The 115,343-nt window shown below is 39.2% G+C and carries 110 protein-coding genes and 1 tRNA gene (2 of these 111 only partly in view); 66 read left to right on the top strand and 45 right to left on the bottom strand.

Annotated features, from left to right (window positions below; all coding sequences use genetic code 11):
* The 12 genes from ZA05_RS03005 to xrtF all read right to left on the bottom strand — a co-directional run.
* A protein-coding gene (locus ZA05_RS03005) for a 3-hydroxybutyrate dehydrogenase (RefSeq protein ID WP_053990130.1) crosses the window boundary here: on the bottom strand, positions 1–66 show its 5' end (the start). Its footprint begins 705 nt before the window's first position; 66 of the gene's 771 nt are visible here — the first part of the coding sequence; its start codon is at positions 64–66; its stop codon lies off the left edge, out of view.
* Positions 59–841: an alpha/beta fold hydrolase gene (locus tag ZA05_RS03000; protein WP_053990131.1), complete on the bottom strand. Its 783-nt coding sequence runs from the start codon at positions 839–841 to the stop codon at positions 59–61. The genes ZA05_RS03005 and ZA05_RS03000 overlap by 8 nt, the downstream gene beginning before the upstream one ends.
* 10 nt (positions 842–851) lie before the next feature.
* Positions 852–3,338 carry a TonB-dependent receptor gene (locus ZA05_RS02995; protein ID WP_053990246.1) on the bottom strand — a complete coding sequence of 829 codons (2,487 nt, stop codon included), beginning with the start codon at positions 3,336–3,338 and terminating at the stop codon, positions 852–854.
* A 148-nt stretch (positions 3,339–3,486) separates the two neighbouring features.
* Positions 3,487–4,911 (bottom strand): hypothetical protein, encoded by a 1,425-nt coding sequence (locus ZA05_RS02990; RefSeq protein ID WP_053990132.1) that lies wholly within the window; start codon positions 4,909–4,911, stop codon positions 3,487–3,489.
* A gap of 3 nt (positions 4,912–4,914) precedes the next feature.
* Positions 4,915–5,859, bottom strand: coding sequence for an alpha/beta fold hydrolase (locus ZA05_RS02985; RefSeq protein WP_053990133.1), 945 nt, complete (start codon positions 5,857–5,859; stop codon positions 4,915–4,917).
* A gap of 2 nt (positions 5,860–5,861) precedes the next feature.
* On the bottom strand, positions 5,862–7,361 hold the full coding sequence (locus ZA05_RS02980) for a class I adenylate-forming enzyme family protein (RefSeq protein WP_053990134.1): 1,500 nt from the start codon (positions 7,359–7,361) through the stop codon (positions 5,862–5,864).
* Positions 7,358–8,848: a sodium:solute symporter gene (locus tag ZA05_RS02975; protein ID WP_053990135.1), complete on the bottom strand. Its 1,491-nt coding sequence runs from the start codon at positions 8,846–8,848 to the stop codon at positions 7,358–7,360. Before ZA05_RS02975 ends, ZA05_RS02980 begins: the two co-directional genes overlap by 4 nt.
* A gap of 204 nt (positions 8,849–9,052) precedes the next feature.
* Positions 9,053–9,406 (bottom strand): heavy-metal-associated domain-containing protein, encoded by a 354-nt coding sequence (locus ZA05_RS02970; RefSeq protein WP_082333653.1) that lies wholly within the window; start codon positions 9,404–9,406, stop codon positions 9,053–9,055.
* 27 nt (positions 9,407–9,433) lie between these two features.
* Entirely contained in the window at positions 9,434–11,668 is a 2,235-nt protein-coding gene (locus ZA05_RS02965) for a TonB-dependent receptor (protein WP_053990137.1), read from the bottom strand.
* Positions 11,669–11,749: 81 nt separating this feature from the next.
* Positions 11,750–12,163 carry a hypothetical protein gene (locus ZA05_RS02960; RefSeq protein ID WP_231632398.1) on the bottom strand — a complete coding sequence of 138 codons (414 nt, stop codon included), beginning with the start codon at positions 12,161–12,163 and terminating at the stop codon, positions 11,750–11,752.
* 57 nt (positions 12,164–12,220) lie between these two features.
* Positions 12,221–12,649 (bottom strand): exosortase F system-associated protein, encoded by a 429-nt coding sequence (locus tag ZA05_RS02955; RefSeq protein WP_053990138.1) that lies wholly within the window; start codon positions 12,647–12,649, stop codon positions 12,221–12,223.
* Entirely contained in the window at positions 12,633–13,193 is a 561-nt protein-coding gene (gene xrtF / locus ZA05_RS02950) for an exosortase family protein XrtF (RefSeq protein ID WP_053990139.1), read from the bottom strand. Before xrtF ends, ZA05_RS02955 begins: the two co-directional genes overlap by 17 nt.
* 90 nt (positions 13,194–13,283) lie before the next feature.
* On the opposite strand from xrtF, the gene ZA05_RS02945 reads away from it, so the two are divergent.
* Positions 13,284–13,739, top strand: coding sequence for a GAF domain-containing protein (locus ZA05_RS02945; protein ID WP_053990140.1), 456 nt, complete (start codon positions 13,284–13,286; stop codon positions 13,737–13,739).
* Positions 13,740–13,747: 8 nt separating this feature from the next.
* Here the strand turns inward: ZA05_RS02945 and ZA05_RS02940 are convergent, their stop codons facing one another.
* The gene (locus ZA05_RS02940) at positions 13,748–14,998 is read right to left on the bottom strand and encodes an ABC transporter permease (protein ID WP_053990141.1); all 1,251 of its coding nucleotides are present in this window, start codon (positions 14,996–14,998) and stop codon (positions 13,748–13,750) included.
* Between the two features lie 212 nt (positions 14,999–15,210).
* On the opposite strand from ZA05_RS02940, the gene purH reads away from it, so the two are divergent.
* The 11 genes from purH to ZA05_RS17980 all read left to right on the top strand — a co-directional run bounded on the left by purH (position 15,211) and on the right by ZA05_RS17980 (position 27,733).
* The gene (purH, locus tag ZA05_RS02935; protein WP_053990248.1) at positions 15,211–16,743 is read left to right on the top strand and encodes a bifunctional phosphoribosylaminoimidazolecarboxamide formyltransferase/IMP cyclohydrolase; all 1,533 of its coding nucleotides are present in this window, start codon (positions 15,211–15,213) and stop codon (positions 16,741–16,743) included.
* A gap of 190 nt (positions 16,744–16,933) precedes the next feature.
* On the top strand, positions 16,934–17,962 hold the full coding sequence (locus ZA05_RS02930; protein ID WP_053990142.1) for a rod shape-determining protein: 1,029 nt from the start codon (positions 16,934–16,936) through the stop codon (positions 17,960–17,962).
* Between the two features lie 49 nt (positions 17,963–18,011).
* Positions 18,012–18,800: a rod shape-determining protein MreC gene (gene mreC, locus ZA05_RS02925; protein ID WP_369793831.1), complete on the top strand. Its 789-nt coding sequence runs from the start codon at positions 18,012–18,014 to the stop codon at positions 18,798–18,800.
* On the top strand, positions 18,793–19,299 hold the full coding sequence (locus tag ZA05_RS02920; protein WP_053990144.1) for a hypothetical protein: 507 nt from the start codon (positions 18,793–18,795) through the stop codon (positions 19,297–19,299). The genes mreC and ZA05_RS02920 overlap by 8 nt, the downstream gene beginning before the upstream one ends.
* Entirely contained in the window at positions 19,296–21,230 is a 1,935-nt protein-coding gene (mrdA, locus tag ZA05_RS02915) for a penicillin-binding protein 2 (protein ID WP_053990145.1), read from the top strand. The genes ZA05_RS02920 and mrdA overlap by 4 nt, the downstream gene beginning before the upstream one ends.
* Before the next feature lie 16 nt (positions 21,231–21,246).
* Positions 21,247–22,524 (top strand): rod shape-determining protein RodA, encoded by a 1,278-nt coding sequence (gene rodA / locus ZA05_RS02910; protein WP_053990146.1) that lies wholly within the window; start codon positions 21,247–21,249, stop codon positions 22,522–22,524.
* A 150-nt stretch (positions 22,525–22,674) separates the two neighbouring features.
* The gene (locus ZA05_RS02905; RefSeq protein WP_053990147.1) at positions 22,675–23,286 is read left to right on the top strand and encodes a hypothetical protein; all 612 of its coding nucleotides are present in this window, start codon (positions 22,675–22,677) and stop codon (positions 23,284–23,286) included.
* Positions 23,287–23,314: 28 nt separating this feature from the next.
* The gene (locus ZA05_RS02900; RefSeq protein WP_053990148.1) at positions 23,315–24,475 is read left to right on the top strand and encodes a hypothetical protein; all 1,161 of its coding nucleotides are present in this window, start codon (positions 23,315–23,317) and stop codon (positions 24,473–24,475) included.
* 50 nt (positions 24,476–24,525) lie between these two features.
* A complete protein-coding gene (locus ZA05_RS02895) occupies positions 24,526–25,677 on the top strand; it encodes a BamA/TamA family outer membrane protein (RefSeq protein WP_082333639.1) in 1,152 nt (383 codons plus the stop codon).
* Positions 25,678–25,855: 178 nt separating this feature from the next.
* Entirely contained in the window at positions 25,856–26,587 is a 732-nt protein-coding gene (locus ZA05_RS02890; protein WP_053990150.1) for a DUF2092 domain-containing protein, read from the top strand.
* Positions 26,588–26,605: 18 nt separating this feature from the next.
* The gene (locus ZA05_RS17980; RefSeq protein WP_082333640.1) at positions 26,606–27,733 is read left to right on the top strand and encodes a DUF6515 family protein; all 1,128 of its coding nucleotides are present in this window, start codon (positions 26,606–26,608) and stop codon (positions 27,731–27,733) included.
* 81 nt (positions 27,734–27,814) lie between these two features.
* Here the strand turns inward: ZA05_RS17980 and ZA05_RS02875 are convergent, their stop codons facing one another.
* Positions 27,815–28,831 (bottom strand): zinc-binding dehydrogenase, encoded by a 1,017-nt coding sequence (locus tag ZA05_RS02875; protein WP_053990153.1) that lies wholly within the window; start codon positions 28,829–28,831, stop codon positions 27,815–27,817.
* A gap of 117 nt (positions 28,832–28,948) precedes the next feature.
* A complete protein-coding gene (locus ZA05_RS18520; RefSeq protein ID WP_255350049.1) occupies positions 28,949–29,083 on the bottom strand; it encodes a hypothetical protein in 135 nt (44 codons plus the stop codon).
* A 204-nt stretch (positions 29,084–29,287) separates the two neighbouring features.
* Here ZA05_RS18520 and ZA05_RS02865 point away from each other — a divergent pair, with 204 nt between their 5' ends.
* From ZA05_RS02865 to ZA05_RS02805, 12 genes are all read left to right on the top strand, one after another.
* Entirely contained in the window at positions 29,288–30,220 is a 933-nt protein-coding gene (locus ZA05_RS02865) for a hypothetical protein (protein ID WP_197276035.1), read from the top strand.
* A 147-nt stretch (positions 30,221–30,367) separates the two neighbouring features.
* Positions 30,368–30,811 (top strand): DUF3124 domain-containing protein, encoded by a 444-nt coding sequence (locus ZA05_RS02860; RefSeq protein ID WP_369793829.1) that lies wholly within the window; start codon positions 30,368–30,370, stop codon positions 30,809–30,811.
* A 103-nt stretch (positions 30,812–30,914) separates the two neighbouring features.
* A complete protein-coding gene (locus ZA05_RS02855) occupies positions 30,915–32,006 on the top strand; it encodes an FUSC family protein (RefSeq protein ID WP_053990157.1) in 1,092 nt (363 codons plus the stop codon).
* A gap of 207 nt (positions 32,007–32,213) precedes the next feature.
* Positions 32,214–32,609, top strand: a complete 396-nt coding sequence (locus ZA05_RS02845; RefSeq protein ID WP_053990159.1) for a DUF1801 domain-containing protein — start codon at positions 32,214–32,216, stop codon at positions 32,607–32,609.
* 280 nt (positions 32,610–32,889) lie between these two features.
* Positions 32,890–33,126, top strand: a complete 237-nt coding sequence (locus ZA05_RS02840; RefSeq protein WP_053990160.1) for a hypothetical protein — start codon at positions 32,890–32,892, stop codon at positions 33,124–33,126.
* Positions 33,123–34,652 carry an arylsulfatase gene (locus tag ZA05_RS02835; RefSeq protein ID WP_082333641.1) on the top strand — a complete coding sequence of 510 codons (1,530 nt, stop codon included), beginning with the start codon at positions 33,123–33,125 and terminating at the stop codon, positions 34,650–34,652. The genes ZA05_RS02840 and ZA05_RS02835 overlap by 4 nt, the downstream gene beginning before the upstream one ends.
* 80 nt (positions 34,653–34,732) lie before the next feature.
* Entirely contained in the window at positions 34,733–35,758 is a 1,026-nt protein-coding gene (locus ZA05_RS02830; RefSeq protein WP_053990161.1) for an HAD family phosphatase, read from the top strand.
* Between the two features lie 61 nt (positions 35,759–35,819).
* Positions 35,820–37,289, top strand: a complete 1,470-nt coding sequence (locus ZA05_RS02825) for a DUF1254 domain-containing protein (protein ID WP_082333642.1) — start codon at positions 35,820–35,822, stop codon at positions 37,287–37,289.
* A gap of 31 nt (positions 37,290–37,320) precedes the next feature.
* Positions 37,321–38,901, top strand: a complete 1,581-nt coding sequence (locus ZA05_RS02820; protein ID WP_082333643.1) for an arylsulfatase — start codon at positions 37,321–37,323, stop codon at positions 38,899–38,901.
* 95 nt (positions 38,902–38,996) lie between these two features.
* Positions 38,997–39,815, top strand: coding sequence for a hypothetical protein (locus ZA05_RS02815; RefSeq protein WP_197276036.1), 819 nt, complete (start codon positions 38,997–38,999; stop codon positions 39,813–39,815).
* A gap of 12 nt (positions 39,816–39,827) precedes the next feature.
* Positions 39,828–40,715, top strand: coding sequence for a hypothetical protein (locus ZA05_RS02810; protein ID WP_053990163.1), 888 nt, complete (start codon positions 39,828–39,830; stop codon positions 40,713–40,715).
* Positions 40,716–40,759: 44 nt separating this feature from the next.
* A complete protein-coding gene (locus ZA05_RS02805) occupies positions 40,760–42,010 on the top strand; it encodes an OprO/OprP family phosphate-selective porin (RefSeq protein ID WP_082333651.1) in 1,251 nt (416 codons plus the stop codon).
* Positions 42,011–42,220: 210 nt separating this feature from the next.
* Here the strand turns inward: ZA05_RS02805 and ZA05_RS02800 are convergent, their stop codons facing one another.
* Positions 42,221–42,844 carry a hypothetical protein gene (locus ZA05_RS02800; protein WP_157514490.1) on the bottom strand — a complete coding sequence of 208 codons (624 nt, stop codon included), beginning with the start codon at positions 42,842–42,844 and terminating at the stop codon, positions 42,221–42,223.
* Between the two features lie 144 nt (positions 42,845–42,988).
* Positions 42,989–45,625, bottom strand: coding sequence for a valine--tRNA ligase (locus ZA05_RS02795; RefSeq protein WP_053990242.1), 2,637 nt, complete (start codon positions 45,623–45,625; stop codon positions 42,989–42,991).
* A gap of 276 nt (positions 45,626–45,901) precedes the next feature.
* Here ZA05_RS02795 and ZA05_RS02790 point away from each other — a divergent pair, with 276 nt between their 5' ends.
* Complete coding sequence (locus ZA05_RS02790; RefSeq protein WP_053990166.1) at positions 45,902–46,327, top strand: DUF1573 domain-containing protein; 426 nt, start codon at positions 45,902–45,904, stop codon at positions 46,325–46,327.
* A 47-nt stretch (positions 46,328–46,374) separates the two neighbouring features.
* Here the strand turns inward: ZA05_RS02790 and ZA05_RS02785 are convergent, their stop codons facing one another.
* Positions 46,375–47,631 (bottom strand): aspartyl protease family protein, encoded by a 1,257-nt coding sequence (locus tag ZA05_RS02785; RefSeq protein WP_231632400.1) that lies wholly within the window; start codon positions 47,629–47,631, stop codon positions 46,375–46,377.
* A 195-nt stretch (positions 47,632–47,826) separates the two neighbouring features.
* Here ZA05_RS02785 and ZA05_RS02780 point away from each other — a divergent pair, with 195 nt between their 5' ends.
* From ZA05_RS02780 to ZA05_RS02765, 4 genes are all read left to right on the top strand, one after another.
* Positions 47,827–49,017 carry a pyridoxal phosphate-dependent aminotransferase gene (locus ZA05_RS02780; protein ID WP_053990168.1) on the top strand — a complete coding sequence of 397 codons (1,191 nt, stop codon included), beginning with the start codon at positions 47,827–47,829 and terminating at the stop codon, positions 49,015–49,017.
* A complete protein-coding gene (murB, locus tag ZA05_RS02775; protein ID WP_053990169.1) occupies positions 49,018–50,031 on the top strand; it encodes a UDP-N-acetylmuramate dehydrogenase in 1,014 nt (337 codons plus the stop codon).
* Positions 50,032–50,261: 230 nt separating this feature from the next.
* Entirely contained in the window at positions 50,262–50,792 is a 531-nt protein-coding gene (locus ZA05_RS02770; RefSeq protein ID WP_053990170.1) for an RNA polymerase sigma factor, read from the top strand.
* Positions 50,793–50,803: 11 nt separating this feature from the next.
* Positions 50,804–51,625, top strand: coding sequence for an anti-sigma factor domain-containing protein (locus tag ZA05_RS02765; RefSeq protein WP_053990253.1), 822 nt, complete (start codon positions 50,804–50,806; stop codon positions 51,623–51,625).
* A gap of 52 nt (positions 51,626–51,677) precedes the next feature.
* Here ZA05_RS02765 and aqpZ read toward each other — a convergent pair whose 3' ends face one another.
* Entirely contained in the window at positions 51,678–52,379 is a 702-nt protein-coding gene (aqpZ, locus tag ZA05_RS02760) for an aquaporin Z (RefSeq protein WP_053990171.1), read from the bottom strand.
* A gap of 165 nt (positions 52,380–52,544) precedes the next feature.
* Between aqpZ and ZA05_RS02755 the strand changes: the two genes are divergently transcribed.
* The 7 genes from ZA05_RS02755 to ZA05_RS02725 are packed head-to-tail and all read left to right on the top strand — an operon-like array spanning position 52,545 to position 59,827.
* Positions 52,545–52,748: a membrane or secreted protein gene (locus ZA05_RS02755; protein ID WP_053975984.1), complete on the top strand. Its 204-nt coding sequence runs from the start codon at positions 52,545–52,547 to the stop codon at positions 52,746–52,748.
* A gap of 6 nt (positions 52,749–52,754) precedes the next feature.
* Positions 52,755–53,867: a glycosyltransferase gene (locus ZA05_RS02750; RefSeq protein WP_053990172.1), complete on the top strand. Its 1,113-nt coding sequence runs from the start codon at positions 52,755–52,757 to the stop codon at positions 53,865–53,867.
* Positions 53,858–54,406, top strand: a complete 549-nt coding sequence (locus tag ZA05_RS02745; RefSeq protein WP_082333645.1) for an RNA polymerase sigma factor — start codon at positions 53,858–53,860, stop codon at positions 54,404–54,406. Before ZA05_RS02750 ends, ZA05_RS02745 begins: the two co-directional genes overlap by 10 nt.
* Entirely contained in the window at positions 54,406–55,620 is a 1,215-nt protein-coding gene (locus ZA05_RS02740) for an Nramp family divalent metal transporter (protein ID WP_053990174.1), read from the top strand. Before ZA05_RS02745 ends, ZA05_RS02740 begins: the two co-directional genes overlap by 1 nt.
* A gap of 52 nt (positions 55,621–55,672) precedes the next feature.
* On the top strand, positions 55,673–56,551 hold the full coding sequence (gene lipA / locus ZA05_RS02735; RefSeq protein ID WP_053990175.1) for a lipoyl synthase: 879 nt from the start codon (positions 55,673–55,675) through the stop codon (positions 56,549–56,551).
* 2 nt (positions 56,552–56,553) lie between these two features.
* A complete protein-coding gene (gap, locus tag ZA05_RS02730; RefSeq protein ID WP_053990176.1) occupies positions 56,554–57,552 on the top strand; it encodes a type I glyceraldehyde-3-phosphate dehydrogenase in 999 nt (332 codons plus the stop codon).
* A 49-nt stretch (positions 57,553–57,601) separates the two neighbouring features.
* Entirely contained in the window at positions 57,602–59,827 is a 2,226-nt protein-coding gene (locus tag ZA05_RS02725; RefSeq protein ID WP_053990177.1) for an ATP-binding protein, read from the top strand.
* Positions 59,828–59,829: 2 nt separating this feature from the next.
* Here the strand turns inward: ZA05_RS02725 and lpxK are convergent, their stop codons facing one another.
* Positions 59,830–60,840, bottom strand: coding sequence for a tetraacyldisaccharide 4'-kinase (gene lpxK, locus ZA05_RS02720; RefSeq protein WP_053990178.1), 1,011 nt, complete (start codon positions 60,838–60,840; stop codon positions 59,830–59,832).
* A 137-nt stretch (positions 60,841–60,977) separates the two neighbouring features.
* Between lpxK and ZA05_RS02715 the strand changes: the two genes are divergently transcribed.
* The 3 genes from ZA05_RS02715 to msrA all read left to right on the top strand — a co-directional run bounded on the left by ZA05_RS02715 (position 60,978) and on the right by msrA (position 63,636).
* Positions 60,978–62,072 carry a Nif3-like dinuclear metal center hexameric protein gene (locus tag ZA05_RS02715; RefSeq protein ID WP_053990179.1) on the top strand — a complete coding sequence of 365 codons (1,095 nt, stop codon included), beginning with the start codon at positions 60,978–60,980 and terminating at the stop codon, positions 62,070–62,072.
* A gap of 2 nt (positions 62,073–62,074) precedes the next feature.
* Positions 62,075–62,854 (top strand): zinc ribbon domain-containing protein, encoded by a 780-nt coding sequence (locus ZA05_RS02710; RefSeq protein ID WP_053975993.1) that lies wholly within the window; start codon positions 62,075–62,077, stop codon positions 62,852–62,854.
* 122 nt (positions 62,855–62,976) lie between these two features.
* Complete coding sequence (gene msrA / locus ZA05_RS02705; protein WP_053990180.1) at positions 62,977–63,636, top strand: peptide-methionine (S)-S-oxide reductase MsrA; 660 nt, start codon at positions 62,977–62,979, stop codon at positions 63,634–63,636.
* 73 nt (positions 63,637–63,709) lie between these two features.
* On the opposite strand, the gene ZA05_RS02700 is transcribed toward msrA, so the two are convergent.
* Positions 63,710–66,016 carry a T9SS type A sorting domain-containing protein gene (locus tag ZA05_RS02700; RefSeq protein WP_053990181.1) on the bottom strand — a complete coding sequence of 769 codons (2,307 nt, stop codon included), beginning with the start codon at positions 66,014–66,016 and terminating at the stop codon, positions 63,710–63,712.
* A gap of 618 nt (positions 66,017–66,634) precedes the next feature.
* Positions 66,635–67,087, bottom strand: coding sequence for a (4Fe-4S)-binding protein (locus tag ZA05_RS02695; protein ID WP_231632402.1), 453 nt, complete (start codon positions 67,085–67,087; stop codon positions 66,635–66,637).
* Between the two features lie 80 nt (positions 67,088–67,167).
* Between ZA05_RS02695 and kynU the strand changes: the two genes are divergently transcribed.
* The 9 genes from kynU to ZA05_RS02650 all read left to right on the top strand — a co-directional run bounded on the left by kynU (position 67,168) and on the right by ZA05_RS02650 (position 75,791).
* The gene (kynU, locus tag ZA05_RS02690) at positions 67,168–68,436 is read left to right on the top strand and encodes a kynureninase (protein ID WP_053990182.1); all 1,269 of its coding nucleotides are present in this window, start codon (positions 67,168–67,170) and stop codon (positions 68,434–68,436) included.
* A gap of 29 nt (positions 68,437–68,465) precedes the next feature.
* Entirely contained in the window at positions 68,466–69,881 is a 1,416-nt protein-coding gene (locus ZA05_RS02685; RefSeq protein ID WP_053990183.1) for an NAD(P)/FAD-dependent oxidoreductase, read from the top strand.
* 2 nt (positions 69,882–69,883) lie between these two features.
* Positions 69,884–70,297, top strand: a complete 414-nt coding sequence (locus tag ZA05_RS02680; RefSeq protein WP_053990184.1) for a RidA family protein — start codon at positions 69,884–69,886, stop codon at positions 70,295–70,297.
* Between the two features lie 60 nt (positions 70,298–70,357).
* Positions 70,358–71,797: an aldehyde dehydrogenase gene (locus ZA05_RS02675; protein ID WP_053990185.1), complete on the top strand. Its 1,440-nt coding sequence runs from the start codon at positions 70,358–70,360 to the stop codon at positions 71,795–71,797.
* Between the two features lie 282 nt (positions 71,798–72,079).
* Positions 72,080–72,862: an SDR family oxidoreductase gene (locus ZA05_RS02670; RefSeq protein ID WP_053990186.1), complete on the top strand. Its 783-nt coding sequence runs from the start codon at positions 72,080–72,082 to the stop codon at positions 72,860–72,862.
* Positions 72,863–72,952: 90 nt separating this feature from the next.
* Positions 72,953–73,489: a 3-hydroxyanthranilate 3,4-dioxygenase gene (locus tag ZA05_RS02665; RefSeq protein ID WP_053990187.1), complete on the top strand. Its 537-nt coding sequence runs from the start codon at positions 72,953–72,955 to the stop codon at positions 73,487–73,489.
* A 33-nt stretch (positions 73,490–73,522) separates the two neighbouring features.
* Positions 73,523–74,608 (top strand): amidohydrolase family protein, encoded by a 1,086-nt coding sequence (locus tag ZA05_RS02660; protein ID WP_053990188.1) that lies wholly within the window; start codon positions 73,523–73,525, stop codon positions 74,606–74,608.
* A complete protein-coding gene (locus ZA05_RS02655) occupies positions 74,608–75,249 on the top strand; it encodes an O-methyltransferase (RefSeq protein WP_053990189.1) in 642 nt (213 codons plus the stop codon). The genes ZA05_RS02660 and ZA05_RS02655 overlap by 1 nt, the downstream gene beginning before the upstream one ends.
* An 86-nt stretch (positions 75,250–75,335) precedes the next feature.
* Positions 75,336–75,791, top strand: a complete 456-nt coding sequence (locus tag ZA05_RS02650; RefSeq protein WP_053990190.1) for a hypothetical protein — start codon at positions 75,336–75,338, stop codon at positions 75,789–75,791.
* Between the two features lie 30 nt (positions 75,792–75,821).
* Here ZA05_RS02650 and ZA05_RS02645 read toward each other — a convergent pair whose 3' ends face one another.
* Genes ZA05_RS02645 through ZA05_RS02635 form a run of 3 tightly spaced genes read right to left on the bottom strand, consistent with a single transcriptional unit; the run spans position 75,822 to position 77,743 of the window.
* Positions 75,822–76,109, bottom strand: coding sequence for a twin-arginine translocase TatA/TatE family subunit (locus ZA05_RS02645; protein WP_082331919.1), 288 nt, complete (start codon positions 76,107–76,109; stop codon positions 75,822–75,824).
* Positions 76,110–76,167: 58 nt separating this feature from the next.
* Positions 76,168–76,890 carry a carboxypeptidase-like regulatory domain-containing protein gene (locus ZA05_RS02640; protein ID WP_053990191.1) on the bottom strand — a complete coding sequence of 241 codons (723 nt, stop codon included), beginning with the start codon at positions 76,888–76,890 and terminating at the stop codon, positions 76,168–76,170.
* Positions 76,891–76,927: 37 nt separating this feature from the next.
* Positions 76,928–77,743: a carboxypeptidase-like regulatory domain-containing protein gene (locus ZA05_RS02635; RefSeq protein WP_197276037.1), complete on the bottom strand. Its 816-nt coding sequence runs from the start codon at positions 77,741–77,743 to the stop codon at positions 76,928–76,930.
* A gap of 115 nt (positions 77,744–77,858) precedes the next feature.
* Between ZA05_RS02635 and pepE the strand changes: the two genes are divergently transcribed.
* On the top strand, positions 77,859–78,566 hold the full coding sequence (gene pepE, locus ZA05_RS02630; RefSeq protein ID WP_053990193.1) for a dipeptidase PepE: 708 nt from the start codon (positions 77,859–77,861) through the stop codon (positions 78,564–78,566).
* 103 nt (positions 78,567–78,669) lie between these two features.
* Here pepE and ZA05_RS02625 read toward each other — a convergent pair.
* Positions 78,670–78,742, bottom strand: a tRNA-Gly gene (locus ZA05_RS02625).
* Positions 78,743–78,859: 117 nt separating this feature from the next.
* Here ZA05_RS02625 and ZA05_RS02620 point away from each other — a divergent pair.
* The 3 genes from ZA05_RS02620 to ZA05_RS02610 are packed head-to-tail and all read left to right on the top strand — an operon-like array spanning position 78,860 to position 80,859.
* Complete coding sequence (locus ZA05_RS02620; RefSeq protein ID WP_231632404.1) at positions 78,860–79,318, top strand: GNAT family N-acetyltransferase; 459 nt, start codon at positions 78,860–78,862, stop codon at positions 79,316–79,318.
* Positions 79,315–80,049 (top strand): M15 family metallopeptidase, encoded by a 735-nt coding sequence (locus ZA05_RS02615; RefSeq protein WP_053990194.1) that lies wholly within the window; start codon positions 79,315–79,317, stop codon positions 80,047–80,049. The genes ZA05_RS02620 and ZA05_RS02615 overlap by 4 nt, the downstream gene beginning before the upstream one ends.
* Before the next feature lie 36 nt (positions 80,050–80,085).
* The gene (locus ZA05_RS02610; RefSeq protein WP_053990195.1) at positions 80,086–80,859 is read left to right on the top strand and encodes a M48 family metalloprotease; all 774 of its coding nucleotides are present in this window, start codon (positions 80,086–80,088) and stop codon (positions 80,857–80,859) included.
* A 77-nt stretch (positions 80,860–80,936) separates the two neighbouring features.
* Here ZA05_RS02610 and ZA05_RS02605 read toward each other — a convergent pair whose 3' ends face one another.
* A complete protein-coding gene (locus ZA05_RS02605; protein WP_053990196.1) occupies positions 80,937–81,326 on the bottom strand; it encodes an ankyrin repeat domain-containing protein in 390 nt (129 codons plus the stop codon).
* Between the two features lie 257 nt (positions 81,327–81,583).
* Here ZA05_RS02605 and gpmI point away from each other — a divergent pair, with 257 nt between their 5' ends.
* Both gpmI and ZA05_RS02595 read left to right on the top strand, forming a co-directional pair.
* Positions 81,584–83,104: a 2,3-bisphosphoglycerate-independent phosphoglycerate mutase gene (gpmI, locus tag ZA05_RS02600; RefSeq protein WP_053990197.1), complete on the top strand. Its 1,521-nt coding sequence runs from the start codon at positions 81,584–81,586 to the stop codon at positions 83,102–83,104.
* Between the two features lie 48 nt (positions 83,105–83,152).
* Positions 83,153–83,566 carry a BT0820 family HAD-type phosphatase gene (locus ZA05_RS02595; RefSeq protein WP_053990198.1) on the top strand — a complete coding sequence of 138 codons (414 nt, stop codon included), beginning with the start codon at positions 83,153–83,155 and terminating at the stop codon, positions 83,564–83,566.
* Here ZA05_RS02595 and ZA05_RS02590 read toward each other — a convergent pair.
* Positions 83,563–84,837, bottom strand: a complete 1,275-nt coding sequence (locus ZA05_RS02590; RefSeq protein ID WP_053990199.1) for an acetyl-CoA hydrolase/transferase family protein — start codon at positions 84,835–84,837, stop codon at positions 83,563–83,565. The genes ZA05_RS02595 and ZA05_RS02590 overlap by 4 nt on opposite strands.
* Before the next feature lie 131 nt (positions 84,838–84,968).
* On the opposite strand from ZA05_RS02590, the gene map reads away from it, so the two are divergent.
* From map to ZA05_RS02575, 3 genes are read left to right on the top strand one after another with little or no spacing between them, the layout of a single operon-like run.
* Entirely contained in the window at positions 84,969–85,787 is an 819-nt protein-coding gene (map, locus tag ZA05_RS02585) for a type I methionyl aminopeptidase (protein ID WP_053990200.1), read from the top strand.
* 8 nt (positions 85,788–85,795) lie between these two features.
* On the top strand, positions 85,796–86,578 hold the full coding sequence (locus ZA05_RS02580) for a DUF3050 domain-containing protein (protein WP_053990201.1): 783 nt from the start codon (positions 85,796–85,798) through the stop codon (positions 86,576–86,578).
* 7 nt (positions 86,579–86,585) lie between these two features.
* A complete protein-coding gene (locus tag ZA05_RS02575) occupies positions 86,586–87,350 on the top strand; it encodes a class I SAM-dependent methyltransferase (protein WP_053990256.1) in 765 nt (254 codons plus the stop codon).
* Between the two features lie 12 nt (positions 87,351–87,362).
* Here ZA05_RS02575 and ZA05_RS02570 read toward each other — a convergent pair whose 3' ends face one another.
* The 3 genes from ZA05_RS02570 to ZA05_RS02560 all read right to left on the bottom strand — a co-directional run bounded on the left by ZA05_RS02570 (position 87,363) and on the right by ZA05_RS02560 (position 89,927).
* Complete coding sequence (locus tag ZA05_RS02570; protein ID WP_053990202.1) at positions 87,363–88,343, bottom strand: FAD:protein FMN transferase; 981 nt, start codon at positions 88,341–88,343, stop codon at positions 87,363–87,365.
* A 43-nt stretch (positions 88,344–88,386) separates the two neighbouring features.
* Positions 88,387–88,764: a hypothetical protein gene (locus ZA05_RS02565; protein ID WP_053990203.1), complete on the bottom strand. Its 378-nt coding sequence runs from the start codon at positions 88,762–88,764 to the stop codon at positions 88,387–88,389.
* A gap of 62 nt (positions 88,765–88,826) precedes the next feature.
* Complete coding sequence (locus ZA05_RS02560) at positions 88,827–89,927, bottom strand: transporter substrate-binding domain-containing protein (RefSeq protein WP_053990204.1); 1,101 nt, start codon at positions 89,925–89,927, stop codon at positions 88,827–88,829.
* A 153-nt stretch (positions 89,928–90,080) separates the two neighbouring features.
* Here ZA05_RS02560 and ZA05_RS02555 point away from each other — a divergent pair, with 153 nt between their 5' ends.
* The gene (locus tag ZA05_RS02555; protein ID WP_053990205.1) at positions 90,081–90,527 is read left to right on the top strand and encodes a hypothetical protein; all 447 of its coding nucleotides are present in this window, start codon (positions 90,081–90,083) and stop codon (positions 90,525–90,527) included.
* Positions 90,528–90,589: 62 nt separating this feature from the next.
* Here ZA05_RS02555 and ZA05_RS02550 read toward each other — a convergent pair whose 3' ends face one another.
* The 7 genes from ZA05_RS02550 to ZA05_RS02520 form a co-directional block, all read right to left on the bottom strand.
* Positions 90,590–91,390: a hypothetical protein gene (locus ZA05_RS02550; protein WP_157514491.1), complete on the bottom strand. Its 801-nt coding sequence runs from the start codon at positions 91,388–91,390 to the stop codon at positions 90,590–90,592.
* 115 nt (positions 91,391–91,505) lie between these two features.
* Positions 91,506–92,816 (bottom strand): NADH:ubiquinone reductase (Na(+)-transporting) subunit F, encoded by a 1,311-nt coding sequence (nqrF, locus tag ZA05_RS02545; RefSeq protein ID WP_053976022.1) that lies wholly within the window; start codon positions 92,814–92,816, stop codon positions 91,506–91,508.
* A 1-nt stretch (position 92,817) separates the two neighbouring features.
* The gene (nqrE, locus tag ZA05_RS02540) at positions 92,818–93,537 is read right to left on the bottom strand and encodes an NADH:ubiquinone reductase (Na(+)-transporting) subunit E (RefSeq protein ID WP_082333647.1); all 720 of its coding nucleotides are present in this window, start codon (positions 93,535–93,537) and stop codon (positions 92,818–92,820) included.
* Between the two features lie 29 nt (positions 93,538–93,566).
* Positions 93,567–94,211, bottom strand: a complete 645-nt coding sequence (locus tag ZA05_RS02535; RefSeq protein ID WP_053990208.1) for an NADH:ubiquinone reductase (Na(+)-transporting) subunit D — start codon at positions 94,209–94,211, stop codon at positions 93,567–93,569.
* A 3-nt stretch (positions 94,212–94,214) separates the two neighbouring features.
* Positions 94,215–94,970 (bottom strand): Na(+)-translocating NADH-quinone reductase subunit C, encoded by a 756-nt coding sequence (locus ZA05_RS02530; protein ID WP_053990209.1) that lies wholly within the window; start codon positions 94,968–94,970, stop codon positions 94,215–94,217.
* Position 94,971: 1 nt separating this feature from the next.
* The gene (locus ZA05_RS02525) at positions 94,972–96,171 is read right to left on the bottom strand and encodes an NADH:ubiquinone reductase (Na(+)-transporting) subunit B (protein WP_053990210.1); all 1,200 of its coding nucleotides are present in this window, start codon (positions 96,169–96,171) and stop codon (positions 94,972–94,974) included.
* 2 nt (positions 96,172–96,173) lie between these two features.
* Positions 96,174–97,529 (bottom strand): Na(+)-translocating NADH-quinone reductase subunit A, encoded by a 1,356-nt coding sequence (locus tag ZA05_RS02520; RefSeq protein WP_053990211.1) that lies wholly within the window; start codon positions 97,527–97,529, stop codon positions 96,174–96,176.
* A 163-nt stretch (positions 97,530–97,692) separates the two neighbouring features.
* On the opposite strand from ZA05_RS02520, the gene ZA05_RS02515 reads away from it, so the two are divergent.
* The 3 genes from ZA05_RS02515 (at position 97,693) to apaG (ending at position 100,972) form a co-directional block, all read left to right on the top strand.
* Complete coding sequence (locus tag ZA05_RS02515) at positions 97,693–98,943, top strand: DUF5103 domain-containing protein (RefSeq protein WP_053990212.1); 1,251 nt, start codon at positions 97,693–97,695, stop codon at positions 98,941–98,943.
* 171 nt (positions 98,944–99,114) lie between these two features.
* The gene (locus tag ZA05_RS02510; RefSeq protein ID WP_053990213.1) at positions 99,115–100,485 is read left to right on the top strand and encodes a pyridoxal-dependent decarboxylase; all 1,371 of its coding nucleotides are present in this window, start codon (positions 99,115–99,117) and stop codon (positions 100,483–100,485) included.
* A gap of 100 nt (positions 100,486–100,585) precedes the next feature.
* The gene (apaG, locus tag ZA05_RS02505; RefSeq protein ID WP_053990214.1) at positions 100,586–100,972 is read left to right on the top strand and encodes a Co2+/Mg2+ efflux protein ApaG; all 387 of its coding nucleotides are present in this window, start codon (positions 100,586–100,588) and stop codon (positions 100,970–100,972) included.
* On the opposite strand, the gene ZA05_RS02500 is transcribed toward apaG, so the two are convergent.
* On the bottom strand, positions 100,965–101,966 hold the full coding sequence (locus ZA05_RS02500) for a DUF6695 family protein (protein WP_053990215.1): 1,002 nt from the start codon (positions 101,964–101,966) through the stop codon (positions 100,965–100,967). The two genes, apaG and ZA05_RS02500, sit on opposite strands and share 8 nt — an antisense overlap.
* Positions 101,967–102,124: 158 nt before the next feature.
* On the opposite strand from ZA05_RS02500, the gene pruA reads away from it, so the two are divergent.
* Together pruA and ZA05_RS02490 are read left to right on the top strand one after the other, a co-directional pair.
* Complete coding sequence (gene pruA, locus ZA05_RS02495) at positions 102,125–103,750, top strand: L-glutamate gamma-semialdehyde dehydrogenase (RefSeq protein WP_053990216.1); 1,626 nt, start codon at positions 102,125–102,127, stop codon at positions 103,748–103,750.
* Positions 103,751–103,897: 147 nt separating this feature from the next.
* Positions 103,898–105,547, top strand: coding sequence for a T9SS type A sorting domain-containing protein (locus ZA05_RS02490; protein WP_053990217.1), 1,650 nt, complete (start codon positions 103,898–103,900; stop codon positions 105,545–105,547).
* A gap of 69 nt (positions 105,548–105,616) precedes the next feature.
* On the opposite strand, the gene ZA05_RS18440 is transcribed toward ZA05_RS02490, so the two are convergent.
* Both ZA05_RS18440 and ZA05_RS02480 read right to left on the bottom strand, forming a co-directional pair.
* Positions 105,617–107,287, bottom strand: coding sequence for a DUF6029 family protein (locus ZA05_RS18440; RefSeq protein WP_053990218.1), 1,671 nt, complete (start codon positions 107,285–107,287; stop codon positions 105,617–105,619).
* A 21-nt stretch (positions 107,288–107,308) separates the two neighbouring features.
* Positions 107,309–107,794: a TlpA disulfide reductase family protein gene (locus tag ZA05_RS02480; protein WP_053990219.1), complete on the bottom strand. Its 486-nt coding sequence runs from the start codon at positions 107,792–107,794 to the stop codon at positions 107,309–107,311.
* Between the two features lie 158 nt (positions 107,795–107,952).
* Here ZA05_RS02480 and ZA05_RS02475 point away from each other — a divergent pair, with 158 nt between their 5' ends.
* On the top strand, positions 107,953–109,203 hold the full coding sequence (locus tag ZA05_RS02475) for an Omp28-related outer membrane protein (protein ID WP_053990220.1): 1,251 nt from the start codon (positions 107,953–107,955) through the stop codon (positions 109,201–109,203).
* 73 nt (positions 109,204–109,276) lie between these two features.
* Here ZA05_RS02475 and rsmG read toward each other — a convergent pair whose 3' ends face one another.
* On the bottom strand, positions 109,277–109,906 hold the full coding sequence (gene rsmG / locus ZA05_RS02470; protein ID WP_053990221.1) for a 16S rRNA (guanine(527)-N(7))-methyltransferase RsmG: 630 nt from the start codon (positions 109,904–109,906) through the stop codon (positions 109,277–109,279).
* A 143-nt stretch (positions 109,907–110,049) separates the two neighbouring features.
* On the opposite strand from rsmG, the gene ZA05_RS02465 reads away from it, so the two are divergent.
* On the top strand, positions 110,050–111,150 hold the full coding sequence (locus ZA05_RS02465; protein WP_053990222.1) for an acyl-CoA desaturase: 1,101 nt from the start codon (positions 110,050–110,052) through the stop codon (positions 111,148–111,150).
* Between the two features lie 13 nt (positions 111,151–111,163).
* On the top strand, positions 111,164–112,351 hold the full coding sequence (locus ZA05_RS02460) for a pyridoxal phosphate-dependent aminotransferase (protein WP_053990223.1): 1,188 nt from the start codon (positions 111,164–111,166) through the stop codon (positions 112,349–112,351).
* A 64-nt stretch (positions 112,352–112,415) separates the two neighbouring features.
* On the opposite strand, the gene ZA05_RS02455 is transcribed toward ZA05_RS02460, so the two are convergent.
* The 3 genes from ZA05_RS02455 to trkA all read right to left on the bottom strand — a co-directional run.
* A complete protein-coding gene (locus ZA05_RS02455) occupies positions 112,416–112,685 on the bottom strand; it encodes a hypothetical protein (RefSeq protein ID WP_053990224.1) in 270 nt (89 codons plus the stop codon).
* Between the two features lie 469 nt (positions 112,686–113,154).
* Complete coding sequence (locus ZA05_RS02445) at positions 113,155–114,651, bottom strand: TrkH family potassium uptake protein (RefSeq protein ID WP_053990226.1); 1,497 nt, start codon at positions 114,649–114,651, stop codon at positions 113,155–113,157.
* Positions 114,652–114,666: 15 nt separating this feature from the next.
* Positions 114,667–115,343, bottom strand: partial view of a Trk system potassium transporter TrkA gene (gene trkA, locus ZA05_RS02440; RefSeq protein ID WP_053990227.1) — the 3' portion only. Its footprint extends 673 nt past the window's final position; only the last 677 of its 1,350 coding nucleotides appear in the window; its start codon lies off the right edge, out of view; the stop codon is at positions 114,667–114,669.

Here is a 115,343-nt window from a genome sequence, read left to right as displayed (position 1 = left end):
AAATTGTCTCGCAATCCCAAGCCCGATACCACTGGTACTTCCAGTTACCAACGCCACTTTATCCATGTTTCAAAAATTTATAAAGTTCATAATTAAATGCCCCCGCTTGATCCATAACCACCCCATGTCTTGAATCTTTGATCACAACCAATTCCGCATTTGGAAGCTCTTTGACAAAGGCCTTTTTAAAATCAACAGGCGTATAATCCATATCTGAAGCCATCACCAAAGTCTTAGCTTTAATTTTGTGGATTCTATCTCCCAATCCCCATTTCATCAAGGTTACAAAAGACTGGTAATAGGCATTCAAATCGTTTTGTTTGCAACGCTTTTCAAAGGCCTTTCGCATGTCTTCCTGACCTTCTTCAGGAAACATATTGAAAGCAATTTGTTCCGCTAAAGGACCAATCCCAAATTCATTTAAGGATTTGGTTCGTTCAGCAACCATTTGATCGCCTATTTCCCCCATGGCATTAAAATCTGGACCACTATTTACAATCACCAATTTGTCCACCATTTTGGGATACTGGTATGCGAACTGAAAGGCTACCGCCCCTCCCATGGAAAACCCAACAATTGTAAGCTTCTCAATATTTAGTTGCTCCAGGAATTGCCTAATATCCTCGGTCATGAACTCCACCCCATAACCTTCTTTTGGTTTCGAAGTTTCCCCATGTCCTCTAAGATCAACCGTGATCACTTTAAATTCCTTTGAAAAGACTGGGACTTGTGCATCCCAGTCTTGTTTTGTTGAACCTAAACCATGGAGTAACAAAAGCACTTCACCTTCTCCCGACACCTTATAGCTTAGGTCGATATTATTTACTCTCAAAAAAGGCATTTGCAGTGGATTAGTTAGTAGCCGATTTTTTCTTGAAGAAATTCACTTGATATTTCAACTCCACAGAGAACAAAGTCTCTATTACAGGAGAGGCCACGAACTCACGAACCTCAGCATTGAACAAGTTGGTTACACTAGCAGCAACAGATAACTCATCAGTGATGTAATACCCTACATTGGCATCTACTGTAAATCCACCTAGAGGACCATAGTTCCAAGACCTTCCATTTCTGGCATTCTCAATAACATCATCCACACCATCCCCATTCAAATCTTGGGTTTCTGCTGCCGTATAAATTCCTGAGAAGAAATCGTAATCCTGCACCCACCTTCCAAAAATGGATCCATAGAATTTGTTTTTAGAATAATGCAATCCTAGAGCCAACTTGTTTGCCGGTGTGTTCACAGGCAATTCAGATTCCAAAACTTGTCCATCCAAGTTACCATCGTTGGCAGGATCGTTTTTATCCAAATCCCTTCCGAAGTAAGAATAATTAAGCGTTGCTCTAAACGCATCTGAGAAGTAATAATTCAAGCCAACATCAAATCCATAAGTATCCACCTTACCAAAGTTTTGATAGGTTAAAACTACCGCACCATTAGATCCAGGCACCACTTCATCGATTGGCTTATCACCCACATGCGTTACCACAACACCATTGGCTGCATCCGTAATCATTCTAAGTGGACTGATGAAATTTTCTGATTGGTTATAATAGGCATTGGCATCGATAAACAATTTATTGGCAATTTTTCCTTTGTACCCAATTTCATAAGTGTTGATAGACTCCACATCCAAAGGAGATACTTTGTTTCCATCAGACAAGGTAAACCCTTCTCCGTTACCCAATACCAAACCTCCAAAAAGGTTTCCTTTTAAGTTCAAAATAGACGGCACAGCAATTCCTTTTCCATAAGTCACCCTAAGCTGTCCTTCTCCAAGCGCTTTAGTAATAGCAGCCTTTGGTATAAAATTGGAACCATATAAATCATGCTTATCCAATCTAGCTCCAAGAAGAAATCCCCATCCAGAATCAGGCAAACTGTACTCCGTTTGCGCATAAAAACCTGTCTGTCCAATATCAATTCCTCCTTCATCCAAAAGGTATGTCCCTTTAGAATCGGCCATATCCAATTGGTACTGCGCACCAACCGTTAAATCAAAATTCCCCCAGCTATTGTTGTACTGCAATTCCGAATTGAAACGTTGGGAAGCATCCTTAAACACAGCACCTCTCGGCAATACAATACCAGTATCCGGCCCTGTTGGAAACCATTGCTCCGTATACGATCTTGCCAAAGCCTCTTCTTCAGAAAATCCATTATTTATGAAGGACACATAGTTTTGTGTTCTTTGGTTAATAGCATACGTATCGTCAGTATTACTCCAAGTATAGTTTACGTTGGCAAAGAAATGCTTGGAAATATATTTTAACTGAGCCACGTCAATGCTCCAATCCTTAATTTGGTTTCTTCCAGCGTTTGTAACCGCTAAATTATTGTTGTTACTGTGACCATAATACCCAATAAGCTCTGAACTAGACGTAGGTCTGAAATATAAACCTGCCCCATATTTCTGAGTATCGAAATCTCTATCCAATTCCAATTCCTTGTAAGCAGTTGTTCCCACATACACACTATCCACATATTCAAAATCCTCTCCTTGAGATCTTTCAAAATGGAACTTGAAAGCAAACTTATCACTAACCACTTGCGCATGGCGAGCACGGGCTGTGAATACATTTTGGTTTCCACCTCCCAAGGCCAAAGTTGTCCCTTCTGAAGTAAACGGATTTTTAGTTCTTGTACTAATCAAACCATTGTGGGCATTAGGCCCGTAAAGGGTTCCGTTAGGTCCCAACAAAATTTCAACTTGCTCGATATCATCTGTAGTTACCGTAGCGAATGTTCCTAATGGTAAACCAGTAGCAATCAAGGTGGATAATCTATCATCCGTCACCTGAAGGTTTTTAGAATTAAAGGCTGAGTTGAATCCTCTAATGTTGATTCCTGTTCCCAAAACCCCAGTTCTTACAAAATCAACCCCTTTTTCACGAGCAGCCAATTCTCCAACATTAAAACCTACATGTTCCTTAATGTCTTTGGAAGTTATCACGTTAACCGTCGCCGGCACATCTGTCATTTTTTGAGGTTTTTTGTTGGCCGTCACCACCACTTGCGAAAGCATACTTGTAGACTCCGCTAAAACCACATTCACCTCAACCGTTTGTCCCGCCTCTACCGAGACTGATTTGGTAATTGTTTCGTATCCCAAATAAGAGAATACAACATTGTAAGTGCCCGCTGGAACATTTTCTATAATGTATGCTCCATCAAAGCCAGAAACCACTCCTTTGTTCAAACTTTCAATAAGAACCGTTGCACCAGAAACCGGCACATTGTTCTCATCGAGAGTCAATCCTTTAATACTTCCAGAATCTTGAGCGGAAGCATAAAAAGAAAGTAACAAAGTGATAAGCGCAAAAAATTTCTTCATTGTTTTCATAAATAGTTAATTAGATTACCGCAATCTATCATGAAAATAATTTAATGGCCTATCTGGATTTTTAGCATTTTGCTGCGACTTTTAAACCTCAAAATTTCCCGAAAGCACAAAAACAGTTAATTTACCTTAAATAAACCAACTACAATTGCATGTGTGACTTTAGGTATAAAAAAGCTTCAGGAAGGTTATTTGACAGCTTATCGATAACTTGGGTCATCAACAATTTTTGGTTATCGGTCGCTTCAATTCCTTGAATTGGCTCCTTAATTTCCTCCAATAACTTACTGGAATTAATCTCTCCCTCCATATAACGAGACAAGGAAATACTCCACGAAATATTAGGCACATAATTGCTCTTCCGTTTGCGTTCAATTTCCCGTTCCTTCAAATTGAACTTCTTGGTAAGTTTTAAAACCTCTGCATACTTTTCCTGAATGACCAACACATTAATATAGGACGTGAAGAAATGATGCCATCTATGGTTGAACACTTCCGTTTTATTATGTTTTAAAAACAGTCTAGCCAAAGTTTCGGCATCATGGTATTTATGGAGATCTGTCAACACCCTAACTTTATAGGACACATAACTGTTTTTCTGGTGGTTGTTATGAGTTGTATCAAACAATGGCTTGTACTCTTCTAGCAAAGAAAAAGCAAGTTGAGTTTTCTTATTCCTCAACGTAATAGCGACAAGGTTATTGAGATACATTAGGGTATCGTCGTTATACTGACGGATTGATAAAAACCCATAATATTCAGCCTTCTGAAGCTCATTGTCCTTAGAATGCATCAGCACCCTATTGGCGTAGTAATTGGAAAGTAAACGACGGGAATACATTTCACCCTGACTAAAAAACACATCAATTTCATCAAACAGAGATCTCAGTTTCAGCTTTTCATTATAATTGGTGTACATAAAAGTGAGCAATACAAAAGCCTGATACCTATTTTTCCCATCAACGGTGTTAGACCTAAACACTTCCAACAACCAATCTTCCCAATATTTGGTTTCTTTATTATTTAAGGTGTATTGACTGGTGATTTCCTCGGTAGCATTATAAAGTTTCTCATGGATTTGAATAGCCCTTTCATAATGCTCCCTGTAGGCCTGAAGAAAATCGGCTACTATTTTATGGTCTCGGTATCGCATCCTTATAAGAAGGTAGGACTGATACTCCTTTACCAACTCAAATAAATTCTGAAAGTAATAATCGATATGCTTGTAATGATGCAGGAAATGCAGGAACTCTTTTTCATCCTCATAACTTATGGCATCGGTAAGAATCAATTGGCGCAACCGAAGCAACCACACAATGTTTTTATCGACATCTATAGCCTCCAGCTTTTTGTCTACCCAATTTTTTATATAGGTATACTTTCGCTTGTCAATAGCAACATCAAAGTCTACAAAACCTGTTTCTAAAACAGCATTATCGATAATTCGGGTAAGGATTTGCATTTTTTCGTCATCTTGAATTTGATGACTTAACGAAGCCAAATATTTGGCTTCATTGGGCAAGATACTTTTACTAAATTCTGTAAACTTTTTAAGTTTAACCTTCATTCTTTAGGGCGTGTCTACAAGCTGCGAAATATAAGCATTCACTTCCATTGGCTTTTCAAATTGCACAAAATGCCCACTCTCATTTATCATTTTCACCTCAGCCTGTTTCAGTTCCTCTTGAGCCGTTTGCGCTACAGCTTGTGTGGTTAATTGAGGATGAAGATAGCCATTTGGAATCAATTTATCGTTATTGCCAAAAATAACCAACACGGGTTGCTCAATCCTTTTCAAATCCTCAAACACAGGATCATCCAACATCCCCCAAACACTGCTTACAATCGCTTTACAGTGCATATCAAAATCGGCCGCATCCCTAATACGCTTTCTATCCGCTATCATTTTATCCACCTCTTTTGGTTGCTGAAAAAAGTTGAGCGCATAGTTTCTTTCTATTTGAGCATCGGTGGTTCCTTTTACCACCGCTTCGGTCATTGCACCTTTCATAAGATTGGCCTCCGCTTCGGAAAAGCGTTCAATTCCCGCCGGTGCCACAAGTACTAATTTTGAAATAGCTTCAGGATGATTTACCGCCAATTTTACACTGGCCTGACCTCCCATGGAATGTCCCACCAAAATCACATTTTTAAGCTTTAGCTCAAGGATAAATTGATGCACCACATCCGCAAAAAAAGTAGAGGTATATTGGGTTTCAACAATGGAAGATTTCCCAAAACCAGGCAAATCCAAAGCAATGCAAGTGTACTTATCTTTAAGCTCCTGAATATTTTTAGACCAAGCATCGGCATTACTGCTCAAGCCATGAACAAACAACAACGTTTGTTCATGATTCCCCTCCTTTACATAGGCCACTTCCAAACTATCCAAAGTAACGTAATGCGTTTTATATTCATAATCTGAAAGCAGCTCCTTCATACTAAGCGCTTTGTTTTGAGAAATTCCTACCATAGACAACAGACAAAAAACAGACAAAAAAAGGAACGATTTCATCACTATAATATTAACGTATTAAAATACTTGTTGAGCTTTTTACGAGACACCTTGCTTAAACTGGTAAGCGGAATTTCATCCAAAACAAAGATGTATTTAGGCTGCTTAAAATCGGCTATATTCTCTTTTAAATACGCCCGAAGCACTTCACTGGTCACTGCCTTATCCTTACTTTCCACAAAAGCGATTCCACAGGCACCCCAACGCTCACATTTGACACTGAAAACTGAAGCTTTGGTAACTCCTTGATAATTTTCCAACAACAATTCTATTTCCTGGGGATAGATATTTTCCCCTCCCGAAATATACATATCGTCTATGCGCCCTTTTAGATACAGAAAGCCTTCCTCATCCTTTAAAGCCAAATCTCCCGTATGCAACCAACCATCAACAATCTTACTCTTAGTGACCACGGAATTGTTCCAATATCCAGGAGTAACAATATCCCCCTTAATACACAACTCCCCAATTTCACCAACACCCAAAGGCTCATCATTTTCATTCACGATTTTTAAATCCAAATAGAAATTTGATTTCCCAATGGAATTCGGTTTTAAAAGAGCCATATCATGATGCAGCGATGTAATGCTCGGCCCTGCTTCCGTCAGGCCATAGCCTGGGCGGATATAGATATCCTTTTCTTTTTTCCAAAAGGACACCAATTCTGCATTTACCTTTTCACCCCCGGAAATAATATATCGTAGCTTCTTTAAATTTACCCGTTTGAAAACTTCCGTCTTTTGCATCATCAAGAGCATTGTGGGTAATGCCATGAACAAGGTTGTTTTTTCAAGCTCCAATAAACAGAGTGCTTTTTGGGCGTCAAATTTTTCCATCATTCCAATGTGGCCACCTTTATGCAAGAGCGGTGTAATGAACACATTCCATCCAGAAGTATGATAGGGCGGTAAGGTATTAATTGTTGAATCCCTATAAGTGATCCCCAATTGCATGGAGGTATTTAAGCTGTTCCAGAACAACATTTTATTGGTATAAATGACCCCCTTTGACAATCCAGTTGTACCTGACGTATAAAAAATAAACAAGGGATTGTCTTCTTTAATATCGTAATCCCGTTCAGCAACAGAAACCTCTTCTTTATAAGCCTCGATGACACGTTCCATGTTCACGGTTTCAATGCCTTCCAAAGTGAGTTCGTTTAACTGAGAACGCAATGTTTCACTAAAAATCAAAATTCTTGGATTGCAATCCTTTACCAGTTTATCCAATTCCCTGGATGCCATTCTATAATTAAGTGGCACTAGAATTAGCCCCATTCGCTGACACGCCGCAAACAACACAATGTAAGCTACATTATGCTCCGCAATCACCGCAATTCTGTCTCCTTCCCGATACCCGGCCTCATGAAATTTCTCAATCAACCTATTGGCATAAATATGCACATCTTTATAGGTATACTTTTCATTGGAGGCATAAGAAGTCAATGCCACTTTATAAGGCGTATAATCAGCCCATTTTGCTATCCAGTCCAATACATTCATACCAAGACAGGTTTTCTATTCAACTTATATAAAACATATCCCACTATCAAGGATACCACAATAGCTATTGCAGCCGATACCCCAGGGTTATTTACAGGCTCCTGCATATATGGCGTTAAACGTCCATAATAAATTCCAAAATGCACTACAATGGCCGTAACACTAGCAATAAACACAGCACTCACTGGCACTTCTTTTAAGAAAATTCCAAAAAGCACCGGAACAAAGGCTGCCGCAAAATAGGCATACACCCCATTTTGCGCGAATATGGCAACACTCACGTTGGGAGACTTGATTTGCTGCCAACTCAACACAAAACTTACACTGGCTAATATCAATATTACAATTTTATTGATCATAAATGAATTGTTAGTCACCTTACCTTTGAAAATAGGCTCCAAAATATCAGAAGTCACCGTTATGGAAAGTGACTGAATCAAACTCTCTAAGGTTGACAATCCTGCTGAAATCAGTCCCACCACGATTACCATACCCACTCCTACCGAAAACTTCGTAACGACATAAGTTGGAATGATCTCGTCCATTTTCAAAGTCTTCCCCATTACTGTCAACTCAGGAAAGGTTAAGCGCGCATACAGTCCAACTACTACCACCATAAAAAATACCACCATGACCGCAATGGCACTAAACAGATACGAATTCACTTTGGTTTGATCTTTGAGCAGCAAAGATTTCGTTATGATATGAGGCTGACACACAATAGCTATTCCAATTACAATTTGAACTACAACGATTTCGAAATAATCGCGAAATAAAAAACTTTGGCTGTTTGTGGCCTTAGACAGATTAGGATCTATATTGGAAAGGTCATTCAGTATTCCAGTTACACCCCCTTCAAAATATTCGCGACCAGAAGTAATCATTATGATGGCCACAACAAACATGATGACTGCTTGAATGGTGTTGGTATACACCATGGAATTGGCGCCTCCAAACATCATATACCCAAACACAAATACCGTAATCCCCAATAGCACATAAAAAGGCTCTACATTCAAGGATTTTGAAATTACCTGAGTCACCCCAACATTAATGAGCACAATAAAAGTTATGAGCAGCATGGCGGTAACCGCAAAAAAGAACGCATAGTTTTTGCTCTCATAACGTCTTCCTATCCATTGCGCCATAGTGGTCGCCTTTACCACGTTGCCATGTTTGGCAAAACCTTTGGTAAACATAATCAAAGAACCAAAAATGGCAATGGGCATGACAACCGCAAACGAAATCACCCCTGAAACCCCATACAAGGCTATAAAACCAGGATTGATAATAAAGGTGGCTGCACTGGTCATGGAAGCCGCTAAGGACAACCCCACCACCCAAGGAGAGAAACCTATATTTCCAACCGCATAATCGGCGATGCTATTTGCTTTTTTAGCGCCACGGATTACAAAAAAAAGGATTACAAAAGCATAACACGCCAAAAGAATCCACATATAGGTTACCCAATCATCGGTTGCTACCATAAGTTACATTTAAGGTTTTCACAAATAAAAAAAATAATCCCTGAAGGCAAACACAATATCCCAATGCAAACGCTACGACTTTTACAAAAATTATCAACAAAACAACTAAATCACCACTAATAACAACAACTTATCAATGTGCGACTATAAAAAAAGCGCAGTAATTAATTACTGCGCTTTTCCATATTTAAACATTAACGCTTTCTAGTTTTGATGATCTTCCTTTACATCTTGATCCCGATACCTGCAACAGGCATGCACACTATTATACGCTTCCTCTGTTGCTGTCATCTCTTTAGTATCATGCCCTACGGCCACGATATTTTTTTGAATGCTATCCAAATTGGTTTTACGCTCATTGTAAATCAGCTTTAGCTCATGGGTATCAACATTCCACACTGCGGACTTCACCCCTTTCGTTTGTATGCACGCCTTTTCAATTCGCTCCTTACACATCATACAAACACCATCTACCTCTAAAGAAGCTTTTGCATTTTTATTTTGGCCTATGGCAGTAATTCCCACCAAAAACATTAGGCCCATTATTAATTTTTTCATCTTTCTACAAGTTATTTTTTTCATTAATTATTGAATTCTAAATCGCAACCCAACATAATACATACTTCCAAAAATTGGACCATACACATAAGTTGAATCAAAATAAGGCCCAAATGGATCATCGGCCGCCAAGATAGGATTATCCTGCCTTACATTAGTGATATTTTCACCTCCTAAATATACTTCAAATTTTGGAGAAAACACTTTTGTCACTTGGGCATTCAAGGTACCTACGGTAGGCGTGTAATCGGATAATTGATAAGTAACTGGGTTACTACCTGTTGAAGCAAATCGTTGTTCTCCCAACCAATTATAGGTCGCATCAAATTTCCATTGCCCTCCATTGTCTTTCATGTGGGTTTCATAACTGGCATTTGCAAACAAACGGTGCTTTGGAGTTAACGGCTTCTCTTTTTTACCAGTTTGATATTGGGTCTTTACATCATAATATTTATAAGCAAAGCGCACATCCGTATGCTCAAACAAATTATAGTTCAATTCAGCTTGAAAACTATTGGCATAACTGTCCCCATCCAAATTACTAAAGGTTACTATCTGCGGGTTTTCAAAATCCACCACTACTTGATTCTGGAAATCGGTGCGATAAAAGTCCAAGGTCACATCTGCTTTTCTACCAAACAAATTAAATCCTTGGAGATAGGACACTCCATAATTCCACGCAATTTCAGGATCCAAACCATAAATATGCCCTACTGAATTGAGGATTTGGATTTGTCTAGAAGAGGCAAAAAGACTTTGGTTCTCAGCAAAAATGTTGGCCGAACGCTTCCCTCTTCCAAAAGAAGCTCTAAACGCCGATTTCTCCCAAGGCGTATAGCGAACATGCACTCTAGGCGTCATAAAAAGGCCCAAGCGATTATGCTGATCCACACGTAAACCCGCAGTAAGATTCAGCTTTTCCAGATTGTCAAAATTGTATTCAAAAAAGGCCCCAACCGAATTATCAATTCTCGCATAATTTGTAGCCTCTACCAATTCATCAAAATGATCATACGTAAAGCTTACTCCTGTCTTTATTTTATGTCGTGAATCCCCTATGATCGAATTATAAATAAGGTTGGAATAAATGCTGCTTTGCTCAATATCATAAACCCGAGTTCCGAAATAAGAATCTTGCTGATGATTGCTCACCGCAAATTGCAAACCTAAACTTTGCCAAGGTAATTCTGGATTTACATAACCCAACTTCCCTGAAAAGTCAAAGCGTCTTGTATCTATCTCACTACCCCAGGCATTGGTAGTCAACTTATCGGTTTCTGGATCAAAGTCCAACTGACCAGTTTGCTTCTGGTCATCCAAATATCTAAAGTTAAAAAAGCTCACAATCCCCTTTTCTGCATCTGTATACTGCCAACGGTTCATGACATTGATCTGTTTGTACAAAGGCATATCCAAAAACCCATCGTTATTGACATCGTGCTTTTTGTTATGGCTATTCCCGTGCAGATACAGACCTGTACTCCATTTATCACTGAGCTTCGTATTGAAATGCGTATTCAATTCCACACGTTCACTACTAGCACCGTATAGGTTTACAAATAGTTTGTCATCTTTTGTAGGCTTTTGCAATTCGGCATTGATTTGTCCTGCAATACTTTCATGGCCATTCACCACACTTCCGGCTCCTTTGGTGATTTGAATACTTTCCACCCAAGTACCTGGCGTAAAACTCAAGCCATAAGCTTGGGACGCTCCTCTTACCGTTGGAATATTTTCCATCGCAATTAAAATATAAGGACTGGTCAATCCCAACATTTTAATTTGACGTGTTCCCGAAATGGCATCGGCAAAATTCACATCGATGGAAGGATTGGTTTCAAAACTCTCAGAGAGGTTACAACAGGCCGCTTTCAGCAATTCATCGCTGCTCACCACCATGGTATTTTGAGCCTGCAAATAAGATTTTGAAGTCGCCTGCTTTCTAGACGTTACCGTTACCTGATCCAATTCACTTGTAGGCTGTAGCCAATGGTGAATCATTCTGGGCTCAGTAACAGTTAAGGTATCTGTTTTATACCCAACATAGCTTATCACTAATTGGGTATATTTCTTTTCATAGGGAACCGTAAAGACTCCATCAATATCCGTAACAGCTCCAACGGAGGTGTTAAGCCAATACACATTGGCACCCGCCAAAGGGATATGTTTATTTTCATTATTTGCTTCCATGACCATTCCTTTAATCTCTTGTTGAGAAAAAGCGAATACCGGAAACATCAATATATATATAAGGTATTTCATGATGATATCAATTGATTATGTTGCCTCAAGATGAAGCATTAAAAAATAAATTCCATGCGCTATTGCGCTAGTAATCCAAAATCAAATGATAAATACCTGATTGAGCACCTGCATGTCTGCAATCAAGCTTGGGGGAGTGTAATATTCATGGGGAACATTCGCCTTGGTTTCCCCTTGAAAAAGATTTATGTAACTATAAACGAAACTGGACAAAAAGACCTTTTGCCCAAAATCGAGTTTATCAAAATCGGAAGTATTTAGATTGTCCTGTCCTTGCACCACTTCTACTTCATCCTTACAGCAGGACTTTTTTTCTACCAAAGCCTGAGTATGGTCTTTCATTTCCATTCCACATTTTTCAACTTCGGTAAACACAGCTACATCAATAAGATTATCGCCACAATAATGCTTTACAACCGTTAAGGAAATGGTTGACAACAACACCAAAATGGCCATTGCTACAGAAAACACTTTATGTAACTGTTCCTTTTTCACAGCACAAATGTATTAAAATTAGTACAGAAACCCATCACTTTAAAATAGACTTAACATTTATCGTTTTAACCGTTGGTAATAAAATGCAGGCAACAGCAACAATAAACCTATAGGTTGAATTAAAAACCTTCGAATATTGAAAAACAGATAATATTGTGACTGTTTTGGAGATAAGACAAAATATAGAAATAAGCCAATTAAAATCACATACGCAATAGCATACATTACTGCCGAAAACTTTACAATACTCCAATCTTTAAATGCCACATAAAGAATCCCCAAAGAAATTATGCTATTCAACACATAACGCAAAGTTGTAGACAGCGTCAGTTTAAAAACTTCCTGTCTAGGATTGTCCATATATAGGTAATCGTTTTTGAAAAATTCCAGATAAGGATCGTAGAAGATTTCATTTTCAAAAAAACGAATCAAGACCAAAAGTCCTATCAAAATAGCTATCAGGATGTATTTAGTTACTTTCTTCATCTTCCTTTTTTGAAACTGACACGCGATTCACCCATATAATCCACAGCAAAAACAACATCCCGTAAATAATTAAGGGAAATACCACCGAATGTAACACTTCCTGGCTTTCGGGATAATGATATAAGCCCACAGCCAAAAGGGCAATCCTTATAACATTCACGGCATAAATCAAGATGCTCCCCACCAACAAATAAATAATGGTAGGTTTTAACCGTCCTGCAAACGCCACTATAAATGACACAAACAAAATGATAACACTTATAGCATTGCACCCTTCAACGATTCGTGCCAAGAACACATCATTAACAATCATTTTCATTGAGGGTTCATTTGGATGGGGCTCAATCCTCGCATTGTAACCAAAATTTTCTACCACTTCCCTACTTTGTCTTGCTACCAAATTGGTGATATAATCTGGGTAATAGCTATCCCCTGAACTATATTGCAAGTACATTCTATAACCAATTACTAGCACCGCGTACACCGCTAAAAACGTGACAATAAACTTGACAACGTCTTTGTATTTCAGCAATAATTCCTTCACTAATCCCTAAAAATTGAATTGTTAAATTTATACAAATTGAAGTTTTGGTATAACCGCTTTTAAATACTTTTACAAAAACTTTTAAACATTATGAATTTCAACCAGCTTATTCCGCAAGTAGACAGTATTATCCAAGGATCTTCAAGTGTAGACGAAAAACTATTGACTATCTGCTCCCTTTTGGAAGCCAATGTTGAATACTACAACTGGGTGGGATTCTATTTTAGAAACGGTGATAAGGAAGAGTTGAAATTAGGACCTTATGTGGGAGCGCCAACAGACCACACTATTATTCCCTTTGGAAAAGGAATTTGCGGGCAAGTAGCCGTGAGCAATCAAAACTTTGTGGTTCCAGATGTTTCAGCACAGGACAATTATATTGCTTGTAGCATTACGGTGAAGGCCGAAATTGTGATTCCTATTTTTGTAAATGGTGAAAACATTGGACAGCTAGATATCGACTCCAACACACCAGATCCATTTACCGAAGCAGACGAACGCTTTTTGGAGTACGTATGCGCTCAGGTTTCCAAAATTCTTTCCTAGAAAGAAAACTACATTCCAGTTCTAATAGCTTCCACCGGATTCAATTTTGAAGCCGAAATAGCAGGTATCACTCCAGATATCAATCCAATTGCTGTAGAAAGAGAGAAGCCTAACATCATATTTGGAATGGATAGAATAAACTTGAAATCTCCCGTAAATTGCGAAGCTATAATTGAGGTTATCCATACCAACACCAAACCTACCAAGCCACCAAAGACTGCCAAAATAACGGCTTCAAACAAAAACTGCAACAAGATGAATCGGTTTTTGGCACCCAGTGATTTTTGAATCCCGATAAGATGCGTGCGCTCCTTAACGCTTACAAACATGATATTGGCAATTCCAAAGCCACCAACCAAAAGTGAAAACCCACTAATGACCCATCCCATAATATTCATGGTCCCCAAAATATTGTCGATCATGTTGGTCATTCCCGATAATTTATTGATAAAAAAGTCATCGGGTTGGTCGGCCTTAAGCCCTCTATAATTTCTAAACTTTTGTTTCAACACCTGTTCAAATGCTCCTAAATCCACTCCTTTTTCAGGCTTTACAATAACGGCCCCAGGAATACCATCAACGCCTCCCGTTTGAAAACGCCTTACAAAATTTACAGGCACCCATGCTTTTTCATCTGGAGAGTCCCCGATACCGGACCCAATTTTTTTCAACACACCTATGACGGTCAGTTTTCTCCCATAGGCACGAATCTGCTTACCAATAGGGTTTAGATTCCCAAACAAACTTTCAGACAAATCATGCCCCAACACAATTACTGGCGACCCAGTAACTGATTCTGATTCGGTATAAAAACGTCCCTGCTCCAGATTTAAATTCTCAATTTCATAAATTTCGTTAGTCACAGGCGTAATATTCACTCCGGAAACCGTCTCCCCCTCATAACGAATCGTTTCATTGCCACCAAAAATCACAAAAGCTGAGGCAGCAATATTAGGGACATTTCTTCTTATAAATTCATAATCATCATATCCCGTTTGTGGAAATCGCTCGCGCTGCCACCGCGGCACATCGGTAGGCCCAAAAGAAAACTTGGTAATGTACATGGTATTTTTATCCAAGCCGGAAAGGTCTTCCTGAATTTTATGATCTAGAGAATCTACCGCAGCCAAAATGGCGATGATTGAAAAAATACCAACGGTAACCCCCAACAAAGACAGGGCTGTACGGAGTTTATTGTTACGAAGCGCATTTAAGGCAAATCCAAAACTTTCTTTTAATAACCTTAGGTAAAGCAGCATTTATAGAGATGATTTTTTACTGATTTAAAGATAGGACGTTTTTAAGGTATTTGTGTTACAAAAAAACTAAAATAAACCCTTTATAATTTGGCGGCAATTTCTTTAAGAATGTGTATTTTTGCACTTTAAAAAAATTGAGGCTTTCAATTGGGATGGAAGCTAACAAAAATAACTGTCATTTCCGTAAGAAAAGGAAACTAAACAAGAACAAAATGAATACTGACAAAACTATTAAATCGGCATTGATATCCGTTTTTAGCAAGGAAGGTTTGGAACCGATCGTGAGAGAACTTCACGCCCAAAACGTAACCATTTATTCTACCGGAGGTACTGAAACTTTCATCAAAGACCTTGGGATAGATGTAGTCCCTGTTGAAGATGTGACCTCTTACCCATCGATTTTGGGAGGACGTGTAAAAACCTTACACCCTAAAGTATTTGGTGGGATTTTGAACCGTCAAAACAATGAGAGCGATGTAACCGAACTTGAAGAGTTCAACATCCCTCAAATCGATTTAGTAATTGTTGATCTGTATCCATTTGAAAAAACTGTAGCCTCGGGAGCTTCCAACCAAGACATCATCGAAAAAATTGATATCGGAGGAATTTCATTGATCCGTGCTGCAGCCAAAAATTACGCCGATGTAGTGTGTGTATCTTCTGTTGAAGACTACGCCGAATTCTTGGAATTGTTACAATCCAAAAAGGGAGAAACTTCAGAAGCCGATCGCAAGCGTTTTGCTGCCAAAGCCTTCAACGTATCGTCTCACTACGATTCTGCCATTTTCAACTACTTCAACCAAGATCTAGACATCCCAGCACTGAAAGTAAGCGAAACCAAAGGCAAAGTGTTGCGCTACGGAGAAAACCCTCACCAAAAAGGATTCTTCTATGGCGATTTTGATGCCATGTTCACCAAACTTCACGGAAAGGAATTAAGCTACAACAACCTTTTGGATGTTGATGCTGCCGTAAACTTGATGGATGAATTTAAAAATGATGCACCAACCTTCGCCATCTTAAAACATAACAACGCTTGTGGTTTGGCACAACGCGACACCCTTCACCAAGCTTATGTAGATGCCTTGGCGGGAGATCCAGTTTCTGCTTTTGGTGGTGTATTGATTTCCAACAAGGAAATTGACTTGGCGACTGCCGAAGAAATTCACCAATTGTTCTGTGAAGTAGTGATTGCTCCAGGTTTTACTGCGGAAGCCGAAGAACTTCTAAAAGGCAAAAAGAACCGTATCCTTTTGGTACAAAACGATGCCGAATTGGCCCAAACGCACGTGAGAACTTGTCTTAACGGTGTTTTAGTACAAGACCGCAACAATGTTTCGGACACTAAAGAGGGTACTGAAACCAAAACCGACAAAGCGCCAACCGATACCGAACTTGACGATTTGATCTTTGCTTCCAAAATTTGTAAGCACACCAAATCCAACACAATCGTATTGACAAAGAACAAGCAATTGTGTGCTAGCGGAACGGGACAAACTAGCCGTGTAGATGCCTTAAACCAGGCTATCCACAAAGCCCAATCTTTCAACTTCGATTTGAAAGGAGCAGTAATGGCGAGTGATGCATTTTTCCCATTCCCTGATTGTGTAGAAATTGCAGATAATGCAGGTATCACAGCTGTGATCCAGCCAGGAGGTTCCATAAAAGACCAATTGAGCATAGACTATTGCAACGAACATGGTCTAGCTATGGTATTTACAGGAACGCGCCACTTTAAGCACTAATAAAAGCTTCCACTTGGTGGAATTTATCATAAAATTGGCACTCCTGTAGGTCTCCGTACCGCATGAGTGCCTTTTATTTTTCATTTCATTAGAATACCAATTTAAGTCTGTATATTTAGCAAGTTTTATTACATTTACAACAATGTGAAAAAACAGATAGATATAAACCCAAATAATTACAAAATAGCACATGGGATTTTTTGATTTCTTAACTGAAGAAATAGCTATAGACCTAGGAACAGCAAACACACTCATCATACATAACGATAAAGTTGTTGTAGACAGCCCATCCATAGTTGCCAGAGACCGTGTATCTGGAAAAATCATTGCCGTTGGAAAAGAAGCCAACATGATGCAAGGAAAAACACACGAAAACATCAAAACCATCCGCCCTTTAAAAGATGGGGTAATTGCCGATTTTGATGCCTCTGAGCAAATGATAAGTATGTTTATTAAAAACATTCCTGCGCTTAAAAAGAAGTTATTTTCTCCAGCCCTACGCATGGTGGTCTGTATCCCTTCAGGAATTACGGAAGTAGAAATGCGTGCGGTAAAGGAATCCTGTGAACGTGTTAACGGGAAAGAGGTCTATTTGATCCACGAGCCTATGGCGGCTGCTATTGGTATTGGGATTGACATCATGCAACCTAAAGGAAACATGATTGTGGATATAGGTGGTGGGACCACGGAGATCGCCGTGATTGCCTTAGGAGGTATTGTATGCGATAAATCAGTTAAAGTTGCGGGTGACGTATTTACAAACGACATCATTTATTACATGCGCACCCAACATAACCTTTACGTTGGAGAACGTACCGCTGAAAAAATAAAAATCCAAATAGGGGCTGCTACCGAAGACTTGGAATTACCTCCAGAAGATATGAGCGTTCAAGGACGTGACTTGCTAACGGGAAAACCAAAACAGGTACAAATTTCATTTAGAGAAATTGCCAAAGCTTTGGACAAATCCATTTTAAGGATTGAGGATTCTGTTATGGAAACCCTTTCGCAAACACCACCAGAATTGGCTGCCGATATTTATAACACCGGAATCTATTTAGCCGGTGGAGGAAGTATGCTACGTGGTTTGGACAAACGTTTATCACAAAAAACAGATTTACCAGTTTACATCGCCGAAGATCCCTTACGTGCTGTTGTAAGAGGAACAGGAATTACACTTAAAAACCTACCTAGATTCAAAAGTGTATTGATAAAATAAGTAATACCAAATGCAGCAAATCATAAACTTTGTTATACGCAACAAAATCGTGCTTTTGTTTTTGCTCTTATTTGGTATCTCGCTTGCTTTAACCATTCAGTCCCATTCCTACCATAAAAGTAAATTTATCAGTTCGGCCAATTTCTTTACCGGAGGCATTTACAAACAAGCCTACGGGATAGGTCAGTATTTCAATTTAAGGACGGAAAACGAACAGTTAGTGGAAGAAAACGTAAGATTAAAAACCTTACTGTACAATTCCAAAATTGCCGATACTACTCAAGAGTTTCAAAAGGACACCTCTTTTTATGGAGGCGTATTTCGTTTCATCCCTGCCAGGGTCTATAAAAACAGTTATTCGGCCACCAAAAACTACTTGATGCTCAACAAAGGGAAACGCGATGGTGTGCAACAGGATTATGGTGTTATTACTTCACAGGGCATTGTAGGAATTATTGAAAATACTTCCAATAAATACGCTACGGTACTATCAATTTTGAATACCAAGAGTAAGATTAACGCCCAGCTTAAAAACTCCAATCACATAGGCTCCTTGGTCTGGAACACCAAATCGCATTCCTTGGTGCAACTTATCGACATTTCCCAATTTGCTTCAATTGCAGTTGGCGATACCATTATTACAGGAGGGCAGTCTACTATTTTCCCTAAGGGCGTTCCCATTGGAACCATCGATGCCTTTACAACAGATATAAGTGGCGACACTTATACCATAGACGTAAAACTCTTTAACGACATGACCAATCTTGGCCATGTGTACATCATCGAGAATACCGATGCAGAAGAAATAAGAACCTTGGAACAATCGGTCGATGAATAACAGTACCATTTATACAATCTTACAATTTTTCACTTTGGTATTGGTCCAAGTATTGGTGCTCAACAACGTTAACTTTTTGGAGTACATCAACCCCTACCCTTACATCCTGTTCATATTGTTATTTCCGGTAAGAGCCAACAGGTCCCTTATTATATTTTTAAGTTTTCTATTAGGATTTATGGTAGATCTCTTTTCTGATTCGGGAGGCATTCATGCAGCGGCCTGTGTCACCTTGGCATTTATTCGTCCTACGATTTTAAAATTTTCATTTGGAATGGTTTACGAACACCAAAGTATCAAATTCAGCCAGGTTGAATTTGGAAGACGCTTGGTCTATTTTTCGATAGCTACCCTCATCCATCATTTCATTATGTTTTCTTTAGAAGTTTTTAACATTTCTAAAATAATTTTAATCCTGCAAAAGACGTTATTCTCAAGTATTTTTACTATAATACTAAGCCTATTGATTACGGTATTATTTAGCAGAAAACGTCGATGAGAAAACTATTACTTTTTTCAACGGTTCTCCTTGTTGGAATTATCTTTATTGCCCGGTTATTTTATCTCCAAGTCTACAATCAGACCGCCTATAACCTCCTTGAAGACAATGCCATTAGAAAGGTGTACGACTACCCCAAGAGAGGATATGTGTACGATAGAAATGGCACCCTCTTGGTGGCCAACCAGCCATCTTATGATGTGATGGTCATACCTCGTGAAGTAGAACCTCTGGATACGCTTGAGTTTTGCAATCTATTAAAAATTACCAAAGAAGATTTTACGAGGCTTTACGATAAAGCCTACCATTACTCACCTAGGCTCCCTTCGGTTTTTGTTCCTCAATTATCCAAAAAGGATTATGCCATCCTTCAAGAGAAAATGCGCAAGTTTGAAGGTTTTTATATCCAAAAACGCTCCTTGAGGGATTACCAAACTTCCATTGGGGCGAACGTATTGGGTGATATCGGAGAAGTGAACAACGCCATTATCAAAAAGCAACCCTATTACAAAATGGGAGACCTTATAGGAAAACAGGGCGTTGAAATTTCATATGAAGAAGTTTTACGCGGCGTAAAAGGAATCAAGTTCATACAGAAGGATCGTTTCAACAGAAATATTGGCCCTTACAAAGATGGTATTTATGATACCTTGCCCCAACCCGGAAAGGACATCACCATTACCATTGATGCCAAACTTCAGGAATATGGAGAGTTATTGATGAAACACAAGCGAGGCGGAATTATTGCCATAGAACCTAGCAGTGGTGAAATTTTGACCATGGTATCCGCACCTAGCTACAACCCCAATCTTTTGGTTGGTAGAGACCGTTCTAAAAATTTCACAAGACTGTACCGAGACACCTTGGCCAAGCCCTTATACGATCGCGGGCTCCAAGCTATGTATCCTCCTGGATCGCCGTTTAAGGTGCTGAATGCCCTTATTGGCCTACAAGAAGGCGTGGTAACTCCAAAAGACAGATTTACCTGCAATCATGGCTATCGCTATGGAAACAGGAAAATGGGCTGCCATGGACATTCAGGTATTGCTAATATGGACATTGGAATCTACAAATCCTGTAACACCTATTTTGCCAATGTGTATAGACGTATCATGGACAAATATGAAACGCCTGCCCAAGGCATGGATGTCTGGAGCAACCATATTAAAAGCTTTGGTTTAGGAGACTACTTAGGTTACGACCTTCGTATTGGTCAGCCCGGTAAAATACCGGATGCCTCTACATATGATAGGGCCTATGGAAAAAACCGCTGGTACACCACCTTTACCCTGTCCAATGCCATAGGTCAAGGAGAAGTATTGACCACCCCTATCCAATTGGCAAATATGGCGGCCGCCATTGGTAACCGAGGCTTCTATTATACGCCTCACATTATAAAAGAAATTGAAAACGATACAATAGACAGCAAATATCTAACCCGTCACAATACCACTATAGACAAGGTTCATTTTGAACCTGTCATTCAAGGGATGTTTGACGTATACAATAAAGGAACAGCCGAGTACTTGCAGGTTCCCGGCATAGAAATCTGTGGAAAAACAGGAACTGCGGAGAACTTTACCAAAATAGACGGAGTGAAAACTCAATTGACAGACCATTCCATTTTTGTAGCTTTTGCTCCAAAAGACGATCCTAAAATTGCCATTGCCGTATTTGTAGAAAACGGCTACTGGGGAAGTCGCTTTGCTGGGCGTATCGCTAGTTTAATGATTGAAAAATACCTGAGAGGCACTATTTCCCGAACCGATATGGAAAATTGGATTCTAACCCATAGTTTGGAAAACGAATACAACAAACCTTATTCTGGAGAACCATTCCAGATCAACGGGAAAACCACGCTTCAAGTCATTCCTAATTATCGAGACACCCCAAATATCAATACAACCAATTCTGAGACCCCGCTTCCATAGATAGAACCACTAACGCATGCACAGAGAACACATAGGATTACGATTTGACTGGATTACCATTATACTGTTTTTAATTTTGGTTGGATTTGGATGGATCAATATTATGTCGGCTTCGCACATGGGAGACATTACCAATTATTTTGATATGGACCAACCCTATGGCAAACAGTTAATGTTTATCATGATGACTTTGGCCCTTATTGTCATTATCCTCTCTATTGAAGCCAAGTTTTACGAACGCTTTGCCAGTGTTATATATTTGGTGTCCCTCATTTCCCTTGCAGGGCTATTTGTCTTTGGAAAAAATGTAAATGGCGCTACCTCGTGGTATGGCATTGGAGGCATGACCATCCAACCCAGTGAATTTGCCAAATTTGCAACTTCACTTGCAGTCGCTAAACATATCAGCGATTTGCAAACCAATATGAAATTCCTCAAGGACCAATTAAAAACCATTGCCATCATTTTTATCCCGGCACTATTGATTCTGCTGCAAAACGATGCTGGAAGTACCATTGTTTACGCCTCTTTCTTCTTTGTGTTTTACAGAGAAGGTCTGCAACAGATTTACCTCATCATTGGTGTGATTATTATGGTGTTATCGGTGCTTTCATTAAAATTTGGTGTATTGCCCACCTCACTATTCTCCGCACTCATTATATTAGGACTTTACTTCTTTAAGAAAAAGAAGCAAGTTTCATTCCTAATGCCCTTGACCATATTGGCACTTTGTATTGGCTTCTCCTTTGCCGTACGCAATTTTTATGACCATGTCCTAAAGGCACACCAAAAGGATCGTATCAGTCTTTGGTTACGTCTCGAAAAGGATCCGGATAAATTGCAGGAAATGAAAAAAACCATCCTCTACAACCTCAACGAATCTGAAAAAGCAATCAGTTCTGGAGGATTGACAGGAAAAGGTTTTTTACAGGGTACCCGAACTACTGGGAAATTTGTTCCAGAACAGCACACCGATTACATTTTTAGTACCGTTGGTGAAGAATGGGGCTTTTTAGGAACTACCATGGTGGTTGTTCTATTTGTGGCTCTCATAATGAGAGTCCTCTACCTTGCCGAAACCCAAAAAAGTCAATTTAGTAGGGTGTATGGTTATTGTGTAGCTTCCATTTTATTTGTGCATTTCACCATAAACACAGGAATGGTTATGGGACTGATTCCTACGGTTGGGATTCCCTTGCCATTTTTTAGTTACGGTGGTTCCGGTCTATGGGGCTTTACAATCCTGTTATTCATTTTCATTAAACTGGACTCCAACAAAATAAATGAGTGGTAATTTTTTATCTGTTCGTAAATCTCAATAAAAACAGGCTTTTTGTGAGGTAAACCAACACCCTCCAATTTTACAGCGTAATTACTGACATACAATTCTTTAGGGTTAATAAATCTTTTCGTACATTTATGTATCACCTTAAGAATCAATACAATGTCATTTATCAAAAAATCTTCACGAAGTGTCCTTATTGGAGGTTTGTTTTTTATGGTTCCTGCCCTAATTGTGATCATGTTATTTGGAAAGGCCTTGAAACTTATTTTGCCTTTAGCAAAAACACTATCCAATATTTTTGATCTTCATTCGGTATTTGGGACTGCGTCAGTGACCCTAATGAGCATTGTGTTGCTATTTCTTATTTGTGCTGCCGTGGGATTGTTTTTACAAAAGGGCTTTGTAACGAAATGGAGCCCACAAACAGAGCAGCGCCTCTTCTTTCATTTCCCCTCGTTTCAAATGCTTAAATACCGCCTTTTGGATGACTCCCAACTAGAAAACTCAGACCTATGGCAAGCTATTTTATTAAAAGAAGACCACCATTATACTATTGCATTTATTACAGACGATACACACCCCAATTATTTGGCTCTGTATTTACCCGATGCCCCAAAAATGGATGCGGGACAAATTAGATATGTATTGAAATCTGAATGCGAATACTTCCCCATTACTATGAAGCAAGCCATGAACGCCCTGCATGATTTTGGTAAATTTCCAGATTTCAACAAACTATTGCCTTCTGTTTCGTCCACAACTACACCTTAACCTATTAACTAGTAAATATTAAAATTCCATGACCCTCAAAATTTCACCCAACAATAAAAGTTTCTGTCTTCAAAGCTTATTAATAGGTATAGTTATACTGCTTAGTGGCTCTTTTAAATGTAAGTCCCAAGAAATCTATACAGATCCAACAACAAAAGATAGCATTATTGCCAACACCTACCCCTACGTATTGCCCGCTTGGGGCCAAAAGGTTCAAGAACGAGGCTTCGCGGACCAAATGCAGCTACCTTTTGGTCTTAATATTAATTACGTAAATGCCTTCGTTGATCTGGAAATTACAGAATTTGAGTTATTGCTTGGCAACAATACAGACTTGACAGGAATCATCAATACAGAAACCTTGAATTTCCAGGAAGTAAGTGGTACCACCAATGGCGTCAACTTTAGAGCCGATGCTTGGGTATTGCCCTTTTTAAACATTTACGCCCTATTTTCTACGGTAAAAGGAGGCACTAATGTGAGTTTACAGCCCACTTGGAAAGACAGCACGGGAGAAATCATGCTGCAACTCCCCCAGTTTTCATCGGAAGTAAAATTTGATGCCCTAGCCTATGGTGTAGGGACCACCTTGGTTTTTGGGTGGAATAGGTATTTCTCCAGTATCGATTTAAATTATTCCCGTACCGATACCGATTTACTAAAAGAACAAATTGGCTATTTAACCCTGTCTGCCCGTTTGGGCCATTCCTTCAGGCTGAGCCATCGAAAAAAAGACATGTTCATAGCCCCATACTTGGGAATGATGTACCGTGACTTTGTGGGATCCGATGGTAGCAGTGGGCAAATAAACCTTCATGAGGTTTTCCCAGACTTGGATGCCACTTTCAATGAAAGAATCACCAATAAAATTGCCGCTAACCAGGAACTAATAGACAACCCTACAACCCCTCCTGCCCAAAAATTAAAATTGCAAGCCCAAAACCAAGCACTTAACACCATTCAGGAGAGAGTTAACGATAGTGGCGTGTTTACTACGAGTTTTAATTATTTCATCAGGAAAGAACTGATTCAGTCCATCACCTTCCAATTTGGCTTCAATTTTCAACTGAATAAACATTGGATGCTTCGTGGAGAATATGGAGTGGCCGATTCCCAACGATTTTTAATGACCGGGCTCCAATACCGCTTCGGCATAAAAAAAAGATCTTATAAAGAACTCCTACAATAATGCGCCCAATTATGACTTAACCACAGCTTTGGATTTTAAAATGTAACGCTATGCACACAAAATTTCTTTTCGCCCTTCTTGCCATCCTACTTGTAATGACTGCACAAGGCCAACCAAAAGGCATTAAACGCTACATGGAAAAAAGGGAACAGAAAAAAGACAGTGCCATTGCTGAGGGCCGTCCCTTTATGAGCATTATTGCAGGTCCCGGTTATACTCCTGAAAATGGCCTGTTGGTGGGAGCAGGTATGATCTATACCTTTAAAACCAATCGAAAGGACAGCCTGATACAACGTTCTTCGGTGCCTTTTATGGGGTTTATTAGTACCAAAGGGAACTATGGCTTTAACTCCAACCTTAGAACCTTTTGGCTGGAAGATAAGCTTCGAGTAAATATATTGGCGAAATTTTCGGTAGCCAACGACAATTATTTTGGAGTTGGATTTTCGTCTATCAAACAATTGGAAGAGGGCGATTCCACCACGGCCTTCAAACGGCAGAAGTTCATTGTCAAACCGCTTATTATGTACCAACCCATAAAACACCTGTATGTGGGTGGTGGCTTCGATTTTAACTCCACAAAAGTTTTGGAAACCAACCCAGTCATGGCGGAAGATGCGTATTACAATCAATTTGGGCCAGATAATTTTAATTCCGGTTTAACCGTTACCGTGAATTACGACAGTAGAGACATCATCGTAAATCCATATAAAGGCTACTTCTTCAATTTTGCAGCCGGCTTCTACGGAGATTATTTGGGCGGTGACAACAAGTACAACATTTACGAACTCGACTTTAGGACCTACCACCAAATCCACCGACCGGGTAACACCATTGCCCTAAAACTATATGGCCGGTTTGGAAGTGGGGACATCCCTTATGAAGAACTCACCAAACTAGGAGGCGGTGATGGCTTGCGAGGCTATATTGAAGGTCATTACAGAGACCGTACGGGGCTTTATTTTCTAACAGAATGGCGGCATATGTTTTTAAAACAGGATGGAAACATGAGCAAACACGGGATGGTGACATGGTTGGGCTCTGGCACCATAGCCTATAACCCCGACAGTATTGAAGAGTGGATCCCCAACTTTGGAATTGGCTATCGTTTTGAGGTGCAACCTCGCATGAATGTCAGGATAGATTTTGGAATCGGAAGGGAATCTTCTGGCTTGTACTTTAATTTTACAGAGGCTTTTTAAACAGCTCACCCAAACAAAGCAACAAAAAACTTTATATATTTAATTATCAAGAATTTACACACAAAACATCTTGTTGTAATTCACATTTTTTAAGTAACTTTAAAATTCTAAAGTCCTTCAAAGACTTTGCCCCTCTTCTAGGCCTACTCGACTATTTTTCAATTGTAAACTTCCAATTATGAAAAACATACTTCTATTAGCATTAACGCTTGTTATCCTTCCACTGCACGGACATGCCCAATCAGCCAAGGACATTGACGCTGAAGCCGTCCGCGTTTTAGACCAAATGACGGATGTTATTAGTGAATTGACCTCATGCAGTGTCCATGTAAAAAACGCTATAGACAGCCTTAACGCCAAAAACAAGCTCGTCAAATATCACCGCACCAGTGATGTAAAGTTTTCGGGACCGGACAAATTACTCATACTAATGCAAGGAGACACAGGGCATAAAGGCTATTGGTACGATGGTTCTTTCCTTACCTACTACTCCTACGACGAAAACAATTATATCACCTTGGAGACGCCCAATACCACATTGGAAATGATCGATGCCATGCACAAACGCTTCGACTTCGAATTTCCAGGTGCAGACTTCTTCTACCCTCATTTTGTAGACGATATTTTAGACGAATTCCAATCTGTTAAATATAAAGGCAGTGCCAAGATCGATGGAGAGAACTGTGACCATGTTATTGCGGACAATGACAAAATGCAGGTTGAAATTTGGGTCTCTAAAGATGCCCCCAATATGCCCAAACGCTTTTTAATCACCCATAAAGATGAGCATAACCGCCAATACGAAAGTGTGTTTAGCAATTGGAACCTCAGCCCTGTCATTCCCGATGAAACCTTTGTTTTTACAGCTCCGGCCAATTCCAAACTTATTAGTGTCATGTCCAAATTATAACCTCACATTTCTATTATTATGAAACCATCTATATCAATATCTCCCAAAATAAAATCTTATTTAAGTGCCTTGGTTATGCTAATAGCACTAAGCTTGCCAACCACTGTATTGTCACAACGTCTCAGCCATCGCCCTGCAGGAGGAGGACGGTCTATGGCAAGAACCACACCTAGTCGCAGTCGCCCAGCCTCGACTCCAAAAGTCAATCGCTCCACGCGACCAACAACATCCAAGCCTACCATTAATGGAGGGCACACAACTACTAGACCTTCAACACGACCTAGCACCACTACCAAAACGCCCAACAAACCTACTACTACAAGGCCCACAACCAATAGGCCAAACACCTCAACAAACCGACCTACATCCAATGTAAAAAACCATACTACCAACAGACCTGGAAACAATAACGCTAACCGACCTGGAAATAACAACAATAACAGACCTGGGAATAATGCCAACCGTCCGGGGAATAACAATAACAGGCCAGGGAACAACAATAATAGGCCAGGGAATAACAACAATCGTCCTGGGGGCAACACCAATATTAATATTAACGTAAATAATAGGAACCATCACAATACCTATGTACGCCATAATTCTAGGCCATACCATAGACCGCCCCACCATTACGGAGGTCATTTTTATTACTCCTACCATCCTTACTATTACCATCCTTTCCGTCCTTTTTATTGGGGAAGCTATTGGCATCCTTGGGGCTATTTTGTGACTACCTTAGCCACCACTGCCATTGTGGTGAGTATTATCGACGCAGCCAGTGATGACAACGAAGAATACCACTATGACAATGGGACCTATTACCTAAAAACGGAGGAAGGTTTTGTAGCAGTTCAAGCACCTGTAGGCGCTCAAGTGCCCTCCATCCCACAAGAAGCGCAAACCGTCACGGTTAATAACACTAACAATTATTACTACGGAGGCGCCTTTTATGAAAAAAATGCCGACGGTTATGTGGTAGTACCAGCCACTGCAGGGACTATTGTACCAGGCCTACCGGAAGGTGGTGAAGAAGTAAAAATAGGAGACATTACCTATGTACAATATGGAGACACCTACTACCAACCCATACAAGTAGACGGGAAAAACATGTATGAAATCGTGGATGTTACCACAGAAGAAAAATAATACGATTGCTTCCATAAAAAATCGGTGGTTTCTTAATTGAAACCACCGATTTTTATTTTAAACGATACTATAGAAAAAAGGTTAGATACTATCCACAATTACTTTTACAGATTGACTGCTATCGGACTGCACTTCGAAAGCCTTTGGTAATTCCTGCAACGGAAAATGATGGCTCACTATAGGTGTCAAATCTACGATTCCCTTATCCATTAAATCGATAGCTTCCAAAAAATCCTCATCGGAGTAAAACAATGATCCTCTTATCTGCAGACGTTTGTATACCACATGGTTTGGACTGATGGTCATATCCTTGCTGTAAATGGCCAACACGGTCAATTTACCGTCTAGCGCTAGGAGCTCCATACATTGACCAAACAGGGCACTTACCCCAGAACATTCAAAAGCAGCCGTTAAATTGGGAAGATCCCCAGAATAATCCAAGGCCATCACAGTTCCAAAAAGCTCAGTCACCCTCTCCTTAAGGCTGCCATCCGTCTTCGGATTAAACGTGTATTTGGCTCCCAAAGTTTTGGCCAATTCCAAACGTTTCTCACTAATATCCGAAGCAATGATATTTTCCACACCCTTACTTTTCAGTCCTGCGATAGTAACCAAGCCTATGGTTCCACAACCAGATACCAAAACATTGTCTTTGGCAGTCAGCTGTGTTTTATTAATGGCCGCCAAGCCAATACAAAAAGGTTCCACCAAAGCCCCTTTTTCACTGGAAATGGTTTCCGGAATCACAAATACATTATGGTTGGCCTTGGCCTTATCTATTCTCACCAATTTGGCAAACCCACCGGGGCTTGGCCCCAATCCAACCCCATTGTACATAGGATTGACCACGACCCTATCGCCTACTTTTAAATCTTTTACGTCCTTACCAACTGCTACCAGTTCACCACAAAACTCATGTCCCAATACCGACCCTTTGGGAACGAGTCCTTCATGGTAAATGTGTAAATCGGTACCACAAATACCGGTCATTTCTACTTTTATAATGACGCTGTCATCTGTTAATTCCGGAACATCCTTATCCAGTACACGGATGTCATGGATGTCGTGAAATACCCCTGAAGGGTTTGCTTCTTTCATAATGGCTGTTTATTTATTGTTTTAACTTTTAATTCCAAACCAAAAACCACTTATGTTTTTGATTTTCATAAAGTTAACCAAATTGATGCAGATTTCTAAATAAATAGATTTTGTTGTTCAGTTGATAACATTAATCTTAATTTCATCTAGGTTCTTAGTTGCAAATTCACCCCAAAATACCCCATAGGTTTCCATAAGGTTACTATAGGGTTGATATGGGGATGCTATGGAGCAGCTATATAGTGTAATCATGGGAAAAATTAGTTCGCTTCGGAAGACAGTCAGATCATTATTATTTAGCATGAAGTGAAACGCAATGAAGAATTTATTGGAAAGCAAAGGGGTTCCTCTTTTGTCGGAATGACATAGACATCAATTTTTAAACACCATGAAATAAATTGTGACTTAGAAAAGCTATCTTTAAACTCAAATAATTCCTACAAACTCAAACTACCAATGAAATACCAACCAACCTTATTGATATTTTGCTTTCTATTCTGTCATTTAAATATGTATTGTCAAACCAACGATACTCTAAAAGAGCTTCTTTGGGAAAGTGTATCCCCTTGCTATGAGGCGCTGACTAGCGAATTGGATCCCCATGAAATTGAAAAGCTAAATGTATTTGAGCTTGAAGAGAACATCTACGATGTGAAGAATGGCTACATCCAATTAAACCTAAGCTACCCAACTTGTGGGTGTTACTGCAGCAATATTGCAGGTGCCTACAAACAACAGAACAAGGATTACACCCTATTGATTAATGAAGCTTGGAGCTGCTCCTCCGAAAGGCAACTACACTCTAACAGACCAATGGATCTAGTCCTTCCAAAAGGCTTTGGAATCAATACTTTTATACCAAGTTTGACCACTGAAAAATTACCATTGGATCAGGCTATCTTTTTCTTGAACCTCCATATCCCAAGAAAAGGAACAGAAACCAAAGTAACTCTGGAGCCAATTCCCTTTGGCATTAACTTTTTCTCCAATTCACCTCTTACTTATAAATACTCGGAGAGTGACAAGAGCCAAAACTTGAACGATATCCACTATCTAGCTTCTAAAATTAAAGACAAAAAAACTTTGGATTACTTGGCAGAATCCACCCATGATAGCATTGACCAAAATGATCTTGAACTCATCAATTCTTTGATTGACCCAAACCATACAAGCAAAGCCTTTCAAAGTCTAGACAAGCTTTCTGCACAATTAAGACAACTAAAATTCATCTTTTATCTCTACCATGCTATTGAATACAGAAGTCTCATTTTGGATTGGGACCAAGAAGCACAGCGCTTCTATATTAAAACACAAATCCCCAATACGGAAAAGATGGATTTTAGGTACTTTTTATTAAGAAATGACTATTGGCAAGGGCCAAGCTGCTAGGTGATATTCAGGTAGCATTAGCGTTGTAAGTTTCTGAAAATTTAATATCTTCAATCTTAAACTCCTAGGATTGAATTACTCATGAAACAGTTCATCATACTTCTTTTTTTATATTTTTCAATACAAAGCTGTCAAGACAATGGGCAAGTGAGCTCTATACATCCCGTGAATTGGAACAACAGAACCCTTCAGCATCCCTTAGGCGACTCCCTCACACATGGCAGCACTTACCTTTCTGTCTACTCCCAAATCTATAGCGAATCCGAACACCGTACCCACGACTTGACCGTCACCGTAAGCATGCGAAACACCAATACTGCAGATACGGTATTTATCAATAAGGCGGAGTATTTCAACACCAGGGGACATGCCATCAGGACGTATTTTGCTAGACCTATTTACATCGCGCCAATGGAAACCGTGGAAATTGTGATTGACGAACAGGACCAGGAAGGTGGCACGGGCGCCAATTTCCTTTTTGATTGGTTCATAAACCCCAACACCCATGAACCACTTTTTGAAAGCGTCATGATTTCCACATCAGGACAACAAGGCATTTCTTTCACTACTCAAGGCAAACGTATAGAATAGGGTTATTTTTCCCTTTATCCTTAGGAATCACAAAAGTGAAACGCCTCCACTTTTGCTATCTTTGTGCCATATTTTTCGCATCCTTTTAGAAGCTCAAAACATAATGGCATTAAAAAACACCATACAGAAGGAACTTAGCCAATTGGTAACCCTAAAGGATTCCACAAGAACTTGGCACACCCCAATGTTAACAGCACTTTGTGTTGGGTTTCCTTTATTGGTGGGCTTGTATGTTGACAACCTTCGCTATGCCCTTATTGCCTGTTTAAGCGGCTTGGTCATCCTTTACCTTCCCAGTTCCGGATCGTTTACCAATAGAATTACCACCCTGTTGGTAAGTTCATTTGGCTTTATGGTATCCTTTGCTTTGGGGCAGTTTTTTAGTTTTTCCCCCACGGTTTCGGTAATTGTATTTGGACTGTACTCTCTTATCGTGCATTGGATCATTCTCTACTATAAAACCGCTCCACCTAGGAGTTTCTTTTTTATCATGATCCTTTCCATTTCCATTTGCCAGCCCTTCAATTTAAGTACCATTCCTACCAAGGTTGGCCTGGTTGGTTTGGGCACCATGTTTTCCTGCACCTTGGGTTTGGCCTATATTTTATGGTTATCGGCCACCCAAAAAATAGCACCACAGAATGATCCAATACCCCTGCTAAAAAAGAACCCCTATGCCGATTTTTGGGAAGCCATCATCACCGGTGTCATCATGGCCATTTCCCTGGCCATCGGTTATTGGCTAAACCTTGAAAACCCGTATTGGATTCCCATTTCCTGTGGGGCCGTGATGCAAGGCGCCTCCCTTTATCATATTTGGCAGCGCACATTCCAACGTATTTTGGGCACTTTTTTAGGTTTGTGCCTTTGTTGGCTGTTGCTCCAGATAGCCAACACCCCTTTAATGCTTTGCCTGTTCATCATAGTGTTACAATTGATTGTGGAGTTGCTCATCATTAGAAATTATGCCATGGCCGTGATTTTCATTACGCCTTTGGCCATCTTTCTATCGGAAGCTGCCAACCCCATCATCAACGATCCCAATGCGCTTATTGCCCTTCGCTTTTGGGAAATCCTAATCGGTAGTGGTTTGGGAGCCCTTGGCGGTTGGTTGTTGCACAAGGAAAAAATACGCTATGCCAGCATTCGAGGGCTGAAAAAACTTGGCGACCAAATAGAACAGAATATTTCTTAAGGAAGAAAATTTGGTATCTTTAAGAATGCTAATCCATACAATAAACCAAAGCCCAAAACCTTCAATTCAAGTGACATTTTGAAAACATGTGGTATCGAGAATAGAGGGAAATGAAGCCTTTTGGATTCGATACAATGTTTCTCAATAGCTTTCGAAAAACTAGGCAACCTGATGATTCTTTTTATATAAATTTCAACTTGCGAAGCCATGCCACATAAAGACATTCAAAACTATAATGCACAGCAAAGCGAAACAGACCAAGCCATCTGTGATGTATTGGCAACCATTATTGATACGCAATTGCCAGAAGCCGAAAGCAAACTATGGCATGGACACCCTGTTTGGTTTTTGGAAGGCAACCCCATTGTAGGTTACAGCAAACAAAAGAAGGGATTGCGTCTGATGTTTTGGAGTGGTGCAGATTTTGAAGAACCCGATTTAAACATTCTAGGTGGCAAATTTAAAGACGCCTCCATTTTTTACAATGCCATAAACGACATCGATATTGAAGCTTTAAAACGCTGGTTGGAAACCTCCAAACGCATTCAATGGGATTATAAAAACATTGTAAAGCGTAAAGGACGATTGGAACGGCTGAAATAGCCCACTGGTTTGACAAGACATTGTCCTTCCATATTGATTTGAATCTCACCTTTCCCCATCACATTCCAAACTACTCCATAAGGACCTTGTTTCAAAATAAATACACCTCAGCTACAAAATCTACATTTTCAAAAATAACTACAGAAGTATTCCTTTTTAAACGTAGAATTCGTACATTAGTAACTGATTGATAGCGAATCAAATACCCCTAACTTTAACACTTTACCCATAGATAAAGGCAAGACCTTATCTGTGGTGCCAACAACAAATAAGTGCATAGATGTTGAGAGAGCTTTCTTATCAATCGTTCCCAAGCGGTTTTTCAGTTTTGGGATCCCACCCCAACCACCCTTGGTTGGTTTCTCCTTATGCGGTAATTACCCAGATTAAACAGCCCTCCCAATTGTTACAAATGCTATTTACAAATGGTTTTGACACCCTACAAAACCATGCTAGTTCTACAATTAAAAAACTTCTAAAGTCCAATTATAATACCATTAAATACATTTTATTATGAAGCACACTGCATACTTTTTAAAGATGCTAGGCATACTATTGCTACTGCCCTTATTAACCATAGCACAAGACAAACCCAACATTTTGATTATTTGGGGAGATGATGTGGGAATGTGGAATCTTAGCGCCTACCATCGCGGTATGATGGGAGGGTCTACACCTAATATTGATAAAATTGCCAATGAAGGGATGCTGTTTATGGACCATTATGCACAACCTTCCTGTACCGCCGGGCGAGCAGCTTTTATTACCGGACAATATCCCATTCGTGTAGGATTAGCCACAGTAGGTCTGCCAGGAGCTCCTCAAGGTATGAGTACCAAAGACCCAACATTAGCCACGTTACTAAAACCAATGGGTTATGCTACGGGACAATTTGGTAAAAATCATTTAGGAGATCGTGACGACCATTTACCTACCAATCATGGTTTTGATGAATTCTTTGGTATTCTATACCATTTAAACGCCGGGGAATACACCGAACTTTACGACTTCCCAAAAGACCCGGAAGTCGCTAAACAATTTGCGCAACGCGGGGTTATTCATTCCTGGGCGCAATCAAACGGCAGCCAAAAAATAGAAGACAAAGGCGAATTTGGAGCAGAGCGTCAAAAAACATTGGATTGGGAAATTTTAAAAGAATCCAAACGCTTTATCACAGATGCAGTAAAAGCAGACAAGCCATTTTTTGTTTGGCATAACCTAACCCGTATGCACATGCATACCCACCTTTCTGAAAAATACGATGGTGTTACCGGCTATGGATTGTACGCTGATGGCGTAAAGGAAATGGACGACATTGTTGGAGAACTTCTCAGCTTATTGGAAGAATTGAATGTTGATGACAACACCATTGTAATGTTCTCTACAGATAACGGGGCCTATAGCTATGTTTGGCCTGATGGTGGTAACCATCCGTTTCGTGGAGAAAAAGGTGTAGGTGGTTATGAAGGCGGTTTTAAAGTTCCCGTGATGGTAAAATGGCCAGGCGTCATTCCCCCTGGTACCACTACTGGTGAATTTATGACTATGGAGGATTGGGTGCCAACAATCATGTCGCAATTGGGAGAACCTAACCTTAAAGACAACATGCTTAAAAGTTACAAAGCAGGAAACAGAAGCTACGAAAAAATTCATTTGGACGGCTATGACCAAACAGCCCTAATTACAAACACGGGCCCATCCAAGCGGAAAGAGTTCTTTTATTTCACAGAAACCACGCTTCATGGAGTCCGCTATGGAGACTACAAATTTTTATTCAAAAAACAAGACAAATGGTTTAATGGTGTACAACAAGATATGGTTACCCCTATTGTTGTGAACTTAAAATTAGACCCCTTTGAACGCTTCATTGATTCTCGAGGCTATAATGAATGGTTGGAAGATCGAGCATGGACTTATGCCCCTGCTTTTGGAAAAATAAGTGAGTTTATGGAGTCTCTAAAAGAATACCCGCCTCGAATGAAAAGTATGGAGTTCGATATTGATGAAGAGCTTAGAAAATTAACTCCCACTAGCAAAAACTAGATAACATATAAGCAAAACAACTTGGAGCTTGAAAAACGAACAGTATTCCAGTTCCTTTTCACCTTAAAAACAATCATGTTATGCACCTTTTTAAAATCCTTCCATTAGCCTTATGTTTCTTTGTAATTACAGCATTCACAGCAGACGTTACAACAGCTCTTTCCAATGCCGAAACCGTTGCTCAAAAAGACCCGCTACCCTCTTGGAATGACGGAGCCTCTAAAAAGGCTATCATAGCATTTGTTAGCAATGCCACCAATAGCAAAAGCTCCCAGTTTATTCCTGTGGAAGATCGCATTGCCACTTTCGACAATGACGGCACCCTATGGAGTGAGCAACCTGCCTATTTTCAATTGTTTTTTGCCATAGATCGTGTAAAAGCCATGGCGAAGGACCATCCTGAATGGAAAACCCAACAACCTTATAAAGCTGTTTTGGAAAATGATATGGAAGCCCTAAAACAAAGTGGCATGAAGGGCATTTTACAAATAGTTGCGACCACGCATACAGGCATGACCGTTGAAGAATTTGATGCTGTGGTAAAGTCATGGGCAAGCACTGCCAAACATCCTACCAAAAATGTGCCCTACACCGATATGGTGTTTCAACCCATGCTCGAATTGTTGCACTATTTAAGAGCCAACCAGTTTAAAACCTACATCGTTTCGGGTGGCGGTGTCAACTTTATGAGAGCCTTTTTACCCAGCATTTATGGTATTCCAGAAGAACAAATTATAGGTACTCGATTTAAGACCGAGTGGACTAATGACGGCAATAAACCATCTATTAAAGTCTTACCCGAGATGGACTTTATTGATGACAAAGAAGGGAAACCTCTGAACATTCAAAAAATCATAGGAAAAAAACCGGTGTTTGCCGCAGGGAATTCCGATGGGGATTTGCAAATGCTGCAATGGACAGCCTCCAACAAACTGAACAGTTTTATGCTCTATGTACACCACACCGATGCCGAGCGCGAATGGGCCTACGACAGAGGATCACATATTGGTGGTTTGGACAAAGGATTGGATGAAGCTACCAAACGTGGCTGGACCTTAGTGGACATGAAAAAGGACTGGAAAGTGATTTATCCAAGATATCAATAACCAAACATCATCAATCAAAAATGGCTATTAAATTAATTAGTAATATATAAACCAGGGAATTATGAGCAATTTTTCAAAAAAAAGGACCATACTCTCAATGCTGCTCGTAATGCCGCTATTAGGATGGAGTCAAGGAACTGCAAGTTCAACTAAAGCTACCGAGAACGCTTTAGCCAAAGTTGCTAAAATGGATAATCCTGTTGTAGATATCCCTAGTACCGATGAAAACCAGAAACTAGGCGACTACTATGGTGCCAATGCCAAAGCAATTTTGGCATACGAATGGGGCTATGCCCTAGTACGTATGGAATCTATAATGAGAGAATACGTTAACGTACCTAATCCAAAACCCGCTACCAGTTACAGAGCCCCCCTAAACCAAATGGGGTGGGCCACTGAATTGCCTACGGCAAAAGATACCGATATGCCCTCCGCCAACAGAGATACATACTATATGAGTGCCGTAGTAGATTTAACTGAACCCTATGTTGTTTCTGTACCGGACACACATGATCGTTATTATGTGATCAATGTGTTTGATATGTACCAAAATTTATCGGCTTATATTGGAAGAAGAGAAACCGGAACCAAAGCTGGAAATTATGCAATTGTTCCTCCTGGTTGGGAAGGAACACTACCTACAAGCATTAATAAAACTATCCATGTAAAAACTCCAAAAGTATGGTTATGGGGACGATTACGCATAGAACAAGGAGAAGATACAGCTCCCGTAATAGCGCTCCAAAAGGATTTTAAACTACAAACTCTCAATGAGTTTAAAGGAGGTACAAGCCCAAATAAAACAACTAACTTACCCAAAATGCCTACGTATCCTAAAACAGATCCTTTAGCCTTTTACAAACAACTAGCATGGGCAATGACTCAAAATCCAGTTATAGATGTGGACAAAGCACTGGTAGGACAATTTGAGTCCATAGGCCTATCTCCTGGAAAATTTGACGAAAGTGTGCTTAATGACATTCAAAAAAAGGCACTCTATGATGCAACCCTGCAGGCCCCACTTTCTATTATGGCATCTATAAAAACAAGTTCTTATGTGAAAAACGGTTGGAATTTTGTTACCAAACTGAGCGACTTTGGTTGGGATTACACCTTACGTTCTATGATTGCAGGTCCCTATTTAGGAGGAAACGGGGCCGAAGAAGCCCTATATCCTGTTCGATATACGGACTCTGAAGGAAACACCCTAGATGGAAATAACACCTATAAAATTCATTTTAAAGAAGAACCTCCTGTAGATGCCTTTTGGTCCCTTACGCTTTGGAACGCCAAAACTAAAATGTTTGTAGACAACCCATTAAATCGTTACAAAATGAGTCCGGACATCGAGGGATTCAAAAAAAATGCCGACGGCTCTTTCGATATTACAATTTCGAACCAACAACCCGAAAACACAGACAATTGGATCCCTGCTAATAAAGGGCCTTTCTATATCATTCTGAGGTTATACCAACCGCAACAGATTGTTTTAGATGAAAATTATGATATCCCAGATGTAAAAAAAATATAAAATCGACATTAATAATTTAAAAACCAGAAATATGAGCATTTTTTTTCGCAAGAAGACCATTCTCCCAATACTGCTATTACTGCCGGTATTGGTATGGAGTCAACAAAAGCCAAATATTTTAGTAATATGGGGAGATGATGTGGGTTGGCAAAACGTAAGTGCCTATGGTATGGGCACCATGGGCTACACCACGCCCAACATTGACAAAATTGGAAATGAAGGGATTAAGTTTACCGACCACTATGCACAGCCTAGCTGTACGGCCGGTAGAGCGTCCTTTATCACTGGACAATATCCTATACGAAGTGGAATGACTACCGTAGGTCAACCTGGTGATGTCCTTGGACTTCAAGCAGCTTCTCCTTGTTTGGCAGAAGTATTGAAAGCCGAAGGTTACGCAACGGGACACTTTGGTAAAAACCACTTAGGCGACCGTAACGAACACTTGCCAACAGCCCATGGCTTTGATGAATTTTATGGCAACCTGTATCACTTGAATACTCAAGAAGAATCTGAACAGCGCGATTACCAAAACTTCGCCAAAGCCTATTCTGGTAATTTGGAAGACTATGAAAAGAAATTTGGAACCCGTGGGGTAATTCATTCTTGGGCTACCGATAAAATGGACAATACAGATGATCCTCGTTTTGGTAAAGTTGGCAAACAACGTATTACAGATACCGGACCATTAACCCAAGAGCGCATGAAGAATTTTGATGCTGGGGAAGTGATTCCTAAGGCTGAAGATTTTATGAAACGTGCCAAAGCCGATGGCAAACCATTTTTTGTGTGGCTGAACACTTCCAGAATGCACCTCTATACCCGTTTAAATGACGAATGGCGCTATGCGGCTGAAAACTATACTTCCGAAGCCGATTTATATGGTAGTGGAATGTTACAACACGACCATGATGTAGGTTTGGTTTTAGACTTCTTAAAAGCTAATGGCATGGATCAAAACACCATTATTTGGTATTCTACCGATAACGGTCCAGAGCACAATTCATGGCCACATGGAGGGACTACCCCGTTCCGCGGCGAAAAAATGGGAACCACCGAAGGTGGTGTAAGAGTACCCAGTATGATTATGTGGCCTGGCGTCCTACAACCTGGACAGGTTAAAAATGGGATCCAAGCCCATATGGATATGTTCACCTCCTTGGCTGCTGCTGCTGGAGTTCCAAATGCTGCCGAACGTTTGATGAAAGAGAAAAAACAATACATCGATGGGGTTAACAACCTGCCGTACTGGAAAGGCCAAAGTGAAAAATCGGCTAGGGACATGTTCTACTATTACTACGAAAGCAAGCTTAATGCCGTGCGGATGGGCCCTTGGAAATTCCACTTCATCTATAAGGAAACTTACTATGGAACTGCCGAAGCGAGAACGGCCCCTTTAATTTTCAATTTAAGGATGGACCCCTTTGAAAGCTATGATACCGAAGATGCCTATGGACACCTTATGCAAAAGGTTTCTTGGTTGATGGCTCCCATGGGAGAGCAGATGAACGCCCATATCAAAACCTTGATAGACTACCCTCCTGTTCAGGGTGGTAAGAGTTTTGATATGTCTTCTGTAATGGATAATGTCGTCAAGAAAGGACGTGATTAGTTCTTAGTTAATAAAAACAATGCTAAAACAAATGGCCATGAGGCAACCTCCAAAATACACGGAGGTTGCCTTCAAGGCCAAAAACACTAAACTTTATGAAGCAGTTTTATAAAATAGGATATCTCATACTATTGTTATTGTCAATAAGTGTCAATGCACAGGAAGCCGAAGCACCCGTTTCTACAGGCGGCCCTTCAGCTGAAGATTTGGCCAAACAATTGGCCAATCCCGTTGCTAATCTTATTAGCGTGCCTTTTCAAAATAATTTCGAATTCAATGTGGGCCCCAATGAGGGCTTTCGTTACAATTTGAACATTCAACCCGTACTGCCATTCACTTTAAATGAAGATTGGAACCTGATTAGTAGAACCATCGTGCCCTTTATTACACAAACAGATGTGTTTTATGACGGGAGCTCAGCCCACGGGGTTGGCGACATTGCGCAAAGCTTTTTCTTTTCTCCCAAGGCCCCAACCAAAGGAGGTCTTATTTGGGGAGCTGGCCCTATTTTTCTGTTGAATACTGCCATGGAAGATGCTTTCGGACTCAATACTTGGGCTGTTGGCCCCAGTGCCGTAGTGTTAAAATTAAACGGACAGCTTACCTATGGTGCCCTAGTCAACCATATGTGGTCCTACGCAGGAAAGGGAGATGACGTTAGCGCCTCTTTTTTTCAGCCATTTTTCACCTATGCTACGCCCAACGGAGCTTCCTATACCATAGCCTCCGAAAACACCCAGAGCTGGCACAACAAAATCTTTGGTGGGTTTATAGGCGTCTATTATGCCAAAGTGATACAAATATCCAAGCAAACAGTGCAACTAGGTGGAGGACCAAAAGTTTACTACGGTAATAATCCATTGAATCCTAGTTTTGGTTTTAGACTAAATGTCATTTTACTGTTTCCCAAATAATTCAAAATCCTAATGAAACAGACCCTTACATATCTTGTCATTTTCTTAATGTTTGGGTCTTTATATGCGCAAGAGGAACCAGATTTGATGGGTCTGGACAGTACCGTCGATGCGCCTGAACAAGCGTTATACACAGACCAAAGTGTTGCATATCCAGATTGGAGACTGAAACGATTCAAGATTTCGGCTGGCCTGTTTTTTCCATGGAACGATACCGAAGTTAGGGTTGGCAGCACCAATTTCGATGACTTTGGAACTACTATTAATTTGGAAGACGACCTCGGTTTTGAGAAAACCACCTTTTCCTTTTTTGCAAATGCCGAATGGCGTATTTCCAGACGCTCACGCCTGGCCTTGGATTTTTTCTATTTAAACAGAAAATCGACCTATACCCTAGAAGAAGAAATAGAATTTGGTGACAACGTATACCCCGTAGATGCCAATTTGGAAGCCTATTTCAACATGAATATCTACAGGCTCTATTACAGCTATACCATCTTTGCAAAACCCAAATATGAGATTGGCGCCTTGATTGGTGCCCATGTATTGTTTACCGATGTGGGTATTAAAGCAGATTCTGGAAATGTAGAAGCTGAACTCAATGACAGTTTTGATTTTATTGCACCCGTCCCCGATATTGGGGTTTGGTTTGACATCCTGTTGTCCCAACGCTTTTCATTATATACCAATATTAATTATCTAGGACTGACCATTGATAATATCAAGGGCCGCATTTTCAGTTCCAATGCTACATTGGCCTACCAACTATACAAGGGATTGAGCCTGAAAGCTGGTTTTACAAGTTTGGACATCAAGGTGGAGACCACCCGAAAACATTTGGATGGCTATTTTAAATGGGGCTATAACGGACCAACCTTTACGGTCAATTATGCGTTTTAGCAAGTCAGCTAATTTCTAATATAAAAATGAAAGCTAAAAGAATAATGAAGAGCTACCTAATCATAAAATTAAGCCAACAAGTGGAACAATATGGTTATATCCACCTCTTCATAATTCTATGTCTTCTCTTCAATCACTCCAACACCTATGCACAAGAAGAAAAAGCCGAAGATTCCCTCCCCAAATGGAACATCGGGTACAGCAGTAAAGGATTTGAATTGAAATCCAGCGACGACCTCTACAAGCTACAAATACAAAGCAGATTACAGTTCAGATTTGCGACACCAGACGACCAAGACCCCATCACCTTTGATGATTATGATGAAGAAGGTACACACCTATTTAAAATTAATCGTGCTAGATTAAAAGTGGGTGGTAATGCCTACAGAACTTGGTTAAAATATTATTGGGAATACGACATGGTAAACTCCAACCTTTTAGACTTTAGGGTCATGGTTGAAAAGTGGAAATGGCTTAGTTTGAAGTTTGGGCAATGGAAATTAGAATATTCTCGTGAACGACGCATTAGTAGTGGTGAACAACAATTGGTAGACCGCTCCATCATTAACCGCCCCTTTACGGTAGATCGTCAACAAGGAGTTGAACTCTATGGGCGCTTGGATGGAAAATCACTTTTGGATTTCAGTTATTGGGTAGCAGTGCTTACCGGTACAGGAAGAGGACACAGTACCAATGATGATGCACATTTCATGTACTTTGGAAGATTGCAATGGAATCCGCTGGGTGAAGATATGGGCTTTAAAAGTAGTGATTTGGACTTCCATACCAAACCTGCGGCCATCATAGCCATTGCCGGTGTTACCAATAGAAGCCCCTACACCCGATTTTCCTCTTCTGGAGGAGGAGAGCTCCCCGGTTTTGAAGATGCTGAAAACGGCCAATATAGAGTGGAACAATACAATATAGAGACTGCCTTTGTCTACAAGGGTTTTACATGGCAAAGTGAATGGCACCACAAAAAAATTAAAGATATGTACAACGATGAACCCAATAGACTTTTGAGTGGGTTCTATGTTCAGGCAGGATATTTTCCCCAAGGGAGTATTTCATGGTGGCCAAAACCACTAGAGATAGCGACACGGTATTCTACATATCACCCAGATTCGGTATTGGATCAAGATCATCAGGATGAGTTCTCTTGGGCCCTCAATTGGTTCTTCAGAGGTCATAAAAACAAGTTAACGGCAGAAGTCAGTCATTTTGACTACGAACGATTTGACCAACAAATTGATAAAAAATGGCGATTTAGAGTTCAATGGGAGGTTTCTTTCTAATAAAACCGCTATGTACTTAAAAGTTTGACCTTAGACTCAAAGCCGTTTCATTGGCTTAATTTCGCCACGAATACACAAATATTTATATCTTTTAATAGTATTACATTCGTGAATTTGTGGTCTCGCAGCATTTTCAGAAGCTAAAGCGAGATATACTAAAGCTCATAATTCAACCTATTTTTTAGACGAATATATTGAACAACAACGCTGTCAGAATTTCAAACCGTATACAAACCCCAGACCAAAAATATCATACACATCTTTGTATATATAATTGAAACCTACCGAGAGTTCCCAATTATGTTTTTCCAAAAGTATAAACTCCGAACCTAAACGGACAATCCCCAAGGTTTCATGGGCATCGGTTTCTAAACCACCTCCCAAAGACACCGTCAATCTAGGCAAGGCTTCCCAAGTACCAGCCAAAGATAATACGGTAGCATTTTCACGCTCTAGGAAGTCTCCTTCACTATTTTCAACATGTAAATTCACAATTTCCACATCATTATAAGTACCAATAGCCCATCGCTCAGAAATCCAATACTCATAGGAAAACCCAAAGGTTGGCGCTATGATGACTTCCTTTTCTCCGGTATCAATATCCCGTCCTTCAGGAATCCAAGAATAGCCTGCATAAAATGCCAATTTGTTACGGCGAAATTCCTCCTCTTCCTCTAGCTCCATTTCAACCTCAACTTCCATAGTTTCCTCAGTTTCTTGGGCCAAAGTAGGAATTGCCAAAAGTAACATACTGAACATCCATATGCTTCTTATAATTCCAAATCGTAATGCTGTGTCCATAAGTGCCTCGATTTTAAAAGTTAAACTGCTCATTATTAACATTTAAAGTTACAGAATTTAATTTACTAACAAACACTTTTTCAGCAGCTTATGACTTTTCCCCATAAAAAAACCCTGTCCGAATAAAAGGGACAGGGTTAAAGCACTATATATGATTTATAGGAATTCTACATGTTCCTATTGTAAACTCGCTAGACTGGCTTTTAAAGTTTCAATCTTTGCCAAAGCATCGGCTTCCTTCTTCTTTTCTGAAGCCACTACCTGTTCAGGCGCATTGCTTACAAAACGCTCGTTGGATAGTTTTTTCTGAACCGATCTCAAGAACCCTTCAGTATAGCTTAGCTCGTCGGTCAACTTTTTAATTTCAGCATCTACATCTATACTTCCTGCCATTGGCACAAAGTATTCGTTGGATTTCACTCGAAACGTCAAGGCACCTTCTACAGCTTCCTTCACATATTCAATTGCCTCCAAATTCCCTAACTTTTGAATGATAGCATCGAAGGTTGTGCTGGTGTTTCCGTTGTTGATTACAGAAAAACCAATGGCATCTTTAAAGGCGATGTTCTTTTCTTTTCTGATGTTTCTAATTCCCGAAACCACTTCCGAAGCAAAATCAAACTCAGCAATCAATGTCTCGTTTACCGGTTTAGCTTCTGGCCATTTTGCTACAATTAAAGCCTCTTCTGGAGTACGCTCTGCAATATAATGCCAGATATCTTCCGTTAAAAATGGCATGAATGGATGCAAAATCTTCAAGTTATCTTCAAATGCAGCGATTAATGCCTTATAAGTTGCAGCATCTACTGGCTTTTGATATGCAGGCTTCACGATTTCCAATAACCAACCAGAGAAATCATCCATGATTAATTTGTAAATCGCCATCAAGGCATCGCTTAAACGATACTTGCTAAAGTGATCTTCAATTTCAGTTAAGGCTTTTTGGAACTTAGAGGCATACCAGTCTAAAGCAATTTTGCTTGATTCCGGCTGAGGAATGCTTTCATCAATGTCCCATCCATCAATTAAACGGTAGGCATTCCAGATTTTGTTCCCGAATCCTTTTCCTTGCTGACACAAAGCTTCGTCGAACAATAAATCGTTACCAGCAGCACTACTCAACAATAATCCCACACGAACACCGTCGGCACTGTACTCTTCAATCAGTTTTAAGGCATCTGGAGAGTTCCCTAAAGATTTACTCATTTTACGACGTTGCTTATCGCGAACAAGTCCAGTTAAGTACACGTTGTTGAATGGTCGTTCACCTTTATATTCGTAGCCGGCAATAATCATTCTCGCTACCCAGAAGAATAAAATATCCGGCCCAGTAACCAAATCATTTGTTGGGTAATAGTATTTTATGTCCTCGTTTTCAGGATTGCGAATACCGTCGAATACACTCATTGGCCACAACCAAGAAGAGAACCAAGTATCTAAAGCATCCGTTTCCTGACGTAGATCTTCAGCTTTTAAATTAGCTTTTCCTGTTTTTTCAACAGCTAATTTTAGCGCGTCTTCAGCGGTTTCGGCAACTACAAAATCCTCTTTTCCGTCACCGTAGTAATAGGCAGGAATTTGTTGTCCCCACAACAACTGGCGCGAAATATTCCAATCGCGGATGTTTTCCATCCAGTGGCGATAGGTATTTTCGAATTTCTTTGGGAATAATTGAATATCGTTATCTTCACCCAAAACCGCTTCGATAGCTGGTTTCACCAATTCTTCCATTTTCAAAAACCACTGATCGCTTAAACGAGGCTCGATAACGGCTTTAGTACGTTCTGAAGTTCCTACTTTATTTACGTGAACTTCTGTTTTTACCAAGGCTCCGGTTTCTTCCAATTCTTTGGTAATGGCCTTACGCACTACAAAACGATCTTGACCTTCGAAATGCAATCCATAACTATTAAGTGTTGCATCTTCATTGAAGATATCAACTACTTCTAAATTATGCTTATCACCTAACACCTTATCGTTTTCATCGTGTGCAGGCGTTACTTTTAAACATCCGGTACCAAATTCAACATCTACATAGTCATCTTCAATAATTGGAATCACACGACCACAAATAGGAACAATGGCCTTTTTACCTTTAAGGTGTGTAAAACGCTCATCTGCTGGATTGATACAGATGGCAGTATCTCCAAAAATAGTTTCGGGACGCGTGGTTGCAATGGTTAAAGTATCCTCGCTACCTTCAATTTTATAGTTTAAGTAATACAGATTCCCTTGTTTTTCTTCGTAGATTACCTCTTCATCAGACAAGGTTGTTTTTGCTTCCGGATCCCAGTTTACCATACGATAACCACGGTAGATCATGCTTTTATTGTACAAATCAACAAACATCTTTATTACGGCTTCAGACATGTCGTCATCCATCGTAAACTTGGTTCTGTCCCAATCGCAGGAACATCCTAACTTTTTAAGCTGCTCCAAGATCACACCACCATATTCATGCGTCCAATCCCAGGCATGCTTTAAAAACTCCTCGCGAGACAAATCGTTTTTATCTATCCCCTGCTCTTTCAACTTGGCCACAACTTTTGCCTCGGTAGCAATAGACGCATGGTCGGTACCCGGTACCCAACACGCATTTTTACCTTGTAAACGCGCACGACGGATTAAAACATCTTGAATCGTGTTGTTCAGCATATGCCCCATGTGCAAAACCCCTGTTACGTTTGGCGGCGGAATTACAATGGTGTAAGGTTCTCTTTCATCGGGCTCTGAATGAAAATAGTTGTGTTTCATCCAGTAATCGTACCACTTTTGCTCTACCTCTGTGGCTACATATTGTGTTGGAATTGCCATATCCTAAGTATCTTATTTTCTCTGTTATTTTGACTTCCAAAGGCCTTCACTAAGTATTTTTTTCATTGAAAATCCCTCTTAAAAACATAGCCTTTGGTACTGTTTTTGTGTATGAACTGACAAAAGTACTTATATTTCTTTTTTCGTGAAATTATTAGACCAAATAATCCCCTTGTTTTAAGCTTGGTGAGCGTTAACAATAGTGTAATACGTCTAATTAATTTTGCTGAATGCCAAAAAGTAAGTAGTTTTGACTATCAATTTAAATTTTAAGTGATGAAAAATTTAGTACTGATTTTATTCGTAGGCCTTGTAAGCCTTGGTGCCATGGCACAAGAAAAAGTAGCTAAGATTGAATTTAAGACCACAACTATAGACTACGGAACTATTGAAAAAGGTTCGGACGGTGTACGCGTATTTGAATTTACCAATACAGGAAATGCACCTTTGATCATTTCTAACGTGAAGTCCACTTGTGGTTGTACTGTTCCTAAAAAACCAGACGGACCAATTATGCCAGGGGAAACAGGGGAAATCTCTGTAAAATACGACACCAATAGAGTAAATCCAATTAGAAAAACCATTACAGTAACTTCTAATGCGGACACTCCAACGGTAGCCTTAAAAATTAAAGGTTTAGTTGTAGACTCTAGCAAAAACAGTGTTCTAGAGAAAAAGGACAAAAGCGTTATGGAACAATAAAAACGTTACTTTAACAAACTAAAAAACTCCCTTATCAGGGAGTTTTTTTAGTTTAATAGGCTTTCTAACTTAAATTTAAAAACCATGGACTTTCCTCCGCGGTCCACCACCAATTTAATGTTGGTTTCCTCCTCGTCATAAAACCGCTGACTCAACTCTTGCAAAGTCATGGTATGGGTTCCTTTATTGTTAATGGACAAAATAACATCGCCCACCAACAAGCCCGCTTTAAAGGCCGGAGAATCCTCCCGCAATTCAACAATGGTATAAGCTGGTTTTAAAGCAAACTTATAAATTGTATTGAACATGACCCTGTTGGAAGCATTCTTTTCGCTATCCTCAGTAGCATAGTCAAAAACTGGTTCTTCCTCCTTAATAACCCGCACCCCATTTTGTTCCAGCACAATGCCGCTTTTGTTATAATGAAACGGCTTCTTGAAGTTCCCGTTTTTTTTAATGGTCATTTTAAAATTGTGGTAATCCAAAACTATGTTGAAGCGTTTGAGCAATTCCCCTGAAATACTCCCGTTACGCTCTTTAAAATTCCTAGCCTCGGAAATTGCCACCGAATCGGGAAATGCCACATTAACTCTCTTTAGGTCAAACCCGCTGAGGGTGAATCGTCTTACCTTGGAGCGTTTGCCATGAATATTTCCACTAAGTCCCTTTCCTAAAAAGTCCTCAAAGAAATTATCATCCTGGGGCAATATTTGTTGAGAGGTATCCTCAAAAAGCCACAAGGCATCACTACTTCCCGTATCCACCAATAATTTCACCGGTATTTCAACGGAATCCACACACACCATTGCATCTATATATGGCTTGTTCTTAAACAAAACCAAGTCTAAAGTCTCACAGTTCTTACATTTTTTATAGACATAGGTTTCGGGCTTATGAAGTTTTAAATATTTAGAGCTATAGTTAATTTCCACAATGAAGTCCTTAAAAACATCATAGCCTATAATACCGTGGATACTTACTCCCAATCGCGGAGTGAAATTGATGGAATTGTCAAAGACCACATAAATATCCTGATTCACGTTAACCGCATCTCCTATTTTAAGCTTATTGTGGTTGGATTTTAGCGCCTCAATTTCACCATCTCCCCCAAGGCCTCTAAGATAAATGCGCTCACCGTTATTGATATGCAAAGAATCCGAAAGATTGAAAATATTGAAGAGAATGGGCTTGCTAACTCCAGAGTCCAACAAAAATGACAATTCCACCCCATTAACCTCCACAGGAATGATAATTAAGTTATTTATTAATTGAAATTTAACCTTGACATTATCTCGGGAAGGCATGTTAAAATTACCCTGGGCATTTAGGTTTATACCCAGCGTTAAGAAACACCATATAAAAACCCACCTAATTCGCATATTAACTAATTGACTATATACAATTTACAACCTTTTGAGATATTATCATTTTTTATGGTTTGTTTTTAAAAAAACTTTAAGATAATTTTCAGACCTTTGCCCTCTAAAATCAAGAAAACAATGCCATCTATTTCAAAAAAAGGGCATGAAATGCCTGAATCCCCTATACGAAAACTTGTTCCTTACGCAGAGCAAGCCTATAAAGACGGAAAAACTGTCTATCACCTAAACATTGGCCAACCCGATATCAAAACTCCTGAAGTTGCGTTGGATGCCGTAAAGGTGCATTCATTGGATATTTTGGCCTATACACGCTCTGAAGGTTCTGAAGGGTACCGCAAAAAAATTGCAGACTACTACGAAAAAAACAATATTCACGTAAAACACGACGATATCATTGTAACCACCGGAGGTAGTGAGGCCCTTATGTTTGCTTTCGGAAGTATAATGGACCCAGACGATGAGATCATTATTCCAGAACCTTTTTACGCCAACTATAATGGCTTTTCAAAGGCTTCTGATATTAATATTGTGCCTGTTATTTCTAAAATAGAGGACAACTTTGCTTTACCAGCCATTGAGGAGTTTGAAAAATTGATCACTCCAAAAACCAAGGCCATCTTAATATGTAACCCTGGAAACCCTACTGGGTACTTATACTCAAAGGAAGAAATCCAACAATTGGCACAAATAGTCATTAAGCATGACCTCTTTTTAATTGCCGATGAAGTTTACCGCGAGTTTGTTTATGACGGTAATGCGTTCTATTCCATTATGCAGGAAGATAGCATAAAGGACCATGCCATAATGATCGACTCGGTTTCCAAGCGCTACAGCATGTGTGGTGCCAGGATTGGATATTTGGTTTCAAGGAACAAAACCGTTATTCAAACCGCTTTAAAGTTTGCCCAAGCACGTTTAAGTCCTCCAACTTTGGCGCAAATTGCCAGTGAAGCGGCCCTTAACACGCCACAGAGCTATTTTGATGATGTGAATGAAGAATATGTACATCGTCGTAATACACTTATCAGAGAATTGGAAAAAATAGAAGGTGTAAAGGTAGCCAAACCCAATGGAGCATTCTACTGTATTGCAGAACTACCTATAGAAAACGCCGATAATTTTGCACAATGGCTTTTGGAAAAATTTGATGTTGATGGCGAAACCGTAATGGTGGCCCCTGCCGCAGGGTTCTATTCTACCCCAGGTGTTGGTCTTAACCAAATACGCATAGCTTACGTACTTAATGAAAACAGTCTTGTCAAGGCTGTAAACATATTGAAAGAAGCCCTAAAAGTTTACAATAGCTAAATGCTTATAGAACAAAATATATCCCTAAAGCCCTACAACACTTTTGGCATTGATGTTTCTGCTCACCACTTTGTGTCCGTGGCTTCATTGGAAGCTCTCAAAAGTGTTTTGGTAAACAACCAAGATTCCAAACCATTTATTTTGGGGGGCGGCAGCAATATGCTTCTTACCAAAGACATAAAGGATTTGGTAATTCATGTCAATTTAAAGGGAATAGAAATTGTTGAAGACAAGGACAACCATGTTTTAGTAAAGGCCTATGCTGGGGAAAACTGGCATGAGTTTGTACTATGGTGTTTAGACCGTGGTTTTGGAGGTGTAGAAAACCTGTCCTTGATACCGGGAAATATAGGAACGGCACCTATTCAAAATATTGGTGCTTATGGTGTAGAACTAAAGGACGTGTTTGAAAGATGCGAAGCTATTGACATCAACACCCAGGAGCTTGTAAGTTTTTCAAAGGAAGAATGTCGGTTTGGATATCGCGAATCCTATTTCAAGCAGGAAGCTAAAGGACGCTTTATCATTTGTAGTGTCACTTTAAAATTAACCAAAGAAAAGCACAATCTTCGCACTGAATATGGAGCCATTAAAGGGCAATTGGAACAAGACAATATTACAACGCCAAGTATTAGGGACATTTCCAATGCCGTAATAGCCATAAGGGAAAGCAAACTGCCCAACCCCAAAGAAATTGGCAATAGCGGTAGTTTCTTTAAAAACCCTGTGATTTCAAAAGAGCATTTTAAACAATTACAGGAAAACTTCCCAAACATACCAAGCTATGTTGTCTCTAAAGAGAAGGTTAAAGTGCCTGCGGGATGGCTTATTGAAACCGCTGGATTTAAGGGAAAAACCTTTGGAACCTATGGAGTCCATAAGCAACAGGCTTTGGTTTTGGTAAATTATGGTGGTGCGAAGGGCCAAGATATTTTGGAACTTGCACAACTTATTCAGGACACTGTTCAAAGACTTTTCGGAATCGCTATAGAGATGGAAGTCAACATTATATAAAAGAAGCCCCGATCTTTCGGGGCTTCCCTTCTATAGTAAATGTAATTGCGCTATTAACCTTTATCTGTTTAGGAAAGAAAACATTTTAACTATAGTATCTTTTAAAAGGTTTTTCAGCAATGTTTGTAATAGTAATATTTTGCTATTTTTACTACCTTTATTTATATACGTTTTAAAGAAGACTTTTAGATGTCACTGAAGTACTCTTAAAACCTTAATACACAAACCTTTTGAGCACATCTATTGAGCAGCATATTGTCGAACTTTTAGAAAAAGAAGACAAAACCGCCATAAATTTACTCTATAAATATTATAGCGATAGTCTTTATGGTGTCATATTAAAGGTCACAAACGATGAAGAACTTGCACAGGATGCCCTCCAGGAAACCTTTGTGAAAGTTTGGAAAAACGCTAAAAAATACGACCCCAAAAAAGCAAAACTGTTTACTTGGTTATACCGAATTGCCAGAAACACAGCCATCGACAAATTGCGAAGTTTCAACAATCGGTTTGAAAAGGAAGTCCAAATCGATCAATCCAACGTATATATATTACCAACAGCAAGTTTAAACCAAGATGTCCTTGATTTGAAAGAGCACGTTGGAAGATTGGACGAGAAGTACCAGATTGTATTGAAAGCCTTATTTTTTGAAGGCATGACGCAGCAGGAAGCCAGTGAAGAACTGGACATTCCCTTAGGTACCATAAAGTCTAGATTAAAAATTGGACTTAGAGAATTGAAAAAACTTTATGTTCATTAATGCAAAAAGCAATGGAAACAACATTACAATCTTTCTTGAAGTCTGACCTATTGGATAAGTACATCCTAGGAACAGCTGATGCTTCGGAGATTTTAGAAGTAGAACATTTTATTTCCAAATACCCAGAAGCCCATGACGAGTACATTAGATTGCAGGACAATTTAGAAATCCTTGCTAAATCCAATGCTGTTGAAGCTCCCCAGTTCATTTTGGATTCCATTCACAAAACCATCGAAAAAGAGGAAATCAAAAAGGAGACACCTGTTATCAGTTTGACACACACCCATGTAAGACGCAAAAAAACTTGGTATCGCTATAGTATTGCTGCAAGCATCGTAGCCTTTATCTTTGCTAGTGCCGCATTTTTACTGTACCAGCAGAACATCCTTTTAAAACAGGAAAACCAAGTGGTTGTGGATGAAATATTTGATTTGAGAAATGACATCCACGATAACAATGAAAAACTGGACAACCTCATGAGGCAATTCATGAAACTGAACAACCCAGAAACTGAAAAGTACGTGTTACGTGGCAATGATAGAGCTAAAGACTTAAAAACTGTAGCCTACATTAATGCCGTAGACAAAACCTCCATGATTGACGTAGTCTCCCTTCCACAACTACCGGAAGACCAGACCTATCAAATTTGGGCCGAATTACAGGGAAAAATGGTTAACCTAGGTATTTTGGACGCTTCAGACCGCAAATTAAAACCAATTCCTTATATGGAGGATGCCTTAGGACTTAGCATTACCATAGAACCCAAGGAAGGCCATGGCAATACTGCTTCCGCAGAAAACGAAGTCGCTGAAATCTCTTTGAAAAACAATTAAATAATTAATTGTACAGAAATAAAAACCTCGGATGTTCCGAGGTTTTTATTTTTTATTCCAATTCCACATCAGGCTTTTCAAAAAGTGCTTTATGAATAAAACCTGCCACTACGGCTCCCAAAATAGGCGCTACCCAAAACATCCATAATTGAGATATATAAGCCCCAGTTGCAAACAAGGCCTGACTCGTAGATCGGGCTGGATTTACTGAGGTATTGGTGATGGGAATACTGATTAAATGAATCAATGTTAAGGCTAACCCAATCGCTATAGGTGCAAATCCTTTAGGAGCTCTCTCATTGGTACTTCCCAAAATGATCAATAAGAAAAATAGGGTAAGTATAAATTCGGCCACAAACCCAGATAGCTTGGAATAGCCTCCTGGAGACAACTCTCCATAGCCATTGGCTGCAAAACTCCCCACGTCTGTAAAATTGGGCTGTCCAGAAACAATGATATACAACACTCCCGCAGCAGCAATGCCCCCAATAATTTGAGCAGCAAGATAACCAACCAAATCTTGAGCAGGAAATTTTCCTCCAGCCCACAACCCAAAAGTTACCGCCGGATTAAAATGCCCCCCGGAAATATGACCAACAGCAAAGGCCATGGTAAGCACGGTGAGTCCAAAGGCCAAAGCCACTCCTGCAAACCCAATACCCAAATCAGGAAAAGCGGCTGCAAAAATGGCACTGCCGCACCCTCCAAAAACCAACCAAAAGGTTCCAAAAAACTCAGCAAGTATTTTTTTCATAAGTTATAGTGTTAATAGTTAGTGTTTTAAATTTAACATTATTTTTCTTTCCATGTAACCTCTTGACACAAAATCCCCAAACAAACTACCAACAGTTGTTAACATCTGCCTGTAGAATTAGTCAGTTTACATCAAAATCTTTACCTTTGCAGAAACTTTTTACGCATGAAATTGTTACTCATTACACTAATCCTTTTAGGATTGGGAATCGCAGGAATTGCCATAAAAATATGGGCTAAAAAGGATGGCAAATTTGCCGGGACATGTGCTAGCCAAAACCCAATGCTTAACAAAAGTGGTGAAGCTTGTGGTTTTTGTGGAAAGACCCCAGACCAATTTGATAACTGCAACGAACCTCAACACTCCTAATTTTTAATGCTGATATTTGATATCCTATTCTACAGCTTTATTGTAGTTATCATTGTTCAAGCGTTTTATTATTTAGGGATTTTTCAAAAGTTTTCTTTTTCAAAAGCACCAAAAGGCTCCCCGAAGAGTTTTCCGGTATCGGTGATCATCTGTGCTAAAAATGAAGCGCAGAACCTTAGAGAATTCCTTCCTTCCATACTGCAACAGGACTACCCCAATTTTGAAGTGGTTCTTATCAACGATAGTTCCAATGACGACACATTGGAAGTCATGGAAACATTCAAAACCACCTATGACTTCATTAAAATTGTAGACGTTAAAAACGTTGAAGCCTTTTGGGGCAACAAAAAATATGCGCTTACCCTAGGTATAAAAGCCGCAAAAAATAAACATCTATTATTTACAGACGCCGACTGTAAGCCGGTATCCAACCAATGGATTACAGAAATGTGCAGTCAATTTTCAGATAGTAAAACCATTGTGATTGGCTATGGGGGCTACCAAAAAATTAAAGGGTCACTGCTTAATAAACTCATAAGGTACGAAACCCTTTTAACCGCAACACAATATCTTTCTTACGCAAAAATTGGGATTCCCTATATGGCCGTTGGAAGGAACTTGGCTTATAAAAGCGACACCTTTTACGAAGCCAGAGGTTTTATGAGCCATATCGACCTTAATTCTGGAGATGACGACCTATTTGTAAATGAAATTGCAACATCTGACAATACCGCTGTATGTACCTCCCCTGATAGTTTTACACTTTCAAAACCAAAAACCACTTTTAGCAGTTGGATTTTACAAAAACGCCGCCATGTAAGTACTGCCCAACGCTACAAAACCGAACACAAAATTGCCTTGGGTCTATTTTATGTTTCTCAATTTCTTTTTTGGTTATTAGCCATTCTATTACTGTCTTTTCAACATGAGTGGATTGTTGTTACTTGTTTGGTAGGCTTACGTTTTGTGATAACCAGCACCATTCTAGGCCTGTCTGCAAAAAAGTTGAATGAAACAGACCTTATAGTGCTATTTCCTTTCTTGGAGTTGTTTTTAATTGTGGCACAATTCTTTATATTTATAAAAAATCTAATCGCAAAACCTCATCATTGGAAGTAAAAGAAGCCATTGAAAAAGCCAAAAAAAATGACCAAATGGCATTCAATTTTTTGTTGGACACTTTTTGGAACGATGTATATGGCTTTCAATTGAAACGTACCGAAAATGAAAACGATGCTGAAGATATTAGCATTCAAACATTTTCAAAAGCCTTCGACAAAATAGACACTTATGATGACAATTACGTGTTTAAGACTTGGCTTATCGCCATTTCAAAAAACATTCATATTGATTTGTTGCGCAAACGAAAATCATCCATCACAAGCACCACAGCCCATGATGATGAAAATGAGTTTTACAATATAGTTGACGAGTCCCCTTCCCCCGAAGATAAGCTTATCACCGAACAGAATTTAGCCAAACTTTTAAGAGACATAAAAAAGCTAAAGCCTCATTACCAAGAAATTATCAACCTTAGATATTTTCAAGAACTGAGCTACAAGGAAATTTCAGAACAACTTCAAGAGCCCATTAACAATGTTAAGGTGAAACTCTTGCGGGCAAAAAAACTATTGGCAGAAATCATCACTAAAAAATAATGCCCTTCGATGTTAAAAAGCTAGGTCCGGGGTTACTTTTTGCTGGTGCAGCAATAGGCGTATCACATTTAGTACAGTCTACCAGAGCTGGCGCCGATTACGGCTTTGGACTTGTTTGGGCCTTATTGTTGGTGAACCTTTTTAAATATCCTTTTTTTCAATTTGGACCTCGCTATGCCATGGCTACTAGGGAAAGCCTTTTGGATGGCTACAAAAAACTGGGCAAAGGTGTACTTTTCACATACACAATGGTAACATTGGCTTCCATGTTCACCATTCAAACAGCAGTAACAATTGTTACCGCTGGATTGGCCCACAACCTCTTTGGAGACCTTATTTCCTTAGAAATGTGGACTGTGATTATTCTTTCAATATGCGTTATTATTCTTTTAAAAGGAAGATACAACTTTCTAGACAGGATAATGAAAGTAATTGTCGTCACCCTAACTATTAGTACTCTTATTGCTGTTGGACTAGCATTTACCGACAATTCAAAATCTATTTCCTTTTTTCAAATACTCCCAAAAAACCATTTGGAAATAGGCTTCCTAATAGCCTTTATGGGATGGATGCCTGCTCCATTGGATATTTCCATATGGCATTCCTTATGGACCATTGAGAAGAACAAACAGGTTAAGGGACTAACCGTAAAATCCTCTTTATTTGATTTCAACATTGGTTTTTTGGGAACCATTCTCATAGGATTGGGATTTTTAGCCTTAGGAGCTTTCGTCATGCACCAAAGCGGAGTTTCATTCAGCTCAAAAGCGGGTGAATTTTCAAATCAATTAATCACTATGTATTCCAAACATATGGGAGCATGGACCTATCCCATCATAGGAATTGCAGCTTTAACAACCATGTTCAGTACCACACTTACTACTATGGATGCCTCACCTCGTTCCATGGCACATAGCATAAAGCTTCTATTTCCGAAAACGCAGATGAAGGGATATTTTAGTTGGATGCTCCTTCTACTTTTTGGAACCATTTTTATCTTTTTCTTTTGGGCTTCAGAAATGGGTCTGCTTATCCAAATTGCGACTATACTTTCCTTTTTAACGGCGCCATTTTTCGCGATTGCCAATTATGTTCTTATCTGTAGTAAACATACACCAAAAGAATGGCGACCTTCCACCTTTATTCATATTTGGAGCCTATTGGGGATTGTTTTTCTTATAGGTTTTAGCGCGTGGTATCTTAGTACGATATAGCAAGGTATTACAATTATACTTTGTATCTTTGCGGTTGCAAATTACAGATTACATGAACACAGAAACTGCTTCAAATACGGTAACAGAAAGACAGCCAAAACCGAAATGGTTACGAGTGAAATTGCCTACCGGTAAAAAGTATACAGAGCTTAGAGGCTTGGTGGACAAATACAAATTGAATACCATTTGTACTTCTGGAAGCTGTCCAAACATGGGAGAATGTTGGGGAGAAGGTACCGCCACCTTTATGATTTTAGGAAATATCTGTACCCGTTCCTGTGGATTTTGCGGTGTAAAAACAGGTCGCCCAGAAACCTTGGATTGGGACGAACCTGAAAAAGTGGCACGCTCCATCAAGTTAATGAACATCAAACACGCTGTATTGACCAGCGTAGATCGTGACGATATTAAGGATATGGGAAGTATCATGTGGGCAGAAACCGTAAAGGCAGTTCGCCGTATGAACCCAGAAACCACCTTGGAAACTTTGATTCCAGACTTTCAAGGTATCGAACAACACATTGACCGCATTATTGACGTTGCTCCAGAAGTGGTATCGCACAATATTGAAACCGTAAGACGATTGACCAGAGAAGTACGCATCCAAGCGAAATACGACCGTAGTTTGGGTGTTTTGAAATATTTAAAAGCACAAGGACAACGTCGCACGAAATCTGGAATAATGTTAGGTCTTGGAGAAACTAGGGAGGAAGTTATTGAAACCCTACATGACCTAAAAGCAAATGATGTAGATGTTGTAACCATTGGTCAATATTTACAGCCAAGTAAAAAACATCTTCCGGTCCAAGAATTTATTACTCCTGAGCAGTTTAAGGAATATGAAACTATAGGTTTGGAATTAGGTTTCAGACATGTTGAAAGTAGTGCCTTGGTAAGATCTTCCTACCATGCGCAAAAACACATCCACTAGTCATGATTAGGGTTGCCATTAATGGGTTTGGTCGAATTGGCCGACGCGTGTTCAGACTCATACAAAATCACCCCAACCTAAGTGTAGTTGCCATAAATGATTTAGCAGACGCCCATACCTTAAGCCATTTGCTAAAATATGACAGTATTCATGGCGTATTACCAAACGAAGTGTCTTGGGATGACAAGCATATCATTGTCGACGGTCAATTAATTCCTTTACTCAATCACAAGCACCCCAAAGCAATTGATTGGAGTCCATATGATGTAGATTTCACTATTGAATCTAGTGGAAAGTTTAAAACCATCGAAGATTTAGAATGGCATTTAAAAAATGGTGCAGATCGAGTGATTCTATCGGTTCCCCCATTAGATGATAGCATCAAGACCATTGTGATGGGTGTGAACGATCATTTATTGGATGGCACTGAGAAAATTATTTCCAACGCCTCCTGTACTACCAACAATGCAGCCCCAATGATGGCAGTTATCAAGGAACTTTGCGGAGTTAAACAGGCCTATATTACCACCGTTCACTCCTACACCACCGATCAAAGCCTACACGACCAACCCCACAAAGACTTAAGACGAGCACGCGCTGCCGGACAATCTATTGTCCCAACGACCACAGGTGCTGCCAAAGCATTGACCAAAATTTTCCCCGACCTTTCCAATGTTATTGGAGGTTGTGGGATAAGAGTACCTGTTGCCAATGGTTCATTGACGGACATCACTTTTAATGTAAAAAATACCGTATCAATTGAACAGATTAATGAAGCGTTTAAAATAGCTTCCGAAACACACCTCAAGGGCATTTTAGAATACACCGAAGACCCCATCGTATCCATCGATATTGTAGGAAATCCCCATAGTTGCATCTTCGATTCCCAGATGACTTCCGTGATAGAAAACATGGTAAAAATTGTTGGCTGGTATGATAACGAAACTGGATATTCTTCAAGAATTTTGGATTTAATTTGCAATTTATCGGACAAATCATAACTTTTATCGAATAAATATTTATATTTGTTACAATAAAAGTGGTCTGAATATGTCCCAAATTAAGTACTTCATCCTTATTTTAGGCTTCAGTTGTTGGCTTCAGCTGGGAGCGCAAAACAATGCTGATGATCGTGATTTATTGCAAATGCGCATTGAAAATCTTATCACCCATGCTTCATTAAATAATAGCCGTGGTGATTATTACAGCGCAAAGGAAAATCTTACAAAAGCCTTGGAAATTGCAAAAACCATCGGCAATAAACAAAGCGAAGGTATCATCCACACAAAGATTGCCAAACTGCAATATACCATCCAAGAACCTCAAGAAGCCATGGTCTCTCTTTTAAGAGCTGCCGAGATACAAAGAGAGATTGAAGATTACGCCAATTTGGCCATTACATACAATGTTTGGGGGGTTATCTCCTACAGTAATAAAGAATACCAAACAGCTTTGGATTATTTCCATTCAGCAAAAACCAAATTTGAAGAGGAGGATCTAGAAGAATACATTCCAGAGGTATGCCTTAACGAGGCTAAGGTGTACATAAAAATGGAAGACTACAAACAGGCCAAAGCCCAATTGGAAAAAGCCATTGTTCTTGCCAAAAAATACAATCAAAGTAATATTTTAAGTAGCGCACTTATCAACAGTGGGAAAGTGCTGCAAAAACTTGGCAATAGCGATTTAGCGCTTTCGGCAACCAATGATGGATTAAAAATTGCTCAACAAAACAAGCTTATTGAAAGTTTGAATGAAAGTTACCTTACATTGAGTGACATTTACCAATCTGAAAACAACTATAAGCTTGCCAACGAATTTCTTGTCAAGCATATCAAGTTATCAGACTCTATATTGGATATCAAGCGTGAGAACTTAAGCCCTGAAAAACGCACACAATTTATAAGTGAATATAAAGATGCGGAAAACCAACAGTTAAAAGCTCAAATGGAGCAAAAGAATGCCGATAGCAACCTTACCAAAATCACCACTATTTTGAGTATTGCCCTTATTACCATTCTTTCATTATTAACTCTTTCGCTATACAAAAACAACAATATTAGGCTTAAGACCAACAACATGCTTCACAAGAAAAATGATGAGTTGGTATTGGCTAAGGAAAAGGCTGAATTGGCTTCCAAAACAAAAGCCAATTTCCTTTCAACCGTAACCCATGAGCTAAGGACACCTTTGTATGCCGTGACAGGTTTAACCAATATGCTTTTGGAAGAACACCCAAAACCAGAACAGATACCTCACTTGAAATCCTTGAAATTTTCTGGAGATTATCTTTTAACCTTCATCAACGACATTCTGCAGATCAATAAAATTGAAGCCAATAAAGTAGATTTAGACCCTGAAATTTTTGATTTGAAGAAGAAAGTTGGCAATGTTATTTCTGCCCTTAACAATTCGGCTGTAGACAATAACATTACCATGCACTTTGAGTACGACAAAGACCTTCCTCGCACCTTTGAGGCCGATCAACTTAAGATTTCACAAATCTTGATCAACCTTATTGGTAATGCCATAAAGTTTACCAAAGATGGAGATATTTGGGTTCGTGTTACCAAAATCAATGAAAAAGACGGTGTTTATGGTGTAAGATTTGAAGTGGAGGACAACGGTATAGGAATCACCAAAGAAAAACAGGAGCACATGTTTGAAAGTTTCTCTCAAGGCTCCATTCAAATAAACCGTAAATACGGAGGAACCGGGCTTGGACTTTCCATTGTGAAAGGCCTTATAGAAATCCTAAAAGGAAAAATCTACCTGAAGAGTGAGCTCGGTAAAGGATCTACCTTCATTTTTGAAGTGCCAATGGCTTATGCTGAAAAGCTTGAGACCATCGCGAAGCCAAACTATTCAAATAACATCAATCAATTGGATTTAAGCAACGTTAAAATTTTAGTTGTCGAGGACAACAAAATTAACCAAATGATCACGAAGAAGATTTTGAACAAAATGAACCTTCATTGCGATGTCGTGGACAATGGTGAAGATGCCGTTGATAGAGTAAAAGAAGTGAACTACAGTGTTGTTTTAATGGATATCCACATGCCAGGAATTAGCGGATTGGAAGCCACCAAAATCATAAGAACTTTTGACAAAGAACTTACCATATTTGCCCTTACAGCTGTAACCTTGGAAGACAAAATGCATGAGTTTGATGAAGCCGGTTTCAACGATATCATCTCAAAACCGTTTAAGCAGGAAGATTTTGAGAAGAAGTTATTCAACGCCCTAAGTAACCAGAATCAGGCTTCTACCATTTAATTTTAAAATTGGCTAACGAAGGTGTTCACTTTTGAATTAAACAATTCTGGTTTATCCAACTGTACTTCTATGGGTAAATAGAACAAGTTATCTTGATTTTTAAAATGTGGAGATAGACGCATATAATCCTTTTCCGTAGTGATGATTAATCCTTCGTTTTTCAACATGTCAATCTCACTATCGGAAAAATCGTGATGATCCTTAAAATTTAAGTGTTTAAATTCTAACTGAAAGGATTCCAAATATTCCAATAAAGGCTTCGGATTGGCTATACCCGTAACCAAGCTAAACGTTTTGCCTGTTAACAAATCAAGAGACATTTCTTCCTTTTTGCCTTTAAGTTCTTTAGCATAATCTATGGAACTAAAAAACACCTCCTGTCCTTCATTAGGTTTTAATTGCTTGATGATTGTTGCTTTTTCAACCTCATCCAAATTCTTTGGACATTTGGTTACTACAATCACATCGGCTCGTTTGGCACCAGATCTTGGCTCTCTTAAATCGCCTGTAGGCAACAAAATATCATTCGCGTATAATTTGGAATACGAAGTCAACAATACATAGAACCCAGCCTTTACTTTTCGATGTTGAAAGGCATCGTCCAACAAAATAACTTCAGGAGCATTTTTTAACTGGCGTAATTTAGCAATCCCATGACGTCTGTCCTCGTCTACACAAACCAATAGATCTTCAAACTTAGAATGAAACTGGAAAGGTTCATCACCGATATCTTCCACTTTCGTGTCGTCATTGGCCAAAAGAAAGCCCTTGGTTTGTCTTCTATACCCCCTACTCAAAGTTGCAAGAGATTTTTCTTTCCCTAACAACCTTACCAAATATTCTATCATGGGGGTTTTACCAGTACCTCCCACACTTAAATTACCAACTGCTATAACTGGAAAATTATATTCCGTGGATTCAAAAACACCAACATCATACAATTTATTACGCAACCAAGTGACCACATAGTAAACAGGAACAAAAGGTAACAAGAGCTTTCGGAGTAAGTGCATAAATGACTATTTAAAACAGCATTGAATTGGTTTGGCAATATAATCAATATTTAAATCATGCCTCTTTCCAATTTCTATGCCTTACAAAACTGTGGAGCGTTTCACTTTATTTTTATCTTTGAAAAAACTCTACTTTTATGTTGATAAAAGATGTCATTGCGCATTTGGAAGATTTGGCCCCAACGGCCTATGCAGAAGATTTTGACAATGTAGGCCTTTTGGTTGGAGACAAAAACACTCCCCTAAAAGGTATTTTGGTAACTTTAGACACCTTGGAAGCGGTGGTCGATGAAGCTATTGAAAACAACTGCAATCTCATTGTAAGTTTCCACCCCATCATTTTTAAAGGCTTGAAAAAGTTAAATGGCAACAGCTATGTAGAGCGCGTGGTCATAAAAGCCATTCAGCACAATATTGCCATTTATGCCATCCATACAGCACTAGACAATGCTCTGCAGGGAGTGAACGATATTATCTGTAATCAATTAGAATTACATTCCAAAGAAATATTGATTCCGCAAAAAAGCACCATAAAAAAACTGACCACTTATGTTCCAACACAATCTGCCGTTCAGTTACGGGAAGCTTTATTTGCAGCGGGAGCTGGCAGCATAGGTAATTACGATCAATGCAGTTTTAATACAGAAGGCACTGGAACTTTTAAAGGCAATGCCTCCTCCAGCCCTACCAAAGGAGAAAAGGAAGTATTGCATTACGAACCAGAAACCCAAATTTCGGTAACCTTTCAAAAACATCACGAATCAAGTACTCTAAAGGCACTTTTTTCGGCTCATCCGTATGAGGAAGTAGCCTATGAAGTGCAAACTCTGGACAATATCAACCAAACCATTGGCATAGGTATGATTGGGCGATTGGAAAAAGAAATGGATCCCATTCCTTTTTTAAACTATGTCAAAGAAAAAATGAATGTATCGGCAATTAGACATACCGAACTCCCACAAAAACCTATCAAAAAAGTAGCGGTGTTAGGGGGCTCCGGAAGTTTTGCCATTGGTGCAGCCAAAGCAGCCAAAGCTGACATCCTAATTACTTCAGATTTAAAATATCATGACTTCTTTTTGGCCGAAAACCAAATTATTTTGGCAGATATAGGTCATTACGAGAGCGAACAGCACACAAAAACATTTTTAGCGGACTATCTATCAAAAAAAATTACTAATTTTGCAGTCGTTTTATCGATGACAAATACCAATCCAGTAAAGTATTTATAATTATGGCAAAAAAAGCTGAAGCTTCTGTTGAAGAACGATTAAGAGCGTTATACGATTTACAATTAATCGATTCCAGAGTAGACGAGATCAGAAACTTAAGAGGCGAGCTTCCTTTGGAGGTAAGAGACCTTGAAGATGAAGTAGAAGGATTAAATACAAGACTTGAAAAATTAGGTTCAAATCTTGAAATGATTGATGAGGAAATCAAAGGGAAGAAAAATTTAATTGAAGAAGCCAAAGCTTTGATTAAAAAATACAGTGAGCAACAAAAAAATGTTAGAAATAACAGAGAATACAACTCATTGACTAAAGAAATAGAGTTTCAGGAATTGGAAATTCAATTGGCCGAAAAACACATTAAAGAGTTCAAGGCGCAAATTGAGCAGAAAAAAGAAATCATTGCTGAAACCAAAGACCGTCTTAAAGACCGTCAAACCCACCTTAAGCACAAGCGCAGTGAGTTGGACGCTATTTTAGCCGAGACTGAAAAAGAAGAACAAGCTTTACTTCAAAAATCTGAAGAATACCAAGAGCAGATTGACTCTAGATTGGTAAAAGCTTACCAAAGAATCCGTAGCAATGTAAAGAACGGATTGGCCGTTGTGCCAATTGAAAGAGGCGCTTCAGGAGGTTCTTTCTTTACAATTCCACCGCAAATTCAGGTTGAAATTGCTTCTCGTAAAAAAGTAATTACAGACGAGCACAGTGGACGTATTTTGGTAGATGCGCAGTTAGCCGATGAACAAAGAGAGAAAATGGAAAAATTGTTCTCTAAACTTTAGACCATCATAAAACTTCATATAAAAATCCCTAGCCTATCGGTTAGGGATTTTTTTTGTGACCACTTTCTTATAGTTTCAAATAAGGTTTTCCAAAATCGCACGACTATTAAAAGAAAAACACCATGAAATCCATCAGCACCTTTATCATTGCCCTCTTGTTTTTTAGTTGCAACAACCATGCGCAGATAAACCCGAAACAACAAGCCTTAATGAATGTAGAACCTGTTGAAGTCCCAATGGAAAACGGTTTGGCCCGCGCCTATTTTGCCAGCGGATGCTTTTGGTGTGCCGAAGCCATTTACGAAAGTGTCAAAGGCGTAGAAGAAGCTATTTCCGGATATTCTGGCGGCCACTCAGAAAACCCTACGTATGAAGACAGCAACACAGGGCGCACAGGTCATGCCGAGGCTATTGAAGTCATTTACGATCCTAAAGTAGTAGATTTTGCAACCTTGATCGATGTTTACTTTAACTCACAGGATCCAACCCAATTTAACGGGCAAGGACCTGACAGAGGCAGCCAATATCGCTCCATTATTTTTTACCAAAATGATGAACAGAAACAAATAGCCATTGACAAAAAAGCTGCTTGGGCCAAAAAGCTAAACACTGAAATTGCTGCTGAAATCATGCCTTTCCAAAAATTTTGGGAAGCCGAGGCCTATCATCAAGATTTTGAAAAGAGAAACCCCAATCACCCTTACATCAAAAATGTCTCCCAACGCCGTTTGGAAAATTTCAAACGCACATGCCCTATGCTCATCAAAAATGATGATGAATAAAGATTAAATTCAACAGAAAAAGCCCACCAAGAAAGTGGGCTTTAAGCTGCAATAACAGTATACTATTAAACAATTATCGCCTAGATTGAACTAATTTACCTGTCACACGCTCTCCATTCACTGTTAGCACATAAATGAGCGTATTGTTTTGCAAGGCTGGTAAGTTGACATTATATGAGTTTTCACCCTGCTTTAAATCTCCTTCAAAAACCATTTTAACACGTTGCCCCAGTAAATTCATCAATTCCAAACTTCCCTTAGAATCTTCGGGTGCCAAAACCTTAAAGTTCACTTGATCGTTAAATGGATTTGGATATGCTTTGATAATGGTTTTGGATGGGAGCTGTTTTATGGAAGTGTCTTCAGGAATAGCCGTACTGGCCATTCTAGCTTCCGCACTTAGACAATCAGAATCACCACATGAAACACTTGAGGACACACAACCTGTAGTTGTGTCACGCACTAAAATCCCAGATACAGATCCCGCCGCTAAATCCATAAATTCTGGACTGCTCTGGTATGTAGCCCCTCCATCAGTACTATATTCATAATCACCACCCAATGGACTTAAAAAAGTAATACTTCCGGTATCTGGACCACACAAAGAAGGTTCAACCACACAAATTGTTGGTGCAGAAGGAGGATCTGTATCTGATGTCACGGTTACCATATCCGTATCAGAACAGCCATTGTCACCATCTGTCACAGTAAGAAAATAGATACCAGAGGAGCTCACAGAGACATCTTCATTGGTACCAATAATAGCATCGGAACTATCCTTCCATTCATAACTCAATGACGCATTTGGATTGTCACTGGTCCCACTACCGTCCAAGGTCACAGAAGTAGTTGCACAAGTAAGCTCCATATCAGAACCTGCCTCTGCCACTGGTGACACTACGTCTTGATTTACCGTCACAGAATCCGTATCGGAACATCCATTGTCACTATCCGTTACTGTGAGCGAATAGATCCCCGGAGAATCCACAGTAACATCTTCATTGGTACCGATGATAGCATCTGAACTATTCCTCCATTCATAGCTCAATGACGCATTTGGATTGTCACTGGTTCCACTACCATCCAAGGTCACGGATGTAGTTGTACAGGTTAGCTCCATATTAGAACCTGCCTCTGCTACTGGTGATTCTACATCTTGATTTACCGTCACTGAATCTGTATCGGAACATCCATTGTCACTATCCGTCACTGTAAGAGAATAGGTCCCTGGGGAGCTCACAGTAACATCTTCACTGGTACCTATAGTAGCATCTGAACTATCCTTCCATTCATAGCTTAAAGACGCACTTGGATTGTCACTGCTTCCACTACCATCCAAGGTCACGGAAGTCGTTGTACAGGTTAGCTCCATATCTGAACCTGCTTCTGCCATTGGCGATTCTACATCTTGAGTTACCGTCACTGAATCTGTATCGGAACACCCATTGTTACTATCAGTCACCGTGAGGGAATAGGTCCCAGGGGAGTTCACAGTAACATCTTCACTGGTACCAATGGTAGCATCTGAACTATCTTTCCATTCATAGCTCAATGACGCACTTGGATTGTTACTGGTTCCACTACCGTCCAAGGTCACAGAAGTCGTTGTACAGGTAAGCTCCATTTCAGAACCTGCCTCTGCCACTGGTTGAATTGCTGGACTAATGGTTCTCATAAAAGTATTGGTACACCCTCTAGAATCTGTAATAAGAACCGTATAAGTACTTGCTGCCAATGCAGAATAGGTCGTCGACCCTCCTACTTGCAACTGAACACCTGTACCTCCATTCAATTGTACGGAATACGGTGGAACCCCACCAAAAGGAGACACTTGAATAGAACCTCCTGTTGTACAATCAGCGTCTACAACACTTAAAGTTCCGTTTACACCTGTTTCCACTGTTATTGCATCTAAAGTTCCACATTTGGGATTAATTCCTCCTGGATCATTGGCTAAGGATTCACAGGTAGCGTTAGGACTAGCTGAAGTCCAGGCTAAATACAAATCAGTAATCTCCAAAGAGGTATCACAAGTCACTTCAATTTCTGTTGAAGATACTAGTGTTGTCGTTGAATTCGGAGGTATCGGTCCCACACATGCAAAAATAGGCTCGGGCTCTCCAATTTCGTCTCCCTCCGAATCATACCTATGTAAGTAGCCCCAAAATGCGAATGATGTACGAGTTGATCCTGTTTTATTATAAATAGACAACTCCAATAATCTTGTCCCTGTACAATTACAAGGATCCTCATCTGGTGCGGGTAATGCAGCCCCAACTAATTCCAAATCTTTAGAGGTACAAGAAATATCGTCTGGAGGAAAAGTGATATCTCCTTGCCCAAAAGTAATGGTCGTAAAAAAAAGAACGATGATCAACATTGTCCTTTTTAAGATAAAATATAATAATTGAGGAAAAGAAATGTTTTCGAGTAACGGTATTGCACAGTACTCTTTACCAAAAATTGTTGTTTGTGTTTTCATTGGTCTTAGAATTAAATTGGTTATTAAATAATGCCTAGGTAAATCCCTGATAGATGAATGAGGTTCTAAAACCAAACACAAGAAAATATAAGTCAACAGCTATTGGAGCTTTGCCTCTAACATAAATACCTCGAAATAGTGTTTAATTGATAGCAAAAATTCTACACAATCACAGAAGATGTTGGTGCTTGTTTGCTATTAATAAAATTTTATTGGAAAGAATTGCGAACTAAGTTCAGCTCGACTTTCATATATCTAAACTAATTTTAAAAAATGCGTCAACAAAATAAAACCGTTAGACAACAAATATTAACTTTAATTTACTGATTTTCAGAAGAATACAGCCACAAGACACCGATTTAAAGTGCTCATTTTCAAGAAAATTTGGGTTAAAACCATCCAAACCTAATGCTTCAACCGTATATATTATAAATATCCCGCTGTATGCGTCTATATATATTGAAAGCGCTTCTACCATTGGTCGAAGCGCTTTTTCTTTACATATTCCTTTAAGAACTATCCCTCAAAATCAATCTTTCTGTGGGTGCCATCACAATACGGTTTATTACTGGAGCTCCCACAACGACAAAAAGCTGTTGTTTTATCCTTGGTTTCACTTTTCCCATCCGCATGGGTCACGTTTAAGGTGCCATGTACTAATAAGGGGCCATTTTCCATGACTTCAACTTCGGTTTCCATAATTGTACTATTATCTTGTTCTGTATTGTTCATATAAAAGCTCAACGCTCCGGAAGGGCATTTTTTTACTTGGCTTACCAAGTTTGATGTACTCGCAGCTTGAATCTTAATCCACGGTTTATCCTGAGGCTGGAAAACATCAGGCAAGCCCTTCACACAAATTCCGGAATGAATACATTTTTCTGCCTCCCAAATGATAGTCACCTCGCCATTGGTATATTCCTTTCTAGCACTCATACTTACAGGTTTTCTTAAAGATACAAATTTCATGTTGAAATCTACCCTCAATTACACTTCATTCCTAGATTTATAATTCCTATTTTTGTGAACAACCCAAAATATTTTTACAATTGTCTACATATAAATCAGGTTTGAATTTTGCCAAAGAACTAGACCAAAATGACGACCTCGCACAATACAGAACCCAGTTTCACATCCCAAAAGATTCACAAGGAAACGAGCTAATTTACCTTTGCGGAAATTCACTAGGACTACAACCCAAAACTACAAAATCTTACATTGATCAAGAATTGGAAGATTGGGCCAATCTAGGGGTTGAAGGCCATACCGATGCCAAAAACCCATGGATGCCCTACCATGAATTCCTAACGGAAAACATGGCTAAAGTTGTTGGCGCCAAACCTATCGAGGTAGTGACCATGAACACCCTTACTGCCAACCTACATTTCATGATGGTGTCCTTTTACAAACCTACCCCAAAACGCTATAAAATTGTCATCGAATCTGATGCGTTTCCTAGTGATAAGTATGCTGTAGAGTCACAACTACGCCACCATGGTTATGACGATAAGGAAGGTTTGATTTTATGGACTCCAAGAGAAGGAGAAGAATTGCTGCGCTATGAAGATTTACAAGCAATTTTGGACGGCCATGGCGATGAGATTGCCTTGATCATGATTGGAGGGGTCAACTACTATACAGGACAATATTTCGATTTAAAACGTATCACGCAAATGGGGCATCAACATGGTTGTATGGTTGGTTTCGACTGTGCCCATGGAGCCGGAAATGTGCAACTCAACCTTCACGATTCGGGAGCCGATTTTGCCGTTTGGTGTACCTATAAGTACCTCAACTCAGGACCAGGAAGTTTGGCAGGTGCCTTTGTGCACGAACGCCATGCCCATGACAAAACCCTCAACCGTTTTACCGGCTGGTGGAGTCATAATAAACAAACACGTTTTAACATGCGTCATGAGTTTGACGTCTTACCGGGAGCAGAAGGTTGGCAATTGTCCAACCCTCCTATTCTTTCCTTAGCGGCTATCAAGGCCTCCTTGGACATCTTTGGAGAAGTAGGCATCGAAAAACTATCTAAAAAATCGAAAGAACTAACTGGCTATTTTGAATTTTTGTTGAAAGAACTTGGCGAGGACACCATTAGAATCATCACTCCAGAAAATCCAGACGAGCGTGGCTGCCAATTGTCTATTCAAGTAAAAAATGCCGATAAAAATCTACATAAAAAATTAACCGAAGCTGGTGTGATTAGCGACTGGAGAGAGCCCGACGTGATTCGTTGCGCTCCCGTGCCGCTTTACAATTCTTTTCAAGATGTGTACCACATGGTAGACAAGTTAAAAGCTATTTTAAATTAAACACACCGTCTGACGTTTGACAACTAAAAATGAATAACACACAACAACATATATTGATTATTGGCGCCGGACTTTGCGGAAGTCTTTTAGCCCTTCGTCTTGGACAAAGAGGTTATAAGGTAACCGTTTATGAAATGCGCCCCGATTTGCGAAAAGTAGATATTAGTGCTGGACGCTCCATTAACCTAGCCTTTTCAGACCGTGGCATCAAGGCCATGAATATGGTAGGTATTCAAGACCAAATTGAGCCCTTGTGTATTCCAATGAACGGGAGAATGCTCCACGACTTGGAAGGCAACACGTCTTTCTCTCCCTATAGTGGAAGACATGAGTACATCAATTCCATATCAAGAGGAGGCCTAAATGCTTTGTTATTGGACGAAGCCGAAAAGCATGAAAACGTCACCATTCATTTCAACAAAAAATGCAAGTCGGTTGACTTTGAAAATACCACAGCACTTTTTAAAGACTACGATACCAATACCGAATTTGAAGCAAATGCCGATGTCATCTTCGCCACGGATGGCGCCGGTTCTGCCATGAGAAAAAGCTATTATTTAGGCAAAAAGTTCCTATTTAGCTTTTCACAGAATTACCTAACGCATGGCTATAAGGAATTAAGTATTCCTCCAACCGAAGACGGTGGTTTTAGAACCTACAAAAACGCCCTTCACATTTGGGGTCGTGATGCCTTTATGCTCATCGCCCTTCCAAATTTAGATGGTAGTTTTACGGTAACACTATTCTTAAGTTTTGATGAAGGCGAATACAATTTCAATAATTTAACCACAAAAGAGCGTGTTGAAGAATTCTTCTCAACCTACTTTAAGGACGCTTTGGAATTGATGCCAAATCTAGCTGAAGAGTTTTTTGAAAACCCAACAGCGCCACTTGGTACCGTAAAATGTTCACCTTGGCATTACAAAGGTAATACCCTATTGATGGGAGATGCCGCCCATGCCATTGTACCGTTTTATGGACAGGGCATGAATGCTTCTTTTGAAGATGTCACCGAATTGGATAAGGTTTTGGAAGAAGGCCACACCGATTGGGAAACCATTTTTAAAATCTACGAAGCCAACAGAAAAAAAGATACCGATGCCATAGCCGATTTGGCCATCGACAATTTCTTTGAAATGAAAGGCCACGTGAACAAGGCCAATTTCAGGGAAAAACGCCAATTGGAAATGGCCCTTGAAAAAACCTTCCCAACTGAATATTCCTCAAAATATTCCCTAGTAACCTTCAATGAAGAATTGGGCTATCAAGAAGCCATGTTACGTGGAAGAGCCCAAGACAAGGCCATCTTAAATATGTTGGCCGACGGCATTATTTCCAATGTTGAAGACATGACCGAAGCAGAACTTAAAGAAACCTTAGAACACATAAAAACCGCTACCGAGAACATTTTGGAAGACGACAGAATAGCGGGAATGAAACAATAAGCATGAGCGAAGAAAAGAAAGTAACCCCTAGAGGCGCCTACCCACACGTAAAGGTAGTTGGCGATTTTATTTTTGTTTCCGGAACCAGTTCCAGAAGACCAGACAACTCCATTGCCGGTGTAGAATTGGTAGATGAAATGAACACCAAAATTTTCAATATTGAAGTACAGACCCAAGAGGTTTTAAAGAATATTGATAAAACCCTACAAACCGTTGGAGCCAGCTTAAAAGATGTGGTAGACGTTACCACATTTTTGGTAAACATGAATGACTTTGCAGGCTACAACAAAGCCTATGGCGAGTTTTTCGACAAGGGCACTGGCCCTACAAGAACCACTGTGGCCGTACACCAATTGCCACATCCGGATTTGTTGATTGAAATAAAAGTAACGGCTTATAAAAAGGCTTCGGAATAAAGACATACAACCAAGAATCATATAGAACCTTTCAACTTAGTTCTTCTATCTGTTAAAGAAATGAATATCCAAAATTATATCAACGGTGAATTCCTCCCACCTTCCTCAGAAAGTTGGTTAGACAATTATTGTCCAGCCAATGGTGAAGTCTATGGTCAAATTCCAAACTCGTCCAAAGAAGATGTAGAAAATGCGTATATCGCAGCCAAATCGGTTTTTCCTACGTGGTCGCAAACCACTTTGGAAGAACGCAGCAGAATTCTCCTAAAAATTTCAGAACTGATAGAAGCCAATTTGGAAGATCTTGCCAAAGCTGAAAGTATCGATAATGGAAAACCGCTAAGTCTAGCCAAATCCATTGACATCCCAAGAGCGGCCAGCAATTTCCGTTTCTTCGGAAATGCCATTACGCAATTCGCTAGTGAAAGTCACGAAAGCGTAGGCCAACAAGCTGTGAACTATACGCTACGTCAACCTATTGGTGTAGTAGGCTGTATTTCCCCTTGGAATCTGCCTTTATATTTATTCACTTGGAAGATAGCTCCAGCTATTGCAGCCGGAAACTGCGTAGTTGCCAAACCCAGTGAGATCACCCCTATGACAGCTTACCTTTTGGGAGCTATTTGTAACCAAGCAGGCTTGCCAAAAGGTGTTTTAAATATTGTCCACGGATTGGGAACCTCAACTGGACAAGCCATTATTGAGCATCCAGACATCAAAGCCATTTCCTTTACGGGAGGCACTGCTACCGGAGCGCATATTGCCAAAGTTGCAGCACCAATGTTCAAAAAACTCTCGCTGGAATTAGGCGGCAAAAATCCAAACATCATTTTTGCAGATTGCGATTATGAGGATATGCTAAAAACAACCGTTCGGTCTTCATTTGCCAACCAAGGACAAATCTGTTTATGCGGTAGCCGAATTTTTGTGGAACGACCTATTTACGAAAAGTTCAAAGCCGATTTTGTTGCGAAAGTAAAGGCCCTTAAAATCGGCCATCCATCTGAATCATCAACCAATATTGGGGCTTTAGTATCCAAACCCCATATGGAGAAAGTTATGAGCTATATTGACATTGCCAAAGAAGAAGGCGGCACGATTCTTTGCGGAGGAAAGCAAGTAACTGTTGAAGGCTATGAAAATGGTTATTATTTAGAACCAACCGTTATAGAAGTCCCTACTGACGAATGTCGCGTAAACCAAGAAGAAATTTTTGGTCCGGTGGTGACCATCATGCCTTTTGACACGGAAGATGAAGTACTACAGATGGCCAATAAAGTTACCTACGGCTTATCCTCTACCCTTTGGACCAACGATTTAAAACGCACTATGCGTATGAGTCAACAACTACAAGCAGGAATCGTTTGGGTGAACACCTGGTTGATGAGAGATTTGCGCACGCCTTTTGGCGGTGTTAAAGCTTCAGGAGTTGGTAGAGAAGGTGGTTTTGAAGCCTTGCGTTTCTTTACCGAAGCCAAGAATGTATGTATTAAATATTAGAAAGAAACTCTGTCACCTCGAGCGCAGTCGAGAGGTTAAAATTATGAAAGTGTATTTTGTTTACATATTACTGTGCTCAGATAATCTTACCTACACGGGGGTCACCAAAACTTTAATAATATCGAACACGCTATCTAGTTTGAAAAGAAATTAGCTTTGGTCAACGAAGCCATTAAATTGCTTCAAATATTATCCAAATGTCGAATCATCATACATTCAAAATACAAGTCTTAAGGTCGCTACAGCGCTAGACCTGACATCAATTATAAAATAAATTTAAACATGAATTTAAACTTAAACAATAAATACGCTTTGGTTTGTGGGAGTACCGCAGGTATTGGAAAAGCCACAGCCATTGAGTTAGCAAAGGAAGGTGCCAAAGTTACTTTGGTAGCCCGAAACGAAGATAAATTAAAAGCAGTTCTTGCCGAATTACCAAACAGCGAAAACCACTCCTATATCGTTGCCGATTTTTCCAATCCGGAAGCACTGCAACAAAAGGTGACTGATTTTATTTCAGCACATCATGGCTTCCATATTTTGGTAAACAATACAGGTGGTCCAGCTGGAGGCCCTGTTTTCGCTGCCAAATTGGAAGAATTTGAAAGTGCCTTTACCAATCATTTAAAGTGCAACCATGTGTTGGCACAAGCGGCGGTTCCATTTATGAAAGCCGAAGGTTTTGGACGTATCATCAATGTGATTTCCACCTCGGTAAAACAACCTTTGGACGGACTTGGTGTGAGCAATACCATTCGCGGGGCTGTTGCCAACTGGAGTAAAACTTTGGCCAATGAATTGGGACAATTTGGTATTACGGTAAACAACGTATTGCCTGGTGCTACCGGAACTGAGCGTTTGACAGAAATCATCAAAAACAAATCGGCTAAAACTGGCACCAGTGAAGAAGCAGCTGCCGATGCCATGAAACAAGCCGTTCCTGCAAAACGTTTTGCACAGCCAGAAGAGTTGGCTTATGCCGTAACGTTTTTGGCCAGTGAATGTGCCAGCTATATCAACGGAATTAACCTTCCTGTTGATGGTGGACGCACAAAAAGTTTGTAATTTTATAGAAACCCGCGTGAGGGGTTGAAGCAAGCTACCGTGTAGCACGAAAAACCCGACCCGTAAGGGGCACGCCCAAAATATATTGTAATGAGTAAATTGGTAAGCCCATTAAATTTTAAAAAGTGGATTGACGAAAACCGTCATTTATTAAAACCGCCCGTTGGCAACAAATGTGTATGGCCTAATGGCGACTATATAGTGATGGTTGTTGGCGGCCCCAACAGTAGAAAAGATTATCACTATAACGAAACACCTGAGTTTTTCTACCAATTGGAAGGCGATATGGTATTGCGCATCATGAACGATGGCCAACCAGAAGATATTGAAATCAAGGAAGGAGACATTTATTTGTTGCCTCCGGGTGTGCCGCATTCGCCTCAACGTAAAGCCAATACGGTTGGTTTGGTGATTGAATACCCAAGGGCCGAAGGTGTGAATGATGCCTTGGAATGGTATTGCGAAAACTGCAACGAGCAACTGTATCGCGAAGAGTTTCCGTTGGATAACATTGAAACCGATATGCCTGTAATTTTTGATAAATATTATGGCGATTTGGAAAAGCGCACTTGCAACAATTGCGGGCACGTTATGCAACCACCAACACCTGTAAAAACCGAAGAATAACCCCAAACCAAAACACTAGCTCATCACCCACCCATGGAAAAACGCAAACTTCGCATTAACGGCCATTCCCATTTACTTCCCTATCCAGAAGAGATTCCTCAGTTTATGAAAGACAAAGGTATTTTTTGGGTAGACAAGGACCGAAAATATATGCTTCAGAAAGATTGGAGCCGACCGGTTACGGACTCTAGTTTCTTTTTGAAGGAGAAATTGGAATGGATGGATCGTTTTAATATCGATCATGCCGTAGTACTAAATTTATCGCAACTGTACGGTAATGGTTTGCGCTTGGAAGAAATGAAGCAGGCCTTACGATTCCAAAATGATTTCAACGGAAAAATCCAAGCTGAAAATCCAAGTAAATTTACCTGTGGATTTGTGGTACACCCAGGATTTGTGAGAGGTGCTTGTTGGGAAATTGAACGTTGTGTTGAGGAATTGGGCATGAACCTATTGTGTTTGCCAACACACTACATGGACACCATTGGTACCTGGCGCTGTATTTTTGATGAAGAAAACGAGCCTATTTTTGAATTGGCCAACAAGTACAACTTGGCAGTGGAAATCCATCCTTATGATGGAGAAAAATTCATTAAGTTACAAAACACGTCTTGGAGATTCCACTTAATTTGGATGCTGGCCCAATGTGCGGATGCCTACCATTTCTTGACCTTAAATGGTTATTATGAAAAGTACCCGAACATGCGGGTTTGTTTTGCGCACGGTGGCCAATTGGCACAAATTAACCTAGGAAGACGTATTCAAGGATTTGACGGTAGACACGATTTGTTTGAAGGCAAAGTGCATCCACGAAAAGCCGTTGGCCATAAGAACATTTTCTTTGATACTTTGGTTCATGACACGGGTTCTTTGGAACTCTTGATCAAAAACCAGACTTCCAAACAAGTGCTAATGGGCTTGGACGACCCTTATCCATTGGGAGAAATGGAAAGTGCCACACAATCTTCCTATCCAGGGAAAATCTTGGATTTGGCCATTGAAAGAAAGATTATCAACGAACAGGAAAAAGACGCCATGTGGGAAGACAACGTCCTACAATGGCTGTTTGGTGACGACGAATCCAAAAAGCAAGCTTTAATCAACAAGATTCTATCATAATGCATTTTATACCTGAAGCCTTAGACGACTATGTAGTTGCCCATACGGAGGACGAACCGGAATTGCTGCAACAGCTTACAAGGGAAACCTTTCAAAAGATTTTGCAGCCAAGAATGTTGAGTGGCCCTTACCAAGGGAGATTGTTGAGTATGATTTCAAAAATTATCAACCCCAAGAGCATTTTGGAAATCGGCACTTATACAGGCTATTCGGCCCTATGTTTAGCAGAAGGGCTTCAGGAACATGGGGTTTTACACACGATTGACATCAATGAAGAGTTGGTGGATTTCCAACGTAAATATTTTGACATGTCTCCTTATGGCGCTCAAATCCACCAACATTTAGGAGATGCTACGGAAATTATTCCTGAATTGGACCTTACTTACGATTTGGTGTTTATTGATGCGGACAAGCCCAACTATGTCAACTACTTCCATTTAATTGTGGAGCGACTTAACAAAGGTGGCATTTTATTGTCCGACAATGTACTTTGGAGCGGTAAAGTGATCCAACAGGTAAAAGAGGATGACCTTTCAACCTTGGCACTTTTGGAATACAATAAACTATTGAAAGAAGACAAACGTATAGAAACCGTATTACTCCCTATTAGAGACGGCCTAACCATAAGCCGAAAGCTGTAGGAACAATCAATTAATCTGATTGTTGTTTTTCCGTAAAAAGTAATCTCTTTTTTCTATCTTTAATGTATAACCTTTTTCACGTCAAAATGTTATACAGGTTTCGCTATTATTTCATTGTGATATTCCTTTTTAAGACAAGTCTTTGTGCAGGACAAAATTTGCCTTTTAGCTCACAACAAGACCCAAGTTTGGGCTTGGCTAGAACAGGGATGCTCCTTGACAATATTGGCGTATATCACAGAATTGAGGTTTCATATTCTGCAGAAACCACCCTTACGGAATTTAGTGCTCTCGAACGTATTCCCCTTTCTGATACTTTCAGTTTTTTGATTGGCCCCAAACTGGACATCTATGACTCGTTGGGGACAGGCAACAGAAGTTTCGGTATCAATGCTTCTACCGGTTTTGAGTATATGCCAAATAACAATCTATATCTAAACCTCATCTACAGCTATCGATTCAATGAGCTACCAAGTAACGTCTATCACTACAATACGTTTGACCAAAATAGTTTTAAAATGAATTTGGGCATTAAGTTTTAGAAAAGAAAACTAGTGGACAGCTATAAAACTTTACATCTTACGTCTTACAGAGCCTGTGAATTGCTCCAAATCGTCCTTAACTTTGGTAAGTTCATCTTGGACATCTTGGGTAATACTGGTATCAATCCCATTTTTTTCGGCGCTTTTGGTAATCTCCGATTTGATATCGGTAGAGGCATCGCGAAGCATGCGCATACCTTTCCCCAACCCTCTCGCTATTTCAGGAATTTTATCGGCACCAAACACCATGACTACAATAAATAGTATGAACATGACTTCGGTAGTCCCTATAAATAAAAATGTTCTTGATAGTATCACGATGCAAATATACTAAGTAGTTTATTTAGATGCTCAGTGTTTCAAAAATATTTAACGGTCAATTCTTATTCTCAGTAAGACGTTTTCTGTAGACTTCCAATTTTTCATTGAGAAATTCAAACATCAACATATCATTATTCAAATTATAGAGTTCCATGAAGCGCTCATCTTCCGAAGCAAAATAGAAAAACTCCATTTTCTGGGATTCCTCCAACTCATCAATTTCCATAAGCATCTCCGAAAACTCAGACATGGTTTGATCCATGTATTGGTCCTGACGTTCCAACTTAATTAAATATTTAAGCCTTTTGGTACGTCCAGAAATCCAATTCATGATTGGGTTAAGCGGCACAATCCCGCCACCTGTCGTTGCTTCATAAAGCCTACGTTCACTTTGGGTTTTGCGCCTCCCGGTATAACCCGGGATGCCCACATCGTAAAAATTGATATCGCGTTTGGCTTCTGAATTTTCTACATCCAGCATTAAATTGCCCGTCAAGACCTTGCCGACAATCACCTCATCCAATTCATTGATTTGGTCTTCTAGAGCGACTTTAATTGTTTTTGAATTGAAAATCTCCGTAGTGATAATTATTTCCTTGGTTTTATACTTAACACCTGTGATTTGCAAGGTATCTTGAAGGCTTGCCGGAATTACAAAACTCCCGTTTTCATCTGTTTTGGAAAATTTACTTGCTGTTTTATTGATAATATGAATCCCCTCAACATCACCATTTGCGGAAACAAGACCTTCCAAAACCTTTTGTTGAGCACAGAGCATTCCCGTACCAGCAAAGTAGCACAGTAAAAAAAGCCTCCTAATTTTTACCACTCTGTGTACTTAAAAATAGTTTGCTTTTGTCATTGATATATTCAAGGAATTGCAATTCTTTGCCTTCGTCCAGTAAACTGTAATCCAAGCCACTGTCTTCCACATAAATGATAAAACTATCCACCTGATCTTTGGGAATCCCAAAATTTTGCTCAAGAAATTCTTCACTATACTGACTCTTAAAAGTACTCATAGGAACCTCCACTGCATCAACCTTATCCTCTTTTGTATTATTGGGAGATTCAAACAAAGGCACCAACAACAAGCTTACAATGTTTTTAATGTTCAAGCCGTTTTTCATGGTTTGCGCTTGGGAATGCTTCACAAGGTTTTCGGTTCCAACATCGGCATTGTCTCGAAACTCGAATTCCTCCATATTTTCCAAACCTAAATCAAGTCGCTTTAAGTCTGCGTTATAAATACGAACACCTTCAATATCTACCATTAAATTTCCTGAAAGGTCATACGGTAACACCACTACTTCATCTAATTTATTGACCTCTTCTACCAAAAAAACGGTTAGCTGCTTAGATTGGATAACCTCTTTATCTATCACTACTTTAAACTCCTGAAACTGCAAAGCCTCAAACACCAAAACATCATTTACAGCCACTCTTATGGAAAACTCCCCCTTTTCATTGGTAATAGTTCCCTTATTGGAGTTTCTATTAAAAACGGTCACCCCTTCAATATCATCGCTATCCACCACTATCCTTCCATTTACCATGATTCTGTTAAGCTGCTGCGATTGCACCTGAACACTTAGCAACAAAAAACTGATGAGCAAAATAGCTTTAGTCATAAAATTTGGTTTTATGTAATAAAGTAACGACATCTTGTCTTAAATAAACTTCAATGATTAGATAAACTTTTGTTAAAGGGGATGTTTACTTAAATTTACAACAAATTAATGAATGATGAAAACTATAATTATTGCCAGCACCTCTACCCTGCATGGAAGCGGTCCTTTGGAATATCTTTTGGAGGAATTAAGCACCTTTTTTAAGAACTCAGATGAAATTTTATTTGTCCCTTATGCCAGACCTGGAGGAATTTCGCACGATGAATATACTGCCAAAGTAAGCGAACCTTTTGCCAAAATAAACAAAACCGTAAAGGGCATCCACGAATTTGACTCTCCTACCGAAGCCGTTAAGCAAGCCAAAGCCATTTTTGTTGGAGGTGGCAACACCTTTGTATTGGTGAGCCAACTTTACAAACATGGGCTTATTGAAGTTATCAAGGAAGCGGTTTCTAATGGAACGCCTTACCTAGGCACCAGTGCCGGCAGCAATATCTGTGGATTGACGATGAACACCACCAATGATATGCCTATAGTATATCCACCAAGTTTCAAAACCTTTGGATTTGTGCCTTTCAATCTAAATCCGCATTATTTGGATCCAGATCCTAGCAGTACCCATATGGGTGAAACCCGAGAGACCAGAATTCAAGAATTCCACAAATTCAACACTCAACCAGTGGTTGGACTTAGGGAAGGCAGCTGGCTGCACGTATCGGGAAACACGATTACTTTAAAAGGTAGTTTGGATGCCAGGATTTTTGAACATGGAAAAGAACCTTATGAAGTTCCAACCGGAACAGATGTATCTCATTTGAAATAATCACCAAATAAAAAACGGAGACAATTTCCAAAAAGAAACTGGCTCCGTTTTTACCCTAACTACTATTTAATAAAAAAGCCCCACTTTTCAGTGAAGCTTTTTGAGCGGGAGACCGGGTTCGAACCGGCGACATTCAGCTTGGAAGGCTGACGCTCTACCAACTGAGCTACTCCCGCAATTCTGGCGCAAATATATACAAACTATTCAATGTACAAAAGAGAAAAATTCATTTTATTCAACTTTTTATTTAAGTTTGTTTCCCTTTTTATCTAACCCATTATTTTTCAAATATTTTGATTCAAACTTCAAAAGAAGATTTTTTTATAAAAATTATTACTGCTCAGGAAACACATGCTGTTCGGCACCCGGTTTTGAGATCTGGACGCCCTATTGAAGACTGTATTTTTGACAAGGACGAGCTAGATACAACCTTCCATCTAGGGCTTTTTCACAAAAATAAGCTATCTGGAGTGGTCACTTACCTTAAAAACGGTTCGCCTCTTTTGTCAAATACCTCACAATACCAACTGCGCGGGATGGCCGTTCTTGAGGATTTGCAAGGTCACAATTTGGGCACAGCCTTAACCAAACATGGGGAAACTATCCTTAGAAACTTAAAAGCTGATGCTGTTTGGTGCAATGCCAGAGAAATAGCGGTTCCCTTTTATAAGAAAAATGGCTTCGAAATCATTGGAGAACCTTTCCATATTCCAAAAATAGGCTTACATTTCACCATGTATAAATTGCTTTGAAAAGACGACATTTCATAAAATCGGCTTCCTTATTAGGAATGGCACTTTCTACCTTTCCGCATTCAATATGGGCTACCAATTCCATTTCATGTGAATTATTGATGGGCAAAGGTAGCCCTAGCTTTTACGGTAACGGATACAAACTGCTTCAGGAAGCACATGAATCCTTTTTGAAGATGACGGCAGACGCTTTAAAGGCAGGCATCCATATTAAAGTGGTGTCGAGTTATCGCGACTTTGAGCATCAAAAACGTATCTGGAACCGAAAGTACAACCTGCTCACCTCTAGGGGCATGGCTGGACCAGAAGCTATCAAGTCCATTATAGAATATTCTACTATTCCTGGGACATCAAGACACCATTGGGGAACTGACCTTGATATTATTGACGGTAATGCCGTTCAGCCTACCGGAGACCTATTATTGGAAGAACACTTTGAAGGCCAGGGAGCATTTCATAAACTGAAGCAATGGATGAATGCCAATGCCAATCGGTTTGGATTTTTTCTGGTATACACCAATGATCCTTCCAGAAAAGGGTTTAAATACGAACCTTGGCATTATAGCTATAAACCGCTTTCAAAAACCTACTTGGAATCCTACAGAGAATTGGATTTATATGAAGTTTTAAAAAATGAGCACTTATTAGGGGCTGAATTCCTAACTCCTGAGCTTCTTTCATCCTATAAAAAGGAGCATGTTTTAGATATCAATCCTGAATTATTACGCTAAAATTTTCGTAAATTTAGTTTTCACAACTATTTGATTATGAGAAGCGGTAGATTAAAAATAAGACTCCTACTAGGGCTTTGTATTGTTGCCTTTGCGTTTATAAAGCGATGTAGCAGTATGGAAACCAATCCCTATACAGGAAAGGATCAGGTTATTAACATGACAGCCGATCAGGAAATTGCCATTGGATTGCAAAGTGCCCCAGAAATGGAACAAGAATTTGGAGGTCTGCATCCCAACAACCAATACCAAGCCTTTGTGACCCAAGTGGGCAACAAATTGGTACAAAGCAGTATTGCAAGTCAAACCCCGTACGATTACCATTTTCACCTCCTGGGAGACTCCAATACTATCAACGCTTTTGCACTTCCGGGCGGGCAAGTCTTCATTACCTATGCCCTATTTTCCAGACTTGAAAATGAAGCTCAATTGGCAGGAGTATTAGGTCATGAAATTGGCCATGTGTTGGGACGGCATTCTGCAGAGCGCATTGCCGAAACTGAATTCTGGAAAACCGTGACCACAGGAGCATCCGTTGGGGCCGATATGGGTCAATTGATTGGAGGCATTGGTCAGCAAAAATTACTCACCAACAGTAGAGGGGATGAACTGGAAGCCGATGACCTTGGGGTTATGTTGATGATAGATGCAGGCTACGAACCCGAAGAAATGATTGGTGTGATGGAAATATTAAAAGCAGCTGCAGGTCCTAACAGTGTTCCCGAATACCAAAGCACACACCCCAATCCCGATAACCGGATTGAAAAAATAAAAGCGGCCATTGCCAAATACAAAAAAACTCCCATATAGGGAGTTTTTTTCTCTAACTAAACTAACTAACCAACTAACTAATAATAAATGCTGAAAAGCAATTACTAGTGTTACTTTTATGCTTTATCTAAGTCTTCAATGACAGACATGGCATCTTGAGCGTTGGAACGCTCTGCATAATGTGCCGCTGTTAAACCGTCCTCACTTTTTTTGTTAATATCTGCTCCATTAGCCACCAAAAGTTTAATAATGGCTACTCTGTTGTACTTTGCTGCATACATCAATGGAGTCATTCCGTTGGATCTCTCGTTAACATCTGCTCCCAACTCAATAAGTTTTTGAACTGTTTGGATATCCCCTTTAGCGATTGCCACACAAAAAGGATTCACAGAAGTGTTAACCTTTACAGTTCTAAAATTGTCAATTGTTTTGAATGAAGTTGTAGCATAGGTGGAACTTACCATAAATCCCAATGCAACTGCAATAATAATTACCGATTTTTTCATGATGAAAGATTTTAATGATTTGATTAATGATTGTTTTTTGATTACAGTAAATAGACGGATAAATTTTCGATTTGTTACACAAAAAAATCATATATAACACATTTTTAACTATTTAAACACAAATTTGTTAAGGTTATATTAATTTTCCCACTTGCAACTCACCTTAAGATAACACTGAGTTTTACTGGAATTTATGGCCTTGAAATTTCGACGTCCTATTAGAAAGAATTATCTTTGAGAATAAAATAAAAAGCACCATGAACAAAAAAGTAATCCTTATGATTCTTGATGGTTGGGGCAAATCTCCAGACCCAAAAGTCTCAGCCATAGACAACGCAAACACACCTTTTATAGATTCACTTTACAACACCTATTCCAATGCTAGTTTGAGGACAGACGGACTCCATGTTGGACTTCCTGAAGGACAAATGGGTAACAGTGAAGTTGGGCATATGAATTTAGGAGCAGGAAGAATTGTATACCAAGATTTGGTAAAGATCAACCTAGCCATCCAAAATAAAACCCTTCGCAACGAGCCTGCACTGGTAGAAGCTTTTGAATATGCCAAAACCAACAACAAGCCTATCCATTTCCTTGGATTGCTAAGTGACGGTGGTGTACACTCCCATATCAACCATTTGTTAGGGTTGATTGACGCTGCCAATGATTGTGGCGTACAGCACTCCTATGTGCATGCATTCACAGATGGAAGAGATGTAGACCCTAAATCTGGTTTCGGTTTTGTCACTGAACTTGAAGAACATATTGAAAACACCAACACCAAACTTGCTACGGTGACAGGGCGTTACTATGCCATGGACAGGGACAAGCGTTGGGAACGTGTGAAATTAGCCTATAACGCTTTGGTACACGGAACGGGAGAACACTCCAAAAATGTATTGAAATCTATTGATCACAGTTACGAAAATGACGTCACCGATGAATTTATCAAACCAATCATTGCCACTAATGATGCGGGAGAGCCTATAGCTAAAATCCAAGACGGGGATGTCATTATCTTTTTCAATTTTAGAACAGACCGTGGAAGACAGCTTACCGAAGCTTTGACTCAAACAGACTTCCACGAACAAAACATGCACAAACTAAAGTTACATTATGTAACGATGACCAACTACGACGATTCTTTTGAAGGAATCCACGTGGTGTTCGACAAGGATAATTTAAGTGAGACTTTAGGTGAAGTTTTGGAAAAACACCACAAAACTCAAATTAGAATTGCCGAAACTGAAAAGTATCCTCACGTCACCTTTTTCTTTTCTGGAGGAAGGGAAACACCGTTTGAAGGCGAAAAGAGAATTCTTAAAAATTCACCGAAAGTTGCCACTTACGACCTTCAACCAGAAATGAGTGCCTACGAGCTAACTGATGCATTGGTTCCTGAACTACAGCAAAAATCAGCCGATTTTGTTTGCCTTAACTTTGCCAATGGTGACATGGTTGGGCACACAGGAGTGATGGAAGCAGCCATTAAGGCCTGTGAAGCTGTCGATAAATGCGTGAAACAAGTGGTGGAAACAGCTTTGGAAAATGACTATACCACCATTTTGATTGCAGATCACGGAAACTGTGAAACAATGGTCAATCCAGATGGTTCTCCAAACACCTCACATACTACAAACCCAGTGCCAATTATTTTAATTGACAAGGATAAAACTAAAATTACCGATGGTATTTTAGGAGATATTGCACCTACCATTTTGAAACTGATGGGAGTGCCACAACCTGAAGCTATGACGCGCCATTCTCTTGTTGAATAAGGCTGATGAAATATATTTTGTATATTTTAGCGACCTAAATATTGACGGATGAATTTTCAGGAAAAGCTAATTATTGCAGTTGATTTTGACGGTACCATCGTTGAGGACGCCTACCCAAAAATTGGGAAACCTCGGATTTTCGCTTTTGAAACCCTAAAGCGTCTACAAAACGATGGGCACCGCTTAATCTTGTGGACCTACCGCAGCGGCGTGAGGTTGGAAGAAGCTGTACAGTTTTGTGAAGAAAACGGCATTCATTTCTATGCCGTAAACAAAAGTTTCCCTGAAGAACAATTTGATTATACCAAGAGCCGAAAAATTTATGCGGACATCTTTATAGACGACCGCAATATAGGCGGTGTTTTAGGATGGGGAGAAGTCTATCAACTCATCACCAACGAAATGCCTCAACAATTAAAAGAAAAGCAAAAAAAGGGTATTTTTTCTTTCTTAAGACGCTAACAGCCTCTTGAAAGTTCAAAATATTGTCTATCTATAGACTCCCTATGGTCAGGATGTGCAATATTCACCAAAGCTTTCACCCTTTCGGCAATAGTTTTACCATATAAATTCGCGATCCCATATTCTGTTACCACGTAATGGATATGGGATCGTGTTGTTACAACCCCTGCTCCAGGCCTTAGTGTTGGTACAATTCTACTGATGCCGCTTTTGGTAACCGAAGGCAAAGCAATGATGGCTTTTCCTCCTTCACTTAAGGAAGCGCCTCGAATAAAATCCATTTGTCCTCCTACCCCGGAATACATTTTTGTCCCGAAGGAATCCGCACATACCTGTCCTGTTAAATCCACTTCAATGGCAGAATTAATAGCCACCATTCTTGGGTTTTGCTTAATAACCGAAACATCGTTTACATAATCGGAAGAACGCAATTCCACATACGGATTGTCATGCACATAATCATACAAGCGTTGTGATCCCATTAAAAAAGTAGCCAAGGCTCTTCCTGGATCGATGCCTTTATAATTTCCGGTGATGACATTACTTAATATTAAATCAATAACTCCATCTGAGAACATTTCGGTATGCAATCCCAAATCTTTATGAGACGTCAATCGCGTCAACACCGCATTTGGAATATTACCAATTCCCATTTGCAATGTACTGCGGTCTTCAATTAAACTAGCCACATAATCGCCTATGGTGTTTTCCAAATCGGAAGGTTTGGCAACATGATGAATTGGCAAAGGTTCATCGCAATCCACAAAAGCATCAATTTCAGAAACGTGAATAATCCCATCCCCAAAAGTTCTTGGCATTTGCTGATTTACTTGCGCAATCACGTAGTCTGCATTATCAATAGCTGCTAAAGTAGCTTCCACCGAAACTCCTAAAGAACAATACCCATGTCTGTCGGGTACGGACACATGAATAAGCGCTACTTGCAGGTCCACGATATTCCGTTTGAACAACAAAGGCAATTCGCTTAAAAATACAGGTGTGTAAGATCCATTTCCTGCCTGCAGGGTGTGGCGCACGTTTTTCCCTAGGAAAAAGGAATTCACATGAAAACTGTCTCTCAACTCAGGATTGGCATAAGGAGCCTCACCTTCTGTATGCAATTGGCAAATCTCAACATTTTTAAGTTCCTCATGTCTTTCCGTCAAAGCCTTAATCAACACTTGAGGTGCTGCTGCTGCTGCCTGTAAATATACTTTATCGTTGGACTTTACTATTTTAACCGCTTCTTCTGCTGTAACTGACTTATACATAACGCTTCTCATTAATTCTCTTTGCAAAGTAATTAAATAAAACTGTAACCCACACTGACCAAAGTCAGTGCAAAAACCAATGTAAGATAGCTAGTTTATTTTAAGTATCTTTGCACATATTTTTTTGAATCATGATTATAGCAAAAACAAGAGAGGAAATAGAACTGATGCGCGAAAGCGCCTTGATTGTATCCAAAACTTTAGGAATGTTGGCCAAGGAAGTAAAGCCTGGCGTAACCACTTTGCAATTGGATAAAATGGCGGAGGAATATATTAGGGAACAAGGTGCCATCCCTGGATTTTTGGGATTATACGACTTTCCAAATACGCTTTGTATGAGTCCTAACTCTCAAGTTGTCCATGGATTTCCAACCGACGAACCTTTAAAGGAAGGAGACATTATTTCCATTGACTGCGGTGCTATCAAGAATGATTTTTACGGAGACCATGCCTACACGTTTCCTGTAGGTGAAATTGATCCTGAAACCCAAAAGCTATTGGACGTTACCAAAGAATCTCTTTACATAGGAATTAGAGAGTTTAAAATTGGTAACCGCGTAGGAGATGTTGGATTTGCTATTCAACAGTTTTGTGAATCTCATGGTTACGGGGTAGTTCGTGAGCTTGTTGGCCACGGTATTGGACGCAAAATGCACGAAGATCCAGAAATGCCCAATTATGGAAAACGCGGTCGCGGGAAAAAATTCATTGAAGGTCAAGTGGTGGCTATCGAGCCTATGATCAATATGGGAACCCACCGTATCAAACAACATAGAGATGGTTGGACCATCACCACTTTAGACAATAAACCATCTGCACATTTTGAACATGACGTGGCCATTATTGACGGAAAACCTGAAATCCTTTCTACGTTTGCCTATATCTACGAAGCATTGGGCATCGAAAGCGATGAAGAAAATGAATTCAGACAAAAAGCATTAGTCCTTTAATCAGATTTATGAATAGAATTGATTTAATCGAACAGGAACTCACGCCTCTTCGAGACACCCTCAATAACCACCATTTATATCGCAACCTTTCCTCTATTGAAGACATAAAAATCTTTATGGAGCAGCATGTTTTTGCTGTCTGGGACTTTATGTCGCTATTAAAGGCATTGCAAAACCTGTTAACCACGGTAACATTACCTTGGGTACCTGCCAAAAATCCAGCTACTGCACGATTCATTAATGAAATTGTATTGGGAGAGGAAAGCGATGTCAATGAACTTGGAGAACCTAAAAGCCATTACGAAATGTACTTGGATGCCATGTCTCAAATTGGCGCCAATACATCACCAATAGAAGCTTTTGTTAACGATATATGTGAAGGAGCTACTATTCAAGATGCTGCAACAAAAATGTCTCTACAAGAAGCAACCTTAAAGTTTATCAATTTCACCTTTGAGGTGATTGCCAGTAATGAAGCTCACAAAATTGCATCGGCTTTTACTTTTGGTCGTGAAGATGTGATTCCTGATATGTTCTTCCAAATCATCAATCAATCGGAGACAGAAAAAACCGATTGTAGTAAATTGACTTACTATTTGAACCGTCATATTGAATTGGATGGTGACGAGCATGGACCTTTATCCTTAAAGATGATTGCCGAACTTTGTGGTGACGATTCGCAAAAATGGGAAGAGACTTTGGAAGTGGCCAAATTGGCCCTCCAACACCGCATACAACTTTGGGACAGCATTTCGGAATTGATTACATTGTCCCAACCAATTGAAATGTAATTTGCCCTTGAAGAAGCTTTTCAAAATAGTTTTAAATACCGTTCCTAGACCAGTACTTATTCGTTTAAGTTATGCGGTTAGACCAATTTTGGCCGCTTACCTTAAAGGCAATCAATTTACAGACCCTATTGACGGGAAAAGTTTTAAAACATTTCTACCCTACGGTTATGGCAATCAAAGAAGCAATGTATTATCACCTTCCACTTTGTCCCTAGAACGTCATAGACTGTTATGGCTGTATTTAAAAAATGAAACCGACTTTTTCACAGGACAACATAAAGTACTTCATTTTGCACCAGAGCAGGCCTTTTACAAACGTTTTAGAGCCATGGACAACTTGGACTATACTACCACAGACCTCAATTCGCCTTTGGCCGATGTAAAAGCAGACATCTGCAACTTGCCTTTTGAAGATAATTCTTTTGATATCATTCTATGCAACCATGTTTTGGAACACATTCCGGACGATACCAAAGCCATGCAAGAACTATATCGCATTTTAAAACCAGGCGGTTTTGGAGTGTTTCAAATCCCGCAAGACCTTAATCGAGAAGTTACGTTTGAAGACGACTCCATTACGGACAAGAAGGAACGTGCCAAAATCTTTGGGCAGTATGACCATGTAAGGGTATACGGCAGGGATTATTTTGATAAACTCCGAAGTATTGGATTTACCGTAGAAGAAGTTGACTATACAGCAAGACTTTCAGAAAATGACATTGAGACCTATTGCCTTGCCAAGGGAGAAATTATTCCCGTGGTAAAAAAATAGATGCACTCAAATTTATTCTGCCGGGAAACCGTTTATAGCCATGGTTTCAAAGTCGCCTTTGTCGTTTTCAAAAATCAAGAACACTTTTAATTCTGGGTGTTTTCCCAAAAACGCTTCCACTTTTTCAATCCCCATCGCTTTGAAGGCTGTAGCGTAGGCATCTGCCGTCATACAATCCTCCGCAATTACAGAAATACTTAACAAGTTCGTTTTACTTGGGTAGCCCGTTTTGGTATCAATGATATGTGAGTAGCGATTGCCGTTGTCATCAATTTTGAACTTTCTATATGTTCCCGAAGTCGCCATGGCTTCATCAACCAAATCTATGGCCTGTAAAATGGATTGGGTGCCATCAAAATGTGGCATCTCTACCCCCACTTTCCAAGGTTGCTCCTTTTCAATATTCATTCCTCGTCCTCTTACTTCTCCTCCAATTTCAACCAAATAATTGGCTACGTGTTGACTTTCCAAATATTCACCAATAACATCTACCCCGTAACCTTTGGCAATGGCATTAAAGTCTAAAAAGGCATTAGGTCGCTTTTGGATTTTCCCGTCCCTAAGTCCCAATTTATTGAAACCAACATCACGCATCAAGCTGTCAATTTGCAGACTGTCTATATGGTTTATTTTTCCTTGCGGCCCAAAATCCCAAGCGTTAACCATTGCTCCAATAGTAGGATCGAAAGCTCCTTCGGTATATCTATAAATGGCTTTCGCCGTATTGAACACTTTTATAAAATGCTCATCCATCTGCACATCTTCATTTCTGTTGATTTTAGAAATATCTGAATCCGATATATAGGTAGACATCGATTTGTTAATCACGGTAAACAGACTATCAAACTGAGGTTGGTAATTCTCATCGGAATCATAAATCACCGAATAGGTTGTTCCGAAAACGGATCCTGTTAGTTTTGTATTCTTTATCTGTTTACTGCAGGAAAAACAAAGGGCGATCAATAAAGTGAATACCAAAGCTTTTTTAATCATAATAGGGCGAAATAAATAAGGTTGCTATTTAGGGTTAGGGTGTTTAGTTTAAATGGGTATCGATTACTTGAATACCGTTGTACTCAATTAAATATTCTTCATTCAAATATAAGGGAAGATCTTCACCATTGGGATTTCCTAAGCCTACGCCAGCATATAACACCTTGGCATCTTTTTCGCGCGCGTGCTTTTTGAAGGTCTCCATCCAAACCACATCATAATTATTAGGGTTATCTGGCAACAAAACGGCCCTTACAATTACAAAATAATATTGGCTGTTTTTATCGATACACACAAATTGCGGATGGCGTTTGAGTTGACTATTAACGGCAACAAATTCAAATCCTCGTTGTTCCAAATCCCTTCCTACATGGTTCATGGCAAGGTTGTGAAGTTCTTGTGTGGACAATGGTTTATTCATGCTGCAAAGGTATCACAAAATAGGAATTTATATAAATGAGCAACTATCTATTTTAAACCAAACTAATATTCCTTGAGCTGGTATTCATCCAAAAGTAATTCCCAATCATGACTTTCGGTTAACTGCAATAAGGCTGCGGAAATTTGATCGTGTAAATCCTCGGAAAGTGTTTTTGCCATTGGCATGGCGTACAATTGCACATTAAATCGCATGGGAAGCAATCGCAGTGAGTTGAATTCCGGATTGTTATTTAACTGATAGTCCAGCCAAGGTTCGTCATAGATAAAATACTCTAAATTATTGTTTTCAAGTTCCTTTAGACCAGAAATGAATTCAGGGTATGTATGGACATCACGAAAAAAATTCCTCTGAAGAAAACCATCGGTTGCTGATGATTCTACGGTACCTACCTTGGCTCTTCTGTAATTCTCCAAACTATCTGTTACTTGTGTAAGCTTATGAACCGTAAGACTAGAAGTGATACTGGCAGTAAATATAGAAATGATAATGAGGGAGCAAAGCATCCAAATTAAAGCGATGAATCGCCCCAGATTGGAAACAGGCACTTTATCACCATAGCCTACGGTTGTCATAGTTACGGCAGACCACCAAAAACTACTTACCAAACCCTTTTTCCCTCTTTCAAAATGGTTGTTTTGCTTTTCCACCAACCAAATCAAAAACCCAAACATAATTACCAAGCCAAACAAAATTAATACCAAGTACAATAAGCGAATACTGAAAATAGCTTTAAGCACTGAAAATATGGAATCCATTCTCGAGCCCTTTCTTTCTGCAATGGTAAGATTCCCCACGTAGAAAGGATAGGTGAAATTAATTTGACGGTTCCTATCACTCGTAATCGTGATAGGGTTGATGGCTAAATCAATTTTGCTTGTTTCCAAATCATATAAAAGCGTTTTTAAGGGCTGTCCTGACGAATAAGGCACCAACTTAAAAGGACGATTGAGATCTTGCCTTATTTGCTCCCATAACCACGCACTTACCCCATGCATACTTCCATCCTCTTTAAACATAACAAAGGGAGGGGATTCATAAAGTCCAACACGCAAAGTGTCTAGTGATACTTGGGCAAAAGCGTCCCCTCCAAAAATTAGAGTAAGAACAAAAACCAACATCCAATGCCAATAGAAATGCTTCATGAAACAGAATAGGATATTCTAATTTAAGAAATAAAACTTTACAGAATTCCTTTGCCTTCTAAAATGAGAACAAATACTTAATAGAAAGCCAATTAACATCTAAAAGACATTAATTGACCTAATTTTTAGTAACTTAAGAGAAATATCAATATCATGGCAAACACTTATAGATTTGAGCAGGCTATTAAAAAGCTATATAAGGCCTTTCATAACGACCGTCTACATCCTGAATGTTGTAAGCAATGTGCCGTAGGAAACATTTTGGACAATAAGGATGCTTGGAAGCATTTGTCAAACGACCACGGTTCATTACAATTGAATTATCTTGGAATTGTACATCAAAACCTAGGACGGAAATTTAATGGATACACACCATTAGAATTATTACAAATTGAGGCCACCTTTTTAAAGGCCTGTGGTTTTAAATTACCCTTACATCATAAACATAAAAAGCCAAAATACCCCACTGATAAGAGTGTTTTATTTACTGGTTTAAGTGTCGTAGTGGAATTATTGTGTGAATTGGATGGAATTGACAATGTGATGAACTGTTCTGCTTTGTTTGACTTTGAAAAGTCACAACAAGAAATCCTTACATAATTTTAGGAATCATCAAAAAAAAAAGCCGATTCAATTGAATCGGCTTTTTTCTTTCATAATCTTTAATAATATTCAAACCTAATAACAGTTTCTTGAGATAAACTACCATTAGTATATGTTTTGGTACATTTAGTAGGAAAATCATTCTCATTATATTCATACTCATAAGAAGTCGATCCCTCTTGTTCATCTGTGTTTAAGTCGAACTCCACATTTTGAACAATATTATTATTAGTAGAATACCCCAAAATTTTTCTGTACGCTTCAGGCTCAACATTTTTATAAGGATGATTCTTATCATCATAAGTGTATGTATAATACAATTCACCAAAAAAAGTAAAACTATCATTTTGATATTGTGTCATATTACCATCCAGATTATAATCAATCAATTCTGTAGTATCCACATACTCTAATGTAGAGCAATCACTGTCTTCAGCAAGATCTCTACTATAATGTTCAATCATGGTAGCAAAGCCATTTCCGTTATAAGTAAAAACAATCTTATCGTTATACACATCACCATCCTCTTCAGTTTCCTCAATACAAATTTGAGTGATCAATTCCCCCTCAAAGGTGAATTCATTAATTTCATTCGTGACATCTCCCCAAGCATCCGTATATACTTCGGTAAAATGTGTTAATTTATTATTCTCATCATAAAAAAATTCTGCTTCCACCGTTTCCCCATAACCATCAGTATAGTTTTGTTGAACAATGTCGCCATAAGAATTATACTCAAATTCCATGATAGACTGTAAAATTCCGGAAGAATAAGTTTTAACGGATTTGAGCACATCTCCTCCATTTCCATTGTTAGGATCATTATCATTTGACGAATCCTCAGAGGAACAATTAAACATGGCTAATGCAGCTGCAAATAATAAAGCTTTTTTCATAAAAATAATTTAAGTTGGTTAAAAAAATAAATCCGACCCCTATAAGGGTCGGATTGTTAAAAATATGATTATTAAGTATTTATCCACCAAAGTCATCAAAACGGATGTTTTCATCTGGAAGACCGAAATCTTGTCCCATTTTTTCTACGGCCTTGTTCATTAACGGAGGTCCACAGAAATATAATTCGATATCTTCAGGAGCATCATGATGATCCAAGTAGTTTTCGATTACACAGTTGTGAATAAATCCTACGAATCCATCTCCAGCCTCATCATGGATATCTTTCTTCACTTTCCAATTATCCTCTGGAAGTGGCTCAGATAACGCCAAGAAGAACTTAAAGTTAGGGAAATCTCTTTCTAAAGCTCTAAAGTGCTCAATGTAGAATAACTCACGCTTAGAACGTCCTCCGTACCAATACGTCACTTTTCTACCCGTTTTAAGAGTTTTGAATAAGTGATACAAGTGCGAACGCATTGGCGCCATACCAGCTCCACCACCTACATATAACATTTCAGCGTCTGACTCGTTGATGAAGAATTCACCATAAGGTCCCGAAATGATTACTTTGTCTCCCGGTTTTCTGGAGAAAATATAAGATGATGCTACCCCTGGGTTTACATCCATCCAACCATTTTTAGCTCTATCCCATGGTGGAGTGGCAATACGCACGTTAAGCATAATGTCACGCCCTTCTGCCGGGTAAGAAGCCATAGAGTAAGCTCTCTCAACAGTTTCATCATTCTTCATTACCAATGGCCAAAGACCAAATTTATCCCATTCAGCTTGAAACTTATCTGGAGTTTCGTGCTCTTCTGGGTGGGCAGTAATGTCGATATCAGAATATTTAATTTCACACTGAGGGATTTCAATTTGAATATATCCACCAGCTTTATAGTTCATATCTTCTGGGATACGTACTACGAATTCCTTAATGAAAGAGGCTACGTTGTAGTTACGTACAACCTCAGCTTCCCATTTCTTAATACCAAAAACTTCTTCTGGAATGGTGATTTCCATGTCTTGTTTTACCTTCACCTGGCACGCCAAACGTGCACCATGTTGTAACTCTTTACGAGTAAAGTGAGGTGTCTCGGTTGGCAGTGCTTCACCTCCACCGGCCAAAACATGACACTCACATTGGATACAAGTTCCACCTCCACCACAAGCGGAAGGCAAGAAGATTTTTGAATTTCCTAAAGTAGACAATAAACTTCCGCCAGAGGCTACTTCAATTTCCTTTTCCCCGTTAATTTTAATCTTAACCGGTCCTGAAGGAGATAATTTTTGTTTTACGAACAATAACAAGGCCACCAATAAAAGTGTTACTACCAAAAAGGCAGCTACCGTTGCTACTATGGTTCCTACTGTACCTGCTGCTAATATCATGTTACTCGTTTACTTTTGTATTGTTAGCTAACTTATTCTCTGTGTCTTCCTTGACAGTTTCTACCTTGGCAGTTTTAGCCTCTACTTTAGCTCCTTCATCACCTCCAGTCAACATACCACCAAAACTCATGAAACCAATAGCCATAAGACCTGTAATAATAAACGTGATTCCCAATCCTCTTAAAGGTGCAGGAACGTTGGAATATCTAATTTTCTCACGGATAGCTGCAATGGCCAAAATAGCCAAGAACCAACCAATACCGGACGACAATCCATAATTAAGTGCCAAACCTATAGTAGGAATCTCACGTGATTGCATAAATAATGATCCTCCCAAAATTGCACAGTTTACAGCAATAAGCGGTAAGAAAATACCAAGGGAGTTATACAATGCAGGAGAGAACTTTTCTACTACAATTTCTACCAATTGTACCATGGTAGCAATAGTGGCAATAAACATAATAAACGACAGGAAGCTTAAGTCGTAATCTGCATACTCTGATCCTAACCACTTTAAAGCTCCAGGTTGCAAAATGTATTGGTCCAACAACCAGTTTACTGGTACAGTCACCGCCAATACAAATATTACGGCAGCTCCCAGACCTACAGCTGTAGACACTTTTTTAGACACTGCCAGGTACGAACACATTCCTAAGAACGTGGCAAATACCATGTTGTCTATAAATATCGATTTGAAAAATAATTCTATGTGCTCTAACATAATCTATCTTTTTAAGTAACCCTTAAGGATTAATCTTCAATTAAATCTTTGTTTCTGCTACGTTGTACCCAAATAATGATACCTACCACGATCAATGCCATTGGAGATAACAACATAAATCCGTTGTTTTCATACCCTAAAGCATATAATCCTGTTTTCTCGATTGGGTCTCCCAACACTTTAAATCCTAATAAGGTTCCAGAACCTAAAAGTTCTCTAAAGAATCCTACGATAATAAGGATGACTCCGTATCCTAAGGAATTACCTATACCATCCAGAAAGGATTTCCAAGGGCCATTACCAAGGGCAAAGGCCTCAAAACGTCCCATGATGATACAGTTGGTAATAATTAAACCAACGAATACCGATAGGGTTTTACTTAGTTCGTATGCAAAAGCTTTCAGTACTTGGTCTACGATAATTACCAACGCAGCAACCACGGTTAACTGAACAATAATTCTAATTTTAGAAGGGATGATGTTTCTGATCAATGAAATAACGACGTTCCCAATTCCCAATACAAACATTACCGAAACAGCCATTACGATAGACGCTTTTAATTGAGCTGTAATCGCCAAGGCAGAACATATACCCAATACCTGAATGGTAATAGGGTTGTTATCCGCTAATGGGTCTGTAATTAACTTGGCGTCTTTTTTAGATAAAAGTCCCATATCTTATTTGTTGTTTTTTAAGTTATCGAAAAAAGGCTTATACAACTGTAAGTCGCTTTTCAACATTGCAGCTACACCATTACCAGTAATAGTGGCCCCCGCAATGGCGTCTACCTCGTTATCAGTTTTGTTTTCGTTCTTTGGATCGGCATTTCCTTTGGCAACATCCACTCCTTTGAAATTTCCGTTGCTGTCCAATAAATGCTCCCCAATAAAGTCGTCCATAAAGAAACGCTCCTTAATGTTGGCTCCAAGACCAGGAGTTTCTCCTTTGTGGTCAAAATAAGCCCCTTGAACTACCATGTTTTCGTCCATAGAAACATAGCCCCAAATGGCATCCCAAAGTCCTTTACCATATATAGGAGCGATATAGAAAGTTTTTCCATCTTTCTCCCCTACAAAAATTGGCAACTGTCTTTTGGAAGCGTCTCCTTCAGCAGCTTCTTTAGCCTTTTTGATATCAATTAAATAAGCGTTTTCATCTTCTGAAACCTCACCACCTTGCATTACCAATTGCTTGGTGATATATTTAGAAAACAATTCTGGAGCTTCAGATTTATCAACAAAAACAGCACTACTTTCATCATTTTCATTCACACCCATAGCGTACAAAATGTTTTGTTTCTTTTCCAACTCCACATTTTTTCCAATTGTACCCTTAAGTGACGCCGCAGTAAAGGCCAACAAGGCTCCTACTACCACTACCATACCAATGGCAAACAATACGGTATATACGTTACTATCTGTTTTATTACTCATCTTAAGCTGTTTTTGCTTTTAAACGTTTCATTCTTTTCTTAACATTTCCCTGTACCACATAGTGGTCAATGGTCGGTGCAAATACGTTCATCAATAAAATGGCCAACATTACACCTTCTGGGTAAGCCGGGTTGAACACACGGATTAGGATAGAAATGAATCCTACCAAGAATCCATAGATCCATTTTCCTTTGTTGGTTTGAGATGCCGTTACAGGATCTGTAGCCATAAACACAGTACCAAAGGCAAAACCACCAATCAATAAATGATGCCAGAATTCAGTGCTCATTAATCCGTAGAATTTGCTGCTCTCAGCTATCCAACCAGCATCTACAACACTGTTAAAGATTAATCCCATAACCAATGCTCCAATTACAGAAGACAACATGATTCTCCAGCTTCCAATTTTAGTGAAGATCAAGAACAATCCCCCTAACAGAATCAAGAAGGTAGAGGTCTCCCCAACAGAACCGGGGATAAATCCGTAGAACATATCGGCAACAGAATAGCCTGCCTCATTTCCTTGCGCTAAACTTCCTAAAATGGTTTCTCCGGAAATCACATCAACATTAGCTCCTCCAGCAATTTCATTGGCGCGCTCTACAGCACCGTGTACCCATACTTTATCTCCAGACATCCAAGTTGGATATGCGAAGAACAAAAATGCACGGATTGTCAATGCTGGATTCAGGATGTTCATCCCTGTACCACCAAATACCTCTTTACCGATTACCACACCAAATGCTACGGCCACGGCCAACATCCATAATGGCAAATCAATTGGTACAATAAGTGGCACCAACATTCCAGTTACCAAGTAACCTTCCTCTACTTCATGTCCTTTAATGATGGCGAACAAGAACTCGATTCCAAGTCCTACGCCATAAGACACAATAAGTAGTGGTAATATTTTAATCAATCCAATAGAAAAGGCATCCCAGGACAAGAATGCTACAGGCTCTCCAACGGCAACAAAATGCTGGTAACCTGCGTTGAACATACCAAAAATCAAACACGGCACCAATGCCATGATCACTGTATTCATGGTACGCTTCAAGTCGTCGGCAGCCTTAATATGGGTTCCACCATGAGTGGTATCGTTAGGCAAGTATAAAAAGGTATGCAATGCGTTAAACGCAGGCGCCATTTTGGTGCCTTTATACTTTTCTTTTAAGTTATGTAATGTACTTTTCAAACTCATGGCTATCCTATTTCTTTAATCATTAAGTCCAAACCTTCTCTAATAATCTTTTGGTGAGGCTGTTTAGACACACAAACAAATTCGGTCAAAGCAAAATCTTCCGGAGCAACTTCATACATACCCAAGGCTTCCATTTCGTCAAGGTCCTTATACATACAAGCCTTAAGAATTTGCATTGGGTAGATGTCTAAAGGAAATACTTCCTCATAATTTCCAGTTACCACAAATGCTCTATGCTCTCCATTAGTATTAGTATCTAAATCAAACTTCTTCTTAGGGTTCAACCATGAAAAAGTCATTGCTCTAGACGTTGATATTTTGTTAAAAACAGGTTTATTCCATCCAAAAAGCTCATAGTCATCTCCTTCAGGAATTACAGTAACTGTATTACTGTAGTAATCCAAACATCCGTCTGGCTTTACGTGGTTTCCTGTAAGTACATTTCCTGAGATGATTCTACAATTGCTATTCTTATCAATTCCATTATCATAAACCATAGTGGCTACTTCACTACCAATTTTGGTTCTGAAGTATCTAGGTTTTTTAACCGAAGACCCTACCAAAGCAACAATACGCTCCGCATTGAACTTCCCGGTAAGCAACATTTCTCCAATAATAACAAGATCTTGAGGAGATACGGTCCAAACCACCTCTCCTTTATTGATAGGATCAATTTTATTGATTTGTGTTCCTACGTTCCCCACAGGGTGTGGACCGGACACTTTATGTAATGTTACACCTGAAAGACCTGCTAAAGGCGAATTAGAACCAGCTCCTACAGAGACATGCACCGTACTTTCTGTAAGTTTCCCAAGAGCGGTAATCGCAGTCTGAAGCTCAGTTTCCTTACCTTGTAGCACATAATCATAATCTGCTGCCAATGGCGCCGACGCATATCCCGATACAAAAATAGCCTTTGGGCTTTTGTCTGGATTGGCGATCACATCGTAAGGACGCTGCTTAATAAATGGCCAACAACCTGATGCCATCAAATGAGATTTGATTGCCTCCGCACTCGCAGAAGCCACATCCAATTTGCCGCTATCTAGGTAAGATTGCTCTTTATCCGCTTGGATCTTAATTGCTAAAATTCTTCGTTTTGCACCGCGTTGTACCTCAACAATCTCTCCAGAAACTGGAGACACAAATTTCACAAGTTCATTCGCTTTATCATAAAAAACAGTTTCACCTGCCTTTACTTTTGCGCCTTCTTTTGCTACTAATTTTGGGGTAACGCCGTGAAAGTCTTCTGGCCTGATGGTGCAGAAATTACTGATGATCGCATTCTCTGTGGACCTATCAGCTTCACCTTTTAGGTTTATATTCAGACCTTTTTTAATCTTAATGTCGTTGGACATATGTTTGATATTGAAATTAATTGTCTAAAAATCGACGCAAATTTACGAATTAATACCTAAATTATATTTGAAATAATAGCTACTTATTTATTTATAACAATTCTAAATAGCTGAATTTTGCGTCCTATAAATTTAACTATATTTACATCAAAATAAGACTTTAATGACATCAAAACTCAACCTCTTCGCATACATTTTTCTATTTCCCTACATTATTTTCTCACAAGTTAGCGAAGTTGCCCCACCAGATTTCATCAAAACCATCACCTTTAAAGGCGACACCCAAGAAAGTCAACTTCCTATTTTACCCTTGGGGCAACCCTTGGTTTTGGAATTTGATGCCCTAACGGGAGATGAGGAGGATTTCTACTATGTTATCGAACATTTTAATTTTGATTGGACGCCTTCGCAGCTTGTTAAATCTGAATATTTGAAAGGTTTTGACAACCAGCGCATACGCGATTACGAAAATTCATTTAACACCTATCAAATCTATTCACATTACACCCTTGAAATCCCAAATAATCAAACCGGGGATATTTTAAAGAGTGGCAATTACCTTATTTCTATTTATGACCAATACGAAGAACTGATGTTTTCCAGAAAATTTATGGTTTATGAAGATTTAGTAAGTGTTGGCATTACCCTAAAGCGCTCCAGAGATGTAAGCGTTATTAACGAAAAGCAGTCGGTTGATTTTATTATCAATTCCAGAGGATTGAACCTGAACAACCCCAACGAAACCATTAAAACTTTAGTTATTCAAAACAACAACCTTAACACCGCCATACCCAATCTTAAGCCCCAATACACCATGGGAAAAGAACTTATCTACAAATACACCACAGAATCCAGCTTTTGGGGCGGCAATGAATATTTGTTTTTTGAGAACAAAGACGTGCGAGCTGCCAATGTAGGTGTCCAGTTTATTGACCTACGGGATATTTATCATGGATTCCTCTTCACCAATACAGCTAGAGCTGGACAACCATATACTTACAACCCTGATATCAACGGAAATTTTGTAATCACAGCTCTGGATACCGATAATGTATCTATTGAGGCAGACTACACCAATATCCACTTTTCACTTTTACATACAGAACTTCCACCAGGCCAATCCATTTATGTCTACGGAAATTACAACAACTACATTACAGACGAAAGCAACCAAATGGCTTATAACCCAACAAAAGGTATTTATGAAAGTGTAATAAAAATGAAACAAGGTTTCTATAATTACAAATATGTAATTCGTGATGAAAACGGACAACTGGACGAAGGTGCCATTTGCGGTAATTATTACCAAACCGAAAACAACTATAAAGTGTTGGTCTATTATCGTGATTTGGGAGCGCGTTACGATAAACTTATCGGATTTGGGGAAGGATCTTCTGTGAATATCACCAATTAAACCCCTCAATAAACGTTCGGTGCACTATAATACCACTGAGGTATTTTAACACATCAACTAGCCAAGCTCAAATTCCCACCAAAAAACTCTCTCTGTATTTCAATGGTTTATGACCTAATTTTTTAATAATTTTAAGCTTGCTTGTATTTTCAGGCTTTCAAAACGCAATTCATGGAGAAAGATTTAAAGCTATTTAACGAGTTGGTCGAAATCCTTTTGGAAGAAGAACAACGTCAACCTGTGGCAAAACCTATTGACACAGACCAATTATTTGACAGCTTAGATCTTGAACTTCCTGATACACCAACACTAAGCAAAGACTTTAAGGCTTCACTTCTAGAAATCATCAAATACACGCCAAAAACGGCTTCGGTCGCCTTTTTCAATCAATTATATGGTGGCCGTATAAGTAAAGCAACCCTAGGAGACCTTTTAGCCGTTATGCTTAACAATAGCATGTACACCTATAAGGTAGGAGGGCCTCAAATAGGAATAGAAAAAATCATCCTTAAGAAAATCTGTAGCATGATAGGCTACGGTCCGCAAAGTGATGGCACTTTTGCCCCCGGAGGATCCATGAGCAACTTTATGGCCATGGTAATGGCCCGTGACAAATACGATATAACATCACGCAATACAGGTATCAATTCCAAAATGATTGTTTACACCTCAGAAGTATCACACTATTCCATCAGCAAAAATGCCGCTTTAATGGGAATAGGACGAAATCAAGTACGAGAGGTGAAAACCAACAGCCATGGCGAAATGCTGGCAGATGACCTTGAAATGAAAATCAAAAAAGACCTTGCAGTAGGCAATCATCCGTTTTTTGTGAACTGCACCGCCGGCACTACTGTCATGGGAGCCTTCGATGATGTCCCCCTTATCCACAAAGTTAGTAGTAGATACAATCTATGGCTGCACTTGGATGGCGCCTATTGTGGCTCGGTAATTTTCAGTAAGAAATTCAAACATCTAGTAAATGGGGTTGAACTAACAAATTCCTTTAGTGTAAATGCCCACAAAATGTTAGGCACACCTTTGAGCTGTTCCATTATTGTTACACAAGACACAAAAGACCTGCACTTGTCCTTTTCAAATGATGCGGAGTATTTATACCAAACAGATGGGGACGAATTCAACCTTGGCAAAATCTCTTTGCAATGTGGCAGGCGTAACGATGCCTTAAAATTCTGGACACTTTGGAAAAGCATAGGCACTCAAGGCTTGGAGCGACTTGTTGACAAACAATTCCAGTTGGCCGATGTGGCAAGAAACTATATAAACATCCATCCCGACTACGAGCTGTACAGCTTTGAGGATTCCATTTCGGTTTGCTTCAACTATAAAGACATTCCTGCAAAAGGGCTTTGCACAGCCCTCTACCAAAATGCAACGCTAATGGTAAGCTTTGGCGTTTTTAAAAATCAGGAATTTGTAAGATTAGTAACCGTCAATTCAAGTTTAGAGGAAAAAGACATTATTAATTTCTTTAAAGAATTGGAAACCTTTGTCGAAAATCATAATTTCAATATAAAATAAGCCTCAAAATCATTATAGATGTTAAAAATAACGTCTAGAAAAGCCAAAATTCGCCAAGCAAAAGAAAAATACATTATTTTAGCTTTTTAAGTCATACTTTATGGTACAACAAGTTACAAGCGGTATAAAGATTTCCGTAGACACTACTTTTGAAGGGACATTTTATAAAAATTATAAAGTGCATTTTGCCTTTGGCTATAAAGTCACTATAGAAAACCAAGGCAAGGATGCCGTCCAATTAAATTCAAGGCATTGGAAAATCTATGACGCCCTTAACAATGTTGAAATTGTTGAAGGAGAAGGCGTCATTGGTAAGAAGCCTGTTCTACAACCCGGAGAATCCCACACCTATAATTCGGGGTGTCTTTTGACATCTCCCTTTGGCGCAATGAAGGGCTACTACAATATGGTAAACTTTACTTCCTCCAATAATTTTAAAGTCTATATTCCTGCCTTCAAACTTAGTGCACCGTTTGCACTTAACTAAAGTGCTTCACAAATTCAAAGCGAAAGATTTGCTCCTGTTGCTCGATATGAAAGAACCGGCAGTTTGAATATTGTACAAATTGGTACTTTTCGTTGATATCGAATCCTATTTGATCTATTTGATAAACTCCATCAACATCAATATTTCCATGTGGCGAAATCCTTCGAAACCTAAACACTTGGACGCTTTCCAATTCATGAATTTCAAACCATGCTCCGGCCGCAATTCCAGGTAACCATTGTGCATGACCACTTTTTTGATCATTGAATTTTGGCTTTAAAGTACCAATAAAGTTAGGCTGATGCCCATTCAATTTATCTAAGAACAACCGCCTATTCTCTCTCCTCACTGAAGAGGCAAACACAGACACCTCTCCTTGTACTGTTACCCTATAAACCTTAGCTCCCGTATTGGCAATTACAACATTACCAATGGTGCTAGGCGTAAACATTTTGGACTGTTCCAATTTTCTCTTTAAGGAAGCATCTACAACACTTTCAATAAGAGCATCTGCAACAAACCGGGCGCAATTGGTAGCGTTTTTTAAAAAAGCTGCATACCGCATAAAGTGCTTGTTCTGCATTTTTGTTATATGCTCCCTAGCCTTTTTATAATTTACCCTATTACAAATAGAGGCATACATTGTCCCTTCGCCATGTGTCAATTTGGGATGAGTGGCTAAAAATTCTAACAACTCTTGCAAATTTTCAACGCTACCATCTACAATCTTAGCTTTTAGAGGAAAATCCAATTCAAAATCTGTTTCCTTCCCCCTAACCCTACCGTGGGGCTCCGGAGTAATATAGCGACCAAAATCATGGTATTCCAAAATACCGGTTGACATTTCAATCAGGACCAAAGCAGCATGTCCAGCCCTAACATAATTTTTCTTCCCTACACCAACAAACCGAAGTAAAGGCGAGTACCATTCTTCAGCGACCATAACAATGGTCTCAGGGTAGGCTAAGGTTAAAATGATTCCAGTACTTTCCATTTAATTTTCAATTGACTCCATCAAATATACCAAGAATTCAACTCACGGAATCACTCCAATTTTTAATATGGTTTTAAGAGGCCTCCACATTCATAAATATCTAAAAAATCGTACCTTTGGCTCTCAAAATTTTCAATAACCCTATAAACAGAATACCCATGGGAAAAGGATTTTTTAACGTACCAGTTGCTATCAACGAACCAGTAAAATCTTACGCTCCCGGATCTCCGGAACGCGAAGCTGTATTGAAGGCTTACAAAGAAATGTTCAATAGCAAAGTGGACGTACCACTATATATTAACGGACAAGATGTAGAAACAGGTAACACACGTACCATGTCCCCTCCACACGACCACCAACACGTGGTTGGAACTTACCATGTTGCAGAACAATCTCATGTTGAGGAAGCCATTGCCACGGCTTTGGAAGCCAGAAAAACTTGGTCTCAACTTCCATGGGAACAACGTGCAGGCATCTTTTTAAAAGCCGCCGAATTGATTGCCGGACCATACAGGGCCAAGATAAATGCCGCAACCATGATTGCGCAGTCCAAAACCATTCACCAAGCAGAGATTGATTCTGCTTGTGAGCTGATCGACTTTTTACGTTTTAACGTACAGTTTATGGCAGACATCTACCATGAGCAACCAGAAAGTACGAGTGACGCCTGGAACAGAGTTGAATACCGTCCTTTGGAAGGTTTCACTTATGCCGTAACTCCTTTCAACTTTACCGCCATTGCAGGAAATCTACCTGCATGTATGGCTTTAATGGGAAATGTTGTAGTTTGGAAACCAAGTGACAGTCAGGTATATTCAGCAAAAGTTATCATGGACGTGTTTAGAGAAGCTGGAGTTCCTGCAGGTGTTATCAACGTGGTTTTCGGAGATCCTGCAATGATTACCGATACTGTAATGGCCAGTCCAGATTTTTCAGGATTACACTTCACTGGATCTACTTTTGTGTTCAAGGAACTATGGAAGAAAATAGGAGAAAACATCCACAACTACAAAACCTATCCTAGAATTGTAGGTGAAACAGGAGGAAAAGACTTTATCGTTGCCCACAAAACCGCCAACCCTAAACAAGTGGCCACTGCTATTGTAAGAGGGGCTTTTGAATTCCAAGGACAAAAATGTAGTGCTGCCTCAAGAGCCTACATCCCAAACAATATCTGGGAGGAAGTAAAAGGTTATGTTCAGGAAGACCTTAAATCATTCAAAATGGGTTCTCCAGAAGACATGAACAACTTTATTACAGCTGTAATTCACGAAGGATCATTTGACAAGCTTGCCAAATATATTGATGGCGCCAAAGCTGATAGCGATGCTGAAATCATTGCCGGTGGAAACTATGATAAATCCAAAGGTTACTTTGTTGAGCCAACCGTTATTGTAACTACCAATCCTAAGTATACCACCATGTGTACGGAGTTGTTTGGCCCAGTAATCACTATTTACGTATACGATGCAGAGGCTTATTCAGAAACTCTGAAATTGGTAGACCAAACAAGTGAATATGCCCTTACAGGCGCCATTCTCTCTACAGACAGATACGCTATTGAAGAAGCTACGAAAGCATTGCAAAACAGCGCTGGAAACTTCTACATCAACGACAAGCCTACTGGTGCCGTTGTTGGACAGCAGCCATTTGGAGGAGCAAGAGCTTCTGGTACAAACGACAAAGCTGGTAGTGCCCAAAACTTATTACGCTGGGTGTCTCCAAGGTTGATTAAAGAAACCTTTGTCACACCTACAGATTATCGCTACCCGTTCTTAGGCTAAGAGATATCTTTTCTAAATACATTAAAAACCTCAAAAATTTACTTTTGAGGTTTTTTTATACCCTATATTTTCCCTCCCAAAATCCTAATAACAACGCAATGATATAATTTGTATCTTTAATTTCCATTAACCGTAAATCGACCTTATATGAAATTAAATTACTTTACGCTTTTTTCTTTTCTAACCATTCCCCTACTATTTTATGGACAAACGCCTGGGGATGAAAGCGACATAATTTCCATAAATTCCTCTTTAACCTATCAAGGCTTTGGCGAAACCACAGCTCATATAGGTACTGGAGAATACAAAATATATTACGACAATATTGATGGTGTTTTTGACAAACCCATAATCGTAGCAGACGGATTTGACCCAAACGATTCCAGAACTATCGATTTAATGTACGAACTACTAGACTACGGAGAACCTGTACAAAACCTTGCCGATGCCTTACGCGATGAAGGCTTCGACATTGTTGTATTAAACTTCCCTACCTATATAAGCAGCTCAGATAATACCACTGAAATTAATGGAGGAGCAGACTTCATTCAAAGAAATGCATTTATCCTAACAGAACTTATCGATACTGTAAACGATTTAAAAGAAGGCGAAGAACAAAATGTGGTTATCGGGCCTAGCATGGGTGGCTTGGTTTGTCAATATGCACTGCGCTATATGGAACAAAACAGCATGGATCATGACACACGTTTATTCATTTCGTTTGATACACCTCACTTAGGCGCCAATGTACCAATGGGCATTCAATACCTATTCAATTATCTGTATAATGGGGACCCTGCTATCGAGGAAACCGAAAATTTGGTAAACGGATTTTTGAACAGCCCTGCCGCGAAACAAATGTTGATAGACCATTATTTAGGACATTTGCAATCTGGCTCCAATGTGGATCAAGATGCAACTGTAACACTACCAATTGGTGCTCCTAATTTTAGAGATGACTTCCAAACCGAATTGAACACAATGGGAATGCCGCAAAATTCCCGCAATGTTGCCATCGTTAACGGTAGCGGCACCGGAGAAATGACCGGTTCACCGGGAATGGAATTGATCAACCATACTTTTGACACAGGCATTGTTGGCACCTCACAAACTCAAGCAACCATTGCTATTAACTTTGCGCCCTTGGCTTCAGAAACAATAACAGTGACAGACTTGGTCGGCCAAATTAATATTTTCGGCACCTGGATTGATGTTTACAACTATGAAGCTACTGCAGAATCTCCCACCACCTCAGACGGCCTGGATAGCGCCCCTGGAGGTCAATTCGACCTATATTCCTTTGGGGACGAATCCATAGACTTGATTTCTGAGTTTGTAGACAACCTAAATTCGCAATATTTCTGTTTTATACCAACCCTAAGTGCACTTTCTATTAGTGATAGCAATTGGTATACCGTCCTAACAACAACGGACTCTCCATTTGACAACACCTATATTCCAAGTAGTAATGAGCCCCATGTTACACTAAGTACAGGAAATGTTGCCTTTGCAATCACCGAAATTCTAGAAGGAACTTTAAGCCTTCCTTCATATGAAACTGACATTGTGAAACTCTCGCAAAATCCAATAAAAAAACAATTGACTATTTTAAGCACTTCACAAATATACGATGCAGAAATAGCCATATTTGATCTAACAGGTAAACAAGTATACCAAACCAACACCTCTTTAACGGAACATAACACTTTTAATTTACAGCTGGATTCAGGCCTCTACTTGCTCCAAGTTTATGACAACAGCAAAAAATTACTAAACACCAAACTAATAGTTAAATAAAAAGAATTTCCTGAAACAAAAAAGGAGTGCTTTAAAAGCACTCCTTTTTTGTTTATCTATGTTAACTTCTTAAAAAGCTGTCGCAATGTTTAAGGTAAAGCCTGTGTTCTGCGGCACATATCTACAGATACCACCTACACACACCAATCCTCCTCGCTGTCTTCCATAACTAGCTCCAATTCTAGTGGCTCCTTTAGTAAAACTACCTCCAAAATTATAATAATGGATTTGTCTATCTTCATCTGGATTTCCATAATTCCATATATCAGTAGCAAAAATTGCAAATTTTGAATTGAAATTATATTCTAAAGTTCCTCCTGCCCAGTTTTTCGCTCTGTCATGATCTTTGTCATCGGACCATAAGTGAGACCCTTCGATTCGCACAGATTTACCAGAACCAAATTTATAGGTTGCTTCAGCAACTGCTACGAAAACATTGGCCTCGCCCGCACGCTCCTCAACATATTTTGTATTGTAATAAGTGTCTACAACTGTTACAATTGTAGACCATTTAGAGGATATTTTTTTACGCACCTCTAAACTTACTTCCCTGAAATATTTTTTATCAAAATCGAAAAAACCACCCGACTCATAGGTTTTTTCAACAACATCAAACTCTCCGCCCAATCCATACCAATTGGAATAGTTAAATGCTATTTTTGTACCATATTTACCCCCTAAAAGAGTTCCTCTATTAAACTTTTTATAAACATCAATTTGACCTCCAATCTCACCCGCCTTAGTAAGAGGATTGAAAGCTAATTTTGGCTGAGATTGGTACACATAAATATTTGTCAAACTATAATCATGTTGCTTTGTCAAGGCCGGCAAATAGTTAACAACATCTTGATTATATGGGTTATTACCGTATTGTCCTTGATCACGCTGAGAATAAAACGTCATATTTTCCATTCTTCTGAACGTAGCGTCAACTCCTAATCCCGATTGAGCAAAGCCTAAATTTAACAAAAAAGCATTACCATCAAAATAAGTATCTTCAGACAGTCGTCCCAATTCTTGGTACACGTCCTCCCCTTTCAAGACATACTCCCCGGATGCATAAAAATTACCTTCGGTAAAGTCCAATCTTGTAGAGAACGTGTTGGTCATAGGCTCAAAATTTGGGTTTTCAATATCTAGTTCCTCATAACGACCAACATAACTAAAACCAAAATCCAATCCCGTTGATTCAAAATTCAAAAATGTGCCTAATCCTAATTCTGCATTAAACCCATAAACATCACCTCTTGAAACCTCAAATCCATCCCGTTGTCTACCATACAAAGCAGTAACTTCAACTGCATCAAAAGGTCTATAAGTAACACGCCCCCCTCTCAAGGCATTATTAATACCTAATTGACGGTCTTCCCAAGTACGCAGCACTAAACCGCTTCCAAATTGCTCATAGAAATACCCCATAGTTACCTCTAACTTTTGGGATTTATACCCAAAAGAAAAAGTCCCTAAGTCTGTCCCCTCGTATTTCGGATAGTAATTTAATAGCGCTCGAGGCTCATAAGACTCCACCTGCACATTACCAAACCAATTTTTATATGTGTAATTTAAGCGCAAATAATTGTTAGACCTGAAGTGGTCCTCCTCCATAAAATCACCGGTTTTGGAATCATCTACATAGTATTGGGAATTGGATTCTAACCCTCCACTCAATTGTCCGTATTCTTGGGCTTGGACAAAAGTAGTCCCTAACAGTAAAGCTACTGCCAATTGAAAATACTTCATTATAATTATTGGGATTAAATATTATTTAGAAAACTCTTTAATTTTCTCGTACAGCTCTTCTTCACTACCTGGGGCATAACCAGAATGTCTAAAAACAATTTTATTGTCCTTAACCAATAAAGTTACCGGAATCGTAGGTGCATTTAACTGTCTCTTTAAATCGCCATTGGTATCCAACAGAACTTCAAATTCCCATCCCTTACCATTTACCAATGGCTTTACACGTTTCACAGTACGCGAGTCATCCACCGAAATGGCATATAATTTAACATTGGTTTCATCTACCCAATCCGGATATACCTCTCCAATGGCATCCAATTCATTTTTGCATGGCACACACCAAGTTGCCCAAAGTGACACGACTACTAATTGACCATCTTTGGATATGTCTTGTAAAGCCACAGTATCACCTTTAAGATTTTCCAATTGAAGGTTTGGCAAAACATCTTGCGCTTTACTTGAAAGACTAAAGGCTATTAAAAAAATTAATGTTGTTAACGATTTCATTTAATAGGGGTTTTGAAAAATTCAAGGGCAAAGTTAATTTTTTTTAAACAAGATGACCCTCTAGATATTTTTTTTTAAAAATTTAACAGTTAACATATGTTTTTACTCCTAAAATATTTATATTCGGCACTTTGAAAATTTAACCCTAACATAACTTTATGAAAACAACACGTATCTTACAATTATTCTTGTTGGTTGTCGCTTCAGCTTTCTTTTCTTGTAGTTCTTCAGACGATGGAAACGGAGGACAAGCCTCCTCAATCACCATTTCTGTAGACAACAATGCCATTAACCTAGGCCAGTCCTTAACTTTCACTGTAACTGACGACAACAATTCTGATGTTACATCTCAATCTACTATCTATTTTTCTGGCACTGTAATCTCAGGAAGCACTTACACCCCTACCGAAGCAGGTACCTATGTTGTGAATGCAAAACTTGGAGATATCACTAGTAACAATATTTCCGTTACTATTTCGTCACTTCTAATTAGCGCTAATAAATCTAGTGCATTCCCTGGGGAGCTAATTACTTTAACAGCTACAGGAAATCAAGGAAACAATTTAACTTCTGAAAGTACTTTTTATGTTAATGGAACAGAAATTTCAGGTAATTCTTACACTACAGAAAATCGTGGAGTTGACATCATTACTGCAACTTACGAAACCTTAGAAAGTAACCAAAAGTCGATTCTGGTTGGATATCCTTCTAAAGTTTTGATAGAAGATTTTACTGGTACTTGGTGTGGATGGTGCCCAAGAGTTTCTTATGGTATTGAACTTGTTGAAGAAGCTACGGATGAAGTAGTTGTTGCTGCTATCCATAGATATAATAGTTCTATAGACCCATTTAATTACCCTGCTAGTAGCTTGGAGAACTTCGTTGATTTAGGTGGTTACCCTACAGCTATGTTAAACCGCACAACAGAATGGAGTACTCCTGAACCTAATTATGTAAACCAAGTTCTTGGGCTTACTCAAGATGTTGCACCTGCTGCTTTAGCTTTAACTTCAGAAATGAGCGGCAATTCACTAAATGTTAATGTTGCAGTAGATCTCCTTGATAATACACTTACAGAGGCCAAACTAATTGTTTACGTTCTTGAAGACGGTTTAATTTATGAACAAACAAACTATACCGATTATTACGGTGGTGCCGACTACATAACGGATTTTGTTCATGATAACGTTTTAAGACAAGTACCAACTGGATTATTTGGAGAAGAACTAGCTTCGACAGATCTAGACGCTGAAACAAACCTATACAATAAAAGTTATAGCTTTGAATTAGACTCTAATATTGCTGACAGTTCAAATATTCATTTAGCAGTTTTCGTAACGGATGCTGACGGTAAAGTATTAAATGCTGTTGGTGCTGAAATAGGAGAAAGCATTGTAATTGAGGACTAATAATTTAGCTTCAATTCAAACAAAAAAACCAGAGCACTGCTCTGGTTTTTTTTATGTTCTAAATCTTGACGAATCAGCCTTTATACTTCAATGGCAAGTGCACCACTTTTTTGGTTTCAAAAAAATCTTCTTTGTAAAATTCACTCAAATTATAAATAGTGGCCGTTTTATAACTTTCCAATTCTTCACTTAAATCACCTCCCTTTAAGTATAAAATTCCATTTTTGAGCTCATGGTTTTGCGCTTTAGCAATCTTCCCTTTTACCCAATGCACAAATGTTGGCATGATTGCCACAGCACGGCTTACAATAAAATCAAATTGCTCATCAATCTCTTCTACACGACTATGTGTCGTTTTCACATTGGTAATCCCCAAGCCTTCTACCACTTCATTTACTACCTTCAATTTTTTAGCAATACTATCCACCAAATGAAACTTGGTTTCGGGAAACATAATGGCCAATGGAATTCCGGGAAATCCACCTCCGGTACCTACATCCAAAACATTGGCCCCAGGCTGGTACTGCATCACCTTGGCAATTCCCAACGAGTGCAGCACATGGCGTAAATACAATTCATCAATATCCTTTCGGGAAACCACATTAATTTTAAGGTTCCAATCCTGGTATAGGGATTCCAGCTTTTCAAACTGCTCCAACTGCTGCTTGGTCAAGTCTGGAAAATAATACTTAATAAGCTCCATCTATCAAAATTTTCTACAAAAGTAGACATTTTTGTGTGGATAATTTTTAAGATTTTCATAACCCTTTCAAGCCGTTTATTAATTATATTTGCATTTTCATACACTATTCATTTTTGCTAGTGTATTATTGAATTTTATACCTTATGACAAAGCAAACTTTATCATTTTCCAGAACCGATTCAGCCAAGTTTTTTAGAACTTTAAATAAACGTGTTAACGACTATTTTAAAGAAAATAACATCAAGCGTACCGGTAATTGGAAAATTTGGGTAAAAACCGTGGTGATGTTTGCCATCTTTTTAACCCCCTATTTTTTACTGTTAACTTTAGACATCCCTGGTTGGTTACAATTGCTATTTACTGTTATCATGGGAATTGGAATGGCAGGTGTTGGTATGAACGTTATGCACGATGGTAACCATGGCGCCTTTTCAAATAAAGAATGGATCAACCGTTTAATGGGGAGCAGTATTTATATCTTGGCAGGAAACGTATACAATTGGCAAGTGCAACATAATGTATTGCACCATACCTATACCAATATTCACGGACATGATGAAGATTTGGACGCTGGCCGTATTTTGCGATTTTCAAAGCATACCAAATGGAAACGTTACCATAAGTTTCAACATTATTATTCTATTTTTCTATATGGTTTGCTAACCCTTAATTGGGCCATCACTACTGATTGGATGCAAATGAAACGTTACATGAAACGTAAACTGTCCTATGGAAAATTCCCAAACCCTGTTTGGAACTGGAGTAAATTGGTGATTTCAAAAATAATCTATATGTGTATTTGGATTGTTATTCCAATGCTGATTTTAGATATCGCTTGGTGGAAGATCCTTTTAGGGTTCTTTGTAATGCACTATGTAGCGGGACTTATCCTTAGTGTTGTATTCCAGTTGGCGCACGTTATGGACGAAGCCGAAATGCCACTTCCAGAAGAAGGTGGTACCATGAAAAACACTTGGGCCATCCACCAGTTGAAAACCACCGTTAATTTTGGAAGAACCAACAAGCTTGTTAACTGGTTTACCGGAGGACTTAACCACCAGGTTGAGCACCATATTTTCCCTCACATTAGCCATGTGCACTATTTCAACATTTCAAAAATTGTGAAGGAAACCGCCAAAGAATTTAATTTACCTTATAACGAATATAAATCTACACGAAAAGCAATAATCGCCCACTTCAGGTTTTTAAAGGAAATGGGAATGAAGCCTGCTCTACAAGCATAATCAGATTTTTTACATGAAAAACCTTCTTTCAGACAGAATCAACAGTCTGCCAACCTCCGCCACCTTGGCCATGGCAGCCAAGGCTAGAGAATTAAAAACCCAAGGAATCGACATTATAGGTTTGAGCTTGGGAGAACCAGATTTCAACACACCGGATTTCATCAAGGATGCGGCTATACAAGCTATTAATGACAACTATAATTCGTATTCACCGGTAGACGGTTATGCCGAATTAAAAGATGCCATTATCCTAAAGTTCAAAAGAGATAACAATCTAGATTACAAACCTAGCCAAATTGTTGTGTCTACAGGAGCCAAACAGTCTATTGCCAATGTAGCGCAAGTATTGCTTAACCCTGGAGATGAAGTGCTTTTACCCGCACCTTATTGGGTAAGTTATTCTGCGATTACAACCTTATGCGAAGCCACGTTTAAGGAGATTCCTTCTTCCATTGAGAACGATTTTAAAATCACACCTCAGCAATTGGAAGAAGCCATTACTCCTAAAACCAAGATGATATTTTTCAACTCTCCAAACAACCCTAGTGGCACTATCTACAGCGAAACCGAATACCGTGCTTTAGCCGAGGTGTTGGAGAAATACCCCGATATTTTCATCCTTTCGGATGAGATTTACGAACATATTAACTACGGGGCCAAAAACTTTAGTTTTGCGGCTATACCAAGTATGTACGATCGTACCATCACCGTGAACGGTGTTGCCAAGGCATTCGCCATGACGGGATGGAGAATTGGGTACATCGGAGCTCCTGAATGGATTGCCAAAGCCTGTACTAAAATGCAGGGGCAAATCACTTCTGGAACCAACTGTATTGCACAAAGAGCAACCATTACGGCCTTAAACGAATCGCCAGATCGTATTCAATATATGGTTGATGAATTCAAGGTAAGAAGAGACCTCATCTTAGATCTTCTTAACGATATTGAAGGTTTTAAAACCAATGTACCTGAAGGTGCTTTTTATGTATTCCCTAACGTATCTTACTACTTTGGAAAAACATTAAGAGGAAAAACCATCAACAATGCTACAGATTTCTCCCTGTACTTACTTGAAGAAGCACACGTAGCAACGGTTACAGGTGAAGCCTTTGGAAATGCAGATTGCATTAGAATTTCTTACGCAGCCTCTCAAGAACAAATTGTTGAAGCACTTAAGCGAATTAAAGCTGCTTTAAGCTAAAACCAAAATTATTTCTGAAATTAATATAGAGCATCCGTACTTTTAAAGTTATGGATGCTTTTTTTTAGAACATAAAATACACAAACAAGGAACACATTAAAGTAAAGCCAACAATAAAAACCATTCCTATTTTAAATTCCCTAAGTTCCTGCTCTCTCTTCAGCTTTCTTTTTAATCGCTTTAAATACACTTTAGATGGTTTTTCATAAGTAACCTTTTCATTTTCGCTTTTCAAATTATAACCACCAAGAGTTTTTTTGAAATGTTTAGACTTATCCAATCGTAAACTTTGATTGTATTTAATTACGTTATGCATATACCCACCTAATGCCATTTCTAAAAATTTTAAATGTTGAAAAAAGAAATCTACAGCCAATACCTAGTATACTAAGTTGGCTCAAGAGGAATTCTGTTCAAAAAGAAAATGGAATTCCTAATTAAAAAGAAAAATAAATACGAGAAAAAAGAGGATTACCCTTAATATCGTTGCAGTATCCGAAGTCTTAACAAACAATCTCGTTTCTATACGACTTCTACAACTGAATAGCTTATTATAAGAATATTGACTGAAATTGGTTCTAGCACTTTGTTTGTACTCAGAATTCAACAAACCTAAGTTATTTTCTTTTACCCAAAAGGGAAACGGTTCCAAATCTTGTGTAATTTTTAATGCTTTCATGATATTTGATTAATTGGTTACATATCATATGACGCAAAAAAATAATTTTTGTTACACACTCAATTAATTCTCAAGCTTCTATCTAAAATAAAGAACAAAAAATTATTCTATATTACAATCCAGATTATCTATTCCTCCAAAAGAAAGGCGTTAAAAGGATAAGCACTGTAAACAGTTCTAATCTACCTAAAAGCATTAAAAAGGAAGCCCACCATTGCCCTAACATTGGCAAAGCGGCATAATTGTTTACAGGACCAAATTTCCCTAGTGCAGGCCCAATATTTCCTAAACTGGAAGCCGCTAAACCAATAGACGATTCAAAATCCAATTTAAACATAGAAAAGCCAAGGCCGCCAACAATAAAAGCAAGCATGTAAAGAATAAAGAAGCCCAAAATATTAAAAACAATATCCCCCTGAATGGATTTGGTATTATACCTTACGGGCAATATTGCATTGGGATGCAAAGATCTTTTAAATTCCAAAAAGCCGTTTTTAATTAAAATGAGGTGCCTTACCACTTTAACACCTCCAGAAGTACTTCCTGCGGACCCTCCCAAAAACATCAGACCAAAGAAAAAAACAAGTAAAAATGGTGTCCAAAGGGTATAATCGGCAGTAATAAAACCTGTAGTGGTGATCACAGTAAGAACCTGAAACAAAGCATGTCTAAATGAACTCTCGGCTCTCCCCCAAACCATGGGGTGATCAATGGAAGAAATTCCCAAATCTGCCCTAAAGTAAATAATTATGGCTGCTATAATTGTGAATACAGAAATGAATTTAAAATAAAGCCGTAACTCTTCATCCCGTATCGCTTTTTGTACAGTTCCTTTGAACACAAAATAACTTAAAACAAAGTTGGTTCCCGCCAAAAACATAAAAAGGATGATGATATATTGTATCAAAGGCTGGCCGTTCCAATAGGCAACACTCGCATTTTTAGTCGAAAATCCCCCTGTAGACAAGGTACTCATAGAATGGTTAATCGCATCAAAAAAAGACATTCCAGCCACCTTAAGAAGAATGGTTTCTGCAGCGGTATATCCAAAGTAAATTAACCATAAGCGTTTCGCAGTATCGGTAATACGAGGGTGTAATTTATCGGCACTTGGGCCAGGAGCTTCTGCAGCAAACAACTGCATACCTCCTATCCCTAAAAGAGGTAAAATGGCAACTGCCAAAACAATAATTCCCATACCACCAATCCAATGGGTAGTACTTCGCCAAAACAACACGCCTTTTGAAACAACCTCAATATCATTCAAGATTGTTGCCCCTGTAGTTGTATAACCAGACATGGTTTCAAAAAAAGCACTTGTGAAGGTAGGAATGGTATTGGTCAACAAATATGGTAAAGCTCCAGAAGCGGCCATCACAATCCAACCAAAGGTTACGACAATATACCCTTCCCGTTTCTTCATTTCCTTGCTGTGATTTTTGGTACTAACCATTAAAAAGGTCCCAACCAAAAGCACAAGGATTCCAGACATGAATATCTGTAAGGTTTCGGGTTCACTGTACAAAGAACTTACAAGAGCTGAAATGAGCATAAACCCACCATTAAACAAAAGCAATAGCCCGAAGAAGTGAAAAATAATTTTAAAGTTAAGTTTCTTCATTTTTGCAGCTATTCTTTAAAAGAAAAATTTCTCCACCTCCACAATAGATCTTGGTAAGCAGCATACCACTACTCGATCTCCTGCAGAAATTTTAAAGTTCCCTAAAGGAATCAAACCTTCACCATCCCGAATAACACCACCAATAATGGCCGAACGTGGAAAATCTAAATCCTTAATCAATTTATCGCATATTTTTGAGCTTTGGTTTACTACAAACTCCAACAATTCCGCATTCATATTGTTGAGTTTGGTCATGGCAACCACCTCCCCTTTTCTTATGTATCTAAAAATATTATTGGCCGCCAACAGCTTCTTATTGATCAAAGTATCAATTCCTATAGATTGTGACAACTGAAAATAGTCCATATTTTCAACCAAGGCGATTGTTTTTTTAACTCCTTTGGACTTGGCCACCAAACAGGACATGATATTGGTTTCTGAATTTCCCGTTACCGAAATAAAGGCATCTTGGCTATCAATGTTCTCCTCTTCCAAAAGTTCAACATTCCTACCATCTCCATTAATAATTAAGGCGTTTGGCAATTCATCGGCCAACTCAAAGGCTATATTTTTGTCCTTTTCAATAAGTTTTACATTGAATTTACTCGCACAGAGATCCTTTGCCGTTTTGTATCCAATTTTACTTCCCCCAAGAATCATAACATCCCTTACATCAATCTTAACTTTTCCGG

Origin of the sequence: Mangrovimonas sp. TPBH4 (assembly GCF_001280505.1) — a bacterium.
Classification (GTDB): Bacteria; Bacteroidota; Bacteroidia; order Flavobacteriales; family Flavobacteriaceae; genus Mangrovimonas_A.
This window is presented reverse-complemented; position numbering and strand designations above follow the sequence as displayed.

Bases quoted from the DNA above. Each gene is read 5' to 3' on its own strand.
- ZA05_RS03000 (WP_053990131.1), bottom strand. From the start codon at position 841: ATGCCTTTTTTGAGAGTAAATAATATCGACCTAAGCTATAAGGTGTCG.
- ZA05_RS02995 (WP_053990246.1), bottom strand. From the start codon at position 3,338: ATGAAGAAATTTTTTGCGCTTATCACTTTGTTACTTTCTTTTTATGCT.
- ZA05_RS02990 (WP_053990132.1), bottom strand. From the start codon at position 4,911: ATGAAGGTTAAACTTAAAAAGTTTACAGAATTTAGTAAAAGTATCTTG.
- ZA05_RS02985 (WP_053990133.1), bottom strand. From the start codon at position 5,859: ATGAAATCGTTCCTTTTTTTGTCTGTTTTTTGTCTGTTGTCTATGGTA.
- ZA05_RS02980 (WP_053990134.1), bottom strand. From the start codon at position 7,361: ATGAATGTATTGGACTGGATAGCAAAATGGGCTGATTATACGCCTTAT.
- ZA05_RS02975 (WP_053990135.1), bottom strand. From the start codon at position 8,848: ATGGTAGCAACCGATGATTGGGTAACCTATATGTGGATTCTTTTGGCG.
- ZA05_RS02970 (WP_082333653.1), bottom strand. From the start codon at position 9,406: ATGAAAAAATTAATAATGGGCCTAATGTTTTTGGTGGGAATTACTGCC.
- ZA05_RS02965 (WP_053990137.1), bottom strand. From the start codon at position 11,668: ATGAAATACCTTATATATATATTGATGTTTCCGGTATTCGCTTTTTCT.
- ZA05_RS02955 (WP_053990138.1), bottom strand. From the start codon at position 12,649: ATGAAGAAAGTAACTAAATACATCCTGATAGCTATTTTGATAGGACTT.
- ZA05_RS02945 (WP_053990140.1), top strand. From the start codon at position 13,284: ATGAATTTCAACCAGCTTATTCCGCAAGTAGACAGTATTATCCAAGGA.
- ZA05_RS02940 (WP_053990141.1), bottom strand. From the start codon at position 14,998: ATGCTGCTTTACCTAAGGTTATTAAAAGAAAGTTTTGGATTTGCCTTA.
- purH (WP_053990248.1), top strand. From the start codon at position 15,211: ATGAATACTGACAAAACTATTAAATCGGCATTGATATCCGTTTTTAGC.
- ZA05_RS02930 (WP_053990142.1), top strand. From the start codon at position 16,934: ATGGGATTTTTTGATTTCTTAACTGAAGAAATAGCTATAGACCTAGGA.
- ZA05_RS02920 (WP_053990144.1), top strand. From the start codon at position 18,793: ATGAATAACAGTACCATTTATACAATCTTACAATTTTTCACTTTGGTA.
- mrdA (WP_053990145.1), top strand. From the start codon at position 19,296: ATGAGAAAACTATTACTTTTTTCAACGGTTCTCCTTGTTGGAATTATC.
- rodA (WP_053990146.1), top strand. From the start codon at position 21,247: ATGCACAGAGAACACATAGGATTACGATTTGACTGGATTACCATTATA.
- ZA05_RS02905 (WP_053990147.1), top strand. From the start codon at position 22,675: ATGTCATTTATCAAAAAATCTTCACGAAGTGTCCTTATTGGAGGTTTG.
- ZA05_RS02900 (WP_053990148.1), top strand. From the start codon at position 23,315: ATGACCCTCAAAATTTCACCCAACAATAAAAGTTTCTGTCTTCAAAGC.
- ZA05_RS02895 (WP_082333639.1), top strand. From the start codon at position 24,526: ATGCACACAAAATTTCTTTTCGCCCTTCTTGCCATCCTACTTGTAATG.
- ZA05_RS02890 (WP_053990150.1), top strand. From the start codon at position 25,856: ATGAAAAACATACTTCTATTAGCATTAACGCTTGTTATCCTTCCACTG.
- ZA05_RS17980 (WP_082333640.1), top strand. From the start codon at position 26,606: ATGAAACCATCTATATCAATATCTCCCAAAATAAAATCTTATTTAAGT.
- ZA05_RS02875 (WP_053990153.1), bottom strand. From the start codon at position 28,831: ATGAAAGAAGCAAACCCTTCAGGGGTATTTCACGACATCCATGACATC.
- ZA05_RS18520 (WP_255350049.1), bottom strand. From the start codon at position 29,083: ATGATTACACTATATAGCTGCTCCATAGCATCCCCATATCAACCCTAT.
- ZA05_RS02865 (WP_197276035.1), top strand. From the start codon at position 29,288: ATGAAATACCAACCAACCTTATTGATATTTTGCTTTCTATTCTGTCAT.
- ZA05_RS02855 (WP_053990157.1), top strand. From the start codon at position 30,915: ATGGCATTAAAAAACACCATACAGAAGGAACTTAGCCAATTGGTAACC.
- ZA05_RS02845 (WP_053990159.1), top strand. From the start codon at position 32,214: ATGCCACATAAAGACATTCAAAACTATAATGCACAGCAAAGCGAAACA.
- ZA05_RS02840 (WP_053990160.1), top strand. From the start codon at position 32,890: ATGTTGAGAGAGCTTTCTTATCAATCGTTCCCAAGCGGTTTTTCAGTT.
- ZA05_RS02835 (WP_082333641.1), top strand. From the start codon at position 33,123: ATGAAGCACACTGCATACTTTTTAAAGATGCTAGGCATACTATTGCTA.
- ZA05_RS02830 (WP_053990161.1), top strand. From the start codon at position 34,733: ATGCACCTTTTTAAAATCCTTCCATTAGCCTTATGTTTCTTTGTAATT.
- ZA05_RS02825 (WP_082333642.1), top strand. From the start codon at position 35,820: ATGAGCAATTTTTCAAAAAAAAGGACCATACTCTCAATGCTGCTCGTA.
- ZA05_RS02820 (WP_082333643.1), top strand. From the start codon at position 37,321: ATGAGCATTTTTTTTCGCAAGAAGACCATTCTCCCAATACTGCTATTA.
- ZA05_RS02815 (WP_197276036.1), top strand. From the start codon at position 38,997: ATGAAGCAGTTTTATAAAATAGGATATCTCATACTATTGTTATTGTCA.
- ZA05_RS02810 (WP_053990163.1), top strand. From the start codon at position 39,828: ATGAAACAGACCCTTACATATCTTGTCATTTTCTTAATGTTTGGGTCT.
- ZA05_RS02805 (WP_082333651.1), top strand. From the start codon at position 40,760: ATGAAGAGCTACCTAATCATAAAATTAAGCCAACAAGTGGAACAATAT.
- ZA05_RS02800 (WP_157514490.1), bottom strand. From the start codon at position 42,844: ATGAGCAGTTTAACTTTTAAAATCGAGGCACTTATGGACACAGCATTA.
- ZA05_RS02795 (WP_053990242.1), bottom strand. From the start codon at position 45,625: ATGGCAATTCCAACACAATATGTAGCCACAGAGGTAGAGCAAAAGTGG.
- ZA05_RS02790 (WP_053990166.1), top strand. From the start codon at position 45,902: ATGAAAAATTTAGTACTGATTTTATTCGTAGGCCTTGTAAGCCTTGGT.
- ZA05_RS02785 (WP_231632400.1), bottom strand. From the start codon at position 47,631: ATGCCTTCCCGAGATAATGTCAAGGTTAAATTTCAATTAATAAATAAC.
- ZA05_RS02780 (WP_053990168.1), top strand. From the start codon at position 47,827: ATGCCATCTATTTCAAAAAAAGGGCATGAAATGCCTGAATCCCCTATA.
- murB (WP_053990169.1), top strand. From the start codon at position 49,018: ATGCTTATAGAACAAAATATATCCCTAAAGCCCTACAACACTTTTGGC.
- ZA05_RS02765 (WP_053990253.1), top strand. From the start codon at position 50,804: ATGGAAACAACATTACAATCTTTCTTGAAGTCTGACCTATTGGATAAG.
- aqpZ (WP_053990171.1), bottom strand. From the start codon at position 52,379: ATGAAAAAAATACTTGCTGAGTTTTTTGGAACCTTTTGGTTGGTTTTT.
- ZA05_RS02755 (WP_053975984.1), top strand. From the start codon at position 52,545: ATGAAATTGTTACTCATTACACTAATCCTTTTAGGATTGGGAATCGCA.
- ZA05_RS02750 (WP_053990172.1), top strand. From the start codon at position 52,755: ATGCTGATATTTGATATCCTATTCTACAGCTTTATTGTAGTTATCATT.
- ZA05_RS02740 (WP_053990174.1), top strand. From the start codon at position 54,406: ATGCCCTTCGATGTTAAAAAGCTAGGTCCGGGGTTACTTTTTGCTGGT.
- lipA (WP_053990175.1), top strand. From the start codon at position 55,673: ATGAACACAGAAACTGCTTCAAATACGGTAACAGAAAGACAGCCAAAA.
- gap (WP_053990176.1), top strand. From the start codon at position 56,554: ATGATTAGGGTTGCCATTAATGGGTTTGGTCGAATTGGCCGACGCGTG.
- ZA05_RS02725 (WP_053990177.1), top strand. From the start codon at position 57,602: ATGTCCCAAATTAAGTACTTCATCCTTATTTTAGGCTTCAGTTGTTGG.
- lpxK (WP_053990178.1), bottom strand. From the start codon at position 60,840: ATGCACTTACTCCGAAAGCTCTTGTTACCTTTTGTTCCTGTTTACTAT.
- ZA05_RS02715 (WP_053990179.1), top strand. From the start codon at position 60,978: ATGTTGATAAAAGATGTCATTGCGCATTTGGAAGATTTGGCCCCAACG.
- ZA05_RS02710 (WP_053975993.1), top strand. From the start codon at position 62,075: ATGGCAAAAAAAGCTGAAGCTTCTGTTGAAGAACGATTAAGAGCGTTA.
- msrA (WP_053990180.1), top strand. From the start codon at position 62,977: ATGAAATCCATCAGCACCTTTATCATTGCCCTCTTGTTTTTTAGTTGC.
- ZA05_RS02700 (WP_053990181.1), bottom strand. From the start codon at position 66,016: ATGTTGATCATCGTTCTTTTTTTTACGACCATTACTTTTGGGCAAGGA.
- ZA05_RS02695 (WP_231632402.1), bottom strand. From the start codon at position 67,087: ATGAAATTTGTATCTTTAAGAAAACCTGTAAGTATGAGTGCTAGAAAG.
- ZA05_RS02685 (WP_053990183.1), top strand. From the start codon at position 68,466: ATGAATAACACACAACAACATATATTGATTATTGGCGCCGGACTTTGC.
- ZA05_RS02680 (WP_053990184.1), top strand. From the start codon at position 69,884: ATGAGCGAAGAAAAGAAAGTAACCCCTAGAGGCGCCTACCCACACGTA.
- ZA05_RS02675 (WP_053990185.1), top strand. From the start codon at position 70,358: ATGAATATCCAAAATTATATCAACGGTGAATTCCTCCCACCTTCCTCA.
- ZA05_RS02670 (WP_053990186.1), top strand. From the start codon at position 72,080: ATGAATTTAAACTTAAACAATAAATACGCTTTGGTTTGTGGGAGTACC.
- ZA05_RS02665 (WP_053990187.1), top strand. From the start codon at position 72,953: ATGAGTAAATTGGTAAGCCCATTAAATTTTAAAAAGTGGATTGACGAA.
- ZA05_RS02660 (WP_053990188.1), top strand. From the start codon at position 73,523: ATGGAAAAACGCAAACTTCGCATTAACGGCCATTCCCATTTACTTCCC.
- ZA05_RS02655 (WP_053990189.1), top strand. From the start codon at position 74,608: ATGCATTTTATACCTGAAGCCTTAGACGACTATGTAGTTGCCCATACG.
- ZA05_RS02650 (WP_053990190.1), top strand. From the start codon at position 75,336: ATGTTATACAGGTTTCGCTATTATTTCATTGTGATATTCCTTTTTAAG.
- ZA05_RS02640 (WP_053990191.1), bottom strand. From the start codon at position 76,890: ATGCTCTGTGCTCAACAAAAGGTTTTGGAAGGTCTTGTTTCCGCAAAT.
- ZA05_RS02635 (WP_197276037.1), bottom strand. From the start codon at position 77,743: ATGACTAAAGCTATTTTGCTCATCAGTTTTTTGTTGCTAAGTGTTCAG.
- pepE (WP_053990193.1), top strand. From the start codon at position 77,859: ATGAAAACTATAATTATTGCCAGCACCTCTACCCTGCATGGAAGCGGT.
- ZA05_RS02610 (WP_053990195.1), top strand. From the start codon at position 80,086: ATGAGAAGCGGTAGATTAAAAATAAGACTCCTACTAGGGCTTTGTATT.
- ZA05_RS02605 (WP_053990196.1), bottom strand. From the start codon at position 81,326: ATGAAAAAATCGGTAATTATTATTGCAGTTGCATTGGGATTTATGGTA.
- gpmI (WP_053990197.1), top strand. From the start codon at position 81,584: ATGAACAAAAAAGTAATCCTTATGATTCTTGATGGTTGGGGCAAATCT.
- ZA05_RS02595 (WP_053990198.1), top strand. From the start codon at position 83,153: ATGAATTTTCAGGAAAAGCTAATTATTGCAGTTGATTTTGACGGTACC.
- ZA05_RS02590 (WP_053990199.1), bottom strand. From the start codon at position 84,837: ATGTATAAGTCAGTTACAGCAGAAGAAGCGGTTAAAATAGTAAAGTCC.
- map (WP_053990200.1), top strand. From the start codon at position 84,969: ATGATTATAGCAAAAACAAGAGAGGAAATAGAACTGATGCGCGAAAGC.
- ZA05_RS02580 (WP_053990201.1), top strand. From the start codon at position 85,796: ATGAATAGAATTGATTTAATCGAACAGGAACTCACGCCTCTTCGAGAC.
- ZA05_RS02570 (WP_053990202.1), bottom strand. From the start codon at position 88,343: ATGATTAAAAAAGCTTTGGTATTCACTTTATTGATCGCCCTTTGTTTT.
- ZA05_RS02565 (WP_053990203.1), bottom strand. From the start codon at position 88,764: ATGAATAAACCATTGTCCACACAAGAACTTCACAACCTTGCCATGAAC.
- ZA05_RS02560 (WP_053990204.1), bottom strand. From the start codon at position 89,927: ATGAAGCATTTCTATTGGCATTGGATGTTGGTTTTTGTTCTTACTCTA.
- ZA05_RS02555 (WP_053990205.1), top strand. From the start codon at position 90,081: ATGGCAAACACTTATAGATTTGAGCAGGCTATTAAAAAGCTATATAAG.
- ZA05_RS02550 (WP_157514491.1), bottom strand. From the start codon at position 91,390: ATGTTTAATTGTTCCTCTGAGGATTCGTCAAATGATAATGATCCTAAC.
- nqrF (WP_053976022.1), bottom strand. From the start codon at position 92,816: ATGATATTAGCAGCAGGTACAGTAGGAACCATAGTAGCAACGGTAGCT.
- nqrE (WP_082333647.1), bottom strand. From the start codon at position 93,537: ATGTTAGAGCACATAGAATTATTTTTCAAATCGATATTTATAGACAAC.
- ZA05_RS02535 (WP_053990208.1), bottom strand. From the start codon at position 94,211: ATGGGACTTTTATCTAAAAAAGACGCCAAGTTAATTACAGACCCATTA.
- ZA05_RS02530 (WP_053990209.1), bottom strand. From the start codon at position 94,970: ATGAGTAATAAAACAGATAGTAACGTATATACCGTATTGTTTGCCATT.
- ZA05_RS02525 (WP_053990210.1), bottom strand. From the start codon at position 96,171: ATGAGTTTGAAAAGTACATTACATAACTTAAAAGAAAAGTATAAAGGC.
- ZA05_RS02520 (WP_053990211.1), bottom strand. From the start codon at position 97,529: ATGTCCAACGACATTAAGATTAAAAAAGGTCTGAATATAAACCTAAAA.
- ZA05_RS02515 (WP_053990212.1), top strand. From the start codon at position 97,693: ATGACATCAAAACTCAACCTCTTCGCATACATTTTTCTATTTCCCTAC.
- ZA05_RS02510 (WP_053990213.1), top strand. From the start codon at position 99,115: ATGGAGAAAGATTTAAAGCTATTTAACGAGTTGGTCGAAATCCTTTTG.
- apaG (WP_053990214.1), top strand. From the start codon at position 100,586: ATGGTACAACAAGTTACAAGCGGTATAAAGATTTCCGTAGACACTACT.
- ZA05_RS02500 (WP_053990215.1), bottom strand. From the start codon at position 101,966: ATGGAAAGTACTGGAATCATTTTAACCTTAGCCTACCCTGAGACCATT.
- pruA (WP_053990216.1), top strand. From the start codon at position 102,125: ATGGGAAAAGGATTTTTTAACGTACCAGTTGCTATCAACGAACCAGTA.
- ZA05_RS02490 (WP_053990217.1), top strand. From the start codon at position 103,898: ATGAAATTAAATTACTTTACGCTTTTTTCTTTTCTAACCATTCCCCTA.
- ZA05_RS18440 (WP_053990218.1), bottom strand. From the start codon at position 107,287: ATGAAGTATTTTCAATTGGCAGTAGCTTTACTGTTAGGGACTACTTTT.
- ZA05_RS02480 (WP_053990219.1), bottom strand. From the start codon at position 107,794: ATGAAATCGTTAACAACATTAATTTTTTTAATAGCCTTTAGTCTTTCA.
- ZA05_RS02475 (WP_053990220.1), top strand. From the start codon at position 107,953: ATGAAAACAACACGTATCTTACAATTATTCTTGTTGGTTGTCGCTTCA.
- rsmG (WP_053990221.1), bottom strand. From the start codon at position 109,906: ATGGAGCTTATTAAGTATTATTTTCCAGACTTGACCAAGCAGCAGTTG.
- ZA05_RS02465 (WP_053990222.1), top strand. From the start codon at position 110,050: ATGACAAAGCAAACTTTATCATTTTCCAGAACCGATTCAGCCAAGTTT.
- ZA05_RS02460 (WP_053990223.1), top strand. From the start codon at position 111,164: ATGAAAAACCTTCTTTCAGACAGAATCAACAGTCTGCCAACCTCCGCC.
- ZA05_RS02455 (WP_053990224.1), bottom strand. From the start codon at position 112,685: ATGGCATTAGGTGGGTATATGCATAACGTAATTAAATACAATCAAAGT.
- ZA05_RS02445 (WP_053990226.1), bottom strand. From the start codon at position 114,651: ATGAAGAAACTTAACTTTAAAATTATTTTTCACTTCTTCGGGCTATTG.